Below are 115,343 nucleotides of genomic sequence, written 5' to 3'. Positions count from 1 at the left end.
GCTGTTCTTGGCCTCAATCTTATATCTCCCTTTTGCTTTCGCTTTGAAATGATCTTTTTCCTGGAATTCAGCCTGTTCACTCCGGGGTTTTTTCTTCCGGTTTCTATGTGTGACAATGCTGTTTAGCCCGGATATCAGATGATACTGGTTTTCTTTTGAAGATTCTATGTTATCTTTACAGGAGTAGGCCTTATTTCCTATGACTTCCACAGTTATCATGTCCGAATCTCTGCTTTTTTAACCAGGGAAGAAGGTTTTTACTTGTCTGCTTTTTCAACACTTGTAATGGCTGCAGCAGTAATAATTTTTTTTCTGTCATGGAGTATGGGTTTTATATCTGAAAATAGAAGCATCTGCTGTTTTGTGTCCTGCTTTTGCATCAGATTCCTTCAATGTTTCCAAGTGCTCCAAATCCTCCAAATCCTCAGAACCTATTTCCTCTGCAATTTAAACAGCTTTAAATTTCAACATAATCAAAAGTTCCATACCCTTTAAGCGAAGCTTACAGAACTTTGATAAAGAACTAGGATTGAATACCTCTTTAATTCTTCTAAGCAAATTATCTTTTGAAACTGCAATGTCATAAATCTGCAGTGTCATCAAATGAGGGGGGAAGGAGTTGAGGTGCCGAAGACACTTTTATACAAATTCTGTGTCTGAGAAAACATATGCTGGAAAGGATTGCCACATTGAAATTGGAAAAAAGATTCATCGTATTAAAAATTAAACTATGATATTATGTAAATATGCATAAAATAATGAAAAAATAAAAAATAATATTAAATATAACACACAAAACAGGTGGATAAACCTGTACTCTTTTCACAAAAGACTTTTACATTTATTTACAGGGGTGAAAATATTTGGATAAGCGAATGAGGCAAATTTTGGATATTTTATCAGACGGAGAATATTATACTGCAGAAATGCTTTCGAAAGAAGTCCATTTTGGAACGAAGACAGTTCGAAATCTGCTGAAGGACATCAATTATGAGATCGAACCGTACGGGGCTTCGGTGATTTCAAAATATGGAGTGGGATATTATCTGAAAATTACGGATGAAAATAAATATGCTGCATTCTGTGGAAAAAAGTACAAGAATATGCTGGATGAATATCTTCCTTCCACCTCAGAAGAACGGATCCAGTATCTGCTGGAATATTTATTTAACAGCCCGTCCTATGTAAAGCTGGATGAATTAAGCGAAAGCCTGTATATCTCCAAGCGTACTCTGACGGCGGATTTAAAGGAAGTGGAGCATTTCTTAAAAAAATACAACATCAGACTCATCCGGAAACCCAATTATGGCATAAAGCTGGATGGAAATGAATTTGATGCCAGGCTGTGCATTGCCTCCTTCTCGGGAAAACGTCTTCATAAGGGAAATCAAAGCATGGATCAGATTGCTGCCTGTGTATCGGGAGTTGTCAAAAAGAATGATTTTCTCATAACTGGAACGGCCTATCAGAATCTAGTGGTCCATCTTTATATCGCTATCAGCCGCATTATGGAAGGCCATTATGTGCCCATGCCGGAGGAACCCATAGAAAATATGAGTGACCAGTACGAATATCAGATAGCGGGAGCCATTGCGGCGCAGATCGAAGAAACGTTTCATATTGCCTTTCCTGAAAATGAGGTTGCATATATCGCCATCCATCTGGCCGGAAAAAAACTGGTGTTTCATGTGGAGGGCGGGGAGCCGGGAAGCAACGTGATTATCACCCAGGAAATCAGCGATCTGGTGACCGATATGCTGGATCGGGTATACGGTCTGTTCAAATTTGACTTCCGGGATGATTTAGAGCTCCGCATGTTTTTAAGTCAGCACCTGGTCCCCTTAAGCGTGCGGATCAAGTATGATATGGACTTAAAGAATCCTATGCTTCGGGATGTGAAGGAAAAATTCTGCTTATCCTATACCATGGCATGCAGCGCGGTTACTGTGATCAATGAGCATTACGGAGTTTCCCTCTCAGAGGATGAGATTGCGTACTTTGCCTTTGCCTTTGCCCTTGCCCTGGAGCGGAAAAAGACGGAAATCAAGAAGAAAAATGTTTTGCTGGTGTGTTCCTCAGGAAGAGGAAGCGCCCAGCTGCTCCAATATAAATACAAGAATTCCTTTGGCTCTTACATTAACGAAATTACGGCCTGTGACGTGGGAAGCCTGTATAAAATGGATTTCTCCCAATATGATTACATTTTTACCACGGTGCCCATTCCGGTGGCGGTCCCACTCCCCATTCAGGAGGTGCGTTACTTTCTGGATGATGATGACATTGTGAATGTAAAAAGGGCTCTTGCGGCTGATAAGGAGTCTTCCGTGGGGTATTATTATGAAAGGGAAATGTTTTTGACCCATTTAAAGTTTAAAAGCAAGGATGAGGTCCTGCGTTTTATGTGCCGGTTTGTGACTGAAAAGAAACACCTTCCGGAAGAATTTTACGAATCGGTGCTAAAAAGAGAGAAGCTGGCCAAAACAGCCTTTGGCAACATGGTGGCAATGCCACACTGCTATGAAGCTATGAGCAATGAAACCTTTGTGTGCGTGGGTATACTGGACGAAGCGGTGGACTGGGGAGACCAGAAGATACGGGCTGTTTTCCTGATTTCTATAGCCAATAAAGACCATAACAGTGTGGAGCTGCAGCGGTTTTACCAGATGACGGCATCTTTTGTGCTGAGTCAGAAACAGATACAGGATCTGATCAGAAAACAGGATTATGATACCTTTATAAAGGCCATGAGTGAAATAGAAGCCCAGATGCCCCGGGTATTATAAACAATTTAAGTAAACGGATATAAAAAACAGCAGCCTTACGGAAAATGAATTCCAGGGCTGCTGTTTTTAGCCGTACGGTCAGTCTTCCTCAAACAGGCAGGCTCCGTTGGTTTCGATCACATGTTTATACCAGTCAAAGGATTTTTTCTTAAGCCGTTTGTAAGTGCCTTTTCCATAATCGTCACAGTCCACATAGATGAAGCCGTAACGCTTGGACATCTGCTTGGTGGATTCGGACACGATATCAATACAGCCCCAGGAAGTATAGCCAAGGCAGGTGACCCCATCCTCCTCAATGGCATCCAGAATCGCTTTCATGTGCTCTTTGAAATATTCAATACGGTACGGATCGTCAATGGTTCCATCCTCATTTACAACATCCGTTGCGCCCAGGCCGTTTTCCACAATGAACAGAGGCTTCCGGTAACGGTCATACAAATCGACCATGGAGATGCGCAGGCCGGTGGGATCGATCTGCCAGCCCCAGTCAGAAGCTTTCAGATGGGGATTTTTGATGGCGTTGATCGTATTGCCGGAGGTTACGTTCAAGTTGGAGGTATCCTTTGCCGCACAGGAAGAGTGATAGTAGGAAAAGGAGACGAAATCAACGGGATAAGCCTTCATGATCTCATCATCCCCGCTCTCTTTCTTTATATGGATGCCATGGTTTCTGAACCTGGAGAGCAGGTAAGACGGATATTCGCCGAACACCTGGGTATCGCTGTAGCAGTAAGTGCTCCGCATGGCCTGCTGGGCTTCCAGAACATCCTCGGGCCTGCAGGTATAAGGATAATAAGTAAGCTTTGTCAGCATGCAGCCCACCATGGAGCCGGGAATGATTTCGTGGCAGATCCTGGTGGCAAGAGCGGAAGCCACAAACTGATGGTGCATGGCCTGGAAGATCACTTCTTCAAAGTTCTGCCCAGGGAAGCGGTCTTCGATCAGGGCGCCGGTAGTATAGGGATGGCGGATCATGGAATCAACTTCATTGAAGGTGAGCCAGTATTTTACTTTATCCTTATAGCGCCGGCAGATAGTTTCCACAAATCTTGTGAATAAGCCGATCACTTCCCTGGAGTACCAGCCTTTGTAGTTTAGAACCAGGTTTAAGGGCGGCTCGTAATGTGACATGGTGACCAGCGGCTCAATGCCGTATTTTTGAAGCTCATCAAACACATTGTCATAGAACTTCAGCCCTTCTTCATTTGGTTCGGCGTCATCTGCGTTGGGGAAGATCCTGGACCAGGCGATGGACATGCGGTAAACCTTGAAACCCATTTCCGCAAAAAGACGTATGTCCTCTTTATAATGATGGTAAAAATCAGAACCATGCCTTTTCGGATAATATACTTCATCCTCCGTGGCAAGGGCCTCTTCAATGTCTTTGCTGGTCACCGCATTGTGCGCCCTGTAATTGGTCACGTCGGTATCGAAATGCGCCCGAGCGCAGTCTGATACGGAAATTCCTTTTCCGCCTTCCTTCCAGCCGCCTTCCACCTGATTGGCGGCGGTGGCCCCGCCCCAAAGGAAGCCTTCAGGGAATGCTTTTGTTTGATCCATATTGATCCCTCCTGATTTATTTTTGATAAAACCATTATAGCAAAGTTGATTTTTTATATCCAAGCACACTTTTTCCAATTTCATGGTGGAGTCTGTTTCCAGGAGCCGTGAGAAGAAAAAAGTGCCATTATGAAAATGGAAAAATAGAGCATGGAGTTCAAAAAAAAATTATGATAATATGTGAATACGCATAAAAGAGTGCCGCCATTGGCGGTGGAGATGGAGGAAAAGATGAAAGACAAAGTAATGAACGGCCTGCTTTCGGTTGCAGGCACAATGCAGACGCAGAGGCATCTGGCAGCAGTTAAGAATGCGTTTACGAGTTTGCTTCCGATCATAATAATCGGTTCATTCTGTACGCTGTTTTCAAATGTTATCTGTAATACTACACCGGGATATTTCAGCCTTGCCAATATTCCGGGGCTCAGTTTCCTCGGCAAGCTGAATCCCATGTTTACCGCGGCAAATTACGGGACCATGAATTTCATTGCCATTGGTATCGTGATTCTCATCGCAATGGAGCTGGGTGAACATTACGGAATATCCGATAAGGCGCTTCCGGTAGTTGCGTTAGGCGCTTACATTTCCCTGTGCGCATTTACTGCATCAGGGAAAGCGGCAGACGGGAGTGTGGTCACTGTTGCCAATGTACTTTCCAGAGAGTTTACCAATGCCCAGGGCCTGTTCGTGGGGATGTTCACATCCTTGGCGGCAACGGAAATTTACTGCAGGCTGGTAAACAGCGGAAAGCTTGATATCCACATGCCGGACAGCGTTCCTTCCAATGTCGCCCGATCCTTCACGATCCTGTTTCCGTCACTCATTACGATCCTCATTGTATCAGCTTTTGGGATGGTATTTGAAATAATCACGGGCATGACACTGTTTCATGCAATCACGGCATTTATTCAGAAGCCCCTGGCCAATGTACTGACCAGCTTTCCCGGATATGTTACCCTGGTGTTCATTACAACGGTTCTTTGGACCTTTGGTATTCATGGGACTCAGGCCACAAAGGCGGTATACGAGCCAATTTTGTTAGCGGCATTTGCTGAAAATGAGGCGGCTTATGCGGCTGGAACAGCGATTCCCAATATCATTTCCACACCGTTTATGTCATGCTTTTCCACGGTGACCGGTGCGGGGATCACAGGCGGACTGATTATAGCAATCATGCTGTTTTCCAAAAGAGGGGATTACAGGGCGATAGCAAAGCTGGCGATCCCGTGTGCGTTTTTTAATATTAATGAGCCCTTAACGTTCGGTCTTCCTATCGTTATGAATCCGATCCTTGCGATTCCGTTTATGATCGCGCCGGCGGTTTCCGCAACCTTTGCCTATCTTATGACAAATATCGGCTTCTGCGGAAGAATGGTTGTGAACGCTCCCTGGACCACTCCTCCCGGACTTATGGCTTTCCTATGCTCCGGCGGAAATGTGGGTGCGGCGCTCACACAGATTATTTGTATTTTACTTGCTTTCCTTATTTACATACCCTTTGTCCTTGCGGCCAACAAACAACAGGTTGAAACAGCGGAATAAAAAGAATAGAATAACAGCGGGAGGTGATTATGGGTTTGAAAGGTAAAAATGAAAGAAAACATATGACAGAACACATGCCGGCGGCGCCGGGCGCTGCATTATTGCCGGAAAGGCAGATGCAGGATGTTTTATCAAAAGCCAGGATCATAACTTATATCTGGATCATCCTTTTTCCTCCTTACGGACTGTACCGTGTCTGGAGCGGGGAATCAACATTCCGCAGATCGGAAAAGTGGGTTTGGACGCTGGTCGCGGCCGCTTACCTCATTGGCTTTTTCAGACTCATAATCACAGGCTAGGAGAGAAAGGAATGTTGACATGGATATTGAAATGGTCATTATGAAGCTTGTGGTAAGCAGCGGAAATGCCAGAAGTACGGCAATTGAAGCTTTACGCGCTGCCAGGGATGAAAATTTTGAGTATGCAGATAAGCTGATGAATGAAGCAGATCAGATGATCCTTCAGTCCCACGAGGTCCAGACGGAAATGATCCAGAATGAATTGAACGGCGAAAAAGTGGAGGTCGGCCTTTTGATGGTCCATGCCCAGGATCATCTGATGAATGCCATGACGGTCATGGACCTCTGCAAGGAAATGATTGAGATCCTGAAAAAACAAAAATAAAAGGTGGAAAGGAAGTATGTTTATGAGGAATATCGTATTATTCTGCGCTGCAGGCATGTCGACCAGCCTTCTGGTAAATAAGATGAAGGAGGCGGCGGCAAAAGAAAATTATGAGTGCCAGATCCATGCGTACGCTCTGGCAAGCACCAGGAATAAAGGGGCGGATGCGGATATCATCCTTTTAGGCCCTCAGGTCCGTTTCAGCAAGGCAAAGGTGGAAAAGGACTGTCCGGGGAAGATTATCGAATGTATTGACATGCAGGCTTACGGCACCATGAATGGAGCAAAGGTCATCGCTCAGGTGAGGAAGGCATTGGGAGACTGAACCTTGCATTCAGAGGCTTTTTCCGGGGGATAAAATAAATTGCGGAAGCGGTTTTTTTCAGAACCCGTGCAAATTTGAGGAAAAAATGGACTTGGCATATATTACGGTTAATAAAATAATGGAAATGTTTCTTATTCTGATGATAGGAGCAAGCGCTATATAAACCGGGCTGGCCGTTACAGCAGGATTATCCGCAGCCAGTTTCCTGCTGGCGATCCTGTTATCCGGACCGTCTCCATTACCATATTGACTGCCGCGGCTTGCCCCAGCGGAGCCATGGGAGCCATGTTCGCGCTGCAGTACGGGAAAGACAGCGGTTACGCCTCAAAATTACTGGCGGTCACAACGGCCCTGTCATTGTTTACCATCCCTGCCGTCATGCTGGCCGGCAGCGCAGTTTTATAAACAACAGAGAGGATGAGGAAAATGATTATAATCAATGCACCATTAAAAGCAGAGGTTTTTCAGAAGGCTGCGGAGGAAGAGGGGCTTATATTTCTCAAAAAATCCGGAATGAAACTTGAATTTGAAAATCCGGCGGGAAATGATCAAGAGATGGCTGCTGCACTGAAGAAAAAGTGCAAAGGGATCAAAGAGCTTTCGGCAATTTATTTTCAGGTGAGTGCCGGGTAAAATTACACGCGCCAAAATCTCTCAATTTCAAGCAGATGAAAAGAAGGTACAGAATAAAATAGTATGATGCATTTTCCCGCAGATTGTTTTATCCTATACCTTTAAACCATGGAATCAAAATCCGGCAGCCCGTTCCTATTGTCCTATCATGATCCGGATAATTTCCTCGTTGGTCGCCCTCATCCCTTCTTTTCCCAATCTTCCCACATTCCTGAGGGTAGCCTCTACGCCCTTGGTGACGATCCCGTCGCCGTCCAGGAATTGCTGCCCTTCCATGTACATGTTGTAGCCTAGTATTCCGGCTTCTATGGAGGAGGCGATCTTCGCCGCACAGGAGGACTTTGCCCCGTCGCATACAATGCCGGAAACAATGGCAAGGGCGTTGACTATGGTATGGGTGACTTCTTTATAACCTCCTCCGCAGATATAGGCAATTCCGGCCCCTGCACCGGCCCCTGCATTGACTGCCCCGCAATAGGCAGATAACCGGCCGATGGGGGTTTTCTGGTGTATGGCGGCCAGGTTTGACAAGGCTAAGGCCCGGTACATTTTTTCTTCGCTGACCTTTAAACCCATTGCATAAACGATGACAGGTACAGAAACGGTAATCCCCTGATTTCCGCTTCCTGAATTGATGATGACAGGCAGTCCGCAGCCGTTCATGCGGGCGTCGGAACCGGCTGCCGCCATGGCCTTTGCCTTAAGAGCCAGATCATTCCCGGAATTTTTAAGGAGCACTTTGCCGATATTGGCACCATAATTGTTCTTAAGCCCTTCTTCGGCAATGGCCCAGTTGTACCGGATCTGACGGTCCAGGATCTCCTTAATGTCGGGAATGTCCACCGAATTAATGAAGTCCCAGATATCCTCCATATTAAGCAGGCTCCGGTCGGTCAAGGGTTCTTTTTCTAAAACAGCTTCTCCCTGCCTTACTACGGTTCCGTTTTTTTCAATGAGAACGATGTTTGTGTGGTAATCAGCAATGCGCACCCTGCTGTAAGAAGCGCCCTTATACAGGGTGACAAGGATATCAAAGCAGATTCCATTGTCCAGGTGTTCTACCGTGATCTCCCTTTCCTCTATAAATGTTCTCATTTCCAGGATCTGCTCCTGAGAGACATCTGCTATAACCTCCAGCTCTTTTTCCGGATCTCCTGCCACGATTCCTGCTGCCACTGCCGCAGGGATTCCCTTTAAATGGCCTGTGTTTGGAACGATCACGGATTTCACGTTCTTAATAATGCTTCCGCTTGCAGCCACCACTGCCTTATCAGGCATTTCCCCCAGTGTTTTTCTTGCTACTGCAGCGGCATAAGCCAGGGCGATTGGCTCGGTACAGCCCATGGCAGGAACCAGCTCTTCTTTTAATATTTGTACATAAGCCCCGTATTTTAGATTTGCCTTCTCCATATGACACAATTCCTTTCTGAATGGTTCATTGATTTTTAAAGACTTTTTTGAATAAGCATTGATTACTTGTTGGTTATAATGTACCATAGATAAATGAGGAAGTAAAATTTAATGTTTTTAAGATAACGTTTAATATTTTTAAATCAACATTAAGAAAGGAGTTTAAGGATGGAGCTTCGGGAGATAAAGACCTTTTTAGAAGTGGCAAACAGGAAAAGCTTTTGTAAGGCGGCTGAAAAACTGGGCTATTCCCAGGCTGCAGTTACCGTGCAGATCAAGCAGCTGGAAAAGGAATTAAAGGTCCATTTGTTTGACCGGATAGGGAAGCAGACGACCCTGACCCATGAGGGAGAAACTTTTTATGAATATGCGGCTGAGGTGGTAAGGAACTTAACCCATGTGAAAAACATCTTATCAATTTCCTCAGAGCTTACGGGAAGATTGGTCATCGGGACCATTGAGTCCATCTGTTCCACCTTATTTCCGCCCTTGATCCAGGAGTTTCACCGCCTTTATCCCCAGGTCAATGTAAGCATTGTGGTGGATTCTCCCAGCGCCCTTCTTGACATGATGAATCACAATACCATTGACCTGGTATATTTTCTTGATGAGCTTATGTATGATGCAAAATGGGTAAAAATCATGGAAAAGCCTGAAAACATCATTTTTGCCGCATCAAAAAACCATCCCTTTGCAGAGGAAATAAGTCTTACCATGGATCAGGTCATTTCTCAGCCAATGCTTCTTACGGAAAAGGATGCCAGTTACCGGTTTATGCTGGAGCAGCACCTGGCTTCCTGCGGGAAAAAGGTCCATCCCTTTCTGGAGATCGGCAACACGGAATTTATCATCAAGCTCCTCCGCAGCAATACAGGAATTTCCTTTCTGCCGGAGTTCACCATTTGCAGGGATATTGAGGAAGGAATTTTGACACCTCTTAAAATGAAGGACTTTCACTTGCAGACCTGGAGACAGATGGTCTACCATAAGGATAAATGGGTCAGCAGGGAGATGAAGGCATTTATAGAGCTGGTTCAAAGGCTGGAACAGGAGAGTTAAAAAACCGCCTGCCAAAGCCTTCCAAAAGAGTGATTGTACAGGCTGTTTTCATGTGATATACTGAACATAAACGAATAAAAATGCACGGAGGTTTGAGATATGGATGCGCTAAAAATAGGAATCATGGGAACAGGCGGGATTGCCTCAACACTGGCAAATACAATGGTTCAGATGCCTCAGGTGGCTCTGATGGGAGCAGGATCCAGAAGTCTGGAAAAAGCGGAGGAATTTGCGGCGCGTTTTTCCATAGAAAGGGCGTATGGCTCCTATGAGGAGCTTGTAAAGGATCCGGATATTCAATTGATCTACATTGCCACGCCCCATTCCGAGCATTGCAGCAATGCCAGGCTGTGCCTGGAGAATGGGAAGCATGTTCTCTGTGAAAAAGCCTTTGCAGCCAACTACGCACAGGCAAAGGAAATGACCGATCTGGCAGTGGAAAAGAACCTGATGATAACGGAAGCCATGTGGGTACGCTACATGCCCATGGCAAAGACCTTAAAAGAGGTTTTAGATTCAGGCGTTATCGGAGAGCCAATGACGCTTACTGCTAATCTCTGTTATCTGATCTCAGGCAAGCCGCGCCTGATAAAGCCGGAGCTTGCAGGAGGGGCCCTTCTTGATGTAGGTGTGTATACCCTTAATTTCGCTTCCCTTGTGTTTGGGGATGAGATTTCAGACATCCAGTCCAGCGTGATCAAAACGGACAGCGGAGTGGATGCCCAGAACAGCATTACCCTGTGCTATCCGGGAGGAAAGATGGCGATCTTAAATAGCTCCTTACGGGTGCTTTCCGACCGCCTGGGAATCATCTACGGAACCAAGGGATATATTGTAGTTGAGAATGTTAATAATTTTGAGACAATCCGGGTCTATGACACCAAAAGGCAGCTTGTGGAAAACCATCTTCAGCCGGAGCAGATATCCGGATATGAATATGAGATCAATGCCAGCGGGGAAGCCATCAAAAACGGCTGGACCCAGTGTCCCCAGATGCCTCATACCACAACCCTGTCCATTATGAAGGTCATGGACGAGTTAAGAAGGCAGTGGGGGATCTGCTATCCGTTTGAGGCATGATAAAGAGGAAACAGAATGTTTACTAGAAAAGATTTACTGAAACTGCTGGCTCCTCTGATCGTGGAACAGATATTGATCGTCCTGGTGGGCATGGTGAACGTGGTAATGGCAGCAGCTGTTGGAGAGGCCTCGGTTTCCGGTGTTTCCCTGGTGGAATCCATCAACATCCTGATCATACAGATGCTGGCGGCATTGGCCACCGGAGGGGCGGTCATATCCTCCCAGTATCTTGGGAAAAAGCAGTCGGAGAATGCCTGCAAGGCAGCAGGGCAGCTCCTTGGAGTCACAACCGTGCTGTCCGTGCTTGTAACCCTCATTGCACTGGCAGGAAGGGGAAGTCTGTTAAAGGTCATTTTCGGCAACGTGGATGAGGAAGTCATGAGCGCTGCCGTGGTTTATTTCTGGATCACGGCCCTGTCCTATCCCTTTGTGGCAGTCTATAATTCCTGTGCGGCCTTATTCCGGTCCATGGGAAATTCCAAGGCATCCATGGCAGTTTCCCTGGTGATCAATACCGTCAATGTCATAGGAAATGCGGTCTGCGTATACGGCCTCCATATGGGAGTGTCCGGCCTTGCCTGGCCCACCTTATTCAGCCGTGTGGCTGCCGCAGTGCTGATGCTTTTCATGATTCAGAATCCTAACAATACGGTGAGGATCAACCACCTGGCAGAGCTTAAGCCAAACCTTCCCATGATTAAAAAAATACTGTCCATCGGCATTCCAAACGGCTTAGAAAGCGGCATGTTCCAGTTCGGAAAGCTTGCTCTTCAAAGCCTGGTCTCCTCTTTGGGAACAGCTGCCATCGCCAGCTATGCGGTGGCCTCCAACCTGGTAACGCTGCTGTATTTGCCTGGAAACGCCATTGGTTTGGGCCTGATCACCATTGTGGGGCAGTGCGTGGGAGCTGGGGAGAAAAAGCAGGCAGAGAAGTACACCAGGTTTCTGGTTATGGCCAATTACGGGATCCTTTTGCTGCTGTGCGGGATCATGGTGGTATTTTCAGACCAGCTTGTTTCCGTGTACAATCTTTCAGGAGAAGCGGCAGAAATATCCGCCCAAATGGTGGTAGCCCACAGCTATGCCATGATCGTGTGGCCTCTGGCCTTTACCATTCCCTATGCCTTAAGAGCTTCCATGGATGCCAAATTCACCATGGCAGTGTCTATATTTTCCATGTGGCTGTTCCGGATCGCCTTTGTTTATTTCTTTGTCCGCGTTATGAATACAGGTGTCATGGGCGTATGGTATGGAATGTTTATTGACTGGGTTTTCCGCGCTGTTTTATTCAGCTGGAGATTTCGGGGAATCGAAAAAAGAGCAGTGTCTGTTTCTTAAACAGCACTGCTCTTTTTATGCGGGCAATGAGACGGACGGATATGTCTGCATATTCATCGCAGTTCATTCATCCGTCCGCTGGCATCCACGTAGGAGCCGTCTACAACACGGCTTACGGCCATTAGTCCGAGTAGGCCGTCGGAATTCGGGTTAAAATAGTACCAGAAGCCATCAATTTTATGCCAGCCGGTGACCATGATCCCGATCTGGTTCGTATAAAACCAGCCTTCGCAATCCGGGTCATAAACCCAGCCCGTTACCATAGAGCCTTCCTCGTTTCCCTCATAAGGATTAAAATAATACCATCGGCCGTTTAGAAAATGCCAGCCGGTCGCTATGTATCCATTGTCCATAAAATAATAGGAATTTCCCTGATATTCTGCCCATTTCCCGGCGGGAAAGGTGGAATTCCACTGGTTAAAGAAACGCCAGCCAACCTCATCCTTTATCCAGGTGCCGGCCAGGTAAATGGATTCATCCTTTGTATGGGCAAAGCTGTCAAATGGGCTTGCGCCGGCAAAAAGAACCAGGGAAACAGCGGCAGCGGCAGCTGCACGGCGAATGAAGTTTAAGCGGGAAATATTTTTCATAAAAACGTCACCTCCTGAATGCAAAAGATAAGGATAACTGCTTTGATTATAGGCGAAGGTCCTGAAAAAAACAATGAGAGGAAGAAAACCGTAAGATTTTTGTTTGAATTCCGTCCGAATCTGAGGAAAATCATCTTGACAGGCGAAACACTATTTGTTATATTACATATAGAACAAATAAAGCAATGTTTTACATAACCGGATAAAAAGGAGGAAGCAATTATGAATATCAATAAATTCACCCAAAAGTCAATGGAAGCCGTCCAGAATTGCGAAAAGCTTGCGTATGAATACGGGAATCAGCAGATAGAGCAGGAACACATGCTGTACAGTCTTCTTACCATTGAAGACAGTCTGATATTAAAACTCATTACCAAGATGAATATACAAAAAGAGCAGTTTTTAAATGAAACGGCTCAGGCAATCGAAAAACTTCCCAAGGTCAGGGGAGGACAGATATACATCAGCAATGAATTAAACAAGGTCTTAATTGGCGCCGAGGATGAGGCAAAGGTCATGGGGGATGAATATGTTTCCGTGGAGCATCTGTTCCTTGCCATGTTAAAGCAGCCTTCTAAGCCGGTAAAGGAGTTGTTCCGGAGTTATGGCATAACCAGGGAAGCCTTTTTGCAGGCTCTTTCCACGGTAAGAGGAAACCAGCGTGTTGTAAACGACAACCCGGAGGCTACCTATGATACCCTGACCAAATATGGCTATGATATGGTGGAACGGGCCAGGGACCAGAAACTGGACCCGGTGATCGGCCGTGACAGCGAGATCCGCAATGTGGTCCGTATTCTTTCCAGAAAGACAAAGAACAACCCGGTTCTCATCGGGGAGCCTGGGGTAGGTAAGACGGCTGTGGTAGAAGGTCTGGCCCAGAGGATCGTCCGGGGCGATGTCCCGGAGGGATTAAAGGAGAAAAAGCTGTTTGCTCTTGATATGGGGGCATTGCTGGCAGGCGCCAAGTACCGGGGAGAATTTGAGGAACGCTTAAAGGCAGTTCTCGACGAAGTGAAGAAAAGTGACGGCCAGATCATCCTGTTCATTGACGAACTCCACACCATTGTTGGCGCTGGAAAAACAGAAGGATCCATGGATGCGGGCAATATGCTGAAGCCAATGCTTGCCAGAGGCGAGCTTCACTGCATCGGTGCCACCACTCTTGATGAATACCGCCAGTACATTGAAAAGGACCAGGCACTGGAACGGCGGTTCCAGCCGGTCATGGTAAATGAGCCAAGTGTAGAAGATACCATTTCCATATTAAGGGGATTAAAAGAACGGTATGAGGTCTATCATGGGGTAAAGATCACGGACTCTGCCCTGGTGTCGGCGGCGGCTTTGTCAGACCGCTATATCAGCGAGCGTTTTCTGCCGGATAAGGCCATTGACCTGGTGGATGAAGCCTGTGCCATGATCAAGACGGAGCTGGACTCCATGCCTGCAGAACTTGATGAGCTGTCAAGGCGCATCATGCAGATGGAGATCGAGGAGGCTGCCTTAAAGAAGGAAACCGACCGTTTGAGCCAGGACCGCCTTGCAGAGCTTCAGAAGGAGCTGGCGGAGCTTCACGATGAGTTCACCTCCCAGAAGGCCCAATGGGAAAATGAAAAGGCATCCGTTGACCGGCTGTCCTCTTTACGGGAAGAAATTGAAAGCATCAACCGTGAGATCCAGGCAGCTCAGCAAAAGTACGATTTAAACCGTGCGGCAGAGCTGCAGTATGGAAGACTTCCCCAGCTTCAAAAGGAGCTGGCGGCAGAGGAGGAGCGGGTAAGAAACCAGGATATGAGCCTTGTCCATGAAAGCGTCACAGAGGAGGAAATCTCCAGGATCGTATCCAAGTGGACGGGAATCCCGGTATCCAGACTGACGGAAGGGGAGAGGAATAAGACTCTTCACCTGGATAAAGAGCTTCATAAAAGGGTCATCGGCCAGGATGAGGCGGTATCAAAGGTCACGGAGGCCATCATCCGTTCCAAGGCCGGGATCAAGGACCCCACAAAGCCCATCGGCTCCTTCCTGTTTTTAGGACCTACGGGTGTGGGTAAGACGGAGCTTGCCAAAGCCCTTGCGGAAAGTCTGTTTGACGATGAAAACAACATTGTCAGGATTGATATGAGCGAATATATGGAAAAGCATTCCGTATCCAGGCTGATTGGAGCGCCTCCAGGATATGTGGGCTATGACCAGGGCGGCCAGCTGACAGAGGCAGTCCGTAGAAAGCCCTATTCCGTGGTGCTTTTTGATGAGGTGGAAAAGGCCCATCCCGACGTATTTAACGTACTGTTACAGGTTCTTGACGACGGACGGATCACAGATTCCACAGGAAAGACCGTTGACTTTAAAAACACCATCATCATCATGACTTCCAACATCGGCTCCCAGTATCTGCTGACAGGAATTGATGAAGGGGGAAATATCAGAGGAGACGCGGAGGAAATGGTAATGAATGATTTAAGGAACCATTTCCGTCCGGAATTCTTAAACCGTCTTGATGAAATGATCCTGTTTAAGCCTCTTGATAAGGAAAATATTGCGGGAATCATTGACCTGCTCCTTGCTGACTTAAATAAACGGATCGAAAATCAGGAATTAACCATTGAACTGACTGACCAGGCAAAGGAATTTGTGGTGGAACAGGGATATGATCCGGTTTACGGAGCCCGTCCATTGAAACGATACTTACAAAAGCATGTGGAAACCCTGGCGGCCAGGATCATTCTTGGAGATGAGGTCCGGGCTGGAAATGTGATCGTCATTGATGTGTCAGAAGACGGCCAGAAGCTGATCGCCTATCTGGAATAAGAGGAAAGAAACGAAAGGTCTGATTTAAAAAGGCGCTGCAAAGGGATAAGGATTCATCCCTCTTGCAGCGCCTGTATCTTTTATGCCTGCCAGAGAATATCTCTGTTAATGGTCCGGTAAAACAATTCCCTGATCTCTTTTTCATCCCTGGTCTGGCCCAGAATCCACATCAGCTTTGTTACCGTGGCTTCCAGGGTCATATCATAAGCTTCCAAAAGCCCCAGTTCTTTTTTGATGGAGTGCCCCACTTCGTATATGGACATATTGCTGCCCTCATTGGTCACCTGGGTGGTCATGACCACGGTTTTTCCAAGGGAGATCCACTTTTTGACTGCTTTATAAAAATCTCCTGTGTCATAGGAGGGAAGGCCGCCGACCCCAAAGGATTCTATGATTACCGCGTCATGATGCTCTGCCATATAGTCCAGGACATCCGATCCCATGGAAGGGATCAGCTTCATCAATGCCACATGAGGATTTAATTCCCGGAAAAACTGCACCTGCCTGGAACAGGAGGCTTTGTCGTCCACGTAAAAAAGCACATACCCATCCTGGATCGCAGCAATATAAGGGAAATTAATGCTGGAAAAAGCATTGTAGCTCTTAGTCCGCTCCTTTTTCCCCCTGGTGCCTGCGATGGCCTTTCCGTCAAAGACTATGGTGACCCCATGGGCCTTTGGTTCGCTTGCAAACCGGAGACTGTCTGACAAATTGGTGCGTGCATCGGTATTTTCCATATCAATGGGTCTCTGTGCTCCGGTGATGACAATGGGTTTTTCCGAATTCTGTACCAGATAGGAGAGAGCTGAGGCCGTGTAAGCCATGGTGTCGGTGCCGTGGCAGATGACAAAGCCGTCGTAATCCTCATAATGGGTCTCAATGGCTTTTGCCATGGCAAGCCAATGATTTGGCTGCATGTTGGTGCTGTCTATATTGAGTATCTGCAGGCTGTCTGCCTGACAGAATTTGGATGCTTCCGGAACATAGGAAAGGATCTCGTCTGAGGTGAGGAGTGGTTTTAGGCCGCTGTCACTTCGCTTACAGGCAATGGTGCCCCCTGTTCCCAACATTAGTATTTTTTTCATACGAAATTACCTCCTGAGGGATATCAATATCTGATTGTAACACTGATTTCCCCGTTCGTACAGTGGAATTTTCCCCAATGGTCCTTAATTCTTTCTTTGAGTGATTCACAACTGTGGAAAATTATGATAAAATAAATATGATATCAGAATAGGAGGAGGAAAAAATGTTTAACATACCTAAAGATCCGGCGATTCTGTTAAGTTATATCAATACTCAATTAAGAGATTATTATCCTTCTCTGGAGGAATGCTGTCATAGTCTTGGGATCCGGGAAGAGGACCTGGCCCATTCTTTGGCTGCAATTGATTATCATTACGACAGGGAGAGAAATCAGTTTGTATAAAAAGGGGTCATCGCCGCAGCGATGGCTCTTTTTGCAAGAGCAATTATTCCAAAGAATGTGCTTGCATATTCCTTGGGCCAATGCCGCTTAGACAGGAGGGATATATTATGGAAACGATTTGGACACAGACGGTTGGAATATGGAACTGGTTGATCGATCATTTGATCTATATCAATCTGATCCTTTCCATTATCATTGTGTTTTTCCAGAGGCGTGATCCCAAAGCAGTCTGGACCTGGCTTTTAGCCCTGTATTTTATTCCCGTATTCGGCATTCTTTTTTATCTGCTTTTGGGCCAGGATATGAGAAAGGGCAAGATGTTCCGGGTCAAGGAAGTGGAAGACCGGGTGCGTTATTCCGCAAAGAACCAGGAGGAGTTTTTAAAAAGCCATGACATCAGCCTGGTGTCTTCGCTATCCCGTGATTATGCGGATCTGGTGGTGTATAACTTAGAAACCTCCGGGTCTGTGCTGACCGTTGACAACACGGTGGAGATTTTTACGGACGGGGAGGAAAAATTTAAAGACTTAAGAGCCGAGCTTTCGGCTGCTGCTTATTTCATTCATTTGCAGTATTACATTATTAAGGATGACGAATTGTTTGATTCCATAATCCCCATCCTCATAGAACGGGCCAGGGCTGGAGTAGAGGTGCGCATTCTCTGCGACGGCATGGGAGGACGTTTCATGGCAAAGGACAAATGGAACAGGCTGAAAGAAAACGGGGTAAAGGTGGGGATCTTTTTCCCGCCCATACTTGGCCGTCTCCAGCTTCGGGTGAACTACAGAAACCACAGGAAAATCGTGGTCATTGACAACCGGGTGGGATATGTGGGAGGCTTTAACATCGGCCGGGAATACATTTCCAAGGACACCAAATTCGGTTATTGGAGAGACACCCATCTAAAGCTCCAGGGGGGCTCTGTGCTGAGTCTTCAGATCCGCTTTGCCCTGGACTGGAATTATGCGGCAGGAGAAAACCTGTTTCGGAATATGAAATATTTCTGCGAGGATGAGGACGGAAGATGTATAGACTATATGGGTGTGGTTGATATGAATGACGAGAGAAAACACCTTGGGATCCAGATTATCGCAAGCGGCCCGGATGCCAGGAGCCGCCAGATCCGTGACAATTATATCCGGCTGTTTTCAAAGGCCAGGGACCATATTTACATCCAGACGCCCTACTTTGTGCCTGACGACGCCGTGCTTACCACCTTGCAGGTAGCGGCACGCTCCGGTGTGGACGTAAGGCTCATGATCCCCTGCAAGCCGGACCACCCCTTTGTTTACTGGGCTTCCTATTCCTATGTGGGAGATCTTTTATCCGCCGGGGCCAGATGCTATACCTATGAAAACGGGTTTCTCCACTCCAAAGGAGTTATGACCGACGGAAAGGTCAGTTCCTATGGGACCGCCAATATGGATATCCGGAGCTTTGAACTTAATTTTGAAGTAAATGCGGTGATCTATGACGAGGAAACAACCCAGAGGCTGGAAGAATTATTCTTAGAGGATTTAAAGAGGTGCAAAGAGATCACAAGGGAGCTTTATGAGGAGAGGGGCCTTTTTATCCGGATCAAGGAACAGGGAAGCAGGCTGTTGTCCCCACTTTTATAGAACCCAGCATCACAGGGCTTATTGGAAGCTGTAAAATATCTTTTTGTTTTCATAATATCTCCATATCCGGCGCATAATGAAGGGTATGAAAACACTATCACAATTACAATTAAACCTAAAACAGCTGCCCCTGGATTTCTGCAAATGCGGGGTGACAGGCTGGTGCCTGGAGGTTGTCTTTACCTCCATGGAATCCATTTTGCGCCATGACTGGCGTCTGATGGGGCAGACCTCTCTCTTAATGTTTCCCATCTACGGATGCGGAGCTCTTTTAGGCCCCATTGGAACTATCATTGACCGCTGGGTAACCCCTGATTCCGGATTTTCTGCAAGGAAAGCGGAGCTGGCTATCCGCCATGGATTTCTTTACATGGTCCTGATTTTTGTGGCGGAATATTTTGCCGGTACCCTTTTGCGGGGCGGGGGAATGTGCCCCTGGGATTATACGGGACGAAACACCAATATTGACGGACTGATCCGTCTGGACTTTGCACCTCTGTGGTTTGCCACAGGACTGTTGTTTGAACAAATTACAAAAAAGAAAGGCAGGTAGTATTGTAATTAAAGTCACCATTTTATATAATAGATGAAATGGAGGACTAGAACAATGATACGTTTTATTCTTGTAGCATCAACAGTCATTATTTTTTTGATTTTAAGCATTCCGGTCCTGATATTTCTGTGGCTGACCGGAAGAAAAGACCGCCGCCTGCGGGATGTGCTGAGTCTGGCAGTGGTCCAGTGGATTTTCCGGATCCTCCTTCGAATGGCCGGCGTGACCATTACGGTCAAGGGAAGGGAGAATATTCCCACAGACCAGGCCGTTTTATATGTGGGAAATCACAGAAGCTATTTTGATATTCTTGTGGGCTATGTGACAGTTCCCGGCCTGATGGGCTTTGTTGCAAAAAAGGAAATGGAGAAGATCCCCCTTCTTTCCGCCTGGATGAAGTTTGTAAACTGCCTGTTTCTTGACAGAAAGAATTTAAAAGAAGGCTTAAAAACCATTCTCACAGGGATCGAACAGGTAAAGCGGGGCGTTTCCGTCTGGATTTTCCCGGAGGGAACCAGGAACCGGGAGGAAAATCTTCTGGATCTGCTCCCATTTAAAGAAGGAAGCATTAAAATTGCGGAAAAAAGCGGCTGCCCGGTGGTACCGGTGGCTATAAGCGGAACTGCGGAGGTGTTTGAAGGTCATTTTCCATTCATCCGTCCCTCCCAGGTAACCATTGAATATGGTACGCCCTTTTACACAAAGGAACTGGAGCCTGAATTTAAGAAATTCCCCGGCGCCTATGTGGAAAATCAGATAAAGGCCATGCTGGAAGCGGAGTTAATAAACCAGGGAAAGCTTACCGGCAGGGCTTGAGCACACAGACAGATAAGATAAAGGAATGATAAGGCCCATGAAGACATTGGATTTGCAGGAAATAAGAAAACAGCTTGACGGAATCGACCATGAGATCGTATCCTTATTTGAAAAGCGGATGAGGCTTAGCGGTGAGGTGGCGGAATACAAGATTGAGACAGGCAAGCAGGTTTATGACAAGGAAAGAGAACAGCAGAAGATCGAAGCCGTGACCGGCATGGTGGAGGCGGACTTCCATAAGCAGGCGGTAAGAGAGCTGTTTACTCAGATGATGACCATTAGCCGCCATTTTCAGTACAAGCTTATGGCGGAGCACGGGCTGAGGGCGGAGCATGATTTCCGCCAGGTAAAAAGCCTTCCTGTAAAACAGGCACGGGTGGTGTATCAGGGAGTGGAAGGCGCTTACAGCCATGAGGCTTCCATAAAATATTTCGGAGCGGAAGCACATATCCGCCATGTGGATTCCTGGGAGGATGCCATGAAAGAGGTGGAGGCGGGAAACGCGGATTATGCGGTGCTGCCCATAGAAAACTCCTCGGCAGGAGCGGTGACCCATAATTATGACCTGCTCATAAAATACCGCAATTACATTGTGGCGGAAACCTTCCTTTCCGTGGACCATGCCCTGCTTGGTCTTTCGGAGGCAAAAGAGGATGAGATCCGCACGGTATTTTCCCACCCCCAGGCCCTTATGCAGTGCTCCGAATTTTTAAATGCCCACAGGGACTGGAAGCAGGTCAGCGTGGAAAATACCGCTGTGGCGGCTAAAAAGGTCCTTGAGGATGGAGATCAATCCCAGGCGGCTGTAGCCAGTGAGGTCGCAGGGAAGCTTTATGGCCTGAAGGTTTTAAGACCTTCCATAAACCACAATAAAAACAACACCACCCGGTTCATCATCCTGTCAAGAGAACCCGTTTACCGGGAAGATGCGGGAAAGATAAGCATCAGCTTTGAGCTGCCCCATAAAAGCGGTTCTCTGTATAACATGCTTAGCAATTTCATCTATAACGGGGTCAATATGATGATGATCGAATCAAGGCCTATATTGGGAAGAAACTGGGAATACCGGTTTTTCATAGATATTGAGGGGAATTTAAGCGATGCCTCCATTCAGAATGCCTTAAAGGGAATCTCTGAAGAGGGGAGCAACATGAGGGTTTTGGGAAATTATTAAAGGCTTGCAAATGTTGTTTCTTATGGTTTTACACAAGGTGAAAGGTTGAAAGAAACCCGTCTTTCAACCTTGAGTTTATGAACAGCGTGCCCCGCTTTACCGGGCATCAGCCGGATATGCAGGCCATCGGCTTGATTCATTTAGGAGGCAAATTATGAAGTCCCAGGAATTGATTTTGTACCGCAATTTGAATTATCGTGAACTTTTTGACAAAGTTGCCGGGCTTTTAAGCCTGAAACCGGGAGAGAGAACAGAAACAATGCCGGATTCCTATGCCTGCGCCGGTCAGCTGATAGAGCTGGCGGCTTCCTATGGCTTTGAGGGGAATCTCTGGCATTGTTTTTTAGCATTCTGCCTGGCAAATGATGAAAACGCCTACAGTACCTCCTGTGAGATCGTAGGCCCCGTGGAAGGGACGTTAAATGAACTGGCTGCCCATGATTTCCGGATCATAAAGGAATTATTTGACCATGACATCCGGAAGCTGGACCTCTTAAACAACGGGAAAGGTATATGGACTGCACTGGCCGGCTACCGGAGTGCAGACGGCAGCAGCAAGGTCTATAATAAGAGGATCAGGGATCAGATCGTTGCCCTGGCAATTGCCCTGGAACAGGCTGAGGATGAAACGGTTTTTGCTTCCCAGGTGACGGAGTTTTACCGCAGGCTGGGAGTGGGGAAATTCGGCCTTAATAAGGCTTTCCGCGTAGAAGACACAGAAGGCGAACCTCAGATCCTGCCCATCACCAGCATTGAGCATGTTCATCTGGACGACATCATCGGCTACCAGCTTCAAAAGCAGAAGCTGATCGAAAATACGGAGGCATTCTTAAACGGGCGGGCCGCCAACAACGTCCTGCTGTTCGGGGACAGCGGAACCGGAAAATCCTCCAGCATTAAGGCTGTGCTCAATGAATATTATGACAGAGGACTTCGGATCATCGAGGTCTACAAGCACCAGTTCAAGTCTCTTTCAAAAGTCCAGGAGCAGGTAAAGGACCGGAATTACAAATTCATCATTTACATGGATGATTTATCCTTTGAGGATACTGAACTGGAATATAAATATTTAAAAGCCATCATTGAAGGAGGTCTTGGGAGGAAGCCGGGCAATGTGCTGATCTACGCCACCTCCAACCGGAGGCATCTCATACGGGAAAAATTCAGTGATAAAAGGGAACTGGATGATGATTTACATAATAATGACACCGTCCAGGAAAAGCTTTCCCTGGTGGCCCGCTTCGGCGTGACCATTTACTTTGGTTCTCCGGATAAAAAGGAGTTCCAGGAGATCGTAAGACAGCTGGCTGCCCGCAGCGACATCAATATGCCTTTGGAGGAACTGTATGCAAAAGCGAATATATGGGAATTACATCACGGAGGCTTATCAGGAAGAACGGCAAGCCAGTTTATTACACACCTTTTAGGAAAACCGGAGTGAACTATATGAAAGCTGCCTGGTGAATGGGCAGTAAGGAGGATCAGTATGGCAATAAGATTATTTGCTGCCATTGATGTTGGATCGTTTGAACTGGAGCTTGGCATCTATGAGATTTCCCAGAAGGCCGGGATCCAGAAGGTGGATCATGTCCGCCATGTCATTGGCCTTGGAAGGGACACTTATAAAGACGGAAAGATCAGCTATGAACTTGTGGATGAGATGTGCCAGGTCATCAAGGATTTTGCCTCCATCATGCAGTCCTATAAGGTGATCGGCTACCGGGCCTATGCCACCAGCGCCCTGCGGGAGGCCAAAAACAGCCGGATCGTGCTGGACCAGATCCGGGTGAGGACCGGGATCGAAGTACGGGTGATCAGCAATTCCGAGCAGCGTTTTATCAGTTATAAGGCCATTGCTTCAAAGGATGCAGAATTTCATAAGATCATACAAAAGGGAACCGCCATCGTTGACGTTGGCTTTGGAAGCATGCAGGTTTCCTTGTTTGACAGGGATGCCCTGGTTTCCACCCACAACCTGATGCTTGGAGTCTTAAGAATCCGTGAAATGATGGGAAATGTACAGGTCGACAACCAGATGCAGAATACCCTGATCGAGGAACTGGTGGACAACGAGCTGTATACTTTCCGAAAGGTTTATTTAAAGGACAGGGAGATCAAAAACCTCATAGGCATCGGAGAAAGCATCCTCTATCTTTCCCGGGGCAGCCGGGGAGGAAAGCCTGTGGAGCGGGTCACGGCTGAGGAATTTGCATTTTTCTATGAAAAGATCGTGGGAATGTCCCTGGACCAGATCCAGGACCGGTTCGGGGTCAATGCGGAATACGCTTCTCTCTTAGTCCCGGCAGCCATCATCTTTAAACGCGTCCTGGAACTGACAAAGGCAGAGCTGTTCTGGATCCCCGGGATCCGCCTCTGCGACAGCATTGCCGCAGAATATGCAGAAGACAACAAGGCGGTGAAATTCAATCATGATTTTTCAGAGGACATTCTTGCAGCCTCCCGCAACATGGCAAAGCGTTACAAATGCCATAGCCCTCATACGGTGGATATGGAAAAATATGTGCTTGATATCTTTGACAGCATGAAAAAATATCACGGAATGGGAAAAAGGGAAAGGCTTCTTTTGCAGATCGCGGCCATACTCCACGCCTGCGGTAAGTTCATCAGCATGAGAAATCCCAGCGAGTCCGCCTACCACATCATTATGTCTACGGAGATCATCGGGCTGTCCCATATGGAACGGGAGATCATTGCCAATGCGGTCCGCTATAACGGGGTGGAATTTGATTATAACCGGATCCATTTAAACGAAGAGGTGTTCCGGAACACAAAGGGAGAATTCCTTCAGGAGGACAGCATCATACTTGTCGGAAAGCTGACAGCCATTTTAAGGCTGGCAAATTCCATGGACCGAAGCCATAAACAGAAGCTGTCGGAAAGCCGTATGGCCGTTAAAGACGGGCAGCTGGTGGTGACCGTGCCTTATGAGGGCGACATCACCCTGGAAGCTGTGGCATTTCGCCAGAAAGCGGACTTCTTTGAAGAGATATTCGGAATAAGGCCCATATTAAAACAGAAGAGGAGGTTATCCTGATGGCTGTCAACAATGAAATGATCTATAACAATCCTGAGAATTATGTAAACCGTGAACTGAGCTGGATCGAATTTAATTACCGGGTGCTCAGCGAAGCAAGAGATAAGAGCCTTCCTCTTTTTGAACGGCTGAAGTTTTTAAGCATCACCGCCTCTAATCTGGATGAATTTTATATGGTCCGGGTGGCTTCTCTAAAGGATATGGTCCATGCCAAATATACGAAGCCTGACATTGCAGGCTTAGATCCTAAGTCCCAGCTTGAAAAGATCAGCGGGCGGACCCATGAGCTGGTGGCCCTCCAGTATTCCACCTACAACCGTTCCCTCCTTCCTGCGTTAAAGCAGAACGGGCTTCGGGTGGTACAAAACCATGAGGATTTAAGCGTGGAAGAGGGAAGATATGCGGACAGCTATTTTGAGCGGAACGTGTATCCGGTGCTGACTCCCATGGCAGTGGATTCCTCCCGTCCCTTTCCTTTGATCCGCAATAAATCCTTAAACATCGCGGCCCTCCTTCAGAAAAAAAGCGGGGAAGAAGAGCTGGAATTTGCTACAGTCCAGGTACCCAGTGTTCTTCCAAGAATCGTGGAACTTCCATCCCGGAAAAAGGAAGAACGGGCGGTCATTTTGCTGGAACAGATCATTGAACGGAACATCGGCAGCCTGTTTTTAAATTACAATGTCATCACTGCCCATCCCTTCCGCATTATGAGAAATGCAGACCTTACCATTGACGAAGAGGAAGCGGAAGACCTTTTGGAGGAGATCCAGAAGCAGCTTAAAAAACGCCAGTGGGGCGAGGCCATCCGCCTTGAAGTGGAGGAGAAGATGGATAAGCGCCTGTTAAAAATACTTAAACGGGAACTGAACATCAGCTCCGGCGATATTTTTGAGATCGCAGGCCCTCTGGATCTGACCTTTTTAATGAAGATGTACGGACTGAAAGGCTTTGATCACTTAAAGGCTGTCCCTTATGTGCCGCAGCAGGTTCCCAGACTCATGAATGAGGAAGATATCTTTTCCAACATCCGCGAGGGAGACATTTTGCTTCACCACCCTTACGAAACCTTTGATCCTGTGGTTAATTTTGTGAAAACTGCTGCAAGTGACCGGTCAGTTCTGGCCATCAAGCAGACCCTTTACAGGGTCAGCGGGAATTCCCCCATTATCGCTGCTCTGGCGGAAGCGGCCGACAACGGAAAGCAGGTATCGGTCCTGGTGGAATTAAAGGCCCGCTTTGACGAGGAAAACAATATCAACTGGGCAAAAAAGCTGGAAAAGTCCGGCTGCCACGTGATTTACGGGCTGGTAGGCTTAAAGACCCACAGCAAGATCACCCTGGTGGTGCGCAGGGAGGAAGACGGGATCCGCCGCTATGTCCATTTAGGCACAGGAAACTACAACGATTCCACAGCAAAGCTTTACACGGACATGGGTCTTATGACCTGCAATCCCCAGATCGGAGAGGACGCAACTGCCGTGTTCAACATGCTGTCAGGTTATTCCGAGCCCCTTCACTGGAATAAACTGATTCTGGCTCCCATATGGCTGCGGGCCAGGTTCCTAAGGATGATCCGCAGGGAAGCGAGAAATGCGGAAAACGGGAAAACAGCTCATATCATGGCAAAGATGAATTCCCTCTGTGACAAGGAGATCATAGCAGCTCTTTATGAAGCCTCCTGCGCGGGGGTAAAGATCCAGCTGATCGTCCGGGGCATATGCAGCTTAAAAGCAGGGGTTCCGGGGCTAAGTGAAAATATAACGGTTCATTCCATTGTGGGAAATTTCCTGGAGCACGCCCGGATCTTTTATTTTGAAAACGACAACAGTCCGGAGCTTTATATGGGCAGTGCCGACTGGATGCCGAGAAACTTAGACCGGAGGGTGGAGATCATGTTTCCGGTGGAGGATGAGACCCTGGTGGAGCAGATCCTCCATGTCCTTAAGGTACAGTTTCAGGATAACGTGAAGGCCCACATTCTACAGCCCTCCGGGACCTATGAAAAGCCAGATAAAAGGGGCAAGGTCCTGGTCAACAGCCAGGAGCAGTTCTGCGAAGAGGCGATCAGAAACGTAAAGGAAGAACTTGGTAAATTAAACCCAATAGGCAGCCGTGTATTCATTCCTACGGAGAGCCAGGAGGAATAAGAGAATTCCATTTAATTACCGAATTATAGCTTTTTTGTAAGAAAATAGTAAGGCAAAGATACCTTTCTTGTGGTAAAATGGATAAGAGTCTAAGCGGTGCATGCACCGCTGAACCTTATATATACATACGACAAGGGAGGTATTTTTCATGTCCGAAACAATAAGCATTCTGGTTGTGGATGATGAGAAAGAAATTGCGGAGCTGGTGGAGATCTATTTGGTCAGTGATGGATATAAAGTATACAAAGCAAATAATGCGGAAGAGGGACTGGGAATTCTGGAAAAGAACCAGATCCATCTGGTGCTTTTAGACATCATGATGCCAGGAATGGATGGCCTGCAGATGTGCAAGAAGATACGGGAGACTAATAACATTCCCATCATCATGCTCAGTGCCAAGTCTACGGATCTGGACAAAATATTGGGTCTTGGAACCGGAGCTGATGATTACGTGACAAAGCCGTTTAACCCCCTGGAGCTGACGGCACGGGTAAAATCCCAGCTGCGCCGTTATACCCAGTTAAACCCCAACAGCGCGGTGAACGAGGCGGTTAAGAATGAAATTGCAATCAGAGGGCTGACCATTAACAAGGATAACCACAAGGTGACTGTTTATGGGGAAGAGATCAAGCTCACCCCCATTGAGTTTGATATCCTTTATTTGCTGGCTTCCAATCCGGGAAGGGTGTTCAGCACGGATGAGATTTTTGAAAAGGTTTGGAACGAAAAGGTTTATGAGGCCAATAACACGGTAATGGTACATATCAGACGCCTGCGGGGCAAGATGAAAGAAGATACCAGACAGAACAAGATCATCACCACTGTGTGGGGGGTAGGATACAAAATTGAAAAATGATATCAATCGCCGTTTCCATACCCGGGTCATTGCCAATATTTTTTACAGCGCAGTGGTCACGGTCCTGATCGAGATATTTCTGGTAACCAACGTATCTTTGGTAGCCTCCTACATGAGAAACACCCAAAGGGACAATGCATTTGTGGAAATGCTCACTTCCTTTGACGTGGTGGTGATCCTGATTTATGTGGTTTTCGGAATAGGAATATTCACGGTCACCTTCCTTCTTCTCCAGGAAAAGTCCATGCGTTACATCAGCCGGATTTCTGATGCCATGCGGAGCATTTCCGAGGGAGATTTAAACATTATGGTAGACATTGAGGGAGATGATGAGTTCTCCGTCATGGCTGCCAGTTTAAACAAGATGGTGGGAGATTTGAGAAGCCTCATGGATAAGGAACGGGAGGCAGAGCGGACCAAAAATGAGCTGATTACCAACATTGCCCACGACTTAAGGACGCCCTTGACCTCCATCATCGGGTATCTGGAACTTTTATCCGGAGAAACAAAGCTTGATCCGGAAGTCCAGAAAAATTACATAGGGATTGCATACGTGAAGACAAAGCGGCTGGAAAAGCTGATCGAAGATTTATTCGGATTTACAAAGCTGAACTATGGAAAGATCTCCATGCACGTGTCCAAGGTGGACGTGGTGAAGCTCTTGAGTCAGCTTCTGGAGGAATTTTATCCCAGTTTTGTGGATAAGAACCTTTCTTATGAGCTTCAAAGCAATGTCCCCGCCCAGGTCATTTCGGCGGATGGCAACCTTTTAGCCCGTCTGTTTGACAATCTGATTAACAACGCCATCAAATACGGAGCGGATGGAAAGCGCATCCTGGTAAAGGTTCACGGAAGCGAGGAACTGGTCACGATCCAGGTGATCAATTATGGTTACGTGATTCCTGAGGAGGAGCTGCCCCTCATTTTCAACAAGTTTTACCGGGTGGAGCAGTCCCGCTCCACCAATACGGGAGGAACCGGTCTGGGGCTTGCCATTGCAAAGAATATTGTGGATATGCACGGCGGCACCATTGAAGTGACCAGCGACTTATCTGGTACGGTATTTACGGTAAAGCTTTTAGTGGATTTTGATATTAATAAAGAGAACTTTGGAAAGATAGGGTGACAGAGAATGAAATTCAGACAAATATCCCTGATTTGTGCCATTGCGGTCACCATAGCAGGCAGCGTAATGCTGCCTGCTTTCGGCATGGCATATGAAACATCGGCTGGGATGGAGGCGGGGAATCCCCCCACAGACGGAAATTATGCTGCCTCCAATTCCGGTGTTTCCATGGATGTTTCCTACGGCTATGAAGGAAATGCAAAAAGCGGACGTTACGTGCCGGTAAATATTACATTAAGCAGCCAGCTGGATTCCGGCTTTCATGGGACGGTCCAGGCTATGGCAATGGAATCTGATTATGACATTTACCAATATGAATACCCGGTTTCCTTAGGTGCTTTTGAATCGGCGGAGGAGTCCCTGGATATCCCCGTGGGAAGGGCAGATGTCCTTTTTGTAAAGCTTCTGGACTCCCAGGGAAGAGAACTGATCCGTAAACGCTTAAAGATGAATGTCACGGCGGATATTGCGGAGCTGTTTGTGGGAGTGCTGTCGGATGAGCCGGAAACCATGTCCTATATGGAGGGCGTTGGAGTAAATTACAGCTCTGTCAGGATCAAGACCTTTGAAATGGACGGATCGAAGATGCCAGATAATGTCATCGGCCTGGATCTTCTTGATGTGCTGGTGATTACGGATTATGATACAAAAAGGCTGTCAGAAGACCAGGTATCTGCCATCTGGGGATGGGTGAAGGAAGGGGGAATCCTTCTTCTTGGAACCGGGGCCAGGGCAGATGACACCCTTTATGCCTTCCGTTCCGATATCCTGGAGGAGGATTATGCTCCGCCTTCGGAAAAATCCGTGGACATGGGAGTGGAATATTCTTCCAATGGCCCGGGAGATTCCTTTATGAATCTGGTTTGCGCGGATGTTTCCCTAAAAGGAGGCACCGGAGTGCTGTCCAATGATGAATTCCCGGTCCTCACATCCGTGTCAAAGGGAAAAGGAAAGGTGGGAGTGGCCGCCTATGATTTTGTGGACATCGCCTCCTTTTGCCAGGTCCAGCGCTCCTATGTGGATAAGCTTTTTACGGCGCTTTTGGGAGAAGCCAAGTTAAATGATTTGTCCTCATACCTTTACAGCGGCAATTCCGCCCAGTTCTGGTCCGTCCAGAATATGTTAAATACCGGAGACGTGGATAAGCTGCCTGACTTATTCCTTTATGCAGCGGTGATTCTGGGATATATTCTTCTGGTAGGCCCCGGGCTTTACTTATTCTTAAAAAAGCAGGAACGGAGAAGATTTTACCGGACAGGAGTTGCAGCAGTTTCACTGTTCTTTGCTGCGGTAGTATATTTAATGGGAATGGGAACCAGATTTAAGGACACCTTCTTTACCTATGCCACCATTCTGGATACCAGGTCAGACTATGTGGATGAATACACCTATCTCAACATGAGGACTCCTTACAACAAGGCATATACCATTGCCCTGGACCCGTCCTATGACTTACTCCCCATCACCAGAAGCAGCTCCTATGAAATGAAGCCGGTTCCCAGATTTATGGGAAATGAAGATTACAAGGTGAAGATATCCTATGGGGAAAATGACACCAGGGTTTCTGTTCAGAATGCGGCGGCCTTTACTCCGAAATATTATTCTCTGAGGAAACGGACTCCCAATACCGATCATCAGGGCCTGACAGGGGACATTACTTTGTTTGGGGGAAAGGTATACGGCACCGTGACCAATGAATATCCCTTCCAGGTAGAAAAGGTGGGGATCCTGATGTACGGGAAAATGGTGGTCATTGAAGAGCTGAAGCCGGGAGAGACCATGAACTTAGAGGGGCTTCCTGTGATCAATTACCCCATTAATAATTCCTTTCTGGTATCAGCCCGTGTGACGGGAAGCTACCAGTATCAAAAAGCAGATATTGAAGACCCTGCTTACATGCTGGCCCTGTCAAGGACCAATATTTTAAGCTTTTACCTGGATAAATATTCCTCATTTTATAATCCCGAGGCCAGGATCGTGGCCTTCAGCAAGGACCAGTCAGCCAGTCAGTTCCTTGCCAGGGGAAGTTATGAGACTTACGGCATGTCCATGTTCACATCCACCATTAATGTGAATACAAAGAAAAGCGGAGAGACCTCCCGTTCTGCCCTCATGAAAACGCCTACAGTGGTAAGCGGGCAGTATTATGCGGATTCCAATGCCATTTACGGCATAGACCCGGTAGCTTTGGAGTATTTCCTTGGAAATGATTTAGAGGTGGAAACACTGACCTTTGAAAACCCTTCCGATGAGTTTTTAAACAGCGAAAGCTTTTACTACACCACTATTTTTAAGGGAAACGTCTATTTCTACAATCATGACACGGGAAATTACGATGCCATGGACCCTGGCAAAGGGGTTTATAAAGCCTGGGAGCTCACCCCTTATCTGTCTCCCGGCAACACCCTGACCGTAAAATATGTATGTGACAATACGGCTGAGAACAACTGGTATGTGACTCTGCCCATGCTGACTGTGACAGGAAGGGATAAATAATGTTAGATATTAAGGATTTACGGAAAAAATTTGGAAAGTTCCATGCGTTAAACGGTCTGGACCTACATATTCCACAGGGTTCACTTTATGGATTCGTAGGACCTAACGGAGCAGGAAAGACCACCACCATCAAGATCATGACAGGGCTTCTTTTCGCTGACAGCGGGCAGGTGATGATTGACGGGGTGGATGTGTCCAGGGGCTTAAATGAGTTAAAGCTGAAGATCGGCTATGTGCCGGATTTTTTCGGGGTTTATGACAATTTAAAGGTCAATGAATACATGGAATTCTTTGCCTCCTGTTATGGGAGCGACGGCTTGAAGGCCAGGACCCGGTACATGACTCTTTTGGAGCAGGTGGGCCTGGAGGATAAGGTGAATTTTTACGTGGACAGCTTGTCAAGAGGGATGAAACAGCGGCTCTGCCTGGCAAGGGCTTTGATCCACGATCCCCTTTTGCTGGTCCTTGACGAACCGGCCTCTGGGCTGGACCCGAGAACCAGGTTTGAATTTAAAGAAATTTTAAAGGAATTAAAAGAGCAGGGAAAGACCATATTAATAAGCTCCCATGTTCTCTCTGAGCTTTCCGAACTGTGTACGGATATCGGGATCATTGACCAGGGAAAAATGGTCTTAAGCGGAAGTATGGAGGAGATCCTGCGCAGGGTCAACGCTTCCAATCCTCTGATCATTTCTGTTCTTGGAAATAAGGAAAAGGCGCTGACCATCTTAAAGAGCCAGCCCTGCGTCCAGACCATAGCGGTAAAAGACGAGGACATCCGGGTGAATTTCATCGGAGATAATCAGGATGAGGCCCTTCTTTTGCAGCAATTGGTGGATGCCGACGTGCTTGTGCATGGATTTTACAGGGAACAGGGAAGCTTAGAATCCCTGTTCATGCAGATCACGGATCATGATAAAGAAAAGGCGGTGCTTGTACATGAAATTGAATCCGGTTTATAAGAGGGAAACAATGGTCAGCTCCAGAAGCTTCCGTCTGGCACTGATCCTGGCCCTTTTTAATACCATCCTGGCTCTGGTGGTCCTGCTTAACATGTATTCCGTGGTGGAGCGGGTTAAGCTGACGGCGGAGATTCAGTATTCTTCCTTTACCAATTTGTACGTGTTCGTGGCTGCGGTGGAATTTGTGATGCTGATGTTCATCATGCCTGCCCTGACCGCAGGAGGCATAAGCGGGGAAAGGGAACGCCAGACCCTTGACCTTCTTCTTACCACCACCTTAAAGCCATGGGAAATCATATGGGGGAAGCTCACCTCCTCCTTTGGCACCATGTTCATCCTGATCATGTCCAGTTTTCCCCTTCTGGCGGTGTCCTTTGTTTATGGGGGAGTGATGGTTTATGACGTGCTTCTTCTGCTTTTGTGTTATTTAGCGGTGGCCCTTCTCTGCGGAAGTATGGGAATCTGTTTTTCTTCCCTTTTTAAACGGTCCACCATCGCCACTGTAGTCAGCTATGGAGTTTTGGTCCTCATTGCCGCAGGCACCTATGCAATCAATGCCTTTGTCTTATCCATGGCCCGTATGAATATGAGCAGTGCCTATGCCATGTCCGTGGGCGGCATGGCTGATCAGACCAATTCCGGCGCATTCCTCTATCTGCTCCTGGTAAACCCGGCGGCCACCTTTTATGCAATGATCAACGGCCAGACAGGGGATAATCAGGTGGTGAGGAGCTTAAACAGCTGGTTTGGCCCTCACCCGGATAACTTTATCATGGAAAACTGGGTGGTTTTAAGCATTTTCATTCAGTTGGCACTGGCTGCTGTGTTCATGTTCATCGCCGTAATGGCCATCAGCCCGTCCAAAGGGAAAAAGATAAGAAAAATAAAATGACAGGAGGTTTTTATGCTTACGATCGGATGTCATCTGTCTTCCTCAAAAGGCTATTTTGCCATGGGGAAGGAGGCTGTGAAGATTGATGCCAATACCTTTCAGTTTTTCACCAGAAATCCCAGAGGGACCAGGGCCAAGGCCATGAATCCGGAGGATGTAAACCGTTACTTAGACTTTGCCAGGGACCACGGGATTGAGAGGATTCTGGCTCATGCTCCCTATACCTTAAATGCCTGCTCTCCCAATGAAGGGCTTCGTTCCCTTGCCAGAGACACCATGAAGGATGATCTGGACCGGATGGAATACACTCCCGGAAACTGCTATAATTTCCACCCGGGAAGCCATGTGGGACAGGGAACAGAAGCTGGCATATGCTTTATTTCGGATATGCTTAATCAGGTTCTGACGCCGCAGCAACATACCACCGTGCTTTTGGAAACAATGTCCGGAAAGGGCAGCGAGGTGGGAAGGGAATTTGAAGAGCTTAAGGAGATCCTGGACCGGGTGGAGCAAAAAGACCATATGGGAGTCTGCCTGGATACATGCCACGTATGGGATGGGGGCTATGACATTGTGGGGGATTTAGACGGGGTCTTAAACCGGTTTGACCGGGTCATCGGACTTCATAAATTGAAGGCCATTCATTTGAATGACAGCCAGAACCCTCTGGGAGCCCACAAGGACCGCCATGCAAAGATCGGTGAAGGCTTTATAGGCTTTGAGGCTCTAAAACGGATCACGGTCCATCCGGCCTTAAAGGACCTTCCCTTTTATTTAGAAACACCCAATGACCTTTCCGGCTATGCCAAAGAAATTGCCATGATGAGGGAATCTGTATAGCCAACCGTTTAATGGTGTAGTATAATGAGCGGAAGGGAGCGAAGATGAGCTTGCTCATGGGCGCGAGCGGCGAATGACGATCAGGAACCGCAGGTTCATGATATGGTGAGCGAAAGGGAGCGAAGATGAGCTTGCTCATGGTTGCGAGGGTTGAATGGCGATCAGGAACCGGGAAAATAATATTGTTGAGGAGGAAATAACATGGGAATTGTTAAGGCGCTTACTACCGCAGTAGGAGGTTCACTGGCAGACCAGTGGCTTGAAGTGATAGAAGCAGGCAATATGGGAGATCAGACCGTATTCACCAGCGGAGTGAAGATCCGGAAGGGATCCAATACAAAAAGCACAGAATATACGGTATCTGATGGTTCCGTGATTCATGTTTACCCCAATCAGTTTATGATTTTGGTCGATGGCGGAAAGGTAATTGATTACACCGGAGAACCAGGTTATTTTACCGTGAAAAATTCTTCCCTTCCATCCCTCTTTAACGGTCAGTTTGATGAGGCAATAAAGGAATCCTTTGACCGGATCCGCTTCGGCGGCCAGACACCCACTTCCCAGAGGGTGTATTTCATCAATTTACAGGAGATTAAAGGGATCAAGTTCGGTACGCCCAATCCCATCAACTATTTTGATCAGTTTTATAATGCGGAGCTGTTTTTGCGGGCCCACGGAACCTATTCCATCAAGGTGACAGACCCTCTGTTATTCTATGGGGAAGCCATACCGAAAAATGCTTCCCGGGTCGAGGTGGATGACATCAATGCCCAGTATTTATCTGAGTTTTTAGAGGCTCTTCAGTCATCGATCAACCAGATGTCCGCCGATGGCATCCGGATCTCTTATGTAGCTTCAAAAGGAAGGGAACTGGGACAGTATATGGCGGGTGTCCTTGATGACCAGTGGAAGGACCAGAGAGGAATTGAGATCCAGTCCGTGGGAATCGCCAGTATTTCCTATGATGAGGAATCAAAGAAACTGATCCAGATGCGCAACCAGGGTGCCATGCTTGGCGATCCCGGGGTCAGGGAGGGCTATGTGCAGGGAGCAGTGGCCAGAGGTATTGAAGCGGCAGGAAGCAATGCCAATGGTTCCATGGCAGGATTTATGGGAATGAACATGGGAATGAACACTGGCGGCGGCTTTATGGGAGCAGCTTCAAGTGCCAATTATCAGCAGATGCAGATGAACCGGGCCCAGCAGGATAATTCCATGGAGCGGACTCCGGTAAGCGGAGCGGGTAAGACCGAAAGCCCTTTGGAAAGCCCATGGACCTGCGGCTGCGGAAGTGTGAATACAGGAAAGTTCTGTCCGGAATGCGGAAATCCAAAGCCGTCAGGAACATGGACCTGTGAATGTAAAACTGTAAACAATGGCAGATTTTGTTCGGAGTGTGGAAAACCAAGACCATGAGTGAGATCATAAGCTATAAATGTCCAAATTGCGGCGGGCCGCTTATCTTTGATCCGAAAAAGCAGAAGTATGCTTGTGAATACTGCTTATCAGAATTCAACCAGAAAGAAACAGAGAGCGGGGAGCCGCAGGAGCCTAAGTCAGAAAAGAAAAGCAGGGAGCCGGAGGCACCCAAGGCAAAGAAACAGGGCGGAGAGCCTGTCCTTTATGCCTGCCCAAGCTGCGGCGCCGAAATCGTGACGGATGAGACCACTGCAGCGACCTTCTGCTACTATTGCCATAACCCGGTGATCTTATCGGGCAGGCTGTCCGGAGAATTCCATCCGGACTATGTGGTTCCATTTGCAATGGAAAAGAAGCGGGCAGTGGAAATCTTTGAGCAATGGATGAAAAAGAAACGGTTTGTTCCAAAGGCTTTTTACAGTGAAGACCAGATTGAGAAGATTTCCGGCGTATATTTTCCTTACATGCTTTACAGCTGCCGGGCGGAGGGAAGCTTAAATGCAAAAGCGGACCGTCTGAGGGTATGGGTGAGCGGTGACCGCCGCTATACGGAAACTCAGACCTATGATGTCCGCAGGGAAGGTTCTATGCCCGTGAAATTCGTGCCCCGTAATGCCCTCAAAAAGTCCAACCGGGAGCTGGTGGAGGGCGTGCTGCCTTTTGAAACGGAGAAAATGAAGCCCTTTTCCATGGGATATCTTTCCGGCTTTGTGGCAGAACGGCGGGACATGGGAGAGCAGGAATTCTCTGAGGAAGTAAAATCAGAGGTGCGCCTGTTTGCCGAGCAGTCTTTAAAAAACAGCATTACCTCCTATGATTCTGTGAGGGTTCAGAATCAATCCATCCACCTGGAGGATGAACGATGGGAGTATGCACTTTTGCCTGTGTGGACCCTTACCTACCACGATGGGGCAAAGGACCAGATGTATTATTTTACAGTGAATGGGCAGACCGGTAAGGTATGCGGCAAGCTTCCTGTGGACCGGAACAAACTGATGCTTCTGTTTATGGAAATATTCCTGCCCGTATTTCTTGCCATGTTGATTGTGGGGTATCTGATATGACGAAAACAAAGGGACTGTTCCTTGGGATAAGCCGGGTAACCGTTTTACTGTTTATGGTTCTTCTGTTTCTGATCGTTCTTTCCGGCGGCATGAAAGCTTTTGCCGAAAGCCAGAGTCCGGGAGGTGCTTTAAGTGAAAAACGGGTATATGATGATGCCGGACTATTTTCCCAGGAAGAAATAGAAACATTTGAAACTCAGATCCAGGCGATGAGAAAAGATATGAATATGGATGTGGTGATTACAACCACAGACCAGGCAGGTGGAAAGTCGGCCGGACAATATGCGGAGGATTTCTACATAAGAGGAGCCTATGGAGTTGGGAAGGATTACAGCGGGGTATTGTTCCTGATTGACATGGATAACCGGGAGCTTTACATCCTTCCGGTAGGAAAGATGAACCGCTTTTTAACGGATAAGCGCTGGAATTCCATTCTGGATTCCGCTTATGACGAGATAAGCAATCAGAATTACGGAGCCTGTGCCGGGAGCTTTCTGGATGGTGTGACCAAATATTATAAGGCCGGAATTCCAGGAGGACAGTATAATTATGATAAAGAGACAGGAAAAATAAGTGTTTACCGCAGCATCCGGTGGTATGAGGCAGCTTTAGCAGCCCTTATCGGGCTTATTGCGGCGGCTTCAGCCTGCGGGGGAGTAACCAGCCGGTATTCCATGAAAAAGGAGAGAGGCGGGGCTAAGAACTCACTGATGGCCTATCGTGCAAACTGTCAGTTCCGGTATTCGGACCAGTTCGACCATCTGGTGAACAAAACCGTGACCTATATGATCATTCCCCGGAATCAGGGGAATACAGGCCGGGGCGGAGGCGGTTTTTCCTCCGGCGGCAGGAGTACTACCCATACTTCCTCCGGACGCACTATGGGAGGCGGAGGTCGGAAATTTTAATTAAATAATCATGATTCCATGTCAAAAGCGATGCTCCTGTTTTTTTAACCGAATCAAAATTCTAATATGGATGTCTAATGAACGCAGCGTGACGCTGCGTTTATTTTCCTCTATTCAGCTAGGGTCTATATACTCCGTAACAGCGGTTTCCAACGGTTACCACAACAAGTCCGTTGAAACCTTCCTCACATATCACGTCAGATAGACCGGGATCGGCATGTCCAGGGAGAGGGAATCCTCCGTAACAACACAGTCATATGCTAAAATATGGACGCCTGCCTCCTTCGCCCTTTTTAACGCTTCCGCAAATTCCGGATGCGTTTTTTTATTTGGCGTAAATGCCTCCATCTCTTTCATCTGGATGACAAACAGGATATAAGCTTCATATCCTTCCCTGTGGGCATTAATAAGCTCCTCCATGTGTTTTACTCCCCGCACCGTCGGCGCATCAGGAAACATGGCAAGGCCTTTTTCTTCCAGGGTGACACCCTTAACCTCCATGAATGCAGGGATTTTCTGCCCATGGGTTTCCCGTTTTCCAGGCAGAACTGCCTGAAAAGCCAGATCGAACCGTGACTGGTCGTAGGTAACTTCCCGTCTGATGTCCTTTATGACCGGACGGAAAAGGGAAAGCGTATCCTCCGCCTGGTGAAAAGGCAGGGGAGAATTTTCCCGGGAGGATTGCAGCCACTCGTACGCTGCCTGATTGGGGGCCTGGGAATCCATATTGATGAGGAGCGGCCCGCCCCTTTCCCGTTCCTTCCATACGCCGATCAAAGAGTATTCTGTCCTTCTTCCAAGGGCCGCGGCCTCTGGATGAAACTGCACCAGCACCTTAACGCCGGGGATGAGTAACTCCCGGCAGCGCCCTGTATTTTTAACATGACAGATCACTTCCGCTTCTCCATACCCCTCTTTTGAAATCAGGACGTGGGCAATAAAACGGTTAGGCCGGCTTATAAAGATCCCTGTCAGCATGTGTTCGTATCTCAATGAAGCTGTCTCCTTTCTGTATCCATGGTTGTATCTTACCATATAGAGAATAAAAATGGAACCCTTGTGTCTCTGGTGTGAATACATTCGTCCGTTAGATGGAAACTTTTTGCCCTTTTTTCTTGCGCCCTTAAAGAAAGTGTGCTACAATGCTGGCAAGGTTTTTGATCCATTGATATTATGAGAGAGCAGGAAAGGAATAACATACCATGGAAATATCCTATCAAAGTACCAGGGGCAAAGAGGCCGGCCTGACAGCTTCCCAGGCAATCTTAAAAGGGCTGGCGGAAGACGGCGGCCTGTTCATGCCGTGTTTTATCCCAAAGCTTGACAAATCCATGAAGGAGCTGTCGGAAATGACATATCAGGAGACAGCCTATGAGGTTATGAAGCTGTACCTTACGGATTACACAGAAGAGGAGTTAAAGAGCTGTATTGAACGGGCTTATGACAGCAAATTCGATACAGAGGAGATTGCGCCTCTTGCCAAGGCTGACGGAGCCTATTATCTGGAATTATATCATGGAAGCACCATTGCATTTAAAGATATGGCCCTTTCCATTCTCCCTCACCTGATGACTGCTGCTGCAAAAAAGAATCAGGTGAAAAATAAAATCGTGATCCTTACCGCTACCTCCGGTGACACAGGAAAGGCCGCTATGGCTGGTTTTGCCGATGTGGAAGGGACGGAAATCATCGTGTTCTATCCAAAGGATGGAGTGAGCCGTGTTCAGGAACTTCAGATGGTAACCCAGAAAGGGGAAAATACCCATGTGGCCGCCATTCATGGAAATTTTGATGACGCTCAGACAGGTGTCAAAAGGATATTCGGAGATAAGGAGTTTGCCCGCAAACTGGATGAAAAGGGCTTTCAGCTGTCTTCCGCTAACTCCATTAACATCGGCAGGCTGGTTCCCCAGGTGGTGTATTATGTCTATGCCTATGCAAAGCTCCTTGCCTGTGAAGAGATTTCTGACAGAGAAGAGATCAATGTTACCGTGCCTACTGGAAACTTTGGAAACATTCTGGCCGCCTATTTGGCAAAGCAGATGGGGGTTCCCATTAAGACCCTTATCTGTGCCTCCAATGAAAATAAGGTTCTTTATGATTTCTTCCAGACCGGGACTTATGACAGGAACCGGGACTTTATTCTCACCAGTTCTCCGTCCATGGATATTTTAATATCCAGCAACTTAGAGCGCCTGATTTATTTAAGTGCCGGATGTGATGCAGAGGCCAATGCGGTTCTTATGAAGGAACTGGGTGATAAAGGCAGCTATACAGTAACCACCGGTATGAAGCACTTTATGGAAGATTTTATGGGAGGTTTTGCAGGAGAAGAGGAAACCGGGGCAGTTATTAAGAAGGTTTTTGAGGATACCGGCTATCTGATCGATCCCCATACCGGTGTGGCTGCATGTGTATATGACCAATACAAGGCGGAAACAAAGGATCAGGCAAAGAATATCATTGCTTCCACGGCAAGCCCCTATAAATTCTCAAGAAGCGTTCTGGAAGCCATTGAAGGGAAGCAGGAAGAGCCTGATGAATTCCGGATCATCGATCATCTGGCAGAGTTATCCGGGGTTCCCGTTCCTCAGGCAGTGGAAGAAATCCGCACCGCACCGGTACGCCATAGTACCGAATGCGATGGGGATAAGATGAAGGAAGCAGTGGAAAGCTTTTTAAGCTAATTCATGTTCCGGTTGGCATACCGGCACCATTTTCCGCTTAAGACCCGGGTGGAGAAGAAAATGGCGCGCACCAGCCAGTCAATGGTCATGGCGATCCAGATTCCCATGAGGCCCAGACCGAAATACAGGCTCAGTACGTAGGCAAGGACGATCCGGCAGATCCACATGGAACAGATGGACACTGTCATGGTGAAACGGACGTCATTGGCGGCGCGCAGGCCGTTGGTTAAGCAAAAGGACAGGGGATGGATCAGCATGCAGCAGATGCTGTGGTAAAGCATCAGCTTGACGGCCAGGGCGCTGGTCTCGCCGGATAAATGGAACATGTTGGATATTGGCTTCAAAAATGGTATGATGGAAAGGTTTAATACCAGCAGCCAGATATATGCCGTTTTTAAGAGCTTTCCCATATATTTCCGGGCCTGTTTCAGTTCTCCCGCCCCAATGCACTGCCCAACTACCGTTACTAAGGCGATGCCTATGGCGTTGGCCGGTATGGTTTCCAGGCCGCATATGGTGCTGGCTACCGCATTTGCAGCAATAGCCATGGTGCCGAAGCTGGCGGTCAGACTGGACAGGAGAAGCTTTCCAAGCTGGAAAATGCTGTTCTCCAGGCCGTTTGGTATGCCGATATAGAGGATCTGGCGCAGCATGGTCTTGTCAACCTTTAAGCGGAACTCTATTGGGAAATGGTTCTGCTTCCGGAGAAGGATCACCATGACCACTGCAGATAAGATTCTGGAAAACAGGGTGGAAAGCCCGGCGCCTGCCACACCCATTTGAAAGCCGTAGATCAGCAGGGCGTTTCCCGCAATATTGCAGATGTTGGCGGCCAGAGAGACCTGCATGGAGACCTTGGAGTTTCCGGAAGTTCTGAAAAGGGCTGCGCTGCTGTTATAAAATGCCAGGAACGGATAGGAAAGGGAGGATATGTAGAAATAGACCCGTCCGTTTTCCATAACCTCGTGACCGATATTGCCGTATATGAGCCTTAACAGCTGCTGGTTAAAGATAAGGGTCACTGCCATAAGAAAAATGGAAAGCCCTCCTATGGCCAGGAATAGCTGGCCTGCGGCCCTGGCAACGCTTTTTTCATCCTTTCTGCCGATGTACTGGGCCGTTACGACAGAACCTCCGGCAGCCATTGCCCCGAACAATCCGATCAAAAGGACGTTTATGGTGTCCACGATGGATATGCCTGACACGGCTTCCTCTCCGCAGGAGGCCACCATGATGGTATCGGCCATTCCCATAAAAACAGCCAGTATCTGTTCCACCACAAGGGGAAAAATCAACTGGCGCAGCTGCTTTCCAGAAAACAAATCCGGCTTTTTCTGGTGTTCCAGCATTTCTGTGGTTTCAGAGTCCAGGGGGTGGAAAATGCCCTTTCTCATCATTCGTTTCATAAAAAATCTCCTATCATGTATTTGTAACTTATATTTATTATAAAGCAAAGTACGGATGAAAGCAAAATGTAACTTCGTTATAAAAATGACAATCTGGAAAAATTATTCTTTCCAAATAAGGTAAGATGGTATATAATAAAAAGGATATAAGAGAAAAATTTAAAATGGAGGTTTGTGATATGTTAGTTTCAGCAAAAGAAATGCTTGAAAAGGCAAGAGACGGAAAGTATGCAGTTGGACAGTTCAACATCAACAACCTTGAGTGGACGAAAGCTGTTTTACAGACAGCCGAAGAGCTGAAATCCCCGGTTATTCTGGGTGTTTCCGAAGGTGCTGGCAAATACATGACAGGCTATAAGACCGTAACTGCTATGGTAAAGGCCATGATCGAAGAATTAAATATTACAGTTCCCGTAGCCCTTCATCTGGACCATGGTTCCTATGACGGCTGCTATAAGTGCATTGAAGCTGGATTTTCTTCCATCATGTTCGATGGTTCCCATTATCCCATTGCTGAGAATGTGGAAAAGACCACGGAGCTTGTGAAGGTCTGCGCTGAAAAAGGACTCTCCATTGAAGCAGAAGTTGGTTCCATCGGCGGCGAGGAAGACGGCGTTGTGGGTATGGGCGAATGCGCAGATCCTGATGAGTGCAAGCAGGTAGCAGACTTAGGCGTGACCATGCTGGCAGCAGGAATCGGCAATATTCACGGAAAGTATCCTGCAAACTGGGCAGGTTTAAGCTTTGATACACTGGCTGCCATAAAGGATAAAGTAGGGGACATGCCTCTGGTGCTTCACGGCGGGACAGGCATTCCGGAAGATCAGATCAAGAAGGCTATCAGCCTTGGCGTTGCAAAGATCAATGTAAATACAGAGTGTCAGCTTTCCTTTGCAGATGCTACCCGTAAGTATATTGAGGCTGGCAAGGATTTGGAAGGCAAGGGCTTTGATCCACGTAAACTTTTGGCCCCAGGAACTGAGGCAATTAAAGCCACTGTAAAAGAAAAGATGGAACTATTTGGTTCAGTTGGAAAAGCTTAAGGAAAATATTTTTTAAAAAGTACTTGATTTTTTACGGAAAATGGTTTAATTTAATTTAAGAACGATGGCGTTCTCCTTATACCGGGAGGGCGCCTTTTCTGATGTATGCGCATATTCAGATCGTGAGGAGACTAAAAAGCAGTTTGACTTATCGAAATATGGGAGGATGGAAAATTTATGAGCGAAGTTATAAATGTAGCCGAGCTGTTCGGTAGGAATGTATTTAACGAAGCAGTAATGAGAGAACGTTTACCAAAGTCTGTTTTCAAAAAAATAAAGAAAACCATTGAGGATGGCTCAGAGCTGGATCCTTCGATTGCCGACGTGGTAGCCCATGCCATGAAGGACTGGGCCATTGAAAGAGGGGCAACCCACTACACCCACTGGTTTCAGCCCCTTACGGGCATTACCGCTGAAAAGCATGATTCCTTCATTTCTTCACCTACGGCCGAAGGAAAGGTGATCATGGAATTTTCCGGTAAAGAGCTGGTAAAAGGCGAGCCGGATGCTTCTTCTTTTCCGTCCGGCGGCTTAAGGGCAACCTTTGAGGCAAGGGGCTATACCGCCTGGGACTGCACTTCACCGGCATTTTTAAGGGAAGATGCCATCGGCGTTACCCTTTGCATTCCTACTGCTTTCTGCTCTTATACGGGAGAAGCTCTTGACAAAAAGACACCTCTCTTAAGATCCATGGAGGCTGTTGACGAGCAGGCATTAAGAATCTTAAAATTATTCGGAAATACCACCTCCAAGAGAGTGACCCCTTCCGTAGGAGCCGAGCAGGAATATTTCCTGGTTGACCATGAAAAGTATTTGCAGAGAAAAGATTTAATTTATGCCGGACGCACCCTGTTCGGTGCAATGCCTCCTAAGGGACAGGAGTTGGAGGATCATTACTTCGGTTCCATCCGTGAGAGGATCGCGGCTTATATGAAGGAAGTAAATGAAGAGCTTTGGAAGCTGGGAGTACCGGCAAAGACCCAGCATAATGAAGTTGCTCCTGCCCAGCATGAGCTGGCTCCCATATTTGAACAGGCAAACGTGGCTGTTGACCATAACCAGTTGGTAATGGAGTCCTTAAAAAAGGTGGCAGGCCGTCATGGATTAAACTGCCTGCTTCATGAAAAGCCCTTTGCAGGAGTCAATGGCTCCGGTAAGCATAATAACTGGTCCCTGACTACAGATGACGGGATCAACTTATTAAATCCCGGAGAAACTCCTCACGAGAACATTCAGTTCCTTTTGGTTCTGTCCTGTATCTTAAAGGCGGTTGACAAACATGCGGATCTGCTTCGTGAATCTGCAGCTGATGTAGGAAATGACCACAGGCTTGGAGCAAATGAAGCACCTCCTGCCATTATCTCCGTGTTTATTGGAGAGCAGTTAGAGGATGTAGTGGATCAGCTTTGCAGCACAGGAGAGGCTACCCGTTCCAAGGCAGGCGGTACCTTAAAGACAGGAGTAAGAACACTTCCTGATTTATTCAAGGATGCAACGGACAGAAACAGGACCTCCCCCTTTGCATTTACCGGCAATAAATTCGAGTTCCGCATGGTGGGTTCCTCTGATTCCATTTCTTCTCCCAATGTGGTTTTAAACACCATTACGGCTGAAGCATTTAAGGAAGCAGCAGATATCCTTGAGAAGGCGGCTGATTTTGACACAGCAGTCCATGACATGATCAAAGAGCAGCTGTGTTCCCATAGAAGAATCATTTTCAACGGCAACGGTTATTCCGATGCCTGGGTGGAAGAGGCTGAAAGAAGAGGCCTTCCAAACCTTAAATCAATGGTGGAAGCCATTCCTGCCTTAACAACGGAGGCTTCCGTGAAAATGTTTGAGGAATTCAAGGTATTCACAAAGGCTGAACTGGAATCCAGGGTTGAGATTGAATATGAGGCCTACAGCAAGGCCATTAACATTGAGGCAAAGACCATGATTGATATGGCCGGAAAGCAGATCATCCCGGCGGCCGTGAAATACGCCTCCCTGCTGGCCGATTCCCTTGGAAAGGTAAAGGCAGCTTGTCCGGTAGCTGATATCAGCGTTCAGGAAGAGCTTCTTATCGAAGTGAGCGCCCTCCTTTCCGACATGAAGGTGGCTCTGGCCGGTTTGAATGATGTTGCTGAGAAATGTGCGGCAGTCGAAGGCAACAAGGAGCAGGCAACTGCTTACCATGATGAGGCCGTGCCTGCCATGGCAGCCCTCCGGGCGCCTGCAGATAAGCTGGAGATGATGGTAGACAAAGAATTATGGCCAATGCCAAGCTATGGAGATCTGATCTTTGAAGTGTAGCAGCAGGCTGTGAAATAAGAGAGGTGATGCCCTTCCGGCGGTCAATGACCGCCGGAAGGGCATCACCTTATTATAGTTCCCAGTAAGTGGGCTGCATGTTCTTAAAAGTGCAGAACTGTTTGAATCCTATATCTTTTAACATCCCTTTTACTTCCTGAATGTGATTTCCCAAATGCTCAATTTTATGACTATCTGAGCCAATGGTAAGGATGGTTCCGCCTAACTCAAGATATCGTTTCAGGATCTCCCTGGAGGGTGTTAAGTCCTTTAGGCCATATCTGAAACAGGAGGTGTTCACTTCAACTCCTTTTTTGTCGGCAATGACCTGGCGGAGTATTTTTTCCACCGTATCCATGATTTTGCTGTCCGGATATTCCCCATAGGTGTCATACCGTTTGATCATATCCAGATGGCCAAGAACGGAATAGTTCTTATATGCCTGCACAACTTCATAAATGGCCTGATAATAAGCGGTTTGAAATTCCTTCTGGCTCTTTCCCTCCTGGAACTGGTAATTCCAGAACTCTTTATCATCCACCTGATGATTGCTCAGAATGACGAAATCAAAGGAATAGGCTTCAAAATCCTTTTGGAAAAGGGGGATAGTGTGAGTCTGAACCCCGAACTCAATCCCTGTTTTTATAGTTAATTTTCCCTTGTACTTTTCTTTCATTTCTTTTATTTCTTTAAAATAACTTTCATAATCACAATTTAAATTGGTTTTTACTCCATGATCCACATGTTCTGTAAATGCAATTTCATCAAATCCCAAAAGAACCGCCCTTTGTATTATTTCTTCCATGGGACACTCTGAATCATCGCTGTAATAAGAGTGCACATGATAGTCTGACAGCATGCCTTGTTCCTCCATCCTTATTTTCGTGTACAAATGATTTTTCTTTCAACCTTCTTTGCCGGTTTATGATTTATATGATATAATGATAATGCACTGAGACCCACTTATCTAACACAATTATTTTTATTTATTATAACAATCGTATTTAGAGAAGGTGAAGGGAATTTTATGATAGATACCAATGTCATGCAGGATGCCTCTGAAATTGTCCGTTATGACCAGATGGGGATTCCGCTTTATATCCAGAGGGATAAGCTGTCAGATTATCCTGATTGGAAGGCCCTTTGCCACTGGCATGAAGACTTAGAATTCATCCGCATTTTAAAAGGTCAGATGAACTACCATGTAAATGGAAAAAGGGTATTGCTTAAAAAGAATGACTGCCTTATGGTCAATGCCAGACAGATGCACTACGGTTATTCCTGCAATCGGCAGGACTGTGATTTTATCTGTATCCTGTTCCACCCCCAGTTATTTACAGGAAATAAACTGCTTTTTCAAAAGTACATAGCCCCGATTATGGAAAACCAAGGCATGGAATATATTTACTTTGACGGTTTAAGCAGCGAGGGAAGGGAGACGGCGGCCCAGCTTGATCAGATTTATTTTTCAAAGGAGCAGGCCTCCATTGCCTACGAGATCGAGGTAATAGGGATCATGCTCGCTTTATGGAAACGGCTTTGTGAGCGGTGTGAAGCCATATCCCCGGAAACAGCCGGACAGGCTGGTTCCGATATTTCAGCCCAAAAGGATATGGTGTCTTATATTTACCAGCATTATACGGAAAAGCTGACCTTATCTGATATTGCGGCGGCGGGAAGCATATGCAGGAGCAAATGCTGCATCATTTTCAAACGTTATCTGCAGCAGTCACCCATTGATTTTCTAAATTCATACAGGCTGGAGGTGAGCCGGGGCCTTTTAAAGGACTCAGCTGCCAGCATCACCCAGGTCGCCCTTACATGCGGCTTTAATCATCTCAGCTATTATTCCAAGCTATTTTTAAGAAGCTATGGCTGTACGCCCAGCGAATACAGGAACTTACATTCCTTGTGAAAGGATTGTAAAAAGAAAAATAAAGAAAGAAGAAGGTAAATTACCATGGAAACCATGTCATATGTCATATCAATGTTAGAAAAAATCGTTAATATTCCAAGCCCCAGCGGTTATACCAGGGAAGTCATGCAGGCGGTTGAGGAGGAAGCTGAAAAATTTGGCTGTTCCTTTGCCTATAACAGGAAAGGAGGCCTGATCATTGAAGTTCCAGGGCAGAAACAGGAGGTTTTAGGCTTATCCGCCCATGTGGATACTTTAGGGGCAATGGTCCGCTCCATCACCCCGGCAGGGATGCTCACCCTTGTGCCGGTTGGAGGCTATATGATGGAGACCATCGAAGGGATGTACTGTAAAATTCACACCAGGACCGGGAAAACCTACACCGGGACCATCCTTACAAAAGAGCCATCTGTCCACACCTATGACAATGCCAGGACCCTGGAGAGAAAGGCCAGAAATATGGAGATACGCCTGGATGAATTGGCTGAAAGCGCTGATGATGTAAAGGACCTTGAAATAGCTCCTGGAGATTACATCAGCTTTGACCCCATGTTTGTCCATACGAAAAGCGGGTTCATCAAGTCCCGCCACTTGGATGACAAGGCCTCCGTGGCCATTCTTCTGGGAGTGTTAAAGGATATTTTTAAGTCCGGGCACAAGCCGGAAAGGACCTTAAAAATAGTGATCAGCAATTACGAAGAGGTTGGGTTTGGCGCCAGCTGGATCCCGGAAGACATAGAGGAATTTCTTGCAGTGGACATGGGGGCCCTGGGGGATGACTTAACCGGGAATGAAAGAAAGGTATCCATCTGCGCCCAGGATTCCACCGGTCCTTATGACTATGAAATGACGAACCGCCTCATCGCCGTCGCAAAGGAGAGGGGCCTGGATTATGCGGTGGATGTATTTCCTCATTACGGCTCTGATGTGGGGGCCGCCATGAAGGGAGGGCATAATATCCGGGGGGCATTGATCGGGCCGGGAGTCCATGCTTCCCATGGGACGGAACGGACCCATGAGAAAGGAATGGAACAGACCTTAAAGCTGATTGAAGGATTTATCGGCCTTCCATTTGACGGCAGATCTTAGGGCTTTGATCTTCGCCTTTCGCCTGGTCCATAATTTTAAAATAACGCCACAGGGTAGAACGGCTGACTCCAAGCTCTTTGGCAAGCGCGCCTTTGTGACCCTGGCAGCAGCGGTCTAAGGTGAGCAGCTCTTCAAATGTAACCAGTCTGTGGTTGATCATAAAGCCTTTTTTCTCGGCGGAGACCGCAAAGTCTGATATGGAAAAATCTTTCTGGGTGAGGTGTGCGTAATAAGCACTGTCATCCAGATTTTTCTTTATAAAATCAAGAGTCAGCTCCTCAGGTGCAAAAGAGGTAAAACGCCGGCAAAGGCTTTTCAGCTGGCTTAAATTACCTGGCCAGAAATAAGATTCCAGCAATTCTTCCGCACCAGAGGGGAAAGGAATGCTTTCCTGCAACGCCGGGCCGGGTGTTTCCTGTCTGTATGCTTTCGCCATTTCGGAAAAAAGCGGGCAGATGTCACTTTTGCGTTGGCGCAGCGCAGGCAAAGGAAGTAAAAAGGTGTTCAGGCTGTAATATAATCTGTCAGGAAGAGGGCCGGGCAGGCTTTGGGTGGAACCGGCAATGATGCGGACATCCAGATCCCGGCAAGTGTGATTAGGAAGGATTATGGTATGTGTTTCCAGAAGCCCGGCTAAAAGGGCGGATATGGGATCGGAAATCTGTTCGATGTCACGAATATACAACGTTCCCCGGTTAGCGGACAAAAAATCTTCCAAGGACAGAAGGCGGCTGTCCCGGATGAGAAAGAGTTCACCGCTCCTGGAACTTAAATCATGAATCCATTTGGCAAATACAGTTTTTCCTGTGCCGCTTTCGCCTACGATCAGCACAGGAGCGTCCTGTGGCGCATACCGCCTTGCCATGGAGCAGGCTGTCAGGAAAGCGGGATGTTTTCCCGCCGGGCGTCCTTTAGAGAATTTTTCGGCCGGCTGTCTGGGGGAGGTTCCGTCCGAGTCCGTCCCGGCTGTTGCAGAAACGCCGGAATCCGGCAGGGATCTTACGATGATAATTACGCCTTTGCTCCGCTCTTTGATCATGACCGGATGAAAGTCAAGAATGCATTCCGCACCTCTGATGACAGCCGCGTGCCCTTTTATTTCATCGCCCCGAAGCAGGATCCGGTTGATGATGGCCGTCTCTGCGCCGGAAAACAGCGTGGAATAAGGTTTCCCTGTAATTTCCTCTTCGGAATACCGGAGCAGGCCTTGGGCAGAGGAATTAAACAGATTGATCCTGCCCTTTTCATTGATTCCGATGATTCCGTCGGAAATGGCATTCATCATGATGATTCGTTCCTGAAGCTTTTTTCTCTGGAGCATAACTCCCTTTTGCACTTCCAGGGCCCGTTCGTAGGCCTCTTTTAAGGATTCCATGGAGCTTTCCAAAAGGACGCATTTCAGTCCGTTTTTCTCAGCCAGTTCCTGGGTGTAAACACCTCCGATCACTATGTTTATGTGTTCCCTTTTGGCGCGGAGAATGTTGTCATAGATGTCCTGGCTGTTTTCTACGCTGTAGAGGCGGATTTTCCGGTGAAGGATATCCAGAAAGCCGCTGACAGATTGTATGACGTCTTCCATCCCAATGTAGGCGATCTGAGAATCCTCTTCCCCATATAGTTCCGTGGCTGTGGTGATGGAGCGGATCAATTCAGAGTCCTTGATGGGGATCGTTACAATGGGAACCGGAATATGGGAGGCCTTTAAGAGTTTGGCGGTGTTTCCCCGGGCGATGATCACGTCCGTGCCCGCTGGAAGATGGCGGCGTGCATATTCTACAGCCTGTTCCATATAGGTATTTACGATGGAAAGGGATTCCGGAAAGGCAAGTTTCTTTTGAAGCTGCTTCCCTAAGTTGGAGATGGAGTCTCCGGAGGCGATTAAAACGATATTGGTCATAAAATACTCCTTTCATGGCCGTTCTTGTGATGTTTCAATTATGTTTCTATTATAAAACAATAAAACGTAATTGCAATAAAAATGAAACAAAATAAACAAGAAAATTACAAAAACTTGCCATATATTTTGACAAAGTTTACAATGGTCATGAAATAAAACAAAGGAGGGGAAATATGTTTCCTATTGATCAAAACGAAAATTTCACATTTTCAAAAGCAGAGTTTTATAATTTCCATCCGATACCGGTGAAAAAGCCGTGGCGCGACGCAACCGGCGGATTTGGAAGTTATGTGCCTCTTCAGGGGTGGATACGGATTTATGACCTGGAAGGATATTACGGAGAAAGCTTCTGTTCTCTGGGAATTGTCAATAATATTCTGCCGCTTATCCTGACGGGAGAAACCCGCAGCTACAGCCAGTGGTATGAATATATTTACTGGAAAATGCGAAATTTTGGTTTCCAGAGCGGGCAGATCGTGGATCTTGGGCAGCTTGATTACATTATGCTGGAGATCATGGCAAAGCGCGCGAACAAGCCGTTACACCGCTTTTTGGGAGCAAAGAAGGATTGGGCAGCGGCATATAAGGGCGGCGGTTCCCTGCTGTCAGAGGATGAGGATCTGGTAGCCGATATGGTGCGCTACGTGAACGAAGGATATAAAACCATCAAATTCAAGGTGGGAAGTGACTGGGGCAAGAACATGGAGCGGGATGTCAGAAGGATGAGGAAGGTACGCCAGGCTGTAGGACCGGATATTGAAATCGCAATTGACGGAAATCAGGTCTGGAATGTGAAGGACGCCTTGACGTTTGCCGGTATGGTTCGTCCTTATGAGCCCGCCTGGTATGAGGAGCCCGTCCATTCCCACGATATGAACGCTATTAAAAGCCTGAGAGAACAGGTAAATATGAAAATCGGATACGGGGAATCCATGAGAAATTATTTTGCGTTTGAGACCTATGCGGAAAAAGGTGTGGACCACTTAATGCCTCTAGTGGGAAGAATGAGCCGGATGGAAGACCTTATGAAAATCCGTGGGCTGGCCCATCAAAAAGGCCTGCGGTTCTCCTCTGGAGGGACGGTGTGGGTCAATGCGGTATTCGGCGCGCTGTACGATGAAAATGAACTGCTGGAAAATCATGAGCCCATGACAAGCCCTATAGGTGATTGCCTTTCTGTTAAACCGGAGGAAAAAGGAGGGCGTCTATACCTGCCTGATATTGAGGGAAGCCCTGTCAGACTGAATTTAAAGAAGCTGGAAGAGGACGGTACGATCGAAAGCATCCGCTATTATTATGCGTCTTCCTCCAACACGGCGTTTGCCGTAAGAGCGGCCTATTAGGCAGGGAGGGGTGGAATGTCCAAGCTGGAAGAAATGCTGAAAAACTATGAGATCCCTAAAGTGTGCAGGGTGGAGCAGGAGTTTGACCGGACCGTGGTTGAAGATCCGGAGCAGAAGCTGCGGATGCTATGGGAGCAAAAGCAGATTCTTATACGCCCTGGAGAACGGATCGCAATAACAGGAGGAAGCCGGGGAATTGCCTGTTATCAGCTGATCATGAAGACTTTGGTGGAACTGGTGAAGAACTCCGGAGGAATCCCCTTTATTGTTCCGGCTATGGGAAGCCACGGCGGCGGGACTGCAGAAGGCCAGCAGCGGATGCTGGCGAATCTTGGAATTACAGAGGAGAGTACCGGCGCTCCCATCGTATCCAGTATGGAGGTTGTTGAGGTGGCAAGAACGGAATTGGGGCTTCCGGTGTACATTGACAAAAATGCCTGGGAAGCAGACGGAATCATTCTGCTGAACCGGATAAAAACCCATACATCCATTCGTGAGGAATATCAGAGCGGGCTGCTGAAAATGATGGCGATCGGCTTAGCAAAGCATAAAGGAGCGGCAATGACCCACAGCCTGGGAACTCCCAACCTGGGGCCTAATATGGTACGGGTGGGCAAGGCCGCGTTGGAGCAGCTGAAGGTTAAGGCAGGTGTGGCAGTGACTGAAAATGGATATGAGCAGCTGGCGGACATCTTTGTGCTGCAGAAAGAGGAAATCCTTACCAGGGAACCGCTTATTTTAAAGCAGGCGGTCCGTATGCTGCCCAGAATCTATGTGGATGATATTGACTGCCTGATTGTCTGTGAACAGGGCAAAAATATCAGCGGGACCGGCATGGATCCGGCAGTGATTGGACGGCCGATTAACCGGCGCCCCAATGACGGTCCTCATGTGGAGACACTTGGCGTGCTGCGGCTGACTCCTCAGTCAGATGGAAATGCCAGCGGCTGCGGCATGGCAGATTTTATTTCCCAAGGTCTGAGGAGAGCGATCAATGAGGAGTATACATGCGTCAATTCTCTCACAGGAATGCATCCGGAGATTGCAGCGATTCCGGTTACCCTGGAGACGGAGAAACTGGTTTTCCAAGGCTGTATCAAAGCGTCTGGTCAGATTGACGGAAGCAGGCTGAAGCTGGCCATCATCCGCAATACCAATTCCCTGGAGGAAGTATATTTATCCAGACCGGCGTTTGAAAGCGTAAAGGAGAAAGGCCGGGTCAGAAAGGTGTCGGATTTTATGGATATTCCCTTTGACGATGCAGGAAATCTACAGCTGTATCTGTAACCATATTCAGATTTTCTGCCAGTATTCCGAAGCAAGGCGGATAAATTCCTTTGCTGCATCGCTTAAGTAACTTCCCTTTTTATAGCTGACGGAAATGTGCCAGGATGGACGGGAGGGGAGATGATAACAGGACATGCCGCGGGGATCCAGCTTGTAATAATAATATGGGATAACCCCGCAGCAAAGCTTGGAGCGGATCGTGGTCACAATCGTTCCGGTATTGCTGGTTTCAAACAGTACGTGAGGAGTGAATCCGGCTTCCTGAAAGATGGAGTCCACCAGAGAACGGATTGTAGACTCTTTATACATCAGGACAAAAGGCTCATACCGAAAGTGGAAAATATCCATGACGGATAAATCGGAATCGGCAGAGCTGACCGGGATGGCAAGCTCTTTTAAAGGGTAATTTTCCGGTATGGCCAGGATGATTTCTTCATCAATAATATCCGTGTAGTGGTCATTTGTTTTGTCTGAATCCCTCAGAGTCATAAAACCGATGTCAAGCTTGCCCTGGGAGATCAGCTTTTGCTGGCTGTGCACGCTCAGCTCTTTAGGCTCCAGGATAACATCAGGATATGCATGGTGAAAAGCCGGATATACGACCGAAAACATGGCGACGCCACGTCCGGGAGTGAAGCCTACAGAGAGAAAGCCTTTTTTGTTCTCTGCAATGTCATGGATACGGTTATAGGTTTCCCGCCGCATGCGGATCATCTCCCGGGCAGTTTTTAAGTAGACTTTTCCGGCTTCCGTTGGATAGCAGTCTGAACGGGAGCGGAAGAACAGCGGCGCCCCTAAGTATTTTTCCAGCTTTAGCAGTTGCTGGTTTAAGGCGGACTGAGTGATGAAAAGTTTCTCGGCGGCGCGGGTAATGCTGCGCTCATCAGCAATGGTTACAATGTATTCGATCTGTTTGAGGTCCATAAGAGGTACTCCTTTCTGCGGAATGCAGGTGAATATCGATCTCTTAATTTATTTAAGAGAAAAAGAAAAACTATTAATTTTACATATACCACCAGTAGGAATATAATGTCAATAGCAAACAGGAAATAGTAAAGAAAACCATTAAAAATTCAACAAAAAAAGGAGAGGTATTAAAATGAAAAAGAGGGTTTTTTGTGTGGTAATGGCAATTATGATTGCGTGTTCCATGACAGCTTGCAGCGGCAAAGAAAATGGGGCGGGGACGGCAGCTGCAGGACAGGCGGCAAAGGGGGGTGCCGATACTGTGGCTCCCCAGGTGAAATGGCCTAAGAACGTAGAACTGATTGTTCCGGCAAGTGCGGGCGGAGATACGGATTTTAATGCAAGGCTGCTGGCACAGAAGCTGACAGAAAAGCTACCGGCCAACTTTGTTGTGTCAAATGTGAACGGAAACGGCGGGGCAACCGGTACGCGCCAGGTAAAAGATGGGGCGGCCGACGGAAGCGCAGCCGTGTTTTATCATACAGCGGTGTTGGTAAACAAAGCCTGCGGTGCTACTGATTATGGATTTGAAGCTTATAATTTCGCTGCAATTGCAGGACAGAGCGCAGGAAATGTTGTTACGGTAAATGCATCTCTGGGTATCAAAACCCTGGATGAGCTTTTGGCTTATTCCAAGGAACATCCAGGAGAATTAAAAATGGCAGCCCAGACCGGTGCGACTTCTTATGCGGTTGCCATGCAGATGAAGAATGCAGGCTTTGACATCAACATCGTAGACGCAGGGTCTGCGGCAGACCGTCTGGCGGCAGTTCTGGGCGGACATGTAGATGTGATTCTTGCGGCTTATGGTTCCATTCGGGATTATGTGAAGGAAGGTACGCTGGTTCCCCTGGCAATGGACGGTGAGGCAGACCTGGTGATCCCGGAGGAAAATATCGATGTAAAGGCCATTCATAATTTGGGATATGAGAATATTAAGCTTCCGTTTTACTATTTTGTGGCTTTCCCGGAGAAAACAAGCGACGCTCTGGTAGACGAATTCAACGCTGCATTAAAAGATATTATTGAGAATGATAAGGAATATCAGGAAAAGATTTATGCGTCATATTATCAGAAACCGGTATTCCTGCCAAGAGAAGAGGGGCTCGCAAAGTATGCTGAAGTTGATGAGCTGCTGAAAAATGTTGATTTCTCGGCAAAATAAAATGTTTTATGTTTTGAGGAAGGAGAAGGTACATGGAGAATAAAAAGTTGTCTGAGATTGTTGTCAGCGTTGTTCTGGTGATATTCGGAGTTGTTCTGTGGCTGGCTTCGCAGGAAATTTCAGTCGGGGCGGCTATGGGGCAGGGAGGAGATTTTATGCCCAAGCTCTGCACCACAGTCTGGGTAATAATAAGCGTTATGCTGCTTTTTTCCAATATTACCATAAAGAACCAAAGTAAAGAAACGGCATCCTTGAATCTGAAGGGGTTTATGGCAACGTTTTTCCTGCTGTTTCTGTACATGCTGCTGTTAAAACCAATTGGATTTGTGCTTACTTCCATGGTATATATGTTTTTTCAGATGCTTTTGTTTGTACCGGCAGAGTACAGAACCAGAAAAAATTACGGGCTTTTTGCAATCATATCCGTGATCGTGCCGATTGCGGTAAATGCATTGTTTGTAAACGTATTCTATTTGATTCTGCCGTCGGGCATATTGTAGGGAGGAACGGATATGGCAGTTGAAGGATTACTTTCAGTTTTGAATTTTGGCACGTTTGGCGTGATTCTCATTGGCGTGATTATCGGGATTATTTTTGGGGCTATCCCGGGCCTGACCTCCACCATGGGAGTGGCGCTCTGCCTGCCGATCACGTTTTCCATGACGCCGTTAAACGGCATCACCATGCTGGTAGCATTGTATGTGGGAGGTACTTCCGGTGGTTTGATTTCCGCGATTCTTTTAAAGATTCCGGGAACTCCGTCATCAGTAGCCACGACCTTTGACGGAGCACCCATGGCGGAACGGGGAGAAGGCGGACGGGCGCTGGGAATCGGTATTTTGTACTCCTTTTTGGGGACGATTCTATCAATTATTGCGTTGATTTTTATCGCACCGTCCCTGGCAAAGATTGCACTTGAGTTTGGGCCTTATGAGTATTTCGCTATTTGCCTGTTCGCCCTGACTATGATTGGAGCCATGGTGGGTGACAACCTGTTAAAGGGGCTGATGAGCGGAATTGCAGGAGTCACATTCTCACTGTTTGGGATCGCTTCCATTGGGGGAGCGGAGCGGTTTACCTTTGGTTTACAGGATCTGGAAAACGGATTCCAGCTTTTGCCGGTCATGATTGGCTTGTTTGCAGTATCCGAAATCTTAAACGTAGGGGCAGAAGGGATTTCAGCAGACAAATCCCAAGCCCTTAACTGTAAGATCAAGGGATTTGGTATCAGCTTAAAAGAGTTTAAGGAACAGTTTGTTAATTTTATCCGTTCTGCTTTGATTGGAATAGGAATCGGAATCCTTCCCGGTATCGGAGGAGCGACATCCAACATTGTGGCGTACAGTGTGGCAAAGCAGCAGAGTAAATATCCGGAGAAATTCGGAACCGGAGTGATCGACGGAGTGATTGCAACGGAAACTGCAAACAATGCGTCTATCGGAGGCGCGCTGATTCCGCTGCTGACGCTGGGAATACCCGGTGATACGGTAACAGCCATGATCCTGGGCGGGCTGACGCTTCACGGGATTGCGCCGGGGCCGTTGCTGTTTAAAAACAGCGGAGTCCTGGTATACGGGATTTTTGCAGCATTTCTGATTGCGACGTTTGTGATGCTGATTGTGGAATATGGAGGAATCCGCCTGTTTATCAAGGTGCTCTCCGTCCCTAAGTATATCCTGCTTCCGGTGATCCTGGTTCTTTGCGTAGTAGGAACCTATGGCACGAATCACAGTATGTTCGATGTCTGGACAGCTTTGATCTTTGGAGGGATCGGATTTTTTATGGAAAAGCACAAGTTCCCTCAGGCGCCTATGATTCTGGGATTCGTGCTTGGTACCGTTGTAGAGGAAAATCTGATTCGTGGACTGATGTACTCCAACAATAATTTCTGGGCATTTTTCAAGTCCCCGATTGCGGCCGCATTTATGATATTAACGTTTTGTATGCTGATCTGGACCGCATATAAACAGGTAAAGTCCGTAACGGCGAAAAAGACTGCGGCAGACTGAGGAGGAAGGAGCATATGAAGATTGTATCGGGCGGAGCGGTTTCGGAGCTTTTGAAAAATACAAAGCTGCCGCGGATGTTCCATGCAAGGCAGACCTTTCCCCGTCTGGTCATATCCCCGGAAGAGATACCTGCTGTTATAAACCGGGAATTAGGCCAGGAACGATTTTCTTCATTGATACGGCCTGGCATGGAGATCGCCGTCACAGCCGGAAGCCGCGGGATACGGAACGTGGATATCATCACAAAGGCCATTGTGGATTTCGTGAAAGCAAACGGCGCACATCCATTTATCGTGCCCGCAATGGGAAGTCATGGCGGCGCAACAGCAGAGGGGCAGCTGGAGGTTCTTGCCAGCTACAATATTACGCCGGAAACCATGGAATGTCCCATAAAGTCTTCCATGGAAGTGGTGGAGCTGGGATATTCCGAGTTGGGGAAGCCGGTTGCCATCGACCGAAATGCCTGGGAGGCAGACGGGATCATCGTATCCTGCCGTTTAAAACCTCACAATGCTTTTCGCGGACCCTATGAAAGCGGGCCATGTAAGATGATGACGGTGGGATTGGGGAAGCAGGCAGGGGCTTCCATCGTTCATGGGGATGGGATGGATGTAATCGCCCAAAATATTCCGACCATGGCAAAAGTGGTCCTGGAAAAGGCGAAGATCCTGTTTGCCATTCCCTGTCTTGAAAATGCTTACGATGAGACTTGTAAAATCGAGGCCATCCTGGCATCGGATATTTTAAAACGGGAGCCGGAGTTACTGAAATTTGCATTTTCCAATATGCCCAGGCTGATTGTGGGGGAGGCTGATGTGCTGGTAGTGGATGAGATCGGAAAAAATTACAGCGGTACGGGGGTCGATCCCAATATTACAGGGACCTTCTCCACACCCTATGCAACAGGGGGAATCAAGGTACAGCGAACCTGTTTTCTGAATCTTAGTAAGGAATCCCATGGAAATGCCCTGGGCTGCGGGCTTGCCTCCGCCATTACCAGAAAGATTTTTGACGAAATGGATTTAGAAAAGATGTATCCTAATTGCATTACCAGCACGGTGTTGGCTTCTGCCAGAATCCCCTGTATCGTGGCGGACGACAGGGAGGCCATACAGATCTGCATCAAGACATGCAATAAAATTGATCAAAAGCATGTAAGGGTGATCCGCATTGCAAATAGTCTTCATATCGACCGGATCATGCTGTCTGAATCCTATTATGAAGATGTGAAAAACGGACGATATCCGGGGGTGGAAGCGTTGGGTCAGCCGGAGGAACTTCAGTTTGACGAACTGGGAAATGTGATAACACCGATAAGGTGAGAAGGTCAGAGAGATGATGCGCTGGTGAGACGAAAGGAGGAGCAGAATATGTCACGGCTTTACGTAAAAATAAAAGATCAGGATAACGTGGCGATCGCAGTGGAGGATATCCCAAAAGGAACAGAAGTGATGGAAGGAATTATTACTCGTCATGTTATTCCCCAAGCCCATAAGGTTGCCCTCTGTGACATACCCAGGGGCGGGGAGATCATCCGATACGGTGTGGTCTTAGGATATGCCATTGATCCGATCCGGAAGGGCGACTGGATAAACGAGCATATGCTGGAATTGCCGGAACTGCAGGATGTGGACAACATGGAGTTTGGGATCAACCTTGTGACGGATCTGCCTGATCCGCCGGTGACCCAGTGGGAAGGATATGTCAATCCCCAGGGCGGGCCTGCCGGTACTCGTAATATCCTTGGGATCAGCACGACAGTCCAGTGTGTGACGGGAGTATTGAATGTGGCGGTGGAGCGGATGAAACGGGAGCTTTTGCCAAAGTATCCTTATGTGGATGATATTGTTCCAGTCAATCATGCCTATGGCTGCGGCGTCGCCATCGATGCGCCGGAGGCAAAGGTGCCGATCCGGACCCTGCGAAATCTGGCCAGGCATCCGAATTTCGGAGGACAGCTGATGGTGGTGGGACTGGGATGCGAAAAATTTACGGTTGACATGCTTTGTGACAAAGAGGATATTACGCCGGAAAATGTCATCATTCTACAGGAGAAAAAGGGCTTCGATGAGATGATCAGCGCTTTGATGGAGATGGCGGATAAGAAGCTGAAGGTGTTAAATGAGCGCAGGCGCCAGACCTTACCGCTGTCAGAGCTGCTGATAGGAATGCAATGCGGCGGCAGTGATGCATTTTCCGGCGTTTCTGCTAACCCTTCGGCCGGTTATGCGGCGGATATGCTGGTGAAGGGGGGCGCGACAGTAATATTTTCAGAGGTTACCGAGGTGCGGGATGGTGTATATCTGCTGGCCAACCGCTGTATCAACGAGGAAGTGGGGAAAAAGCTGGCGGCAGAAATGAAATGGTATGACCATTACCTGGAAAATGGCCAGGTGGACCGCAGTGCAAACCCCACGCCGGGAAATAAAAAAGGTGGTTTGGCGAACATTGTGGAGAAATCCATGGGATCTATTGCAAAATCCGGTACATCCCCCATCGTGGAGGTGCTGTCTCCGGCGGAAAGGCCGACGAAAAAGGGCCTGATCTATGGGGCTACCCCTGCCAGCGATATTGTCTGCGGGCCGTGCCAGCTGGCTTCCGGGATCGGTCTGCAGGTGTTTATGACGGGGAGGGGAACTCCTTATGGCCTGGCGATTGCACCGGTGATCAAGGTTTGCTCCAGAAATGAGATGAAGGAGATGTGGTCCGACTTAATTGATGTAAATGCAGGGCCGGTGGCCACCGGTGACGCTACGATCCAGGAGATTGGAACACAGTTGTTTCGCGAGATCATCGATGTGGCCAGCGGGCGGAAACAGAGTGCGGCGGAGAAGTATAAGCTGCATAATGATTTGTGCATTTTTAATCCTGCGCCGATTACATGATGGAATTAATGCCTCCTAGCCTTATACCATTTTATTTTTGCTTTTTACCTTTTTCTTGCAAAAAAAAGTCTCCTGTGCTAGTATATAGGCAAAATTTAAGCACAGGGGGAGTTTGATATGGATGAGAATTATGCAGTTGCGTTTCAGCTCATTATGAACGCTGGAAATTCAAAATCGCTTTCAATGATGGCAATGGAGTCTGCCAGGGAATTTAACTTTGAGGAAGCGGAGAAATACTTAAAAGAGGCGGAAGTGGAGATGAGGTCCGCCCATCAGTCCCAGATCGATTTAATCCAGCAGGAAGCCCAGGGCAACCCTGTTGAAGTAAATATTATTCTGGTACATGCCCAGGACCATTTAACCATGGCCATGATGGCAAAGGACCAGGCAGCGGAGATTTTGAACCTTTACCGGATGATCAAGGATTTAAAGGATAAGATTGAAAAATAAATAAGAGCTTGCCGAAAACAGCCTTCTTGCACACTGTCAGTATTTCAGGAGCAGGAAGGTTTGTTGCAGTCCAGAAAAAAGGAGGACATGATGAAAGGGATCAAAATCGTTACCATTGGCGGCGGCTCCTCTTATACGCCGGAGCTGGTAGAAGGATTTATCAAACGATATGACAAGCTGCCTGTGAGGGAACTGTGGCTGGTGGATATTGAAGAGGGAAGGGAAAAACTGGAGATCGTAGGCGCCCTGGCCAAACGCATGGTAAAAAAGGCAGGGCTGCCCATGAAGGTGATCCTGTCCTATGACAGGCGGGATGCCTTAAGGGATGCGGACTATGTGACCACGCAGATGCGGGTAGGGCTTTTGGATGCCAGGATCAAGGATGAGCGGATCCCCTTAAGCCATGGCATGATCGGCCAGGAAACCAACGGAGCGGCAGGCATGTTCAAGGCCTTCCGGACCATTCCCGTGATTTTAGATATTGTAAAGGACATGGAGGAGCTTTGCCCCGAGGCGTGGATGATCAACTTTACAAACCCTGCCGGAATGATCACGGAGGCAGTGTTAAGATATACGGATTTTAAAAGGGTGATCGGACTTTGTAACGTGCCGGTGAATATGGTCAATGGCTTTGCAAGGCTGCTAAAGGTGGAGGCAGAGCGGGTGACCATGGAGCTGTCCGGCTTGAACCACCATATTTTTGCAACGGATGTATTTGTGGATGGGCAGTCAAGACTGGAGGAGATCCTGGAAATCTATCAGCACATCAGTGGGGAGGATGCCATTTCCATGAAGAATTTTTCCACCCTGCCTTTTTCCCCGGAATTTATCCGGGGGCTTCACTGCATTCCCTGCCCTTACCACAACTACTATTTCTTTACCAGGGAACAGCTGGAGGAGGAATTGAAGGAGTATCAGGAAGGCCGGGTCCGGGGCGAAGTGGTGAAAAGGGTGGAAGAGGAGTTGTTTGAGCTGTACAAGGATGAAAATCTGGATATCAAGCCAAAGCAGCTGGAGATGAGAGGCGGGGCCAGATACAGCGATGCAGCCTGCAACTTAATCTGCTCCCTGTATAACAATACCGGTGATATCCAGTATGTGGATGTCCGCAACAACGGGACCATCACAAACCTTCCGGCAGACAGCGCGGTGGAAGCTGCCTGCATCATCACCGGCGGAGGGCCAAAGCCCATTGCAGTGGGTGAGCTGAAACCCCAGATCAACGGAACCATACAGACCATCAAGACCTTTGAGCGCCTGGTCTGCGAAGCGGCTGTCACCGGAAGCAGGGATTTAGCGGTGACGGCTCTCAACATGAATCCTCTCTGTGCAAGCGATCACGATGCCAATGCAGTGGTTGAGGAATTGCTGGAAGCTCATAAAAAATACCTGCCCCGGTTCTTTAAAAACGAAAAATAAAAATAGGAAAATTGCTGTGAAATTGACGGAAATAGTCTTTTTTACGGCAATTTTTTTGGCATTATAACGGGGGAAATGCCTGTAAATAAGCGAAGTTTTCAAGAAATAAATAAAAAATTTATTTTTATTTTAGAATTTGCTTGTGTTTTTGCATATGATATAGTATTATAAGGGTAATAAGAAGTGGTCTAGACCACAGAAAGGGGTGCGAGATGTATCACATTTTATTAGTTTGCTCTGCAGGAATGTCTACAAGCATGCTTGTAAAAAAAATGCAGGATGCAGCATCAGAAAAAGGCGTGGAGGCCACCATTTGGGCGGTGGGAGATGCTGAATCCGTTGAAGAAGTGAAAAAGGCAGATATCATTTTGTTAGGACCTCAGGTTCGTTACCTGGAGAAAAAGATGAACGAGAGAGTGAAAAATGAGAAACCAGTGCTTGTCATTGATATGATGGCTTACGGCACGATGAACGGTGCCAAGGTCCTGGATCAGGCACTGGGGAAATTAAACGGGCAGGTATGAAAAAGAAATTCCCCTTTACAATGGTTCAGGGGATAATAAAAGAGGGAGAAAAGTTATGGGTGCATTTAATTCATTCATGGAAGCAAGATTTATGCCGATCGCAGCGAGAATCGGCTCCCAGAAACATTTGGTTGCCATTCGTGATGCATTTATCGCCATCATGCCCATTACCATGGTGGGTTCCATCGCAGTTTTGCTCAATGTATTTTTAAGAGATCTTCCAAATCAGGCAGGAATGACCGGGTTTGTTAAGGCCATGACCCCGATCATCAGTGTTAACGGTAACGTATATTTTGGTTCCATCGTAATCCTTGCCCTGGCATTTGTCTTTGCCCTGGGCTACAACCTTTCAAAAACATATGATGTAAACGCCATTGCAGGCGGAGTCATCGCATTTGCAAGCTTAGTCACCTGTATGGGACAAAGCGCTTCCTTCAGCTATGAGCTTCCGGGAGTTGCAGCGTCGGCAGCGGACCAGTTAAAGGGCCTTGGCCTTGATGTGGCTGCTACCGCAGGAGGCGGTGTCACATTAAACGGAGTCAGCGGCTGGGGATACTTAGGTTCCGCATACACCGGTTCCGGCGGCCTTTTTACCGCATTGATTATGGGCTTTATCTGTACCATGATTTACATAAAGCTGATGCAGAAAAAAATCACCATTAACCTTCCGGATTCTGTACCTCCGGCAGTAAGCAAAGCATTTGCAGCAATTGTCCCGGGCGTGATCGCCATTTATGTGGCAGGGATCTTAACCCAGATCTGTATAACAGCAACAGGCTCCACCATTAATGAAATGGTTCTTAAATATATACAGAGGCCGCTCCTCAGCTTATCACAGGGCTTCTTCAGCGTAATCCTCATGGTGTTCTTAATCCAGCTGTTATGGTTCTTCGGATTACATGGACACAACGTACTGGCTCCTATTATGGATGGAATCTACTTAACCGCATTAAACCAGAACATCGAGGCATTTACTGCCAGCCAGAGTACTGCCAGCCTTCCTTACTTATGGACCCGCGGTTCCTTTGACGCCTACTGCCAGATGGGAGGTTCCGGAATTACCTTAGGCCTGATCATTGCCATCTTCCTGTTTTCCAAGAGAGAGGACCAGAGGGCCATTGCAAAGCTGTCCTGGCCAATGGGCGTATTCAATATCAACGAACCCATCACCTTTGGTATGCCTATCGTACTGAACCCGGTATATTTAATTCCGTGGCTGATCGTTCCGCCGGTATGCGCGACCATCGCATACGGCGCAACTGCCATCGGCTTAATCCCACCGGTATTCGTTTCTGTACCATGGGTAATGCCGGCAGGCATCTACGCATTCCTTGCAACCGGCGGAAACTTTATGGCAGCACTTGTATCGCTGTTTAACCTGTTTATATCCTTTGCCATCTGGACGCCATTTGTTATGATGGCAAACAAAATGAAAGAAGAATAATTGCATAGAATAAGAAGGAGCTGCCAGACCAGTTCGCAGGGGTTGTCCTGACAGAACTGATTTGGCGGCTCTTCCCTGTAGATTGAGAAAGAAGGTAGGGTTTTCCATGAAAAGCTGGACTGTATTTTTAATCGCCATAGGCTGCCTGTTCATTACCGTATCACCCCAGCTTCCGGCCTCTGCCATGTATATGACCGTTGGTCTGGTATTTATACTGCTGGGTGCAGTTATGCTGATAAAGAAAAGGAAGGAATGAGGGGGTATGGTATGAGACTTAAGTTTCCGGAAGGATTTTACTTTGGCAGCGCCACCAGCGCTGTCCAGTGTGAGGGAAGCACAGAAAATGACGGAAGAGGAAAAAATATCTGGGATCTCTGGTATGAGGAGGAGAGCTTTAAATTCCATGGAGGCATCGGCCCAGGCACCACTTCTTCCTTTTACCGGAACTATAAGGAAGACATCCGGCTGATGAAACAGACAGGCCATAACTCTTTCCGGACATCCATCAGCTGGTCCCGCCTGTTTCCCCAGGGGTTTGGGGAAGTAAACGAAAAAGCCGCCGAATTTTACCGCAGCCTGTTTCTGGAATTAAAGGAACAGGGGATCGAGCCCTTTGTGAATCTGTACCATTTTGATATGCCGGTAAAGCTTCAGGAGCTGGGGGGATGGGAAAACAGAAAGGTGGTGGATTATTATAAAGAATACGCCTGGACCTGCTTTAACCTGTTTGGAGATCTGGTCAAGCGCTGGTTTACCTTTAATGAACCCATTGTTCATGTGGAGTGCGGATACCTCCAGTGCTACCACTATCCCTGCAAGGTGGATCCTAAGGCAGCGGCAGCCGTGGCCTATCATACGGCCCTTGCCAGTGCCATGGCGGTGCGGGAATACCACTCCATGAAGCAGGGAGGAAAGATCGGAATCATCCTGAATCTGACTCCGGCTTATCCCAGAAGCTCCCATCCGGAGGATGAGAAGGCGGCAAAGATTGCAGAGCTGTTCCAGAATAAGAGCTTTCTGGATCCTTCAGTAAAAGGAATTTATGATCCGGAGCTGGTGGATCTTCTGGAAAAGCACGGGTTGCTGCCGGAAGCTGCCTCAGAGGATTTAGAGGTTATCCGTCTAAATACGGTGGATTTCCTGGGAGTGAACTATTACCATCCGTTCCGGGTCTGCGCAAAGGCCGGCCTTCCCAATCCGGCTGCCCCATTTACCCCGGAATACTATTTTGATATCTATGACATGCCCGGCAAACGGATGAATCCCTACCGGGGCTGGGAAATCTATCCCAGAGGCTTATATGACATTGCCCTTAACATCCGTGACAATTATGGAAATATTGAATGGATGGTCACGGAAAATGGCATGGGTGTGGAACATGAGGAACGTTTCAGAAAAGACGGCATGATACAGGATGACTACCGCATTGAATTCTATAAGGAGCATTTAACCTGGCTTCATAAGGGAATGGAAGAAGGAAGCAACTGCATCGGTTATCATGTATGGACCTTTGTGGACTGCTGGTCATGGCTCAATGCCTACAAGAACCGTTACGGGCTTGTGGAGCTGGATTTGGAGACTCAGAAGAGGACCATAAAAAAATCAGGCTGCTGGTATCAGGAGCTGCTTAAAAACAACGGCTTTGAATAGGGGAAAATAGGAGAGAAATATGGAAGTAAGTCGGAAACTGAATGTAGAGGCAACGGAATTTTTTAATGCTCTGGCGTCTTCGGTAGCCTATGATATCACCCAGGCCACAGGGAAGAAGGTAAGTCCGGACCAGATTTATTCCGGCTTCCGCTATAAAAAGAAGATGAAGAATAAAATGGGGCAGGAAAGCCATGTGGATGTGGTGATCAGGCAATTTGTCTCTCCCAGCTGCTATGAGGCAGATTTCCGTTCCTCCCAGGGCACAAATGTTATTTTTTACGAGATCGAAGATAGCAAAGACGGAAACATTGTGGTACACTACAGGGAGAGATTCGAGGGAGACAGTACTTCCGGTTCCTTAAATTATAAGATTGTTTCCTGGCTTTATCAAAGAAGTTCAAAAAAGAGGATTTCCAGGATGCTTTCGTCCATGGAGAGCTTTATTCATGGGAAGAAAACGAGCTGAGGCGATATGCCCGCCTGTCCATTTGGCGGCTGCCTTTGGAAGGCAAAAGAGAATGAATGGGGATAAGAGGTGATACAATGGGGGCTCCGAAATATCAGAAAATAAAACAGGACCTTATGGAAGAAATTAAGGATGCGTCTGTCAATACCCCTATTGCCTCTGAACGGGAACTGGCTGGCCGGTATAAGGCCAGCCGCATGACTGTGCGTAATGCTTTAAATGAACTGGTGGAAGAGGGAGTATTATACAGAGATAAAAATAAAGGGACGTTTGTTGCAGATCAAAGGCTGATGAAGAAAAACACATCGGCGGAAACTCTGAATAAGCCCATAGATGATACCTACGATTACAATGTGATCTATTTCAGTTCCTGCTTTTCCGATGAAACGATGGCTTCTTATCTGGAAATCGGGCCTGAGGACCGGATGATCCGGATCGTCCGCTTAAACCGGAAGAACGGAAAGCCCTTAAGCGTTGAGGAAATCTATTTGATTCAAAGTCTGATCAATGACAGCGATTATAATAACTTAAATAAGCTTTTGGATTTAAAAGGATACATTGACGAAGGCTCGGTCACACAAAAGTTTCTGCCAATTACGGTGCCTGTAAAATATATTAATCTGCTTCATGTTAAGCTGAATACCCCCATCATCATGGTTGAAAGCATCATTGTAAGCAAAAGCGGAACTCCGGTCGTGTATATCAGGGAGTTTAACAACCCCTTTGAAAAGATTATTGAGATAACTACTTAATGTAAATTTAAAAGGAAAGGAAAGTATGGTTATCTGTTTCAAGATATATCATACAAGACAGCTATGGTTCAGAAGAATACGGAATTACCCAGGGTATTTGACAGTTTCGCAGAAGCAAGAAAAAACGGGTTTCTCGCCATGAAGAAACTTAAATGTTCAGGCAAGGGGGTGGTGGGCCAGTTCTGTACTTATACTCCTCTGGAGATTTTTATGGCCGCGGATTTAGTGAGCGTAAGCCTTTGCTCCACCAGTGACGAGACCATACCGGAGGCGGAAAAGGTGCTGCCTGCCAACTTATGTCCCCTCATCAAATCCAGTTATGGCTTTGCGATTACGGACAAATGCCCCTATATGTATTTTTCCGATCTGGTAGTGGGCGAGACGACTTGTGACGGCAAGGTGAAGATGTATGAGCTCCTTGGACAGACCAAGAATGTTCACGTCCTGGAACTTCCACACCGTCAGAACACCCCCGAAGCCAAGGCTCTTTGGCGGGCAGAAATGGTAAGGCTCGTTGAGCGTGTGGAAAAGGATTTCGGTGTTGCAATTACGGATGAAATGCTTAAAGAAGCCATACGCAAGCGTAATGTGGAGCGCAGGCTTTTAAAAGAAGTGTATGAGCTCAGTACCATGTGCCCGCCTCCTATCAGCGGTCTGCGGCAGCTGCAGATTCTCTTTGGTGCCCAGTTTAAGTTTGACTGGCAGGAAAAAGTGGATGAGATACAGAATGCCATTGACAGCATAAAGGAGGCCTATTGCAATGGAGAACGGCCCATTCCGGAACAGGCGCCCCGGATTCTGATCACCGGCTGTCCCATGGGCGGGGTGACGGAAAAGGTGGTAAAGGTGATTGAGGATGCAGGTGCCGTTGTGGTTGCCTTTGAAAACTGCACCGGCGCCAAGCAGATGGACCGCCAGTGCCGGGAGGAGGGAGATCCCATCACCAACATAGCTGACCATTATTTGAACATAGGCTGTTCCGTCATGACTCCCAACCCTAACCGGTTCGAGCTTCTTGGCCGTCTGTGTGACCAATTTCAAGTAGACGGTGTGGTGGAGATGACCTTGCAGGCCTGTCATACCTATGCGGTGGAATCTTATACGGTGAAAACATTTTTAAAGGAAAGGAATATTCCTTACCTTCATCTGGAAACGGATTATGGAACCTCTGACATCGGCCAGCTTTCCACCCGCGCCGGCGCATTTGTGGAGATGCTGTAGCAATGGGGGGCATAACAGCAGGAATTGATTGCGGCTCAGCCACCTGTAAGGGAGTTCTGATGAAGGATAAAACCATTGCGGCTATGTGCGTGAAGCCTACGGGCTGGAGCCCAAAAGAGACGGCAAGGGCGGTCCTTGCGGAACTGATGGAGGAAGCGGGGACAGTCCGTCAGGAGATGCAGGTCATTGCCACCGGGTACGGCAGGGTGGGAATCGATTTTGCAGACAAAGCGGTGACGGAAATCACCTGCCATGCCCTGGGGGCTGAGTACCTTATGCCAGGGGTACGGACGGTCATTGACATCGGAGGTCAGGATTCCAAGGTCATATCGGTGGAACAGGGAAAGGTGGTCTCCTTTCAGATGAATGATAAATGCGCCGCCGGTACGGGCCGTTTTCTGGAGATGTCCTCCCACCGCATGGGTATTGATTTATCGGATTTATCAGAGCTATTGAAAGCTGGTAAATGCTGTTCGCTCAGCAGCATGTGTGCCGTGTTTGCCGATTCAGAAATCGTTTCCCTTCTGGCATCGGGAAAAAGCCGGGAGGAAATTGCCGGGGGGATCCTTCAATCCGTGGCCACCCGCGTCATGACATTGGCGGGCCGCATGGATCTTGCATCTCCGGTGCTTTTAACCGGCGGGCTGTCAGCGCTTTACGGGCTTCCGGCAGCTTTGGAGAGGCAGGTGGGTTATCCGGTTGAGACGTCCTCTCTGTCCCGTTATGCAGGGGCTATAGGAGCAGCCTTAAGGGGATGAGGACAGCCATATCGTATGTAATATATAAATGAATTTACGAAAGTGCTGGGAAACGGAAGATGTATGCCTGATGACCGGCACTTTTTAGTATACCGATAAACATGGAGATTGGAAGTGATGCAGATTTAAGACCTTAATACAGTCTGTTGAGATATATAGAAAAATCAAATATCTATATGCTTTTTTTCTATTAGTCCCTGCCTGAGAAGAATGGTACAATGAAAAATGGTCTTTCAATACATATGAAAGGAGAATACAGAGTTGTTTGATTTCTCTTATTTTCTTGAAGTATTTCCTAAAATTGCGTCAAAGCTGCAGGTGACTCTCAGCCTGACTTTTACGGCGGCTGTTTTTTCTCTGGTTATCGGAATTGTCATTGCTGTCATCGGTTATTACAGAATTAAGGTTTTATATCCATTGACCCGTTTCTACTTATCCGTGCTGCGGGGAACGCCCCTGGTGGCCCAGCTGTATTTCTTTTACTATGGTCTGGCCCGCCTCAGCGAGATCGTGCTGAATATGGAGCCGATGACAGCTGTTGCCCTGGTTTTGAGCCTGAACACGGGGGCCTTTATGTCCGAGAGCATCCGCGGGGCTTTGTTTTCTGTTGAACCGGGACAAAAAGAAGCGGCGGCCATGCTGGGCATGACGGAGCTTCAGACAATCCTGCGGATTGTTCTGCCCCAGGCTTTTCGTGTGGCCCTGCCGTCCCTGTTTAATGACTTGATCAACCTGCTGAAGGCAACATCTCTGGCGTTCATGCTGGGTATACGGGATGTCATGGGACAGGCAAAGAGCGAAGGCGCCCAGTCTTTCCGTTATTTTGAGATTTATCTGGCCGTTATGCTGATTTACTGGCTGCTGGTTCTGGTTCTTACCAGGATCCACAAGGTCCTTGACTGGAAATGCACACAGATGTATTAATCTTTTACCATAAAGGGAGGAAATTCAAATGAAAAAAATGTTACCTTTTTTACTGACAATGACTGCTGTTCTTCTGGCAGGCTGCAGCAGCAGTCCGGCACCGGCCAATCCACCATCTTCGGCGGAATCCACAAAAGCAGCAGCGGATACTACGGGCGCTGCAGATAGCGCAAGTACTGCAGGCGAGACGAACCAGACCCGTAAGGTCATCGTTGCCACCGGTGGTTCCGGGGAGCCCTACAGTCTTCTTGGCGATGACGGCAAGACGTGGACAGGCATTGATGCGGAGATGTGGAGCGAGATTGCCAGGCGTACAGGCTGGGAGGTAGAACCAAAGCAGGTGGAGTTTTCCGCCCTCTTCGGTGAACTGGATACGGGGCGTGTGAACGCAGCGGCAAATTGCTTTGCAACAACGCCGGCCCGTATGGAGAAATACATCACATCCCACCCCTACTATGGAGATGCCCAGTGCATCATTGTCAATGAGGATAAGGCCGATGTAAATTCCTTTGATCAGCTAAAGGGGCTGACCATCGGCGTGGCTCAGGGCCAGGCCTCCCAGGTGTCTGTGGAAGCCATGGCGGAAACCTACGATTGGAAGGTTACAGTTTATGAGACAAGTGATACCGGATACCAGGACCTATATTTAAAGAGAATCGATGCCATGGCAACCACAGACAGCCTTGTTTATAAGTATGAAAACCTTCAGAATATGAAATTTCACATTTTGGATGAGCGCCTTATGTCCAATAACGTTGCCTACTTTTTCCAAAAGAACGACGAGGGACAGGCTCTCTGCGATGAAGTCAACAAGGTACTGGACCAGATGATGGAGGATGGAACCACTTCTAAAATCATTACCAAATGGATGTATTCCGACATGACGAAGCTGATTCAGGAATAACCGGCCAAAGGAGGGGCTTTCCGTGATTGAAATTAACCATTTAACCAAGTCCTTTGACGGAAAGACCGCCATATTAAAGGACATTCATTTAACCATTGGAAAGGGAGAAGTGGTGGCGGTCCTGGGTCCTTCTGGAACCGGGAAATCCACCCTGTTAAGGTGCATAAATTATTTGACAGAGCCTACCGAAGGAATCATAAGAATCGGCTCTGCCAAGGTAGATGCCAGACGGCATACGAAAAAGGAGATAGCAGAGCTTCGAAGCCACTCCTCCATGGTATTCCAGAATTATAACCTGTTTAGAAATAAGACTGCAAAGCAAAATATCATGGAAGCCCTGATCACGGTGGCTAAGATGGATAAAGCTAAGGCCCAGGAGATCGCTTTGAATCTTCTGGAAAAGGTGGGTATGGCTGATCGGGGAGATTATTTTCCGTCAAAGCTTTCCGGAGGGCAGCAGCAAAGAGTAGGCATTGCCAGGGCTTTGGCGGTGAACCCCGACGTGCTCTTATTTGACGAACCCACTTCTGCTCTGGACCCGGAACTGGTGGGAGAGGTTTTGAACACCATACGGGCAGTTGCGGAAGAAGGAGCCACCATGCTTCTTGTTACTCATGAGGTACGGTTTGCCCGCCAGGTGGCTACCAGAATTTTATTTATGGACGAGGGTACCATCATTGCGGACGGAACACCGGAGGAGATACTGGACTTTCCCCGGGATGCCAGGCTTCAGCGTTTCTTAAGCCATTGCCTGAAATAGGGAAATACGCAGCATTTAACCGAATCAGATTGCGAATATCCGCTTGACATAAATGATAGTCAAAAATATAAAAGAAAGGAAAGTATGATGATATGCTTCAAGATATGATCATACAGGATTCATGATGGGAAGACTTGGGATTTCCCTGTATCCGGAGCATTCCACTCCGGAACGGGATAAGGAATATATCAGGCTGGCAGGCCAATATGGGTTTCAGCGGATTTTCACCTGCCTGCTGAGCGTGGGAAATAAGGACAAAGATGAAATCATCAATGAGTTTCGGGATATGATCGATACGGCTCATGAGTCCGGGATGGAAGTGATCCTGGATGTGGCACCTCCCGTCTTTGATGCGCTGGGGGCTTCCTATGATAATCTGGCTCCCTTTAAGGAAATGCATGCCGATGGGATCCGGCTGGATGTGGGTTTTGACGGCATGAAGGAAGCTGCCATGAGCTACAACCAGGAAGGGATGAAGATCGAACTGAATGCCAGCACCGATCCAAGCTATGTGGCCAACATCATGAACCACCATCCCGTGCCGGAACGGATCATTACCTGCCACAACTTTTATCCCCAGAAATATACGGGGGTCAGCCTGGAGCATTTTGATTTCTGCAACAGGGAAATGAAGAAACACGGCCTTAAGGTGGCGGCCTTTGTATCCAGCAACAATGAGGGCACCTTTGGCCCATGGCCTGTGAATGAGGGGCTTTGCACCCTGGAGATGCACAGAGGCCTGCCTATTGATGCCCAGGTGCGTCATTTGCTGGCGACCCGTTTGGTGGATGATGTGATCATTGCCAATGCCTATGCATCTGAGGAGGAATTAAAAGCCTGCTCCTCAGTGACGCCCGGAAAGCTGATGTTTGGCCTTTGCCTGGAAAAGGAGCTGACGGAAACAGAGCGGGAGATCCTCTACTTTGACCAGCAGCACGTGATCAGGGGTGATATCAGTGAATATATGATACGGTCCACATGGCCGAGAGTATCATTTGCGGATAAATCCGTTCCTCCGGCCAATACCCGGGATTTAAAGCGTGGGGATGTTGTGATTTTAAACGACGGCTATTCCCGCTACAAAGGGGAACTGCACGTTGTTTTAAAAGATATGCCAAATGACGGGCGAAAGAATGTAATCGGCCATATACCGGATTATGAACTGGTTCTGCTTAATTATATCGGACCATGGAAAATATTTGGCTTTACAGAAGTGTGATTTGTTTTTAAGAGCAGGAAGAGACAGCACGGCGGTGAGATTCCTGTTAACAGATTCCATGTATTTTGCTCTTTAAATTGAGCAGGAGTTATATAGTGAGGAACAGAAGAAATGTGCCTTGTAATATAATTTAATGTATTTAAAAATATCATCTTGAGCTTGTTCAGGAGTCTCATAACAGACACCTTGAATAAGCTCTTTTTTTGGCCCAATAAAACGATTCTATAAGCCCTTCTTCTTTTTGATTTCCTCTTAAATAAGGTTACAGACAGATTCCGGCCATACCAAATCTGTCTGTTTATCAGCCATGTATTAATCTGTTCTAAATAGAATATCTGATTACTTCCAAAAATAATTACAGCTTTTATCCTGGATTTTCGTTAATAATTACAGCAGAAATCAGCCCGTCCGATTCATGGGTTTTCCTGTATGGCTTTTAACCTTTCATTTCATTCCAGAGCTGCAATCACACCATGAACCAATGCCTCCATATCAAATTAGCCAGTCATGGCGCAGAATGGAGCTGTCAAGGCTTTTCCTCTCTGAAGTAACTCACTTATGATAACTGATATTTATAGCTCACCGGTCTGTTCAAAGCTGCTTAATATATTTTCCATACTTCTGGTAATGTGTTGTTCCATGACTGCCCGCGCTTTTTCTGCATTTTTTTTCTGTACAAACTGCAGCATTTCTATATGTTCCTTTGTTGATTTGATATGATGATCCGCTTCAGAATTGGCTTTTCCCGTACTTGGTCCATTCCACAGTCCCAGTAGAAAATCATATAGCTTCTGGTTATCAGCCGCTTTCCAAATCGCCATATGAAGTTCTTGATTAATATTAATATAGTCCTGGTAAGACGTAGCTTCTGCATTATCTGATATATGGTAAAGCTTGGCCAATAGATCAGAAACCTCCATATTTCTCTTTGCGGCTCTGTAAATAGCTTCGCCCTCCAGCAACGTTCTCATCTCATAATGATTTGTAATAAATTTCTTATCTATTGGCTTTACAATAGCACCCTTGTTCATTCTCAATTCAATTAAGCCCTCGGCAGCAAGAGATTGAAATGCTTCTCGCACGGGGGTTCTGCTAACTCCTAATTCAGATGCAATTCCTGTCAGGCTCAGCTCCTGGCCGCTCTTATATTCTCCGGAAAGCAACGCTTTTTTCAGGATTGATGTTATGCGTGCCCGGGTAGGCATCATTTCTAATGGTTCCATGTTCTCACCTCTATATAAACAGTCTGTTTTTTCATATATCATAATAGCATAAGCTATTTTTGGGTGTCAAACTCGAAATTATTTGATCAGTCTTAAATCAATGATTCCTGTAGAAGTTTTTCGTCAAATATAATAAGTCCCAACAAAGAATATTGTTAAAAAGTAATAAAATTAAAGAGAGAATAAAAACTATAGTTGCACAAACTGTATCAACATGCTATAGTTTACACATCGAAATCGTATATCGTATACGATATACGAAATACGATATACAATAAATGAGGAGGAGAATCATGCATGCAATTGAAAAAATTCTTGCAAAAAACAGCGGATGTTCTGCAGTAAAAGCGGGAGAAATTGTGACAGCAAAGATAGATTTTGCTGAAATCAATGATTTGTATCTACAGACAGTGTATTCCTTCTACGAAATGGGTGGAAAGAAAGTATGGGATAATACCAGGGCAGCGTTTGTCTTTGATCACTATGCACCGGCACCGGATATTAAAAGTGCGGCAAATCATGGGGAAATGAGAAAATTTGCAAAAGACAATGACCTTAAATTCCACTTTGATACCAACTGTGGGGTTTGTCATCAGGTCATGCCGGAGGCAGGGGTTATCTATCCGGGTATGATTGTTGTTGCAACGGACAGCCATACTACAACACACGGTGCGTTTGGAGCGATGGGAACAGGCTGTGGAGCAACAGATATGGCAACCATTCTGATGACCGGGGAATTATGGTTCCGCGTTCCGGAAATAATCGAAGTACGCCTGGAAGGAGAGGCCCCAAAAGGTGTGTACCCAAAAGATGTAATCCTCAGTGTATTGGGAAAGCTGAAAGCAGATGGCGCGGTATACAAAGCAATTGATTTTACCGGAAGTTATGTGGAATCCTTAAATGTTGCCGGCAGAATGGTGATATGCAACATGGCCGTAGAAATCGGTGCAAAGACTGCTTATATGCAGCCCAATGAAAATGTTCTGGAGTATGTATCCAGCCGTGCGGTCCGTCCATATGAAGTTCAGTACACAGATCCTGACTTTGAGTATGAAGAAAGCTATGTATTCGATGTATCGGCCTTAGAGCCATTGTTAGCATGTCCCCACAGCGTAGATAACGTGGATACTCTTAACAATGTTATTTCCGGCAGACCTGTTGAATTGAACCAGGGTTACATAGGAAGCTGCACTGGCGGCCGTGAAGAGGATATTGCAATTGCGGCAGAAATTTTACGCGGAAAGGAAATTCCAAAGTATACCAGATTGGTAATTGTTCCGGCATCAAATGAGGTGATGCAGATCTGCATGGAAAAAGGATATATACAGGATTTAATGAAGGCAGGTGCAACGGTGACAACTCCTGGCTGTGGGGCTTGCCTGGGTGCACATGAAGGTATCATAGCCCCGGGTGAAGTGTGCATCAGCAGTACCAACCGAAACTTCCCGGGACGAATGGGTTCAACTCAGGCTGAAATTTATCTGGCGAGCCCTGCAACTGTGGCAGCAAGTATTCTGAATGGGAAAATTACTGACCCAAGAGATTATTTATAGGAGGGAGTACTTATGAAAACACAGATATCAGGAAAAGTTACAGTTGTTGGCAGCAATATTGATACGGATCAAATATACCCGGGGCGTTTTCTGGCTATCACAGATGGAAAAGAAATCGGCAGCCATTGCCTTGCCGGCGTTGATGAGTCAATAGCTGAAAATTTCCCGGAGGGCGGAATTGTTGTAGCCGGAACCAACTTTGGCTGCGGTTCAAGCCGGGAACATGCGCCGATCGCATTGCTTAATATGGGGGCTTCGGCAGTAGTTGCAGAATCCTTTGCAAGAATTTTTTTCCGTAATTCTATAAATCTGGGACTTCCCCTGATTATATGTAAGGGAATCAGCAAAAAAGTTAAAGATGGTCAGACGATAATGGTGGATATCCGGAAAGGTACGGTTACCATCGAGGAAACGTATGAAGAACTCATTTGCGACAGACTGGGCGATCAGGCAATGAAAATATTAGAAGCCGGAGGAATCAAGCCAATGATGCGTGCCAGATTCGGTGGAAAAGAGTGAAAAATAAAGGGGGTAGTTGGTTATGCCAATGGAATTAGTTTTTTTAATTGGAATCGCAGTTTTGCTGATTTTATGTATTAAGGTTAAGGCAAATGCATTTGTTGCCTTATTAGTGACAGGTTTAATTATCGGCGTTCTATCTGGGATGTCCGGTTCTGACACAGTGGAAGCCTTAACCACCGGATTTTCCGGAACTGTAAAAAGCATTGGTATCATTATTATATTTGGAATTATGCTTGGCAACTACTTAGATGCCGCTAAGGGTACCAACCGCATGGCATTGGATGCGATTCGTCTGGTGGGGCAAAAGCGTGCCGGATTAGCAATGGCAATTACCGGCTATATCGTATCAATACCGGTATTTTCCGATGCTGCATTTGTGATTTTAACACCACTGGTAAAAGCAATCAATAAAAAGACCAGAATTCCTCTGGCCATTCTGGCAGTAAGTTTATCCTCAGGTCTTTTAGCTACTCACGTGTATGTGCCGCCGACACCCGGCCCCCTGGCAGCAGCAGGCCTTTTAGGTATTGACATTGGTGAGGCGATTTTGTATGGAGCTTTTGCCGCTGTATTTATGACGGCATTTGGCTGGATCTTTGCAGAATTATATTTTAAAAAGAAACCGGACAGTTTTTATACATTCCGTGAAGGAGAAGTGCCGGAAGCGGTTGGAGACGACGCGGACGATACCTCTGGTCTTCCAGGAACCCTGGCCAGCTTACTTCCCCTGGTTGTTCCGATTTTACTGATTATCTCTAAAACAACATGTGACATGTTATTTCCGGCAGACTCTTTGGTGGTAACGGTCACCTCTTTTGTTGGTGATTCCAATATAGCACTGGCATTGGGAGCAGTGCTGGCGATCATTACGTTAGGAAGGAGAATGGGCGGTAAAAAAATTATTAAGGTAATGGATGACACATTAAAAGATGCAGGCCCTATCGTATTTATCACGGCAGCCGGCGGCGCGTTAGGACAGGTGTTAAAGGTTTCAGGTGCAGGAGACAGTCTTGCAACTATGGTAATTAATACAGGACTGCCATTTATCCTGATTCCTTTCGTGATTTCCGGATTGTTAAAAGTAGTACAGGGTTCCGGTACAGTTGCAGTGACGACCGCAGCAACACTTTGTGCACCAATTGCCGCCAGCCTTGGTTTGAATCCGATCCTGATTTTTCTTGCGTCCGGTGCAGGGGCACGTGTTTGCTGCCATGTAAACGACAGCTTCTTCTGGGTGTATACGAATTGTATGGGATATGATATGAAAACAGGGTTAAAGACATTATCGATTTCTAATATATTTATGTCCATAGGTGGTTTGGTCGCAACATTTATCTGCAGTTTATGGTTATAGTTTTTTTCAATGATTTAATCAGTACTTAGAGAATAAATCCAATTTATGCCAAAATGCCATAGAAAGAATAGGAAAGATATTCTTTCTATGGCATTAAATTGATTTAAGAAAAGTAAAGAAACTCTTCCTGTTTTTTCATTGGATTTTATATATCTTCCTGAAATACAAGCCTGCGTATGGCCCAGGCCACCCCGTCTTCCCTATTGGATTTCGTATGGTATTTTGCAGCCTCACGGATGCAGGACATGGCGTTTTCCATGGCAACGGTCCAGCCGAATTCCGGTGTGAACATGGACAAGTCATTGTCGCTGTCTCCAAGGACCATTACATCCTCAAGAGAAATTCCCTTGCTCTCTGCATAGGCTTTTAGGGCAGGCCCTTTCTGGGCTGCCTGGTTGGTCAGCTCAATGTTGTTGGGGAAGGAAGATGCCGCAGCCAGATCCGGATAACCTGCGAAAATTTCCTTTAATGCGGCCACCTTCTGGACGGAAAGCCCGTTGCTGCATATTTTAAATACCGTAATATCCTCAGAAAGATCCTTAAGCGAAGAAATAAATGTTGTGGATTCCATCCGCTTTTGTACGGCGTCCTCAAGCTCTCTGGAAATGGAAGCAGGGGATCCGATCCTGCCGCTTAAAAAGGAGTACAATTCCTCCAGTCTCCGGTCTTCCGGGGCAGTGGTATACCGTCCATGGGAGGTCAGGATATCCATATCCACCTCCTGCTCTGTAAGGATTCGTTCAATATCGACCAGATTCTGATGGGTGAGAGGAATCTCATTTAAAATTTCGCCATCCTGACTGTATACGGCAGCTCCGCTTAAACAGATGTAGCCGCATGTGATGTCACAGGACTCCATCGCGGATCTGGCGTCTTCATAATCCCGTCCGCTGCAGATTAAAAATTCTATGCCCGCGCTTTCAAGCCTGCGGATCGCATCTGCATTGGCTTTGGAAATATTGGTCTGAGGGTCTAAAAGGGTGCCATCCATATCGGAGGCGATCAGTCGGATGCTCATGGCAGGTAATCTCCTTATCTGTGAATGTATTCGTATTCTTATACTTAGCTTATCTTAAATCAACCGGTTCGTCAATGCAGAGGGGCCGGAGAGTCCTATTTTCATCAGATTTCATATCCTTGCAATGCATTTTCCCGTTCTTTTTTACAATCTCCACATATCACTTTTAAATCAGGCATGGCTTACATTGTCTTAATTTTTATAATAGTTTGCACAATTATTTAATGAGAAATGTTTCCATATATCTAAATAGTATCTATTAAAAATAAAAAAACTTGTCTTTTTTTATATACTTTGCACTTAAAAAAACGAATTTTGAAAGAAAACCTATTGACAACTTGGCAGCCAAGTGATATTCTAATGCCAACAACTTGGCAGCCAAGTTAAAAGTGATGAAAAACAGCAAAAGGAGGAGAATATGGAAAAATTGAAGATGATGCATATTGGAATCTCCAAAGGCGATGTAGGGCGGTATGTATTTTTGCCGGGAAGTCCGGAGAGGGCGGAAAAGATCGCCTCTTATTTTGATAACCCAAGGGAAATTGCATATAATCGGGAATTCAGGACCTTTGCAGGTGAGCTGGACGGAACTAGGGTGGCAGTAACCAGCACAGGTATTGGAGGGCCTTCCGCAGCCATTGCCATGGAGGAGCTTTACCAATGCGGTGCAGATACCATGCTTCGCATCGGCTCCGGTGCTTCCACTTCAAAAAAGGTAAAGACAGGTGACATTGTGATTCCAAATGGAGCAGTAAGGATGGAAGGCGTGGGCAATCATTACCTGCCTGTGGAATTTCCTGCAGTTCCGGATTTTTCCATGATCAAAGAACTGGAGGCAGCCTCCAAAAGGCTGGACATGCCCTGTAATGTGGGGGTCACGATCACAAAAGCCTCCTTTTACAGCCAGACCCAGCCGGAGAAAAAGCCGGTAAAGGATGAGATCCTTCATAAGTGGAGCTCATATGAGGCAGGCGGAGCCACCTCCACCAGCATGGAATGTTCCACCCTGTTTCTGGTTGCGGCCAGTCTGGGGATCCGGGCGGCCTCCGTATTAGTGAGCGCAACTGATTATAAAAGTACTTCGGCAGAGGACCGGGTACCTCTTACAGAGCTGGAAAACCGGGTGATCCTGGTTGGGATTGAGGCGATGAGAGCCATAATAAAAAATGATTTGGTGGGGTGAATGGTATGATGGACTACAATAAACTGCCGCTTTTGGGAGAAGACATTTCAGAAAGCCTGGTGATACCTAATTACGTAAAAATTTATGATATTATTTTTAATCTGATCGTAGAAGGCGTGATCAAGGCAGGGGATGTTGTTCCAAGTGAAAATAAACTGGCTGATTACTGGAAGGTCAGCCGCGGCACAGTCAGAATGGCTATGAGAAAGCTGGAAGAGGATGGATACATAAATAAGACCCAGGGAAAGCAGGCGGTGGTTGCAACCCATGCGCTGCAATATAAGGATGGCTTCCAGTGGCTGTTTAACCCGTGTATTGAGAACTGTGTGGATACCATTGATGAAATCAGGATTTCCGCCCAGTACCAGCCTTGCGGCGTTTACGTTGCCCATGAGCTGGGACATAAAAAGCCCGGTGATTTAATGGTTCTTAACAACACCAATTATTTTTCCAATGGACGGCAGATGGCAAACACGGTCACCATCTTTGATGCGGAATACATTGAGAAATACCAGCTTGATATAAATGATACGGAAAAGATCAGGGAATTCAGCGTTTATGGGCTGTACCGGCTGGCAAAGCGGGCCAAAACCGTATTCAATGTATTGAACGCGGATGCAGATTCCTATATTGAGGGCATCAACAAAAATGAACCTGTCATCATTGTGGAAGAGATCCTGGTGGATGAAGGGGACAGGCCCCTTAGCTATGTCAAGCACCAGCTTCTGGGAAGCAAATACCGTTTTTCCATGGAGCGTAAGTCTCACTTGTAATTGAAAAGGGGCATACCGGCCAACGGGTTACAGGCAGGAGGGAGAGCTCTTTTCAAATATGCTGCAAAACAAACAGATATGATTCAGCAACAGAGAGGAGAAAGGGAATGAAAAAAACGTTAAGTCTGATTATGGCAGGAGTTCTTACCTGCACCATGCTCACCGCATGCGGCAAAACAAATAACGGCGCACAGAGTACCGGCGGAGCACAGGAGCAAACAAAGGAGACAGATGGGGCAAAGGAGGAGAAGGCATCGGAAAAGCCATTGAAAGCTGTGTACCTGGTAAACGGAAATTTGGGAGATAAAGGCTTTTATGATTCAGCAGCCAGCGGCCTTTACCGCATGAGAGATGAGCTTGGGGCAGATATCAAGGTGGTTGAAATGGGCCGTGATGAAACCAGCTATGAAGGCCATTTTACAGATGTATCCGAGCAGGATTGGGATGTCATCATCGCGGGTACCTGGTCGGTAAAAGAGGTGGCGCAGAATACGGCAGCCCAGTATCCTGACAAAAAGTATATTTTCTTTGACAGCGATGTGGACCGGGACGTGGTGACAGAAGGAAATATGATGGGAATTACATACAATTCCAATCAGGGCTCCTTCCTGGCAGGCGTTCTGGCAGCCCAGATGCTTGATTCCGGAGATGCAAAGATCGATGCCTCCAAGAGAACCTTGGGCTTTATCGGTTCCATGGACGTGGCAAATATCAATGACTTCCTGGTAGGATATTTAGAAGGTGTGAAATATGTAGATCCAAGCATCAAGGTGATCCCTTCCTATGTGGGTTCCTTTGAGGATGTTCCCAAATGTCTTGAAATGACCACTCAGTTATATAACCAGGGCGCGCAGATCGTATATGCACCGGCTTCCCAGAGTATTCTTGGTGCGGCAACAGCGGCCAGCAACGTTGATAAATACTTAATCGCCTGTGACCAGGATTTATATACCCAGTTAAAGGAAACCAATCCTGACATCGCAAAGAACATCCTCACATCGACCTTAAAGAATGTGGGCGATTCCCTGGTGACAGCGGCAAAAGGTCTCATAGACGGTTCCATGACCTGTGACGAGACCTATGCCCTGGGCCTTGACAGCGGTGCAGTTGGTCTGGCTCAGAATGATAATTTTAACTCCATCGTTACGGAGGATATCAAGAAGAATCTTGAAGCAGTGAGGGACAAGATCATCAAGGGTGAAATCACAGTAGGAAGCGCCATGAAGATGACGACGGAAGAAGTCTCCGCATTGCGTGACAGCATGAAATAAGCCTGTTATTGAAACCATAGGGCAGCAGCAAAATAAAGGCGTCCGTATATTTTGCTGCTGCCCTTTCCAGAAGGATTTTTAAGGAGTAATAGGATGGAAGAGAGAAAAGAAGTATTGCGGGTGGAAAATATTGTTAAAGTATACTCCAACGGCGTAATGGCGAATAAGGGGATCAACTTCTCCGTTCATGCCGGAGAGATCCATGCCCTGTCCGGAGAAAACGGGGCGGGAAAATCCACTTTAATGAAAATCATTTTTGGCGAAGAACAGCCGACCTCAGGAGATATCTACGTCAATGGTGTGAAAACCATCATTACTTCTCCCCAATTAGCCATCAGCCTGGGGATCGGAATGGTACACCAGCATTTCATGCTGGTTCCCTCGCTAACGGTTGCGGAGAATGTCATCCTGGGGGTTGAACCTACAAAGGGTCTGCTGATCAACAGAAAGAATGCTCACAAGCAGGTGGAAGAGATGGCGGATAAGTTTAACATGCAGGTGAGTCCCAGGGCAAGGATTGAGGAGCTGACAGTGGGTCAGAAGCAAAAGGTGGAGATATTAAAGGCATTGTTTCGCGGGGCGAAAATACTCATTCTGGATGAGCCTACTGCAGTACTCACTCCACAGGAAACCACGGAATTATTTGAGGAGCTGAAAAGGCTTAAAAACAGCGGCTATACCATAATTTTCATTTCCCATAAGCTGAACGAAGTAAAAGAGCTGTGCGACAGGATCTCCATCATCCGCCAGGGAAGGTCCATGGGCCTGTATGATATGAAAGATGTGACGGAACAGGACATCTCCAACCTCATGGTGGGAAGAGACGTAATTTTAAACATAGAGAAAAACCCGCCAAAGATCGGCAAACCCACCATTAAGGTAAAGAATTTATCCATTGCCGGTGAGAATGGGAAAACTTATGTAAACAATTTATCCTTTCTTTTAAGAGAAGGGGAGATCCTTGGGATCGCAGGCGTGGAGGGCAACGGCCAGTCAGAACTGGCGGAGGCTCTGACAGGGCTTCGTAAATATAATTCCGGTTCCATTAAACTGTGCGGCAAGGAGATTTCCGGATGCAGCATCCGGGATATACGGGCCCTTTCTGTTTCCCACATTCCGGAAGACCGCATGACAACAGGCGTGGCTTCAGCTCTTTCCATTACGGAAAATACTCTTTCAGATAAAATTTCCTCTAAGCAGTTTTCAAAGCGCGGGATCATTGATAAACGCAGAGTAAAGCAATACGGCCAGGATATGGTAAGAGATTATCAGGTGCTGTGCAAGAATCCCGATGTGAGGATCGACAGCCTTTCAGGCGGAAATATCCAAAAGGCAGTGCTGGCGAGAGAATTGTCCAGCGATCCCAAGGTCATCATTGCCAACCAGCCTACCAGGGGCGTGGATGTGGGCGCCACCGAATTCATCCGGAGAAGGCTGATTAAAATGAGAGACAGCAAGAAATCCGTATTGCTCATCAGCTCGGACCTAAATGAGGTGCTGGGGTTATCCGACAGCATCATTGTCATGCATGAAGGCCAGATCGTGGCGTATTTTCCTGATGCAGGGAAGATCAGTGAGCTGGAACTGGGAAAATATATGCTTGGAATTGAAAAGCAGTCTGATGCAGAGATAAAGGAGGTATGTCATGGACAGTAACAAACGAATTCACTTAATCGTGGATCTAACAAAGCTGCTGATCACAATTTTGGTATCCTGCGGTCTGGTCACTGCGATTGTATTAGGAACCAGTTCTGAGCCAATGAACGCTTTTTTCAGCTTTTTTGTCGGTCCCTTCACTTCCTTCCGCCGTATCGGAAACATTGTGGAGGCAGCCTCTCCGTTAATGTTTACGGCCCTGGCCGTTATATTGATCTTCGGAGCCGGACAGTTCTCCATGATCGCAGAGGGCGCTTTTTTCATCGGGACTCTTGGTGCAATGATGATTGCCACCTCCGTGCCGCTGCCTGCGGGAATCCATTCGGCGGTTGCACTGCTGGCGGCGGCGGCCATGGGTGCTGCCGTGGCCCTGATCCCAGCTCTGCTAAAAATGAAATGGCAGGTTTCAGAAGTGGTGACCTCGTTGATGCTCAATTATATCGTCCAGTTTTTTGCAATCTACATGGTGAGCTATTATTTCCGTGAGATCAGCAGTTCAAGCCTGGCCTCCATTGCATTTCTGGACACCTCCCTGCTTCCGGTGATCATAGGCGGCACCAGGATTCACGTCGGAATCGTCCTTGCGGTCGTTCTTTGCCTGTCCACTTATTTCCTGCTTTTTCGCACTACCTTTGGAATGAAGCTGAGAATTGTAGGAAACAACCCCAAGTTTGCAAATTACTCGGGAATAAAGGTCACCGGCGTTATGGTGGCCTCCCAGGTAATTGCCGGAGCCCTTGCAGGAGTGGGAGGCGGCGCGGAGCTTTTGGGCATGTACACCCGTTTTAAATGGACCGCAAGCCCCGGATATGGCTGGACCGGAATTGCCGTGGCCCTGCTTGCAAGAAACAATCCCCTTCTGGTGCCTCTGGCAGCCCTTTTCATGGGATATCTCAATGTTGGGGCAAACATTATGGCAAGAAACAGCGATGTCAGCAGCGAAGTGGTAAAGATCATCCAGGGAGTCATGATACTGATGATTGCAGCCGAGGCTCTGCTTAAGAAGTGGAAGCAGAAAATGATCGTAGAGGCTGCAAAGGCAGAAACAGGAATGAAACACCCTGCGGGTATACCACTATGTCCAAAAAGCGTGGAGGGTAATAATGAAAGGAGAAATAGTAAATGATTGATTATTCATTTATCGTGGATTTCCTTTTTATGTGGATCCGTGTGGCAACTCCTATTTTACTCACTGCCCTGGGTGCGGTGATCTGCGAAAGAACGGGAGTGGTCAATCTTGGATTGGACGGAATCATGCTTATTTCGGCCCTGTTCGGGGTTTTAGGAAGCGCCTGGGGAGGTAATCTGTTTTGGGGGATCGTTGCAGGCGTTGGTGCTGCCCTGGTTGTAAGCGGGGTTTTTGCATACTTTCATCTGATGTTAAAGGCTAACGCCGTTTTGTGCGGCACGGCAATCAACACCATTGCAGGCGGGCTCACGGTCTTTGTGCTCCAGCTGGCAACAGGAGAAAAAGGGTCCAGTTCATCCTTAAAAAGCTATAGTTTTCCGGCAGTCCGCATTCCTGTTATAAAGGATATTCCCGTGCTGGGAGATATTTTATCCGGCCACAATGTGGTTACATACTTTGCCTTTCTCATGGTGATCGTGATTTCGGTATTTTTATACCGTACTCCAATGGGACTTCGGATGAGGGCCGTAGGGGAAAATCCCAGCGCAGCTTCCAGCGTTGGGCAGAATGTGGTTAAGATCCGGTTTTTGGCCATTTTATTATGCGGTGTAATGGCAGGAATGGGAGGAATGTATTTATCCATGGGCTACTTATCCATGTTTACCAGGGACATGGTGGCAGGCCGGGGTTTTATCGCACTTGCCGCCTGCGCCATGGGACAGGCAAGCCCTGTGGGAGCCTTGATCTCCTCCATGGTGTTTTCCTTCTTTGACGGCCTTTCCAATATCCTGCAGCTTTTACAGATCCCGTCGGAATTTGTACAGATGCTGCCTTATGGGGCCACCATTTTAGGCCTGACCATTTACTCGATCCAAAAACAGAGACAGAAAAATAAGAGAAATAGGGAGATGCAGCAAAATGTCATTAAATAAAGATGAAAAAACCATTGGAAAAAGACAGTACCACATTCATTTAAGTCCCGGAGATATCGGTGAATATGTTTTGCTTCCAGGCGATCCGGCCCGTTCTGACCGGGTGGCAAAGCACCTGGAAAATGCTGAACTGATTGCCAATAACCGGGAGCACCGAACCTTTACAGGTTATTATAAAGGGGTAAAGATTTCCGTCACCTCTACGGGAATGGGCTGCCCTTCGGCAGCCATTGCAGCAGAAGAACTGATCAATATCGGCGCAAAATGCCTCATCAGGATCGGAAGCAGCGCGGCCTTGCAGGAAGGAATAAAAATAGGCGACTTAATGATCTCCACCGCATCCATGAAAAACGAAGGCACCTCCAGATTTTACGTGCCGGACTGTTTCCCGGCTGTACCGGATTTTGACTTGACAAGAGTGCTGATCGATACGGCAAAGGATCTAAAGGAGGAGATTTCCGGCAGCATCTATTACGGCATCAATGCCAGTGATGACGCGTTCTATGGAGAAACAGAGGAATGGATTGAAAAACTGTCAAAGCTTGGCTGCTTAAATGTTGAGATGGAAAGCTCTGCCCTTTATACAGTCTGCCATCGCAGGAAGGTAAGAGGAGCCATGATCAGTGCCGTCTCCGGCAACATTGTCACAGGTGAAGTGATCTATGAAACGGAGAATACAGGGCTGGCATCCGGCTGGGATGATGAGATCCGTGTGGTGCTGGAGGCAATTTACCGTTTCCATAAGGAAAACCGGCAGGATATTCCATTATAATAGGAAGATACTCGGTGTGGTTTTCCTGAAGCTCAAAGAATATAAACGGGAAATAGAAAATACCCTGGGGGTATCCCTTCATGCCCGGAAAGCATGGGCAGATAATAGGAAAAGTCAGGAGAAGACAGGATATGCAGGAAAAGAAGATGATGCATTTAAGCGTTACCAAAGATCAGATAGGGCAATATGTATTTTTGCCGGGAAGTGTGGAACGGGCAGCCAAAATAGCAGCTTATTTTGATAATCCGGTGAAAATAGCCCATCACAGGGAGTATCTCACTTACACAGGAACCCTGGCAGGAGTCCAGGTCTCTGTAACCAGCACCGGGATAGGCGGACCTTCTGCGGCCATCGCTGTGGAGGAGCTGTATGAATGCGGCGCTCACACCATGATGAGGATCGGTTCCTGTGCTTCCACCTCTCCCAAGGTTAAGGTGGGAGATGTGATCATTCCCAACGGAGCGGTGAGAATGGAGGGAACAGGGCTTCACTATCTGCCTGAGGAGTTCCCGGCTGTGCCGGATTATGAGATGGTAAAGGAGCTGGAGGCTGCCGCGAAGAAACTGAATATTCCTTATAATATCGGAGTGACGATTTCAAAGGATTCTTTTTATACAGAGGTTTCCCCTGAGACAAAACCGGTGTATTATGAGCTGAAAAGCAAGTGGGAGGCTTACGAAAAGGGCGGAGCCACCAATTCCAGCATGGAGTGTGCCACCTTGTTCCTGGCAGCGGCCTCCCTGGACATCAGAATGTCTTCCGTCATGATCAGCGCGACAAATTACAGGAGCTACAGCAATGACGATAAGGACTACCCAAGAGAATGGGAGGACAGGGCGATTCAGGTTGGGATTGAAGCGATGACACAGATTATAAAAAAGGATATGGCAGTCTGCTGATTGGGAATATCCGATTGACTAAGCCGTGGGAAAGGAAACAGAATCGATGAAACATATTATAGTGGATTGCGATACGGGCATTGATGATTCAATCGCCATACTATATGCTTTAAAAAGCAAAAAGCTTCATATAGAGGGCTTTACCACCGTATATGGCAATACCTCGTCCATGCAGGCGGCGGAAAATACACTTCGTCTGATCAAGCTGGCTAAATGCGGTTATGACATACCTGTCATTGTGGGCGCCAATGAGAGCCTGACCGGAGAGGTGGAGCCTTACCCTGTCCATATCCATGGAGAAAACGGGATCGGCAATGTGGAATTGCCGGTATCAGAACAAATGCCTTTGAATGAGGAGGCAGCGGACTTTATCATAAGAAAGGCAGAGGAGCTTGGGGGAGATTTGACCATTGTTACCCTGGGACGGCTGACCAATATTGCGGCAGCTTTAGAAAAGGATCCCAGGCTTCCCTATAAAATAAAGCACATGGCAGTCATGGGAGGGAACTTCCACAAGCCCGGTAATATCAATGTCTATGCGGAAGCGAATATCTACGGAGATGCAAAAGCCTCTGATATTGTGTTCCGGGCGGGCTTTCCCATGACAGTGGTAGGTCTTGACGTTACCATGGAGACCTTTCTGTCTGCCCGGGATATTTCCCTCCTTGGAAAGTACTGCAGGGAGGAAAACCGGGAGATCGTGGAGTATATGCAGTCTGTCCTGGAATATTACTTCAAGTTCAGCTATGAGTCCATGGGCAGTCTGGACTGCTCCGTGGTCCATGATCCTTTGGCAATGTTGATTGCCGAGGATCCCTCCATTGGAGAATACCGGATGGCAAGGGCTGCGGTGGAGTATGAAAATGAGGAATTCCGCGGCATGATCAAACTGGATGAAGGCTTTATTCCGGTCTATGATCATGAAGAGATCCATTACTGCGTCCGGGTGGATTCTGGTCTGGCAGTCAGGAGGCTGCTGTCAGTTTTTTAGAGTCATAGAAGAAGGAATCCGTTCCTTTCACTGTCAATGTGAGGACGGATTCCTTTTTTTATTCTGCAAAGATTTCAGGCTGACAGCCCGGAAGGTAAATTCTTCCAGAAGGAAAAAAAGCTACTGCTTGCACGATTTAAGAATAAGTGGTAACATTATCCAATAGGGCGGCTGGAAGTTTGCCCATAAATGAAGAAGCTGCTGTACATGTGGGAGGAAATTATGAGTGAAAACCAACGATATGAGCTGTACTGTGAGTTGATCCGGGATTTGGATACGGGGTGCGGACTCATTATGGAATATGATTCGCTGTTACATGATTATAAGGGAACCACTCTTTATCAGGCGGAGGCCCAGATCTTAAAGATGGTGGGTCAGCAGCCCGGCATCTCCGCCGCCGAGTGTGCCCGGACCTTAAATAAGACTTTAAGCGCCTGCTCTCAGCTCATCAAAAAGCTGCGGGCCAAGGAATGGATTTTACAGAAGAGAAACGAAAGCAATAACCGGGTCTATAACCTCTACCTTACCGAATCCGGGAGGGAGCTGTTTTTAAAGCACCAGGAATTTGAAAGCTGCTGTTATGAACGAACCTACCACTTACTGGATTCTTTTACCGAGGAAGAGCTTCAGATCTACCGGAAAGTCCAGCAGAAGTTAAACGAAGGTTTTATGCTGGACGTGAAGGACAGCCGGGAATTTAATAACGACCTCTCCCTGAGGGCCAAAAAGACAAGCCCGGCAGGTGAAAAGAAAAAAACGGCGCACAGCTGATATCATTTAGCTGTGCGCCGTCTCTTTAGCTGAGAAACACGTATTCATTCAGCCGCTGGAAGGCCTCTTTTACCTGGCTTAAGGGAAGGGCCAGATTCAGGCGGATGTGGTACGGTCCGTGAAACATCTGTCCGTCCTGCCAGGCCACACCTACGGCCCAGCCGGCCCGCTCTAACTCCTCAATGGTCTTTCCGTTTTCTTCACACCACCGGCTGCAGTCCAGGAACATCATATAGGTGCCTTCCGGTTTTGAAAGGCTCACTCCGTGAAAATGCTCCCTGATATAATCATAGGCGTAATCCACATTGGCGGTGATGACCTGGCACAGTTCGTCGACCCATTCATAGCCCTCGGACCGGTAGGCCCCTAAAAGGGCATGCATGGACAGCACGTTCATGTCGTTGTAATGGGATAAGGAGGATTCCTTTGCCACCCGCTCCCGAATCCATTTATTGTAGATAATATGATAGCTTCCCACAAGGCCTGCCAGGTTAAAGGTCTTGGAGGGAGCGTATAACGCCACCGTCCGTTGGCTTGCATCCTCGCTGACGCTTTGGGTAGGGATGTGCTCATGGCCTGCCAAAATGATGTCGGACCAGATTTCATCGGAAATTACAAAGACATTATGCTTTTTGTAAAGCTCCATGGCTTTCTCGATTTCCCATCTCTCCCATACACGGCCGCAGGGATTGTGGGGAGAACAGAAGATAGCGGCATGAATCTTTTTTTCCACCAGTTTTTTCTCCATGTCTTCAAAATCCATGCGCCAGATGCCGCCCACATCCAGTTTTAATGGACTGTGGACGATGTTGTAGCCGTTGTTTTCCACGCACATGGTAAAGCCGATGTAGGTGGGAGAATGGAGGAGCACATTATCACCCTTGGAACAGAATACGTTCAAGGCGCTGATTAAGCCGCCCAGAACCCCGTTTTCGTAGCTGATGGCCTCCTTTGTCAGGCCGGTGACGCCGTTGCGCTTCTCGTGCCAGCTGATGATGGAATCATAATACTCGTCAGGCGGAGTGAAATAGCCGTAGGCCGGGTGCTTTGCCCTTTCAATCATCGCCTCCGGTATGGTGGGGACAGTTGGAAAGTTCATGTCCGCTACCCACATGGGAATGGCGCCAAAGCCCTCTCCCGGCGGCTCCGGGGTAAAACCTGGGTTCGTCCCCAGTCCGTCAACTGCGATGGAATCCTTTCCGTGCCGGTCCATGATGCTGGTAAAATCGTATTTCATAGTAACTTATCCATCCTTTCTGGCTATATCTTTTTAAATTATATTTTTAAACTATATTTTGACAGAAGCGGCCCTCGTCATGCCTCTTCGTAGCTGACCTCCACATGCGCCTGTTTGCTGCGGAGGAAAGAGAATACAAAGGAACCGGCGATGACTACCACGTTTAATAATATTAAAGTTGTAGATAAGGTTGAGGCATTGAGAATAATCGCAAAAATTGCGGAAGCAGCTCCAAGAGCCGTAATCAATGTCATGGCGCTTTTTCCAACCTTAAACTTAGAATTTTCCCATGCCTCCGGGCAGACCTTGGGTATCTTATAGACGCATATGTTAATCATCAATGTAATGACCCCGTTGGCGATCAAGCACATATTGCCTAAGACCGCAACGCTTAAGCCGGTCAGAATGCAGACCGCGGCAACCAGGTAGAGAATGGTGAGGATGATGATTGGAGTGTTGTACTTGGATAGCCTGGCAAGCCTTGCCGGAAGCCAGCCGTCATCGCAGGCCTGCATGACGGGCTTGGGGGCCCAGGCATATTGGGCGTTTAAGGTGGAGATCAGGGCAAACCCGGCTCCGCATACGATGAAAAATATGTATAGAGGACGGCTTAAAATCTTATCCGCCACCAGGGTTAAATTCTGGCCTGCCACCTGTTCCAGCGGAAGCACTCCTGCCGCTACGAATGCGATGATGCCGTAAAGGACTGCCACCGCCAGTGTGGAAATGATCATGACCAGAGGAATGTCCCTGGTAGGCCTTTTGGATTCTGCAGAGAGGTTGACGATGCAGGAAGCGCCTCCCACCGCAAAGGTGAGCAGCCCGCCTGCCTGCAAAAGCCCAAGCATGCCTCCCGTCATAAAGGTGGATTCCGCAAAGTACCCTGGCTCAATGTCCCCCACGCCAAAAGCTGCAAACACGCCTAAGGCCAGTATCAGTCCCATGACGATCAGGTTCTGGATCCTTGCGAATTTGTCAATGCCAAAGCAGTTGAGCACATAGAAGAGAGTCAATATGGCCAGTGCGATCACTTTCTCATTGCCAATGCCGAACAAAGAGATGAAATAGCTGGCAAAGGAAAGTCCGTACATGGAGATGGATAAATTGGAGAAAATAAACATGATGGTATAAGCGCCTGCGAATTTTTCTCCTGTCAGCATGGCGACCATGGTATACTGCCCTCCCCGCAGACGGACGGTGCCCGAGATCAGGATTACCGGCAAATACTGGCATACCGTGATTATCGCTGCCACCAGAAAGGCCAGAGGAACCGAGCGGCCGGTCATGGCTATGGCCGCGCCCAGCAGGGTCATGATGCCTGCACCGATGATCTGTCCTACGGAAGCTCCCATTAGATCCCAAAAACCGAGTACCTGTTTTAATTGCTTTGTAGAGCTGCTGCATTGTGAATCTGACATAGCTATACCCCCTTGAGTATGAAAGTTTAAAATGCGCATGTATTGTAAAAGCGGGCCCGCTTTTATCCATGAAACAAAATACTTTCCCCGTTTGCACCGAAAAGACTTATTTATCCTTCCATTGTCAGATTCCTTTTGCTTCCGGCGCAGCAATACTGTTTAGCTGTTAATTTATAAACCTGCTTAACTATTTACATGATAAATATAATTGTGTCTTTTGTCAATAATAAGTTTTTCGTATTTTATTTTTTGTATATAGTGCATAAAATTTCCTCGTTTTTTTCATGAAAGCTCCTAATAAAGAAGCAGTCATCGGCTGCCTGGAATCCGGACTTTTCCGGTTTGCCTTCTTTTCCTTACCTGTTTCGGTAAATTCATTGCTGTATTATAAGATCAATCCAGAGGCAGGCAGAGGGGAACTCTGCAAGCATGGAATGGAATTCTTTCAAAATAATGAATATGGTGGAATGTTATACAGTTTTTATGGTATAATCATAGCCAGACAATAACAAGCCCATTTGAGGTACAAGGTTGAAAGAAAACGTGGTTCAACCTTGAGCTTGTGAACAGCGTGCCCTGCTTTACCGGGCACAGGGCGCCCCGTTTCATTGGGCGTCAACTGAATATGCAGGCATATCCGCTTGATTCATTAGGAGACATAATATGAAACCACATGCATTTGCGGTCTGTGCATATAAGGACTCGCCCTATCTTGAAGCCTGTCTCCGTTCTCTCCTGAAACAAAGCGTCAGGTCAGAGATCATCATATGCACATCCACGCCCAGCCCTTTCATTGAAAGAATGGCTGACAAGTACGGAATCCCGTTGTTTGTGCGGCATGGAGAAAGCAATATACGGGAAGACTGGAATTTTGCTTATGACCGGGCTTCCGCCCGTTTTGTTACCATTGCCCATCAGGACGATCTATACCAGAAGGATTATGTAAAGAAGCTTCTGGAGAGCTATGAGAAATACCCGGATATGACGCTGTTTACGGGGGGATATACCGTGATCAGGGGAAACCGGCCGGCAGTTTTTGAAATGGTGGAGTTTATTAAGCGTTTTTTAAGAATTCCCCTTCGTTTCCGCTCCATCAGCCATTTGTCCTGGGTCAAAAAAAGCGTTTTGATGTTTGGAAATTCCATCTGCTGTCCTGCATGCGCATATAATAAGGAGCAATTAGGAGAGTCTCTTTTTACCTCTCCTTATCGTTTTGCCCTGGATTGGGATACCCTTTATCAGCTATCCGGGCTGCCCGGCCGTTTTATCTGCGTGGAAAAACCGATCCTGTATTACAGGGTCCACGGAGAAGCGACGACAAAAGCCTGTATTGCGGACAAAAGCCGTATCAGGGAAGAAACCGATATGTTTTCGAAGATGTGGCCAAAACCGGCAGTAAAGGTGCTGATGCATTTTTACCGGAAGGCTTATAAGGAATATGAATGAACGGAAGATTAGGAGGATAAAGCAATGAAGGTAGTATTATTAGCAGGAGGCTTTGGTACCAGAATCAGTGAGCAGAGTCATTTGAAGCCAAAGCCAATGATTGAGATCGGGGAAAAGCCTATTTTGTGGCACATTATGAAGTATTATTCCCAATATGGATTTCACGATTTTGTCATATGCCTTGGATATAAGCAGTATGTGGTAAAGGAATTTTTTGCGGATTATTTTCTTCATACATCCGATGTGACCTTTGATCTTGCCAACAATAAGATGGAGGTACATAATAATTATTCAGAACCATGGAAAGTGACCCTGGTGGATACGGGGTTAAATACCATGACCGGCGGCCGTATAAAGCGCATTCAGCCTTACATCGGGGATGAGCCCTTTATGATGACCTACGGAGACGGAGTCTGCGATGTGGATTTAAAGACTTTGTTGGAGTTTCATCAGAGCCATGGAAAGACCGCTACCATGACCACCGTTAATATTGCCCAGCTAAAGGGTGTTCTGGATATTGATGAAGGTGATGTGGTCCGTTCCTTCAGGGAAAAGGATGAGGCGGACAACAGCCTGATCAACGGGGGCTTCATGATCCTGAATCCTGAAATCTTTTCCTATTTAAAGGATGATGCCACTGTGTTTGAAAAGGAGCCATTGCAAAGTCTTGCGGCAGAGGGGCAGCTTATGAGCTTCCATCACACCGGTTTCTGGCAGTGCATGGACACCCAGCGGGAAATGAAGAAGCTGGAAGATTTGTGGCAGTCCGGACAGGCACCCTGGAAGATTTGGGAGAACTGATATGACAAATTGGACGAGTATCAAGTGGAGTGAATTTTGTGATTTTTATAAAGGGAAAAAAGTCCTGGTCACAGGGCATACCGGCTTTAAAGGAACCTGGCTCACCCAGCTCCTTGTTAAGGCCGGGGCATCGGTAACGGGATATTCTCTGACGCCCCCCACGGACCCAAACTTATTTGAAGTGGCAGGACTTTCCCGCGTTATGAATTCTATAATCGGAGATGTGCGGGACCTGGAGCATTTAAAAAAGGTGTTTTTCCAGGAGGAGCCGGAAATCGTGTTCCATCTGGCTGCCCAGCCCATTGTCAGGGACTCCTATAAGGATCCTGTTTATACCTATGAGACGAATGTTATGGGAACGGTCAACATACTGGAATGCCTGCGCCTGACCCCTTCTGTCAGATCCTTTTTAAATGTTACAACGGATAAAGTGTATGAAAATAAAGAATGGGAGTATGGATACCGGGAAACAGACCCCTTAGATGGTTATGATCCTTATTCTAACAGCAAATCCTGCTCCGAGCTGGTAACCCACAGCTATGCCAAGTCCTTTTTTTCCGACGGACGTGCGGCTGTTTCCACATCCCGTGCAGGAAATGTGATCGGAGGAGGAGATTTTGCCAATGACAGGATCATTCCCGACTGTATCAGAGCGGCAGCAGCAGGACAGGATATCATTGTAAGAAATCCTCATTCAACAAGGCCGTATCAGCATGTGCTGGAACCTTTGGCCATTTATATGACCATAGCAATGAAGCAGTATGAAGATTCAAAGTTCCAGGGATATTATAACGTAGGTCCTGATGACAGGGACTGCGTGACAACCGGGGAGCTGGCGGATTTGTTCTGTGAGGCATGGGGCCAGGGTATCAAATGGATCGACAAGTTTGAAGGAGGCCCTCATGAGGCCGGCTTTTTAAAGCTGGACTGCTCCAAGATCAAAAAGGTCTTTGGCTGGTATCCCCGGTATGGGGTGAAGGAAGCGGTGGAAAAGACCGTGGAATGGACCAAAGCCTATTTGGATGGGGCGGACATGCCGGCATTTATGGACCTTCAGATAAAAGAGTTTTTCAATTAAAATGAGTTTGAGAGGAAGCACCCTTCGGGTATCCCTTTATGCAAAAATACGAGCAGGAATGAGGAAAATAAAGAATGTTTGAGAACAAGACAGAAAAAGAGGCACGGGAGGAAATCCTTTCTCTGGTAAAGGAATATTGCGGTACTTACCACAACAAGAAAGACCCGTTTAAGGAAGGGGACCGTATTTCTTACGCTTCCCGTGTGTACGATCATCAGGAAATGGTGAACCTGGTGGACAGCTCTCTGGAGTTCTGGCTCACATCCGGGCGGTATACCGATGAATTTGAGAAAAAACTGGCGCAGTATTTGCACGTTAAGTTCTGTTCTCTTGTAAATTCCGGTTCATCGGCAAATCTGGTGGCATTTATGACCCTTACTTCACCGCTTTTAAAGGAACGCCAGATCAGGCGCGGTGATGAAGTGATCACCGTAGCGGCCGGGTTCCCCACCACGGTGACCCCTATGATCCAGTATGGGGCAGTTCCCGTATTTGTGGATGTTACCATTCCACAGTATAACATGAATGTGGAAATGCTTGAGGCGGCACGTTCTGAAAAGACAAAAGCAGTTATGATCGCCCATACCCTGGGTAATCCCTTTGATCTTTCTGCTGTTAAGGCGTTTTGCGACAGGCATCAGTTATGGCTTATTGAGGACAACTGCGATGCCCTGGGAACAACCTATACCATAAACGGAGAGGAGCGTTTCTCCGGCACCATCGGTGATATAGGGACTTCCAGCTTTTATCCGCCTCACCACATGACAATGGGAGAGGGCGGTGCGGTTTATACCAACAATCCTTTGCTGAATAAAATTATCCGTTCCCTCCGGGACTGGGGCAGGGACTGTGTCTGCCCTTCCGGACGTGACAACTTGTGCGGTCACCGGTTTGACCGCCAGTACGGGGAGCTTCCCGTGGGCTATGACCATAAATACGTTTATTCCCATTTCGGCTATAATTTAAAGGCAACTGACATGCAGGCTGCTGTAGGCTGCGCCCAGCTTGAGAAGTTTCCATCCTTTGTGGAGCGGAGACGCCATAATTTTGACCGCCTTTATAAAGGACTTGAAGATGCTGCCAATAAGCTCATCCTTCCTGAGGCATGTCCTGGCTCCAAGCCAAGCTGGTTCGGCTTTTTGATAACCTGTAAGGAGGGGGTAAACAGGAACCAGGTGGTGCAGTATGTGGAATCCAGAGGAATCCAGACAAGGATGCTGTTTGCCGGGAATTTAACAAAACATCCCTGCTTTGACCAGATGAGAGGGTCCGGGGAAGGATATAGGATCGTTGGAGAACTGACTAATACAGACCGGATCATGGAGGATACCTTCTGGGTAGGTGTATATCCGGGAATGACTGATGAAATGATCGATTTTATGGCAATGACCATTAAGGAGGCGCTGAGCCTGTAGGAAGTATAGGGTATACCTTTATGCCCAGGAAGCGTGGGCAGGAAAGAGGAAACATGAGGGAATACGATTTAACGGAGGTACATCAGGCGAATCTGGCTATTTTAAAGGAGATTGACCGTATCTGCCGGAAATACAAGATTAAATATCTTCTGGATGCAGGAACACTTTTAGGCGCAGTAAGGCACAAAGGCTTTATTCCCTGGGACGATGATGCGGATGTGGCGTTTACCCGTTCCAATTACGATGCCTTTTTAAAGGTGGTTCGCCGGGAGCTTCCGGAAGGGCTGGAGCTTCTTGAACCAAAGGATTTGAGAGGCGGAACTGGTTTTTATGACTTTACGGCCAGGATCATCTATAAAAACAGCCGGACTCATGAAGATTCGGAAGAGATGAGGTTTTATGAAGGTAAATTAAACCATCTGTATGTGGATTTATTCACCATTGATGAACTTCCTGAAGGCAAAGCAGCCTCAGCGTTTACCCGTCTTCTTCATACCGTGATCTACGGTATGGCTATGGGTCACCGTTACCGTCTGGATTTTAAGAAGTACAGCCTGGTCAATAAAATCGTTATCGGCGTACTGTCCTTTGTTGGAAAAATGATACCAATGAAAGTTTTAAGAAAGCTGCAGCACAAGGCAGCGGTCAAAGACCAGACGGGAAAGAGCGGTCTTCGGTATTACAGCAATTATCAGCCGGATTATCTTTATGTGACACTGAAAAAGGAATGGTGTGAAGAAACCGTTGATCTGGAATTTGAAGATACTATGCTGATGGCTCCAAAGGGCTGGAATGAGGTTCTAACCTGGATCTACGGGGATTATAAGAAGCTCCCGCCAGAGGAAAAGCGGGTGCCTTCCCATTCCAGCATGGAAATTAAGATATATCATTAAAATAGAGCTGCAAAGAGAGTTTAAATAAAAGATGCGCATGGAGCAGGCTAATAAAAAAGCCATTTCAATGCGCATCTTTGTTTTTATCGTTGCTTGCAGTTGTTTTTTGTATTATGTTTGCATCTTTTTATTTCTAAAGATACTATGCTGTTTGCCTTACTATTTATTGTTCAAATATTCCTTTGCATCCTTAAAGAAACTGAAAATAATTAGAAGAATGATAATTCCTATGGGAAACGCTGCAATAATGGAAACGGTTTGCAAATTGGCCATGGAATTCTCAGAAAATATGAGAGCAATGGGAAACAGCATTAAAAGCACGGACCAGAACAGCTTTACATGCTTATCCGGCTCCTCATCCTCAGGAAGCTCCTTGTAGGAATAGGAGGAAGCGACGATTGCCAGGGCATCAAAGGAGGTTGCGTAAAATGCGATCATGGTGAGTGCCAAAAGGATCAGCCCCAGCTTTGCAAAGGGCAGAGTCTCAAAAATGGCCATAATGGTCTGGTATAGGTTTCCGGTTGATGTGTAAATGCCCAGCACATCCAGCACTCCCTTGGTTTGGAGAGCAAGGCTGTAATTTCCTAATATAATAAAGGAGGTAAAGGTTCCGGAAAGTCCAAAGATATATCCTCCGAGTATGGTCTGTTTAATGGTACGTCCTTTGCTGATGGTTCCGATAAAGAAGGGGGTCGCCACACACCATACCATCCAGTAAGCCCAGTAAAAGATGGTCCAGTTCTGGGGGAAGGAAGAGGTTCGCAGGGCATCGGTCCAGGTGGACAGGCCAATAAAGTTCTGGGTCAGGTTTCCAATTGCCGTAATTCCCGTTTCAATGGTATATCTGGCTTCTCCGCCGCCGATCAGCACATAGAGGAGTAAGCCAAAGAATAAGTAGGTACAGGAAGCCGCCAGTTTTGCAACCCCTTTCATCCCATAGTAAACCGTGACCGTGTAAACGATACAGATGATGACCAGGATTGCAATGGTCAGCAGCCTGGATTCCGGAAGTCCGGTTACCCTGCTGACAGCCATGGAAAGGAGGGGAGTTGCCAGAGAAAAGGTGGTTGCAGTACCGGCCAATAAGGCAAATACTGCGACTAAGTCAATGAGCTTTCCCCAAAATCCGTCTACATGGCGTCCTAAAAGCGGGCGGCAGGCTTCCGAGTATTTTTGTTTTGTCCGTTTTTTTACATGAAGCATGAAGCCGAACGCCGCTGCCAGTATCATATAGAAGCTCCAGGGAATAGGGCCCCAGTGAAACAGCGGGTAGGTGGAGGCCCAATCCTGCATGGTGCCCAGATCTGTAATATGGGGCTCCCCTGCATAGAGAATCCATTCGCAAAGGGAATAGAACAGGATGTCAGCAGCCAGACCGGCGGTAAACATCATGGTACCCCATTTGAAGTTTGAATACTGGGGCTTTTCTAAGTTTCCCAGCTTGATGGAACCATATTTGGAAAACGCAATATACAGGGAGCACAGAAAGGTAAAAAGCCCGATAATAAGATAGTAGCTTCCCAGTTCATCCCCCAAGAATGCACGGATAGCAGCCAGAGTATTTGCAGACCCACCGGGACTTATAGTAAAAACAAGGCATAAAAGGATGATGATTATAAAAGGAATCAGGGTTGTTATCCAGTCCAGCTTTTTTAACAAAGCTTTTTTCTCATTGTGGTCCATGTATGTAACCTCCTAAAGTGTTCAAAAAGATAAGTTTGATACCAATATTGAACATAATACCATGGATACCCAGAAAATGCAAGAATTAAATGTGAAGATTTTCTGACATTTTGCATAAACCACTACAAAAAAGAGAGCACATCAGATATAATGTTAGATGTTCAATAAGGAGGAGATTATGATGAAGAACAAAGCTCTAATGATATGCGCAATGTCGGTGATGTTGCTGACCGGCTGTACGAAAAGCAATATTCTTGCTTCTGGAGGTCCGGCGGAGCCTGTTTTTGAAACTCAGCAAGGGATTGTTCTGGATTGGACTCAGATTGGAAATGATATGGACGAGGAATTTGTGGACAACGAAAATTATCCTATGGCGCTAAGTGTCAATTACAGCGTGGACCAGGAGAAGAAAAGCATTGATTTGACTTTGATTGTAAAAGAAGGAACCACTCCCGAAGAGGCAGTCACTTTTGCCGATGCGGCGGTTCGGTTCTTAAATGATGAAGCGGCTATGCAGGATTTTTCCTTTGAAAAATCAAGCGATACCTCTTACGGCGGATTTTTCAAGGATTATGATCTGCGTCTTATCGTAATGCCGGACTACACGATGAAGGAAGAAAAGTACTGGCTGGTGGATATGGACATCCCTAAGGGATCTGATGAAAAAATTGTTCCAAAGGAAGGTGCAGTTATCATGGAGCCTGCCACTGAGGATCAAGAGGCAGATGAAGAGACTGAAGAAACCGAAGAGCCGGAGTCAGACCAATAGTTTGCAGAGAGCGGAAAAAAGAAACATGGATGAGGACGTGGTATGAAAACCGGGCCTCAGCCATGTTTTTTATTTATGCTTGTTCTCATGTATACGGTTATGGGTCAACTGACAGACCGCTGTGGTAGGAATAATTGCCAAGCTCTTTTAAAAGCTTATTGTGGTCCAGGCTTTTTAGGGGGACCGTTGAGGTCAGTTCTTCGTTCAGAAGATAGAACACGTCACTGCATTTGGCCATGGACTGGTGGAAGAGTTCCGGAAAGGAGGCCTGGGAGGCAAGGCGGCGGTTCCAGGGATTACACCAGGTTTCATGGTTTAAATTCATGGTGACAACAGGATCCGGCGGAATGTCTGTAACCAGCTTCCGGGAAGCAAGGGGCGTGCGCAGAAAAAGAGATTCCATGAATTCAATGCTGTTTTTCTTGCGGCTGGAGGGATCTGCAAGGGTCCGGCAGCCTAAACGCATCGCCAGAATGGACCGGGATACCATCTTGGAGGTTACCCGGAAGTTATTTCGGTAGTTTAACGGGTAGTAGGCTTCGTTGATGCATACTGACAAAAAGCTGGAGATGAACTGCATCTCCTGGCCGTTTAAGCAGATGGTGGCGGCCTGGTTAAATTGAGATGGCTTTTTCCTTTTGTATTTCATTAATAGCAGTGCATCAATATCATTTTCCAGCATGGCATGTAGCCCGTGATGATAGTTGCCGGAGTTTTTTACGTCATATTCGATCCTGCCGTACACGTAAGGGTGGCAGATGGAGTCGCCGATGTAATGGCAGAAGTAGCCGCTCATATAGGAAATGGCCTGCTCTCTTTGCTGCTTGGACTCGATTTGGGATAAATGGTTTAGGCAGGAAACAAAAAAATCGTGTACATGGTTTTCATGCATATAGGAGCCTACGTTGCGGTAATCCCTGTGACGAAGAATGGGTATATTGTAAAAAAACATATCCGGTCCCTGAAGGCCTAGCTGATATAGCCAGCGGTATTTGGAGATTATACGCTTTAAAGGGGTGTTGGGCATGTCATTAAAAACTTTGACTCCCAGCAGATAGTGAGTGGTAAAACCGGGCATATTGTTCACCTCGTATTTTTTGGGGGGTGCAGTGCAGCTCGTGGATACTTATTGTAGCACGCGAGTCCGCAGTGCAGCTCGCGAATCCGCAGTGCAGCTCGTGAATCCGCAGTGCAACTCGCGAATCCTGCGGATTCGTTCGCTCACGGGCATTCGCCCTATGAATTAGAACGCAAAAAAATTTTCTTACGTGCGGGCACGACGAAAATTTTTTTGTGTTCTAATTCGCACTGCTCATTGCTTATATGAAGATTATACCACAGTCAATTTTATTTTGTATAAAAATGATTGGAAATTTTCATACTGGGCGGTTGGGACGAATATGTGTTAAGGAGAGCGTTCAGGAGCTGATCTTATGATACATCGTGTACATGAACTGGTATGGGGGCCGTGGCTTTTGGTTTTGTTTTTGGGGACCGGGATCTTTTTTACGGTAAAAACCAGATTTTTTCAGATCAGAAAATTCCCTTTTTGGTGGAAAAAGACCATTGGAAGTATACAGGAGGATGAGGCGGAAGATAAGGGGGAAGTGACGAAATTCCAGACAGCCTGTACGGCTCTGGCAGCTACTATTGGGACCGGGAATATTGCAGGTGTGGCTACCGCACTGACGGCCGGCGGGCCTGGAGCCATATTCTGGATGTGGGTTTCTGCCGCAATCGGCATGATGACAGGTTATGCGGAGACCATGCTGGGGATCCGTTACCGTTACAAGGACCGAAACGGCGCCTGGATATGCGGGCCAATGGTTTATTTGGAACGGGGGCTTAAGCTTCCTGTGCTTGGCATGATATACAGCTTTCTCTGTATCATGGTTTCTCTTGGAATGGGGAGCATGGTACAGTCCAATTCCATTGCGGAAACTCTTGAATACTCCTTTGGCCTTCCGCCGGTTCCCATCGGGATTTTGCTTACGGGAATCGTGTTATTGGTGATTCTGGGGGGGATTTCAAGGATTGCTTTTGTTTCCGAAAGACTGATTCCCATTTCAGCCGGAGCCTATATGCTGTTTTCCATGGTTGTGATCATGTCCTGCTACGATCAGATTCCATACATATTTCAATGTATTCTCCAGGATGCCTTCCGCCCGGTATCCGTCTTTTCCGGGGCAGCAGGCTATCAAATCAGCAAAAGCCTGCAATACGGCGTATCAAGGGGAGTATTTTCCAATGAGGCAGGGCTTGGAAGTATGGCAGTCCTTCACGGCGCGGCAGAGGATACGACTCCGGAACAGCAGGGAATGTGGGCCATGTTTGAAGTGTTTTTTGACACCATTTTGATCTGTACCATGACAGCCTTTGTGATCCTGTGCATGACGGAAGGGGATGCCGCGGGTTCCGGCTATGACGGGGCGGCTTTGACAGCATTTTGCTTTTCAAAACGCTTAGGCACCTTGGGAGAATATGTGGTATCAGGCGCCATGCTGATTTTTGCCTTTGCAACCATCATTGCATGGTACTATCTGGGGCGCCAGGCTGCCGTATATTTAGCGGAAAGCCTAAAAAAACGCGGATCCTTCTATGTCTTACAGCGCATTTTAAGAGGAAAGGTTTATACCCTGCTTTATCTGGGGGCCGTATTCCTTGGGTGCCTGGCAAAGCTGGAGACTGTATGGGAATTTTCCGATATCTGGAATGGGCTGATGGCCCTTCCCAATATCATTGCCCTGTTCTTCCTGATGAAGGAGGTAACGGTTCCTGGAAATACAGAAAGACAGGCACTGTAAAACATCTGCCTGTAAATGGGGAGGGGGTCTGACCAAAAACGGTCAGACCCCCTTATGATGAAATACTTGCAAGCAAATTGTCAGCAATCTCCAGTGTAGTATGAGATAATGCTCATGTAATCCTTTGGAGACGGAATATCCAGTGACAGACAAAGGCAATTTTTATTTTCCCTGTACTTATGCAGCAGCTCGTTCTGGATTCCATACTGTTTGTTGATATTTTCTTTTCTCCCGTCCGGGTACAGCAAATTGACCGCGTCACTGCACGAATTTACTGTCTGTAAAAAGTTATCCATATTCAAGACATTCAGTTTTACCATTACAACTCCTCCATTGTAAAAAACAGTGGTCATATGGTGACAGCAATGAATTTAAAAAAAAGATTGCCCTATCACCCTTACAGGTATCATTATAGTGCAATCTCACTTGAATAAATATATTATTTCTGCCGTTATATATCATTATTCTGCCATCTGCGGCGGTATTCCAGGGGCGTGGTGCCAATGTACTCCCGAAAGACCTTTCCAAAGTAGCTGCTGCTTCCCAATCCGCATGCATGGCTTATATACGTAATCGTTTCCCTGGTGTTTGCCAGCATTTGACAGGCCATTTGTAAACGGTAGGTTTTCATATATTCCACCGGCGTCATGTGCAGGCAGTCATGGAATATCCGGAAGCACTCCCGTTCGCTGGAAAAAGCGGAGGCGGCAATCTCTGGAATTGAGATCTTTTCTCCATAATGCTCATGGATAAAGACCATCATTGATTTTATTTTATCATTTGTTTTGCCGGAATCTCCCTTTTCCTTTAACAGGGGGCGGGACACGGCGAGAAGCTGAATCCAGATGTCAGATAATGTCTCCCGCAATTTTATTTCGTATCCAAAATCATTCTCAGAAAGATGAAAAGATTCATGAATGGTATCTAAAATTTTTCCCTGTACCGGGTCACTAGGATATAGTGCGATGATTTCAATCTGAGGGGCTGCGGTGATTGGAGTAACGTATTTTTGCTCGATGCGGCTTCCCTGCTGCCCGGCTATGAAAGAAGGGTCAAAAAGATGAAGGAGCTGAATGTTTTTTTCTGATTCCGCCTGAGGCCTTGCCATGTGAAGCACATTGGAATTGACCATTCCGCCGGAACCTGCGGGAAATATTACCGTTCCTTTTGGCGTACAATATTCCATTTTCCCGCTTTCCATGTAGAACAGTTCCACGGGTTTATGCCAATGCCACGGAACAAAACGTCCCATGAATTGATCCAATTGGGAGCAGGAGGCAATGTATGGAAAATCAGGTGTAAAATCAGGCAACAATTCTTCTTTGCTCCCTGTGTGGAATTCTATTCTATGAACGTTCTTCAATGATGTTTCCTCCTCCCGTTTATTGAAACAAATGACATTATGAATGGTTTTTACAAAGTTTTAGTAAAATAATATCGTTTTCCTGTTACAGGATATTCTTCTAATGTAAACACATTTTTGTACCCCTGCTTTTCATAGAAGACAGACGCCTGAAAACTGAACGTATCCAGAAATACATACTGACATCCTCGTTCTTTTGCCGTTTCTTCTGCCTGTTTTAAAAGCTTACTGCCAATTTGGCTAAATTATAGCTCAATAAGCCCTGGTAAATGGTTTCCTTATCTTCTTCTTCTTTAATTTTGCCGGTTATTTCAAGGTTCATAAAATTGCTTCTCCTTATTGGCTCAGGGTTTCCGTTTGCAGTTATCATACCATACGCATGGACACAATACCACAGTTCATGTCAGGAGTGGATTGAAAGGTTCTGTGTATATGGTGAAAAAAACCGGCAAATTTAAGCAAAGATTATCAAGAATTAATTCTCTGGAGAGTATATAATGATAATATATTTTGGGAAAGGAGCAGGTATATGGATTATCATTCAAAAGTGCGGGATTCACTTAACTATATTGAGGAGAATTTAAACAGCAAGATCGATCTTGACGATCTTGCAAAAAAGGCTTATCTGTCAAAATATCACTATCATAGAATTTTTCACAAACTATCAGGGGAATCCGTTTCCAGATATATAACCAGAAGGCGGATGGAAAAAGCCGCGGAAGAGCTTATCCGGACAGAAAAGCCGATCATTGATATTGCTCTGGAATATCAGTATGCTTCTCAGGAATCCTTTTCAAGGGCTTTTTTTAAGATTTATGGGCTGACGCCGGGGAAATACCGGAGAAGGCATGGCATCAATACAGATGATGTGATCAGTCTCAGCAGCCGCTTTAATAAAATCACAAATATGGCCGCATAAACGGCCCATGGAGGTCAATATGAACAATCTTATCCCCATGGTAATTGAACAGACAACCCACGGAGAGCGTTCTTATGATATTTTTTCCAAACTGTTAAATGACCGTATTGTCATGCTTAACGGCTCGGTGACAAATGACACGGCAAGCCTGATCATAGCGCAGATGCTGTTTTTGGAATCTGCTGACTGCAATAAGGATATTAACTTTTATATCAACAGTCCCGGCGGTTCCGTAACGGATGGGCTCGCCATCATGGATACCATGAACTACATCAAGTGTGATGTTTCCACCATCAGCATAGGCCAGTCGGGAAGTGCGGCCTCATTGCTTCTGGCATCAGGGAAAAAGGGCAAACGCTTTGCGCTGAAAAACAGTGAAGTGCTGATCCACCAGCCGTCAATATCCGGCGGCCTGCAGGGACAGGCTACGGATATCAGAATCCACAGTGAGTGGCTTGAAAAAACAAAAGGAAAGCTTAATGAGATATACTGCAGGCTTACAGGCCAGCCGCTGGAAAAGATCCAGGAGGATATGGAACGGGATTATTATATGACGGCTGAGCAGGCAAAGGAATATGGCTTAATAGACGAAATTTTATTATTCCGAAAATAATACCTGAAAATGAATGAAGTCAGCCCGCTTACACAAGGCCGGATAGGGAATCCGTGAGCGGGCTTTTGTCATCAATCATCTTTACTTTTTCGACTCGTCCCATCAATTCATAGTAATTACGCCATTCCTCCAGTGACTGCAAAGGAACTGTAATTCCATGGACCTCCGTGTGATCATGGATATTTTCTTTTTTTAAAGGGAAATAGTATTCCTTATCTTTGCTGACAATGATAAAACCAGCCATTGCATCAACATCAACACCGTCAACATTGAATTCCAGGAAGCATTTTGTTTTATAGCCGGTATTAGGAGCAGGCGGCTGAAGATTTCCCAAAGATAATAAAACACCTTTTAATGTTTCCTCATCTTCCTCGGCAACCATGATGTCTATGTCGTGAAATTCCCTTGTGATCCCTTTGAAATATAACAGCACAGAGGCTCCGACGGCCCATGTGACATTTTTCTGATTCAGTTCTTTTGCAATACGTGACAGTACAGTCAACTTCTTTTCTATAGTTTCCATTCCTTTACCTCGTTAAATTTTTGTTATTTCCGGCAAGCTGCATTCAAATGTTTGACTAAAGTTTACCACATGTGCTGTTAAAAAGCCATTTGATTCATGTGAATGGCGAAAATGGGCTGTGAATGAGATATGCCTCTGACCTTATGCAGGAAATGACCGGAAGGCATAACAGAATATGTCAGGTAAACTTGACATATTCTTTCAAATATCATATACTGGTTGTAAGGTTAACATTACATTCAGAAAGGGGAATTATGAAAAACCGCATAAAGGAATTACGTGAGAAGCTTGGCATTACCCAGGAGCAATTAGGACAGCTTGTGGGCACTTCCCGCCAGGCTATAAATGCATTGGAAACAGAAAAAAATGAACCTTCTATCTGGCTGGCTTATGACATCGCACAGGTATTTCATGAGCCGATTGAGCGTGTTTTTTTATTTGAAGAAAGTGAAAGGAAATCTCGTGCAGATTTAAGTAGAGGTATAAAAAATGGCGTTGAGAGAGATCAGAACCTTTGATGACAGCATTTTAAGGAAAAAGAGCAAACCAGTGGAACAGGTCAATGACCGGATACGGACGATTCTTGATGACATGGTCGAAACGTTACATAATACTCCCAATGGCGGGGCATTAGCTGCCAATCAGATAGGAATATTGAGAAGATTAGTTGTTATTGACCTTGGAGATGGTGTAAGAAAGCTTATTAACCCGGAGGTCTTATCCGCACAAGGGGAACAATTTGAGCCGGAGGCCTGTTTAAGCTTTCCCGGCTGGTGGGGGAAGGTCCGCCGTCCCCAATCTGTTGTTGTAAAAGCTTTGGATGAGAATGGCTGTGAAGTTGAAATACATGCTTCTGATTTTCTGGCAAAATGCCTTTGCCATGAAATAGACCACCTGGATGGAATCGTATTTATTGATAAGGCAGAAGAATTGAACGAAGATTGATTTTTATTTATTCTAGCTGTTATGGCGTCAGATGGGTGAATATGAAAATACAATGAAGGTGCGGTTCCTGGATGCGGAACCGCACCTTCTCTGTATTAGTGTGAAACCGGGAAACTAAAAAACACCCGGGTTTATTGCGGATTGACCGGAAAACTATATGGCTGCTGTAAATTTATTGTTCTTATAACGGATCATATGATCTGCTGCCTGCGGTATTCCAACGGTGTCACATGATAATGGCTTTTGAATTTACGGTTGAAATTGGACAGATTGTGAAATCCGCTTTCAAAAGCAATATCTGAAATAGATAACCCGGTTGCCCTTAAAAGGCTTGCTGCTACTTTAAGGCGGTGCTGGATTATATATTCCGCGCAGGTAATTCCCACAGTCTGTTTGAAAAAGCTCATGAAATGGGTTTTGCTGAAATAGCATAAATCTGCCAATTCACAGACAGAAATGGATTTCTGATAATTCTCCTGAATATATTTTACTGCTTTTTTTACCTTATCAACGTGTGCAGGAATGGGAACCGCAGTATCCGGATTTGTAAAGCACTGATGCTGAAATAACAGATAAAAAAGATGGTGTAATTTTTCCTTTAGGGCCATTTCAAAATACATATCTTTATTTTTTACACAAAGAAAGATCTGGCTGATGCAATCAGAGAAATCCGGATATAAGGGATGATCCTGGCTCATATGGGAAAGAGGGCGAAGAAAACCGCTGTATATGGGATGAAGATAAGCCAGGCTGTATTGGTCCATAAGAGAATATCCCAGCATGTCCAGATGAAAAACCAAGGTATCGGAAATATGGGTGATGCCAGGCAAAGGCTGGACAGAATGCAGTGTGTTAGGAGCCACAAAGATGAAATCCCCTTTTTGGGATTGAAAGGTTTCCTCTCCGATTTTATAAATGGCGCTCCCTTCTAAAACTAGAGTTATTTCAGCTTCCACATGCCAGTGAAGCAATACGTCAGGCAAAACCGTCGGCATGATACAGTGGTAATGGGCATAGGGTGAAAGGATGGTTCCATGGTTTACATCCTGTTTTTGAGATGACAGCAAATAGGGTTCCAAAACAAATCCCTCCCGGATTTAAATGAGACTACAATAAGAACATCATAGGATAATATCAGATTTTAGTAGTATTATATAGGAAAATACTTATATACCATGTTATAATATCAAAACATCAAATGAAATGCAAACCATTATTACACCATTTTGCCGCCCTTTTATCCTCACTTGCTCTGCAAGTTCAGATAAACTATATTGCAGGAGGAACCATACATGCTATCTATATTACTTGTCATTATCTACATATCCTTTATCAGCCTTGGATTACCGGATTCGCTTCTTGGATCTGCATGGCCTACCATGTACCGGCAGCTTCAGGTTCCTCTGTCCTATGCGGGTATTATTTCTACGATTATAATAGGAGGCACTGTTATTTCAAGCTTAAACAGCGACCGGCTTATTAAAAAATTCGGTACAGGCAAAGTGACTGCCGTCAGTGTGGGAATGACTGCCGCAGCCTTGTGGGGATTTTCCGTTTCTCCCTCTTTTCCGGCCCTGTGCCTGTGGGCGGTTCCTTATGGATTGGGAGCCGGCTCCGTGGATGCAGCCTTGAATAATTTTGTGGCTCTTCATTACAAGGCCAGGCATATGAGCTGGCTTCATTGCTTTTGGGGTGTCGGGGCAACCCTTGGTCCTTACATTATGGGGCATTTCCTGACCGGGGGCATGTCCTGGTCCATGGGATACCGTTCTGTTTCTATTATTCAAATGGTATTGACTGCAATGCTGGTATTTTCACTTCCTCTTTGGAGGAAAAGCCGTCAGGAAACTGAGGAAGAAACCGGGGATAAGCCGAATTTAACCATAAAAGAATTGCTTAAGCTTAAAGGAGCAAAGCCTATCCTTGCTGCTTTCTTTTGCTATTGCGCCTTGGAATCCACCACTGGGCTGTGGAGCAGCAGCTATATGGTAATGGAAAAAGGAATTTCACCGGACACAGCGGCAAAATGGGCTTCTTTATTTTTCTTTGGCATCACTTCTGGAAGGTTTTTAAATGGTTTTGCTGCCATGAAATTATCCAATAAAGAAATGATCCGCATAGGACAGGGAATTATGATCCTGGGCATCCTGGCGGTATTGCTGGTTCAGGGAAACATATTTCTGTGTGCAGGATTCATTTTGATCGGAATAGGCTGTGCCCCTGTATATCCCTGCCTGCTTCATGAGACCCCGGAGAATTTTGGCAAAGAATTATCACAGGCTATTATGGGCATTCAGATGGCGTGTGCTTACGTGGGAGCCGCCCTTATGCCTCTTTTGATGGGAGTTATAGCAGAATACGTGACGATCCGGCTATACCCCTTCTACCTGATGATATTTGCTGTAGTTATGATCATATTGGTTGAACGGGTTAACCGGATTAAGAATAAATAGATAGAAAGGCATTTTATAAATATACTGGTATGGGACTAAATCCTGTGATAATAAGGTTTGCATAGGCCAGAAGCAATCAATTTTCCCAATAATTCTGTGTGGGCAAATAAAACTGCTGTATATCACTGGATTGAAGCTGAGCTTCGAAGTGATCAGATCCCGTTGCATGTACAGCCGGCATACTCAACACAAGGCCGTCAGGCTTAAGAAAACAGGAAACATTATCCGGTATGCTGAAAGGGTCAGCTGTTTGATATTCCGGCGACTGCAGCTTAAGCATTTCCGGAAAACTTGCTTCATCATATGAGGTTACCGGATCCGTGGGGAAGAAAGCCTTATCAAAAAACACCTTTTCAAAATCTGCATCGGTTGTATATAAATCCTTGAGCGTGATCTCTTTCAAAGACTGAAGGTCTATATTAAGAGGAATCAGGTTACTGGCAGGATATGCACTGCTTTCAGCATAACCCGATCCCCAAAAAACAATGCTGATTATTTTACTGTTTTGCAATGTAACTGCGGACTGATAGTCAATGGTTAAGCCGGTATCACCGGAGAATAGAGATGTATCAATTTTTGCAAAACTTTGCACTTTATCATAGATTAATGTGTTTAACGCATCTGAATCATTGCCGGAGAAACTTGGATATTGAATTTTTATAGTGCTGTTTTTATTGGGTACTTCTGTATACAGTAACATTTTGTAATCTCCGGATGAAGATTTAACACTGCTCGTCTGATCTTCTGAAATGATTGGACTGGAAGATAGCTGTAACGGTTTTTCGCTTGATGCCAAAGAAGAAGCAGATTCGTTGGAAGAAGGTTCGGAACTGGCTGGTGTAGTGAAAGTGCGGCTGTTGTTTTGGGAACAGGCACTAAGTATGGACAGAAGCATAAATGAGAGCAGGACAACAACTGCTCTCTTAGAATAATGGAAATGTTTCATGGCAGCCTCCTAAGTTATTGCATTTATTCAACATTATACATTACCCTCCCTCTTATTGCAATTATGGGTAAAACGAAAACAAGGAAAGGCCGGCTTGTTCTTGGTAAAGAAATAAGAGTTCGTTCAAACAATGTCTGCGGAAATGACTTGTACCCCGCCATTTGAGAAAGTATAATATAGGATAGAAATGGGGACGCTATCAGAATAAAAAGTAAATTCCAAATATATGCAATTCTGAAAGGGGGTGGTCTTGTGGACAATTATAAAGAAACACCCAATAGATTAATCAAAGAAAAATCTCCCTACCTGCTGCAGCATGCTTATAATCCAGTGAATTGGTATCCATGGGGGGAAGAAGCATTTGAGAAAGCGAGGCAAGAAGATAAGCCTGTTTTCCTATCTATTGGGTATTCGTAACTTGTCTGCTGTAGTTGACTTGTCATTGGTGCCATGTAATGGCTCATGAATCTTTTGAAGACCAGGAGGCGGCGGAGGTACTTAACAAGTATTACGTGGCCATAAAGGTGGACAGGGAAGAGCGGCCGGACATTGATTCGGTATATATGTCAGTCTGTCAGGCCCTTACCGGTTCCGGGGGATGGCCTCTTACGATCATTATGACGCCGGAACAAAAGCCTTTTTACGCCGGGACCTATCTGCCTAAATATTCAAGATGGGGCTCTGCCGGACTGCTGGATGTTCTTGCCTCCATCAGGAAGCTTTGGGAAAATGAGAAAAGCAGGCTGCTGGAAGCAGGAGATGAAATAACCGGATATTTGAACAAGGAAGAAACTCCTTCAGAAAATGAGGGAAAAGAACCAGGAAGGGATTTGTTTTTATCGGCGGCAAGCTTATTAAAACGGTCCTTTGATGAGAAATGGGGAGGCTTTGGAAGTGCTCCCAAGTTTCCCATGGCCCACAATCTGATTTTCCTCTTAAGACATCATTATTTTGAAAAGGATAAAGACGCTCTTCTGGCAGGGGAAAAGACCCTTAGGCAGATGTACAGGGGCGGAATATATGACCACATTGGAGGCGGTTTTTCCCGCTATTCCACCGATGAGAAATGGCTGGTACCCCATTTTGAAAAAATGCTGTACGATAATGCACTGCTGCTTTATGCCTATACGGAAGCATTTGCCATGACCGGGGACAGCCTTTACGCCGGGGTATCAAGGGGAATTATCCGCTACATCCGGGAGGTGCTGACTGATGAGCAGGGTGGATTTTACTGCGGTCAGGATGCTGACAGCGAAGGTGTTGAAGGAAAGTTTTATACCTTTCAAAAAGAAGAGATCAAACAGGTTCTTAAGGATGATGCAGAAGAATTCTGCAAATGGTTTGGAATTTCAGAAAAAGGAAATTTTGAAGGAAAAAATATTCCAAACCTCATTGAAAATGAGAATTACCATACTGGAAGCAAAATATTAGAAGATTTGTGTAAAAAACTTTATGATTACCGGATAACAAGAACAGTCCTTCACACAGATGATAAGATACTGACTTCCTGGAATGGGCTTATGATAGGAGCACTTGCAAAAGCATATCAGGTTCTGGGAGATGACTGGTGTCTGAATGGAGCTAAGGAATCACAACAGTTTATAGAGAGGAATCTGACCTCTGATAAAGGAAGGCTTTTTATCCGCTACAGGGAAGGCCATGCAGTTCACGACGGGCAGCTTGACGATTACGCCTTCTATGCCTTTGGTCTTTTGGAACTTTATGAAGCTTCCTATGACATAAGGTATCTTAATATTGCTTCTGAAATATCGGAAAAGATGCTGGAACTGTTTTTTGATGAGGCTAAAGGCGGCTTTTATATGTATGCTCATGACAGGGATAAGCTGATCAGCCGGCCCAAAGAGCTATATGATGGAGCCCTTCCCTCCGGAAACTCTGTGGCAGCCTATGTGCTGGAAAAACTTTATCATCTGACCGGGAAAATAAAATGGCAGAGCGTTCTTGAAAAGCAGATTTCTTTTTTGACACAGGAGGTAAAGAAAAGCCCTGCGAACTATTGTTTTTCGCTGCTGGCATTTCAGGGAATTCTTTATCCGTCCACTGAAATTGTATGTGTTTCCGCTGAAGATTCTATATTAAAGGAAATACAGGACTTACAAAAGATCCGGACGCCGGAGATGAGTGTGCTTTTAAAAACGCCTTTGAATGAGAAAGCCCTGTCAGATGCTGCTCCTTTTACAGCGGATTATCCGGTCCCTCCTGCTGGCAGTAATTATTATATCTGCCGTAACGGAGCGTGTATGAAGCCTGTAGAAGGCATAGAGGAATTAAAAAAAGCGCTGCAGTCCCTATAATTGAAAGCCTGGACCAGTCTGCCCCTTGGCAGATTGGCCGGGCTTTTGTTTCCTCTTATTTTACATACATAAAAATTACAGGCTCCCATATAAATAAGTAAGCAGTTTACAAAATGGGAGGTAGTTTGTATGTGTACAGCACTCACCTTAAAGTCCCGGCAAGGAGAGACTTTTTTTGGAAGAAATATGGATTTTTCTTATGATATTGACCCTCATATTTACATTGTTCCAAAGGATTATGAATGGGATAATGTTTTAAGTATGGAAAAAATCCATAATGCCTACAGCTTTATCGGTATTGGACAGGAACTGGAAGAAACTCTTGCTTTCTTTGACGGGGTAAATGAAATGGGGTTTGCGGCGGCAGCCCTTTATTTTGCCGGTTATGCAAAATACGATGCCATGCCGGAGGCCGGGGCAAGGGAACAGATAGTATCCTTTGATTTTCTTCATTATATTTTGGGAAGATGTGCAAATATCAATGATTTACAGGAGATGCTAAAAAATATCTCAATCGTGGGCTTTGAGGATCCGGTAACCCAGACTGTTGCACCATTGCACTGGATCGCGGTGGACCGCAGCGGTGAGTGCGTTGTCATTGAGCTGACGGAAAAGGGGATAGAATTGATTCCAAATCCAATGGGTGTTATGACCAACAGCCCTGATTTTCACTGGCACATGACTAACTTAAGAAATTACATGGGAGCGACGCCCTATCAGCCCGAGGAGGCTTGCTGGGGAAATGTCCGATTGACGCCATTTGGACAGGCGGGAGGCACCCAACTTCTGCCGGGAGGCTTTACATCTCCGGAGCGATTCGTCAGAACCGCTTATTTAAAATCATTTATTCCAACACCTCAAGACCGGATGGAAGCGGTGATCTCATGTTTTCATATAATGGAAAGTGTTACCATACCAAAAGGTGCTGTCATAACAAGGCTGAATACTTATGATTACACGAAATATACAGCCTTCATCAACACAGCTACCTGCGAATATTTTTTTAAGACCTATGACAATATCCAGGTGGGAGCGGCAAGCCTTTTTGAAAGCTGTATCCAATTTCCGGGGCTTGTGAATCTGGGGGGATTATAGAAGGCAGTTAATTACAAAACTTATTCTGGATCATATGGGATGTACATAGAAAAATGGCGTATTGCATGGCTGCCCTTAAGAGCTGGTCATGCAATATGCCATTCAAAAAGTTGTTTCAAAAAGGGAGGAGAGCTGATAATAAATTATCAGCTCGAGTATTATGAAAAAAAATCTTATAAGCAATTTGTTTTTACATTTAAAGTATATCCATGAAACATGAAGAAATCATGTTGTTTGTGTAAAAGGTTTTTGAATGAAATTTAAACAAAGTATGAACGATGACACAGTTTCACTGAAAATTGAGAAGATTTGTTTTCTGCAGGTAAAGGAATAGAACAAAGAATGCTTTAATAACCGTTTTTCTTTCACATTTAATCGTATAGAAGGCTTAAAAATCCTTCCACAGAAAACGGACAATCTTGTCTTACGGGCACTTCCATGATCTGAAATTGAGGAAAAAATTTTTTTACAAGTGCAGAAAAAATTTGATACTGCATATGGGGACCTGCTATGGCAATGGTTCCTGAAGAATCTTTCATAATCTGAGCGATCGCATCCATAACCCCTCCATTTAATACCCCTTCCATATAAGAAACTCTCTGAGCCAGAGTGGACTCTGCAAATAAGTCCATGCTGCGGATCACGTAGAGCCCGCGGTTAAAGCCATATTTATGAATAATTTCATATCCCATGCATACCAGTTCAGGTATAATTTCCTCGGCTATTCCTCCGGTCAGACTGGAACCTAAGATGGTCTCGCTGACAATGGCGTGGAACAACTCGCCTGTTATGGTGGAAGATATGTCTTCAATCCTGCCGTCACAAAGAAACGCTGTCTGTGTATGGGAACCCGGCAGCACTATGATGCTGTGGCCTGCCGCCAGCTCCGGACAGCGGTGAAGTATGCCGAAAATTTCAATTTCCTCCCCACGCATGTTGTTTGCCAGGGCAACGGTATCCAATGAGGCAGTCACGCCCTGAGGAAGTGTTTTAAGGCCTGGGACAATATGAATGATACGGTTGAAAAATTCTGTATCTTCATAAGCTGCAATGCTGTCTTTTAAGGTTTTGAAATCCACTGGTAAGGATAAGTGTTCAATTTCAACCATGCCGGAAGAGGAAGAAACCATACCGGACATGTAGATGGCCTGGACATCCTTGTCTCCAAGGTTTTCTTCCTGAAGAATTTTATGATACAGTCTTTTTAATGCCAACATAAGAACCGTTCTGTCATGCTTTAGTGCGGAATCCCGTGACCCAACCGGAATGTCTACCCTGCGTATGATCTGATGGCAATGTATGAGGTAGGCACGTGTATTAGTCGTACCGGAGTCAAAATAAAAGTAATACAAGGAAAGCACCAACTTTCTTATGATGTTTTTGCTGCATAAGCGGCCGCAAGTGAGCGGACCGCATCAAAATTATGCTGTGCCACCGCCTGCTTGTCTACAATGTTGGAGCCAATGCCAACGCAGCATGCACCTGCCAGAAAAAATGAAGTGATATTTTCCAGATTCACCCCGCCTACGGCAGCTATAGGAATATGAGGCAAAGGCCCCCGGAGTGCTTTGATATAATCCGGCCCGGCAGAATCGGAAGGGAATATTTTTACGATATCGGCTCCTGCCTCATAACATTGTGCTATTTCAGTTGCTGTAAAGGCGCCTGGCATGGAAAGCATACCGAGGCGTTTGGTTTCCCGGATGATGGATAAATCCGAATTTGGAGAAATAATAAAGGCAGCGCCGGCTTCATAAGCGGTGTAAAGCTGTTCCATTGTCATAACGGTACCGGCTCCAAATAATACCCGGTTTTTAAATTCCCGGCTAAGGCTCCGGATCATGTTTCCGGTGATGCTTGGAACAGCCGTCTGGTCAAAAGTGACTTCGGCAAGGCCAAGCCCTCCGGCATGTATGGCTTCTACGGTTTTACCCGCATCATCCAGACCGAGTCCCCGGATAATAGTGATAATGCGGCCGACCCGAATTCGTTCAAAAGTTGTCATGGTTATAACCTCCTGTCAGCGGATAACCTGATTCTGAATAGTGTTGTTCTTATATAAGGACTGAGTTTGTAATACTGGAATTATTATAGGGCTTTTCACAGGAATATGTCAATAGCTTTTTATGATAATATGCTTTTTATAAAAGAAAATGCCGGAAGTATCTCATCTAAAACATTATAATAAAGTAAATAATGCACAAATAAAGTTATTAAATTTACTTTTTTGCAGTTGACATACACAAAGACATGGGTTATGATACATATGCGAGCTATATAAGGAACTGAGTTCTGTATTACGAACAACAATAATAAGGCAGAGAAAGGAATGGATGAGTTTAACATGAAAATCACAGACATGAAGCTCTATTTTATGCCTCACCGTTTTCTTCTGTTAAAGGTGGAAACAGATGCCGGTATCAGCGGCTGGGGAGAACCCCTTGTGGAGGGAAGAGCAGCTACTTTGGAGACCTCTGTGAAGGAGTGGCGTGACTACTTTATCGGAAAAGATCCATTGAAGATTGAGGAACACTGGCAGACTATGTACCGGTGTGCTTTTTACAGAGGAGGCCCGGTAATGATGAGCACCATTGCCGGTATTGACCAGGCACTGTGGGACATCAAAGGCAGATATTACAATGCCCCTGTTTATGAGATGCTGGGAGGCAGTGTGAAGGATAAGGTTAAGGTTTACAGAAGCATTCACGGAGATACTCCGGAAGAGGTGGCAGCAGATGCAAAAAAAGCGGTGGAGGAAGGCTATACGGTGATCAAGACTTCTCCGACCGATGCGACCCATTATGTTGATACATGGAGTGGGGTAACCAAGTTAATGGAAAAGGTAGGTGCCATCCGTGATGCCATTGGCTATGATGTGGATATGGCAATCGATTTCCACGGACGTATCCATAAACCTATGGCAAAGGTTCTGACACGTGAACTGGACCAGTTTCATCCGTTATTCATAGAAGAACCGGTATTACCAACGAATAA

General features: G+C 46.6%; 106 protein-coding genes (2 of these 106 only partly in view). 82 read left to right on the top strand and 24 right to left on the bottom strand.

Going from position 1 to position 115,343, the window contains the following annotated elements; all coding sequences use genetic code 11:
* Positions 1 to 219, bottom strand: partial view of a hypothetical protein gene (locus tag K401_RS0105845; protein WP_024292083.1) — the 5' portion only. Its footprint begins 3 nt before the window's first position; 219 of the gene's 222 nt are visible here — the first part of the coding sequence; the start codon lies at positions 217 to 219; the stop codon falls past the left edge of the window.
* A 668-nt stretch (positions 220 to 887) separates the two neighbouring features.
* On the opposite strand from K401_RS0105845, the gene K401_RS0105835 reads away from it, so the two are divergent.
* The gene (locus tag K401_RS0105835; protein WP_024292082.1) at positions 888 to 2,783 is read left to right on the top strand and encodes a BglG family transcription antiterminator; all 1,896 of its coding nucleotides are present in this window, start codon (positions 888 to 890) and stop codon (positions 2,781 to 2,783) included.
* Positions 2,784 to 2,861: 78 nt separating this feature from the next.
* On the opposite strand, the gene K401_RS0105830 is transcribed toward K401_RS0105835, so the two are convergent.
* The gene (locus K401_RS0105830) at positions 2,862 to 4,343 is read right to left on the bottom strand and encodes a family 1 glycosylhydrolase (RefSeq protein ID WP_024292081.1); all 1,482 of its coding nucleotides are present in this window, start codon (positions 4,341 to 4,343) and stop codon (positions 2,862 to 2,864) included.
* A 231-nt stretch (positions 4,344 to 4,574) separates the two neighbouring features.
* Between K401_RS0105830 and K401_RS0105825 the strand changes: the two genes are divergently transcribed.
* From K401_RS0105825 to K401_RS0105795, 5 genes are all read left to right on the top strand, one after another.
* Positions 4,575 to 5,885: a PTS sugar transporter subunit IIC gene (locus K401_RS0105825; protein ID WP_024292080.1), complete on the top strand. Its 1,311-nt coding sequence runs from the start codon at positions 4,575 to 4,577 to the stop codon at positions 5,883 to 5,885.
* Positions 5,886 to 5,914: 29 nt separating this feature from the next.
* Entirely contained in the window at positions 5,915 to 6,184 is a 270-nt protein-coding gene (locus K401_RS31030; protein WP_024292079.1) for a hypothetical protein, read from the top strand.
* A 19-nt stretch (positions 6,185 to 6,203) separates the two neighbouring features.
* Positions 6,204 to 6,509, top strand: a complete 306-nt coding sequence (locus tag K401_RS0105815; RefSeq protein WP_024292078.1) for a PTS sugar transporter subunit IIA — start codon at positions 6,204 to 6,206, stop codon at positions 6,507 to 6,509.
* A 22-nt stretch (positions 6,510 to 6,531) separates the two neighbouring features.
* Entirely contained in the window at positions 6,532 to 6,834 is a 303-nt protein-coding gene (locus K401_RS0105810) for a PTS sugar transporter subunit IIB (protein WP_024292077.1), read from the top strand.
* Positions 6,835 to 7,260: 426 nt separating this feature from the next.
* Complete coding sequence (locus K401_RS0105795; protein WP_024292076.1) at positions 7,261 to 7,467, top strand: hypothetical protein; 207 nt, start codon at positions 7,261 to 7,263, stop codon at positions 7,465 to 7,467.
* A gap of 135 nt (positions 7,468 to 7,602) precedes the next feature.
* On the opposite strand, the gene K401_RS0105790 is transcribed toward K401_RS0105795, so the two are convergent.
* Positions 7,603 to 8,877, bottom strand: a complete 1,275-nt coding sequence (locus K401_RS0105790) for an L-cysteine desulfidase family protein (protein ID WP_024292075.1) — start codon at positions 8,875 to 8,877, stop codon at positions 7,603 to 7,605.
* 168 nt (positions 8,878 to 9,045) lie between these two features.
* On the opposite strand from K401_RS0105790, the gene K401_RS0105785 reads away from it, so the two are divergent.
* The 3 genes from K401_RS0105785 (at position 9,046) to K401_RS0105775 (ending at position 12,354) form a co-directional block, all read left to right on the top strand.
* Positions 9,046 to 9,936, top strand: a complete 891-nt coding sequence (locus tag K401_RS0105785; RefSeq protein ID WP_024292074.1) for a LysR family transcriptional regulator — start codon at positions 9,046 to 9,048, stop codon at positions 9,934 to 9,936.
* Positions 9,937 to 10,035: 99 nt separating this feature from the next.
* Positions 10,036 to 11,016, top strand: coding sequence for a Gfo/Idh/MocA family protein (locus tag K401_RS0105780; protein ID WP_024292073.1), 981 nt, complete (start codon positions 10,036 to 10,038; stop codon positions 11,014 to 11,016).
* Between the two features lie 15 nt (positions 11,017 to 11,031).
* Positions 11,032 to 12,354: an MATE family efflux transporter gene (locus tag K401_RS0105775; protein ID WP_024292072.1), complete on the top strand. Its 1,323-nt coding sequence runs from the start codon at positions 11,032 to 11,034 to the stop codon at positions 12,352 to 12,354.
* A gap of 53 nt (positions 12,355 to 12,407) precedes the next feature.
* Here the strand turns inward: K401_RS0105775 and K401_RS0105770 are convergent, their stop codons facing one another.
* The gene (locus K401_RS0105770; RefSeq protein WP_024292071.1) at positions 12,408 to 12,944 is read right to left on the bottom strand and encodes a glucan-binding protein; all 537 of its coding nucleotides are present in this window, start codon (positions 12,942 to 12,944) and stop codon (positions 12,408 to 12,410) included.
* A gap of 222 nt (positions 12,945 to 13,166) precedes the next feature.
* Between K401_RS0105770 and clpB the strand changes: the two genes are divergently transcribed.
* The gene (clpB, locus tag K401_RS0105765) at positions 13,167 to 15,755 is read left to right on the top strand and encodes an ATP-dependent chaperone ClpB (protein ID WP_024292070.1); all 2,589 of its coding nucleotides are present in this window, start codon (positions 13,167 to 13,169) and stop codon (positions 15,753 to 15,755) included.
* Positions 15,756 to 15,835: 80 nt separating this feature from the next.
* Here the strand turns inward: clpB and K401_RS0105760 are convergent, their stop codons facing one another.
* Positions 15,836 to 16,840 carry an asparaginase gene (locus tag K401_RS0105760; protein ID WP_024292069.1) on the bottom strand — a complete coding sequence of 335 codons (1,005 nt, stop codon included), beginning with the start codon at positions 16,838 to 16,840 and terminating at the stop codon, positions 15,836 to 15,838.
* A 164-nt stretch (positions 16,841 to 17,004) separates the two neighbouring features.
* On the opposite strand from K401_RS0105760, the gene K401_RS0105755 reads away from it, so the two are divergent.
* From K401_RS0105755 to K401_RS0105670, 17 genes are all read left to right on the top strand, one after another.
* Positions 17,005 to 17,184: a DUF4250 domain-containing protein gene (locus tag K401_RS0105755; RefSeq protein WP_024292068.1), complete on the top strand. Its 180-nt coding sequence runs from the start codon at positions 17,005 to 17,007 to the stop codon at positions 17,182 to 17,184.
* A 107-nt stretch (positions 17,185 to 17,291) separates the two neighbouring features.
* On the top strand, positions 17,292 to 18,803 hold the full coding sequence (gene cls / locus K401_RS0105750) for a cardiolipin synthase (RefSeq protein WP_024292067.1): 1,512 nt from the start codon (positions 17,292 to 17,294) through the stop codon (positions 18,801 to 18,803).
* A gap of 76 nt (positions 18,804 to 18,879) precedes the next feature.
* Positions 18,880 to 19,356 (top strand): putative ABC transporter permease, encoded by a 477-nt coding sequence (locus K401_RS0105745; protein ID WP_024292066.1) that lies wholly within the window; start codon positions 18,880 to 18,882, stop codon positions 19,354 to 19,356.
* Between the two features lie 54 nt (positions 19,357 to 19,410).
* Entirely contained in the window at positions 19,411 to 20,172 is a 762-nt protein-coding gene (locus K401_RS0105740) for a lysophospholipid acyltransferase family protein (RefSeq protein ID WP_024292065.1), read from the top strand.
* 37 nt (positions 20,173 to 20,209) lie between these two features.
* The gene (gene pheA, locus K401_RS0105735) at positions 20,210 to 21,346 is read left to right on the top strand and encodes a prephenate dehydratase (protein WP_024292064.1); all 1,137 of its coding nucleotides are present in this window, start codon (positions 20,210 to 20,212) and stop codon (positions 21,344 to 21,346) included.
* 154 nt (positions 21,347 to 21,500) lie between these two features.
* On the top strand, positions 21,501 to 22,787 hold the full coding sequence (locus K401_RS0105725) for an ATP-binding protein (RefSeq protein ID WP_024292063.1): 1,287 nt from the start codon (positions 21,501 to 21,503) through the stop codon (positions 22,785 to 22,787).
* Between the two features lie 45 nt (positions 22,788 to 22,832).
* Positions 22,833 to 24,401, top strand: coding sequence for a Ppx/GppA phosphatase family protein (locus K401_RS0105720; protein ID WP_024292062.1), 1,569 nt, complete (start codon positions 22,833 to 22,835; stop codon positions 24,399 to 24,401).
* A complete protein-coding gene (locus tag K401_RS0105715) occupies positions 24,401 to 26,548 on the top strand; it encodes an RNA degradosome polyphosphate kinase (RefSeq protein ID WP_024292061.1) in 2,148 nt (715 codons plus the stop codon). Before K401_RS0105720 ends, K401_RS0105715 begins: the two co-directional genes overlap by 1 nt.
* Positions 26,549 to 26,696: 148 nt before the next feature.
* A complete protein-coding gene (locus K401_RS0105710) occupies positions 26,697 to 27,404 on the top strand; it encodes a response regulator transcription factor (RefSeq protein WP_024292060.1) in 708 nt (235 codons plus the stop codon).
* Positions 27,394 to 28,530: a sensor histidine kinase gene (locus K401_RS0105705; protein ID WP_024292059.1), complete on the top strand. Its 1,137-nt coding sequence runs from the start codon at positions 27,394 to 27,396 to the stop codon at positions 28,528 to 28,530. The genes K401_RS0105710 and K401_RS0105705 overlap by 11 nt, the downstream gene beginning before the upstream one ends.
* A 6-nt stretch (positions 28,531 to 28,536) precedes the next feature.
* The gene (locus K401_RS0105700) at positions 28,537 to 31,026 is read left to right on the top strand and encodes a DUF8725 domain-containing protein (protein WP_024292058.1); all 2,490 of its coding nucleotides are present in this window, start codon (positions 28,537 to 28,539) and stop codon (positions 31,024 to 31,026) included.
* Entirely contained in the window at positions 31,026 to 31,988 is a 963-nt protein-coding gene (locus tag K401_RS0105695; protein WP_024292057.1) for an ABC transporter ATP-binding protein, read from the top strand. The genes K401_RS0105700 and K401_RS0105695 overlap by 1 nt, the downstream gene beginning before the upstream one ends.
* On the top strand, positions 31,966 to 32,880 hold the full coding sequence (locus tag K401_RS0105690; RefSeq protein WP_024292056.1) for an ABC transporter permease: 915 nt from the start codon (positions 31,966 to 31,968) through the stop codon (positions 32,878 to 32,880). Before K401_RS0105695 ends, K401_RS0105690 begins: the two co-directional genes overlap by 23 nt.
* Positions 32,881 to 32,892: 12 nt before the next feature.
* Positions 32,893 to 33,720 (top strand): deoxyribonuclease IV, encoded by an 828-nt coding sequence (locus K401_RS0105685; protein ID WP_024292055.1) that lies wholly within the window; start codon positions 32,893 to 32,895, stop codon positions 33,718 to 33,720.
* 201 nt (positions 33,721 to 33,921) lie between these two features.
* Positions 33,922 to 35,136, top strand: coding sequence for an SPFH domain-containing protein (locus K401_RS0105680; protein WP_024292054.1), 1,215 nt, complete (start codon positions 33,922 to 33,924; stop codon positions 35,134 to 35,136).
* A complete protein-coding gene (locus tag K401_RS0105675; protein ID WP_024292053.1) occupies positions 35,133 to 36,203 on the top strand; it encodes a TFIIB-type zinc ribbon-containing protein in 1,071 nt (356 codons plus the stop codon). Before K401_RS0105680 ends, K401_RS0105675 begins: the two co-directional genes overlap by 4 nt.
* Entirely contained in the window at positions 36,200 to 37,111 is a 912-nt protein-coding gene (locus K401_RS0105670) for a TPM domain-containing protein (RefSeq protein ID WP_024292052.1), read from the top strand. The genes K401_RS0105675 and K401_RS0105670 overlap by 4 nt, the downstream gene beginning before the upstream one ends.
* Before the next feature lie 192 nt (positions 37,112 to 37,303).
* Here K401_RS0105670 and sfsA read toward each other — a convergent pair whose 3' ends face one another.
* The gene (gene sfsA, locus K401_RS0105665) at positions 37,304 to 38,104 is read right to left on the bottom strand and encodes a DNA/RNA nuclease SfsA (RefSeq protein WP_024292051.1); all 801 of its coding nucleotides are present in this window, start codon (positions 38,102 to 38,104) and stop codon (positions 37,304 to 37,306) included.
* Between the two features lie 209 nt (positions 38,105 to 38,313).
* Between sfsA and thrC the strand changes: the two genes are divergently transcribed.
* A complete protein-coding gene (thrC, locus tag K401_RS0105660; protein ID WP_024292050.1) occupies positions 38,314 to 39,798 on the top strand; it encodes a threonine synthase in 1,485 nt (494 codons plus the stop codon).
* Here thrC and K401_RS0105655 read toward each other — a convergent pair.
* Entirely contained in the window at positions 39,795 to 41,204 is a 1,410-nt protein-coding gene (locus K401_RS0105655; protein ID WP_084492793.1) for an MATE family efflux transporter, read from the bottom strand. The genes thrC and K401_RS0105655 overlap by 4 nt on opposite strands.
* A 179-nt stretch (positions 41,205 to 41,383) precedes the next feature.
* On the opposite strand from K401_RS0105655, the gene fba reads away from it, so the two are divergent.
* Positions 41,384 to 42,247 carry a class II fructose-1,6-bisphosphate aldolase gene (fba, locus tag K401_RS0105650; protein ID WP_024292048.1) on the top strand — a complete coding sequence of 288 codons (864 nt, stop codon included), beginning with the start codon at positions 41,384 to 41,386 and terminating at the stop codon, positions 42,245 to 42,247.
* A gap of 177 nt (positions 42,248 to 42,424) precedes the next feature.
* Positions 42,425 to 44,542, top strand: a complete 2,118-nt coding sequence (locus K401_RS0105645; RefSeq protein ID WP_024292047.1) for a glutamine synthetase III family protein — start codon at positions 42,425 to 42,427, stop codon at positions 44,540 to 44,542.
* 70 nt (positions 44,543 to 44,612) lie between these two features.
* Here the strand turns inward: K401_RS0105645 and K401_RS0105640 are convergent, their stop codons facing one another.
* Positions 44,613 to 45,398, bottom strand: coding sequence for a histidinol-phosphatase HisJ family protein (locus tag K401_RS0105640; protein WP_024292046.1), 786 nt, complete (start codon positions 45,396 to 45,398; stop codon positions 44,613 to 44,615).
* Positions 45,399 to 45,566: 168 nt separating this feature from the next.
* On the opposite strand from K401_RS0105640, the gene K401_RS0105635 reads away from it, so the two are divergent.
* Positions 45,567 to 46,454, top strand: a complete 888-nt coding sequence (locus K401_RS0105635; RefSeq protein ID WP_024292045.1) for an AraC family transcriptional regulator — start codon at positions 45,567 to 45,569, stop codon at positions 46,452 to 46,454.
* Positions 46,455 to 46,499: 45 nt separating this feature from the next.
* Positions 46,500 to 47,543, top strand: coding sequence for a M42 family metallopeptidase (locus K401_RS0105630; protein ID WP_024292044.1), 1,044 nt, complete (start codon positions 46,500 to 46,502; stop codon positions 47,541 to 47,543).
* Here the strand turns inward: K401_RS0105630 and K401_RS0105625 are convergent.
* On the bottom strand, positions 47,512 to 49,440 hold the full coding sequence (locus tag K401_RS0105625; RefSeq protein WP_024292043.1) for a sigma-54-dependent Fis family transcriptional regulator: 1,929 nt from the start codon (positions 49,438 to 49,440) through the stop codon (positions 47,512 to 47,514). The genes K401_RS0105630 and K401_RS0105625 overlap by 32 nt on opposite strands.
* 173 nt (positions 49,441 to 49,613) lie before the next feature.
* Between K401_RS0105625 and K401_RS0105620 the strand changes: the two genes are divergently transcribed.
* Both K401_RS0105620 and K401_RS0105615 read left to right on the top strand, forming a co-directional pair.
* On the top strand, positions 49,614 to 50,783 hold the full coding sequence (locus tag K401_RS0105620; protein ID WP_024292042.1) for an enolase C-terminal domain-like protein: 1,170 nt from the start codon (positions 49,614 to 49,616) through the stop codon (positions 50,781 to 50,783).
* Positions 50,784 to 50,798: 15 nt separating this feature from the next.
* Complete coding sequence (locus tag K401_RS0105615) at positions 50,799 to 52,070, top strand: nickel pincer cofactor-dependent isomerase, group 22 (RefSeq protein ID WP_024292041.1); 1,272 nt, start codon at positions 50,799 to 50,801, stop codon at positions 52,068 to 52,070.
* 6 nt (positions 52,071 to 52,076) lie between these two features.
* Here the strand turns inward: K401_RS0105615 and K401_RS0105610 are convergent, their stop codons facing one another.
* Positions 52,077 to 52,994: a LysR family transcriptional regulator gene (locus K401_RS0105610; RefSeq protein ID WP_024292040.1), complete on the bottom strand. Its 918-nt coding sequence runs from the start codon at positions 52,992 to 52,994 to the stop codon at positions 52,077 to 52,079.
* A 175-nt stretch (positions 52,995 to 53,169) separates the two neighbouring features.
* Between K401_RS0105610 and K401_RS0105605 the strand changes: the two genes are divergently transcribed.
* The 19 genes from K401_RS0105605 to K401_RS0105515 all read left to right on the top strand — a co-directional run bounded on the left by K401_RS0105605 (position 53,170) and on the right by K401_RS0105515 (position 71,586).
* Positions 53,170 to 54,201: a tripartite tricarboxylate transporter substrate binding protein gene (locus K401_RS0105605; RefSeq protein WP_024292039.1), complete on the top strand. Its 1,032-nt coding sequence runs from the start codon at positions 53,170 to 53,172 to the stop codon at positions 54,199 to 54,201.
* Positions 54,202 to 54,233: 32 nt separating this feature from the next.
* Positions 54,234 to 54,701, top strand: coding sequence for a tripartite tricarboxylate transporter TctB family protein (locus K401_RS0105600; RefSeq protein ID WP_024292038.1), 468 nt, complete (start codon positions 54,234 to 54,236; stop codon positions 54,699 to 54,701).
* Positions 54,702 to 54,713: 12 nt separating this feature from the next.
* Complete coding sequence (locus K401_RS0105595; protein ID WP_024292037.1) at positions 54,714 to 56,210, top strand: tripartite tricarboxylate transporter permease; 1,497 nt, start codon at positions 54,714 to 54,716, stop codon at positions 56,208 to 56,210.
* Positions 56,211 to 56,224: 14 nt separating this feature from the next.
* A complete protein-coding gene (locus K401_RS0105590) occupies positions 56,225 to 57,532 on the top strand; it encodes a nickel pincer cofactor-dependent isomerase, group 22 (RefSeq protein WP_024292036.1) in 1,308 nt (435 codons plus the stop codon).
* Positions 57,533 to 57,580: 48 nt separating this feature from the next.
* Positions 57,581 to 59,095 (top strand): galactarate dehydratase, encoded by a 1,515-nt coding sequence (gene garD / locus K401_RS0105585; RefSeq protein WP_024292035.1) that lies wholly within the window; start codon positions 57,581 to 57,583, stop codon positions 59,093 to 59,095.
* Positions 59,096 to 59,212: 117 nt separating this feature from the next.
* On the top strand, positions 59,213 to 59,545 hold the full coding sequence (locus K401_RS0105580) for a PTS sugar transporter subunit IIA (protein ID WP_024292034.1): 333 nt from the start codon (positions 59,213 to 59,215) through the stop codon (positions 59,543 to 59,545).
* An 87-nt stretch (positions 59,546 to 59,632) separates the two neighbouring features.
* Positions 59,633 to 60,964 (top strand): 6-phospho-beta-glucosidase, encoded by a 1,332-nt coding sequence (locus K401_RS0105575; protein ID WP_084493075.1) that lies wholly within the window; start codon positions 59,633 to 59,635, stop codon positions 60,962 to 60,964.
* A gap of 212 nt (positions 60,965 to 61,176) precedes the next feature.
* Entirely contained in the window at positions 61,177 to 61,488 is a 312-nt protein-coding gene (locus tag K401_RS0105570) for a PTS sugar transporter subunit IIB (protein ID WP_024292032.1), read from the top strand.
* A gap of 55 nt (positions 61,489 to 61,543) precedes the next feature.
* Positions 61,544 to 62,932 (top strand): PTS sugar transporter subunit IIC, encoded by a 1,389-nt coding sequence (locus K401_RS0105565; protein WP_024292031.1) that lies wholly within the window; start codon positions 61,544 to 61,546, stop codon positions 62,930 to 62,932.
* A gap of 106 nt (positions 62,933 to 63,038) precedes the next feature.
* Positions 63,039 to 63,188 carry an LPXTG cell wall anchor domain-containing protein gene (locus K401_RS32745; RefSeq protein ID WP_156882410.1) on the top strand — a complete coding sequence of 50 codons (150 nt, stop codon included), beginning with the start codon at positions 63,039 to 63,041 and terminating at the stop codon, positions 63,186 to 63,188.
* 11 nt (positions 63,189 to 63,199) lie between these two features.
* Complete coding sequence (locus tag K401_RS0105555; RefSeq protein ID WP_024292030.1) at positions 63,200 to 64,582, top strand: glycoside hydrolase family 1 protein; 1,383 nt, start codon at positions 63,200 to 63,202, stop codon at positions 64,580 to 64,582.
* Between the two features lie 19 nt (positions 64,583 to 64,601).
* Positions 64,602 to 65,048 (top strand): DUF3284 domain-containing protein, encoded by a 447-nt coding sequence (locus tag K401_RS0105550; RefSeq protein ID WP_024292029.1) that lies wholly within the window; start codon positions 64,602 to 64,604, stop codon positions 65,046 to 65,048.
* A gap of 77 nt (positions 65,049 to 65,125) precedes the next feature.
* The gene (locus K401_RS0105545) at positions 65,126 to 65,800 is read left to right on the top strand and encodes a GntR family transcriptional regulator (RefSeq protein ID WP_024292028.1); all 675 of its coding nucleotides are present in this window, start codon (positions 65,126 to 65,128) and stop codon (positions 65,798 to 65,800) included.
* 63 nt (positions 65,801 to 65,863) lie between these two features.
* A complete protein-coding gene (locus tag K401_RS0105540; RefSeq protein WP_024292027.1) occupies positions 65,864 to 67,021 on the top strand; it encodes a double-cubane-cluster-containing anaerobic reductase in 1,158 nt (385 codons plus the stop codon).
* A 2-nt stretch (positions 67,022 to 67,023) separates the two neighbouring features.
* Complete coding sequence (locus K401_RS0105535) at positions 67,024 to 67,779, top strand: acyl-CoA dehydratase activase (RefSeq protein ID WP_024292026.1); 756 nt, start codon at positions 67,024 to 67,026, stop codon at positions 67,777 to 67,779.
* 261 nt (positions 67,780 to 68,040) lie between these two features.
* Positions 68,041 to 68,703, top strand: coding sequence for an amino acid ABC transporter permease (locus K401_RS0105530; protein ID WP_024292025.1), 663 nt, complete (start codon positions 68,041 to 68,043; stop codon positions 68,701 to 68,703).
* A gap of 28 nt (positions 68,704 to 68,731) precedes the next feature.
* Positions 68,732 to 69,607 (top strand): transporter substrate-binding domain-containing protein, encoded by an 876-nt coding sequence (locus K401_RS0105525; protein ID WP_051464011.1) that lies wholly within the window; start codon positions 68,732 to 68,734, stop codon positions 69,605 to 69,607.
* 22 nt (positions 69,608 to 69,629) lie between these two features.
* On the top strand, positions 69,630 to 70,367 hold the full coding sequence (locus K401_RS0105520) for an amino acid ABC transporter ATP-binding protein (protein ID WP_024292023.1): 738 nt from the start codon (positions 69,630 to 69,632) through the stop codon (positions 70,365 to 70,367).
* A 124-nt stretch (positions 70,368 to 70,491) separates the two neighbouring features.
* On the top strand, positions 70,492 to 71,586 hold the full coding sequence (locus K401_RS0105515) for a DUF871 domain-containing protein (RefSeq protein ID WP_024292022.1): 1,095 nt from the start codon (positions 70,492 to 70,494) through the stop codon (positions 71,584 to 71,586).
* 572 nt (positions 71,587 to 72,158) lie between these two features.
* On the opposite strand, the gene K401_RS0105510 is transcribed toward K401_RS0105515, so the two are convergent.
* On the bottom strand, positions 72,159 to 72,809 hold the full coding sequence (locus K401_RS0105510; RefSeq protein WP_024292021.1) for a GntR family transcriptional regulator: 651 nt from the start codon (positions 72,807 to 72,809) through the stop codon (positions 72,159 to 72,161).
* 293 nt (positions 72,810 to 73,102) lie between these two features.
* On the opposite strand from K401_RS0105510, the gene K401_RS0105505 reads away from it, so the two are divergent.
* The 3 genes from K401_RS0105505 to K401_RS0105495 are packed head-to-tail and all read left to right on the top strand — an operon-like array spanning position 73,103 to position 76,238.
* Positions 73,103 to 74,362, top strand: a complete 1,260-nt coding sequence (locus tag K401_RS0105505) for a 3-isopropylmalate dehydratase large subunit (protein ID WP_024292020.1) — start codon at positions 73,103 to 73,105, stop codon at positions 74,360 to 74,362.
* A gap of 12 nt (positions 74,363 to 74,374) precedes the next feature.
* Complete coding sequence (locus tag K401_RS0105500) at positions 74,375 to 74,881, top strand: LeuD/DmdB family oxidoreductase small subunit (RefSeq protein WP_024292019.1); 507 nt, start codon at positions 74,375 to 74,377, stop codon at positions 74,879 to 74,881.
* A 22-nt stretch (positions 74,882 to 74,903) separates the two neighbouring features.
* On the top strand, positions 74,904 to 76,238 hold the full coding sequence (locus tag K401_RS0105495) for a GntP family permease (protein ID WP_024292018.1): 1,335 nt from the start codon (positions 74,904 to 74,906) through the stop codon (positions 76,236 to 76,238).
* A gap of 145 nt (positions 76,239 to 76,383) precedes the next feature.
* On the opposite strand, the gene K401_RS0105490 is transcribed toward K401_RS0105495, so the two are convergent.
* Positions 76,384 to 77,256 carry a Cof-type HAD-IIB family hydrolase gene (locus tag K401_RS0105490; protein ID WP_024292017.1) on the bottom strand — a complete coding sequence of 291 codons (873 nt, stop codon included), beginning with the start codon at positions 77,254 to 77,256 and terminating at the stop codon, positions 76,384 to 76,386.
* A gap of 418 nt (positions 77,257 to 77,674) precedes the next feature.
* Here K401_RS0105490 and K401_RS0105485 point away from each other — a divergent pair, with 418 nt between their 5' ends.
* The 10 genes from K401_RS0105485 (at position 77,675) to K401_RS0105435 (ending at position 87,633) form a co-directional block, all read left to right on the top strand.
* Entirely contained in the window at positions 77,675 to 78,439 is a 765-nt protein-coding gene (locus K401_RS0105485; RefSeq protein WP_024292016.1) for a nucleoside phosphorylase, read from the top strand.
* A 5-nt stretch (positions 78,440 to 78,444) separates the two neighbouring features.
* Positions 78,445 to 79,212 carry a GntR family transcriptional regulator gene (locus K401_RS31745; RefSeq protein WP_024292015.1) on the top strand — a complete coding sequence of 256 codons (768 nt, stop codon included), beginning with the start codon at positions 78,445 to 78,447 and terminating at the stop codon, positions 79,210 to 79,212.
* Between the two features lie 107 nt (positions 79,213 to 79,319).
* A complete protein-coding gene (locus K401_RS0105470) occupies positions 79,320 to 80,483 on the top strand; it encodes a BMP family lipoprotein (protein ID WP_024292014.1) in 1,164 nt (387 codons plus the stop codon).
* Positions 80,484 to 80,576: 93 nt separating this feature from the next.
* Positions 80,577 to 82,139: an ABC transporter ATP-binding protein gene (locus tag K401_RS0105465; RefSeq protein ID WP_024292013.1), complete on the top strand. Its 1,563-nt coding sequence runs from the start codon at positions 80,577 to 80,579 to the stop codon at positions 82,137 to 82,139.
* On the top strand, positions 82,129 to 83,265 hold the full coding sequence (locus tag K401_RS0105460; protein WP_024292012.1) for an ABC transporter permease: 1,137 nt from the start codon (positions 82,129 to 82,131) through the stop codon (positions 83,263 to 83,265). Before K401_RS0105465 ends, K401_RS0105460 begins: the two co-directional genes overlap by 11 nt.
* Positions 83,262 to 84,200 carry an ABC transporter permease gene (locus tag K401_RS0105455; RefSeq protein ID WP_024292011.1) on the top strand — a complete coding sequence of 313 codons (939 nt, stop codon included), beginning with the start codon at positions 83,262 to 83,264 and terminating at the stop codon, positions 84,198 to 84,200. Before K401_RS0105460 ends, K401_RS0105455 begins: the two co-directional genes overlap by 4 nt.
* Positions 84,187 to 84,972, top strand: coding sequence for a nucleoside phosphorylase (locus K401_RS31025; protein ID WP_024292010.1), 786 nt, complete (start codon positions 84,187 to 84,189; stop codon positions 84,970 to 84,972). Before K401_RS0105455 ends, K401_RS31025 begins: the two co-directional genes overlap by 14 nt.
* 131 nt (positions 84,973 to 85,103) lie before the next feature.
* The gene (locus K401_RS0105445) at positions 85,104 to 85,871 is read left to right on the top strand and encodes a nucleoside phosphorylase (RefSeq protein WP_024292009.1); all 768 of its coding nucleotides are present in this window, start codon (positions 85,104 to 85,106) and stop codon (positions 85,869 to 85,871) included.
* A 46-nt stretch (positions 85,872 to 85,917) separates the two neighbouring features.
* Entirely contained in the window at positions 85,918 to 86,862 is a 945-nt protein-coding gene (locus K401_RS0105440) for a nucleoside hydrolase (protein ID WP_024292008.1), read from the top strand.
* Between the two features lie 222 nt (positions 86,863 to 87,084).
* Positions 87,085 to 87,633 (top strand): MarR family winged helix-turn-helix transcriptional regulator, encoded by a 549-nt coding sequence (locus K401_RS0105435; RefSeq protein WP_024292007.1) that lies wholly within the window; start codon positions 87,085 to 87,087, stop codon positions 87,631 to 87,633.
* A 25-nt stretch (positions 87,634 to 87,658) separates the two neighbouring features.
* Here the strand turns inward: K401_RS0105435 and K401_RS0105430 are convergent, their stop codons facing one another.
* Entirely contained in the window at positions 87,659 to 88,870 is a 1,212-nt protein-coding gene (locus K401_RS0105430; protein WP_024292006.1) for a MalY/PatB family protein, read from the bottom strand.
* A 77-nt stretch (positions 88,871 to 88,947) separates the two neighbouring features.
* Complete coding sequence (locus K401_RS0105425) at positions 88,948 to 90,288, bottom strand: APC family permease (protein WP_024292005.1); 1,341 nt, start codon at positions 90,286 to 90,288, stop codon at positions 88,948 to 88,950.
* A 663-nt stretch (positions 90,289 to 90,951) separates the two neighbouring features.
* Between K401_RS0105425 and K401_RS0105415 the strand changes: the two genes are divergently transcribed.
* The 5 genes from K401_RS0105415 (at position 90,952) to K401_RS0105395 (ending at position 95,921) form a co-directional block, all read left to right on the top strand.
* The gene (locus K401_RS0105415) at positions 90,952 to 91,734 is read left to right on the top strand and encodes a glycosyltransferase family A protein (RefSeq protein WP_024292003.1); all 783 of its coding nucleotides are present in this window, start codon (positions 90,952 to 90,954) and stop codon (positions 91,732 to 91,734) included.
* 24 nt (positions 91,735 to 91,758) lie between these two features.
* The gene (gene rfbF / locus K401_RS0105410) at positions 91,759 to 92,535 is read left to right on the top strand and encodes a glucose-1-phosphate cytidylyltransferase (RefSeq protein WP_024292002.1); all 777 of its coding nucleotides are present in this window, start codon (positions 91,759 to 91,761) and stop codon (positions 92,533 to 92,535) included.
* A gap of 1 nt (position 92,536) precedes the next feature.
* Complete coding sequence (rfbG, locus tag K401_RS0105405) at positions 92,537 to 93,613, top strand: CDP-glucose 4,6-dehydratase (RefSeq protein WP_156945249.1); 1,077 nt, start codon at positions 92,537 to 92,539, stop codon at positions 93,611 to 93,613.
* Between the two features lie 74 nt (positions 93,614 to 93,687).
* Positions 93,688 to 95,028, top strand: coding sequence for a lipopolysaccharide biosynthesis protein RfbH (gene rfbH, locus K401_RS0105400; RefSeq protein WP_024292000.1), 1,341 nt, complete (start codon positions 93,688 to 93,690; stop codon positions 95,026 to 95,028).
* A gap of 53 nt (positions 95,029 to 95,081) precedes the next feature.
* The gene (locus K401_RS0105395) at positions 95,082 to 95,921 is read left to right on the top strand and encodes a LicD family protein (RefSeq protein WP_024291999.1); all 840 of its coding nucleotides are present in this window, start codon (positions 95,082 to 95,084) and stop codon (positions 95,919 to 95,921) included.
* Positions 95,922 to 96,080: 159 nt separating this feature from the next.
* On the opposite strand, the gene K401_RS0105390 is transcribed toward K401_RS0105395, so the two are convergent.
* On the bottom strand, positions 96,081 to 97,604 hold the full coding sequence (locus tag K401_RS0105390) for a BCCT family transporter (protein ID WP_024291998.1): 1,524 nt from the start codon (positions 97,602 to 97,604) through the stop codon (positions 96,081 to 96,083).
* A gap of 178 nt (positions 97,605 to 97,782) precedes the next feature.
* On the opposite strand from K401_RS0105390, the gene K401_RS0105385 reads away from it, so the two are divergent.
* A complete protein-coding gene (locus K401_RS0105385; RefSeq protein ID WP_024291997.1) occupies positions 97,783 to 98,373 on the top strand; it encodes a hypothetical protein in 591 nt (196 codons plus the stop codon).
* A 97-nt stretch (positions 98,374 to 98,470) separates the two neighbouring features.
* Here K401_RS0105385 and K401_RS0105380 read toward each other — a convergent pair whose 3' ends face one another.
* The gene (locus K401_RS0105380; RefSeq protein WP_024291996.1) at positions 98,471 to 99,451 is read right to left on the bottom strand and encodes a zinc dependent phospholipase C family protein; all 981 of its coding nucleotides are present in this window, start codon (positions 99,449 to 99,451) and stop codon (positions 98,471 to 98,473) included.
* Positions 99,452 to 99,806: 355 nt separating this feature from the next.
* Here K401_RS0105380 and K401_RS0105375 point away from each other — a divergent pair, with 355 nt between their 5' ends.
* Entirely contained in the window at positions 99,807 to 101,177 is a 1,371-nt protein-coding gene (locus K401_RS0105375) for an alanine/glycine:cation symporter family protein (protein WP_024291995.1), read from the top strand.
* An 80-nt stretch (positions 101,178 to 101,257) separates the two neighbouring features.
* On the opposite strand, the gene K401_RS0105370 is transcribed toward K401_RS0105375, so the two are convergent.
* The 3 genes from K401_RS0105370 to K401_RS34045 form a co-directional block, all read right to left on the bottom strand.
* Complete coding sequence (locus K401_RS0105370) at positions 101,258 to 101,497, bottom strand: hypothetical protein (RefSeq protein ID WP_024291994.1); 240 nt, start codon at positions 101,495 to 101,497, stop codon at positions 101,258 to 101,260.
* A 131-nt stretch (positions 101,498 to 101,628) separates the two neighbouring features.
* Positions 101,629 to 102,540, bottom strand: a complete 912-nt coding sequence (locus tag K401_RS0105365) for an AraC family transcriptional regulator (RefSeq protein ID WP_024291993.1) — start codon at positions 102,538 to 102,540, stop codon at positions 101,629 to 101,631.
* Between the two features lie 50 nt (positions 102,541 to 102,590).
* Positions 102,591 to 102,776 (bottom strand): GNAT family N-acetyltransferase, encoded by a 186-nt coding sequence (locus K401_RS34045; protein WP_084493073.1) that lies wholly within the window; start codon positions 102,774 to 102,776, stop codon positions 102,591 to 102,593.
* 293 nt (positions 102,777 to 103,069) lie between these two features.
* On the opposite strand from K401_RS34045, the gene K401_RS0105355 reads away from it, so the two are divergent.
* Together K401_RS0105355 and K401_RS0105350 are read left to right on the top strand one after the other, a co-directional pair.
* Positions 103,070 to 103,459: a helix-turn-helix transcriptional regulator gene (locus K401_RS0105355; protein ID WP_024291992.1), complete on the top strand. Its 390-nt coding sequence runs from the start codon at positions 103,070 to 103,072 to the stop codon at positions 103,457 to 103,459.
* Positions 103,460 to 103,478: 19 nt separating this feature from the next.
* Positions 103,479 to 104,072, top strand: a complete 594-nt coding sequence (locus K401_RS0105350) for an ATP-dependent Clp protease proteolytic subunit (RefSeq protein ID WP_024291991.1) — start codon at positions 103,479 to 103,481, stop codon at positions 104,070 to 104,072.
* 28 nt (positions 104,073 to 104,100) lie between these two features.
* Here K401_RS0105350 and K401_RS0105345 read toward each other — a convergent pair whose 3' ends face one another.
* On the bottom strand, positions 104,101 to 104,595 hold the full coding sequence (locus tag K401_RS0105345) for a nucleotidyltransferase domain-containing protein (RefSeq protein ID WP_024291990.1): 495 nt from the start codon (positions 104,593 to 104,595) through the stop codon (positions 104,101 to 104,103).
* A gap of 254 nt (positions 104,596 to 104,849) precedes the next feature.
* Here K401_RS0105345 and K401_RS0105340 point away from each other — a divergent pair, with 254 nt between their 5' ends.
* Positions 104,850 to 105,113 (top strand): helix-turn-helix transcriptional regulator, encoded by a 264-nt coding sequence (locus K401_RS0105340; protein ID WP_024291989.1) that lies wholly within the window; start codon positions 104,850 to 104,852, stop codon positions 105,111 to 105,113.
* Positions 105,085 to 105,540: a peptide deformylase gene (gene def, locus K401_RS0105335; RefSeq protein ID WP_024291988.1), complete on the top strand. Its 456-nt coding sequence runs from the start codon at positions 105,085 to 105,087 to the stop codon at positions 105,538 to 105,540. The genes K401_RS0105340 and def overlap by 29 nt, the downstream gene beginning before the upstream one ends.
* Positions 105,541 to 105,731: 191 nt before the next feature.
* Here the strand turns inward: def and K401_RS0105330 are convergent, their stop codons facing one another.
* A complete protein-coding gene (locus tag K401_RS0105330; RefSeq protein WP_024291987.1) occupies positions 105,732 to 106,619 on the bottom strand; it encodes an AraC family transcriptional regulator in 888 nt (295 codons plus the stop codon).
* Positions 106,620 to 106,832: 213 nt separating this feature from the next.
* Here K401_RS0105330 and K401_RS0105325 point away from each other — a divergent pair, with 213 nt between their 5' ends.
* Positions 106,833 to 107,993: an MFS transporter gene (locus K401_RS0105325; RefSeq protein WP_024291986.1), complete on the top strand. Its 1,161-nt coding sequence runs from the start codon at positions 106,833 to 106,835 to the stop codon at positions 107,991 to 107,993.
* Between the two features lie 76 nt (positions 107,994 to 108,069).
* Here the strand turns inward: K401_RS0105325 and K401_RS0105320 are convergent, their stop codons facing one another.
* Positions 108,070 to 108,939, bottom strand: coding sequence for a hypothetical protein (locus K401_RS0105320; protein ID WP_024291985.1), 870 nt, complete (start codon positions 108,937 to 108,939; stop codon positions 108,070 to 108,072).
* Between the two features lie 252 nt (positions 108,940 to 109,191).
* Between K401_RS0105320 and K401_RS33915 the strand changes: the two genes are divergently transcribed.
* From K401_RS33915 to K401_RS0105305, 3 genes are all read left to right on the top strand, one after another.
* The gene (locus K401_RS33915; RefSeq protein ID WP_166435255.1) at positions 109,192 to 109,356 is read left to right on the top strand and encodes a DUF255 domain-containing protein; all 165 of its coding nucleotides are present in this window, start codon (positions 109,192 to 109,194) and stop codon (positions 109,354 to 109,356) included.
* A gap of 38 nt (positions 109,357 to 109,394) precedes the next feature.
* Positions 109,395 to 111,254, top strand: coding sequence for a thioredoxin domain-containing protein (locus K401_RS0105310; RefSeq protein ID WP_024291984.1), 1,860 nt, complete (start codon positions 109,395 to 109,397; stop codon positions 111,252 to 111,254).
* Positions 111,255 to 111,383: 129 nt separating this feature from the next.
* Positions 111,384 to 112,349 (top strand): choloylglycine hydrolase family protein, encoded by a 966-nt coding sequence (locus K401_RS0105305; protein WP_024291983.1) that lies wholly within the window; start codon positions 111,384 to 111,386, stop codon positions 112,347 to 112,349.
* A 371-nt stretch (positions 112,350 to 112,720) separates the two neighbouring features.
* Here the strand turns inward: K401_RS0105305 and K401_RS0105300 are convergent, their stop codons facing one another.
* Together K401_RS0105300 and K401_RS0105295 are read right to left on the bottom strand one after the other, a co-directional pair.
* Positions 112,721 to 113,710, bottom strand: coding sequence for a 2-dehydro-3-deoxygalactonokinase (locus tag K401_RS0105300; RefSeq protein WP_242837943.1), 990 nt, complete (start codon positions 113,708 to 113,710; stop codon positions 112,721 to 112,723).
* Positions 113,711 to 113,718: 8 nt separating this feature from the next.
* Positions 113,719 to 114,354, bottom strand: a complete 636-nt coding sequence (locus K401_RS0105295) for a bifunctional 4-hydroxy-2-oxoglutarate aldolase/2-dehydro-3-deoxy-phosphogluconate aldolase (RefSeq protein ID WP_034619898.1) — start codon at positions 114,352 to 114,354, stop codon at positions 113,719 to 113,721.
* 339 nt (positions 114,355 to 114,693) lie between these two features.
* On the opposite strand from K401_RS0105295, the gene dgoD reads away from it, so the two are divergent.
* Positions 114,694 to 115,343, top strand: the 5' portion of a protein-coding gene (gene dgoD / locus K401_RS0105290; protein ID WP_024291980.1) for a galactonate dehydratase. Its footprint extends 502 nt past the window's final position; the window shows 650 of its 1,152 coding nt (coding positions 1-650); the start codon lies at positions 114,694 to 114,696; its stop codon lies beyond the right edge, outside the window.

The organism is Lacrimispora indolis DSM 755 (assembly GCF_000526995.1).
In the GTDB taxonomy this organism is placed as follows: Bacteria; Bacillota; Clostridia; order Lachnospirales; family Lachnospiraceae; genus Lacrimispora; species Lacrimispora indolis.
Note: the sequence above shows the minus strand (reverse complement) of the source record. Positions and strands in the feature narration are given on the sequence as shown.

Excerpts from the sequence above, each read along its gene's own strand:
- K401_RS0105695 (WP_024292057.1), top strand. The coding sequence starts at position 31,026 with ATGTTAGATATTAAGGATTTACGGAAAAAATTTGGAAAGTTCCATGCG.
- K401_RS0105715 (WP_024292061.1), top strand. The coding sequence starts at position 24,401 with ATGGCTGTCAACAATGAAATGATCTATAACAATCCTGAGAATTATGTA.
- K401_RS0105815 (WP_024292078.1), top strand. The coding sequence starts at position 6,204 with ATGGATATTGAAATGGTCATTATGAAGCTTGTGGTAAGCAGCGGAAAT.
- K401_RS0105780 (WP_024292073.1), top strand. The coding sequence starts at position 10,036 with ATGGATGCGCTAAAAATAGGAATCATGGGAACAGGCGGGATTGCCTCA.
- K401_RS0105615 (WP_024292041.1), top strand. The coding sequence starts at position 50,799 with ATGTCCAAGCTGGAAGAAATGCTGAAAAACTATGAGATCCCTAAAGTG.
- K401_RS0105720 (WP_024292062.1), top strand. The coding sequence starts at position 22,833 with ATGGCAATAAGATTATTTGCTGCCATTGATGTTGGATCGTTTGAACTG.
- K401_RS0105550 (WP_024292029.1), top strand. The coding sequence starts at position 64,602 with ATGGAAGTAAGTCGGAAACTGAATGTAGAGGCAACGGAATTTTTTAAT.
- K401_RS0105350 (WP_024291991.1), top strand. The coding sequence starts at position 103,479 with ATGAACAATCTTATCCCCATGGTAATTGAACAGACAACCCACGGAGAG.
- K401_RS0105685 (WP_024292055.1), top strand. The coding sequence starts at position 32,893 with ATGCTTACGATCGGATGTCATCTGTCTTCCTCAAAAGGCTATTTTGCC.
- K401_RS0105610 (WP_024292040.1), bottom strand. The coding sequence starts at position 52,994 with ATGGACCTCAAACAGATCGAATACATTGTAACCATTGCTGATGAGCGC.
- K401_RS0105425 (WP_024292005.1), bottom strand. The coding sequence starts at position 90,288 with ATGTCAGATTCACAATGCAGCAGCTCTACAAAGCAATTAAAACAGGTA.
- K401_RS0105825 (WP_024292080.1), top strand. The coding sequence starts at position 4,575 with ATGAAAGACAAAGTAATGAACGGCCTGCTTTCGGTTGCAGGCACAATG.
- K401_RS0105680 (WP_024292054.1), top strand. The coding sequence starts at position 33,922 with ATGGGAATTGTTAAGGCGCTTACTACCGCAGTAGGAGGTTCACTGGCA.
- K401_RS0105675 (WP_024292053.1), top strand. The coding sequence starts at position 35,133 with ATGAGTGAGATCATAAGCTATAAATGTCCAAATTGCGGCGGGCCGCTT.
- K401_RS0105710 (WP_024292060.1), top strand. The coding sequence starts at position 26,697 with ATGTCCGAAACAATAAGCATTCTGGTTGTGGATGATGAGAAAGAAATT.
- K401_RS0105700 (WP_024292058.1), top strand. The coding sequence starts at position 28,537 with ATGAAATTCAGACAAATATCCCTGATTTGTGCCATTGCGGTCACCATA.
- K401_RS0105435 (WP_024292007.1), top strand. The coding sequence starts at position 87,085 with ATGAGTGAAAACCAACGATATGAGCTGTACTGTGAGTTGATCCGGGAT.
- K401_RS0105515 (WP_024292022.1), top strand. The coding sequence starts at position 70,492 with ATGGGAAGACTTGGGATTTCCCTGTATCCGGAGCATTCCACTCCGGAA.
- K401_RS0105380 (WP_024291996.1), bottom strand. The coding sequence starts at position 99,451 with ATGCCCGGTTTTACCACTCACTATCTGCTGGGAGTCAAAGTTTTTAAT.
- K401_RS0105540 (WP_024292027.1), top strand. The coding sequence starts at position 65,864 with ATGGTTCAGAAGAATACGGAATTACCCAGGGTATTTGACAGTTTCGCA.
- rfbF (WP_024292002.1), top strand. The coding sequence starts at position 91,759 with ATGAAGGTAGTATTATTAGCAGGAGGCTTTGGTACCAGAATCAGTGAG.
- K401_RS0105830 (WP_024292081.1), bottom strand. The coding sequence starts at position 4,343 with ATGGATCAAACAAAAGCATTCCCTGAAGGCTTCCTTTGGGGCGGGGCC.
- K401_RS31745 (WP_024292015.1), top strand. The coding sequence starts at position 78,445 with ATGATGGACTACAATAAACTGCCGCTTTTGGGAGAAGACATTTCAGAA.
- rfbH (WP_024292000.1), top strand. The coding sequence starts at position 93,688 with ATGTTTGAGAACAAGACAGAAAAAGAGGCACGGGAGGAAATCCTTTCT.
- K401_RS0105795 (WP_024292076.1), top strand. The coding sequence starts at position 7,261 with ATGATTATAATCAATGCACCATTAAAAGCAGAGGTTTTTCAGAAGGCT.
- K401_RS0105580 (WP_024292034.1), top strand. The coding sequence starts at position 59,213 with ATGGATGAGAATTATGCAGTTGCGTTTCAGCTCATTATGAACGCTGGA.
- K401_RS0105455 (WP_024292011.1), top strand. The coding sequence starts at position 83,262 with ATGATTGATTATTCATTTATCGTGGATTTCCTTTTTATGTGGATCCGT.
- K401_RS0105500 (WP_024292019.1), top strand. The coding sequence starts at position 74,375 with ATGAAAACACAGATATCAGGAAAAGTTACAGTTGTTGGCAGCAATATT.
- K401_RS0105690 (WP_024292056.1), top strand. The coding sequence starts at position 31,966 with ATGAAATTGAATCCGGTTTATAAGAGGGAAACAATGGTCAGCTCCAGA.
- cls (WP_024292067.1), top strand. The coding sequence starts at position 17,292 with ATGGAAACGATTTGGACACAGACGGTTGGAATATGGAACTGGTTGATC.
- pheA (WP_024292064.1), top strand. The coding sequence starts at position 20,210 with ATGAAGACATTGGATTTGCAGGAAATAAGAAAACAGCTTGACGGAATC.
- K401_RS0105355 (WP_024291992.1), top strand. The coding sequence starts at position 103,070 with ATGGATTATCATTCAAAAGTGCGGGATTCACTTAACTATATTGAGGAG.
- K401_RS0105470 (WP_024292014.1), top strand. The coding sequence starts at position 79,320 with ATGAAAAAAACGTTAAGTCTGATTATGGCAGGAGTTCTTACCTGCACC.
- K401_RS0105635 (WP_024292045.1), top strand. The coding sequence starts at position 45,567 with ATGATAGATACCAATGTCATGCAGGATGCCTCTGAAATTGTCCGTTAT.
- K401_RS0105445 (WP_024292009.1), top strand. The coding sequence starts at position 85,104 with ATGCAGGAAAAGAAGATGATGCATTTAAGCGTTACCAAAGATCAGATA.
- K401_RS0105670 (WP_024292052.1), top strand. The coding sequence starts at position 36,200 with ATGACGAAAACAAAGGGACTGTTCCTTGGGATAAGCCGGGTAACCGTT.
- K401_RS32745 (WP_156882410.1), top strand. The coding sequence starts at position 63,039 with ATGAAAAGCTGGACTGTATTTTTAATCGCCATAGGCTGCCTGTTCATT.
- K401_RS0105740 (WP_024292065.1), top strand. The coding sequence starts at position 19,411 with ATGATACGTTTTATTCTTGTAGCATCAACAGTCATTATTTTTTTGATT.
- clpB (WP_024292070.1), top strand. The coding sequence starts at position 13,167 with ATGAATATCAATAAATTCACCCAAAAGTCAATGGAAGCCGTCCAGAAT.
- K401_RS0105760 (WP_024292069.1), bottom strand. The coding sequence starts at position 16,840 with ATGAAAAAAATACTAATGTTGGGAACAGGGGGCACCATTGCCTGTAAG.
- K401_RS0105305 (WP_024291983.1), top strand. The coding sequence starts at position 111,384 with ATGTGTACAGCACTCACCTTAAAGTCCCGGCAAGGAGAGACTTTTTTT.
- K401_RS0105545 (WP_024292028.1), top strand. The coding sequence starts at position 65,126 with ATGGGGGCTCCGAAATATCAGAAAATAAAACAGGACCTTATGGAAGAA.
- K401_RS0105775 (WP_024292072.1), top strand. The coding sequence starts at position 11,032 with ATGTTTACTAGAAAAGATTTACTGAAACTGCTGGCTCCTCTGATCGTG.
- K401_RS0105745 (WP_024292066.1), top strand. The coding sequence starts at position 18,880 with ATGAAGGGTATGAAAACACTATCACAATTACAATTAAACCTAAAACAG.
- K401_RS0105620 (WP_024292042.1), top strand. The coding sequence starts at position 49,614 with ATGTTTCCTATTGATCAAAACGAAAATTTCACATTTTCAAAAGCAGAG.
- K401_RS0105440 (WP_024292008.1), top strand. The coding sequence starts at position 85,918 with ATGAAACATATTATAGTGGATTGCGATACGGGCATTGATGATTCAATC.
- K401_RS0105655 (WP_084492793.1), bottom strand. The coding sequence starts at position 41,204 with ATGAAACGAATGATGAGAAAGGGCATTTTCCACCCCCTGGACTCTGAA.
- K401_RS31025 (WP_024292010.1), top strand. The coding sequence starts at position 84,187 with ATGTCATTAAATAAAGATGAAAAAACCATTGGAAAAAGACAGTACCAC.
- K401_RS0105575 (WP_084493075.1), top strand. The coding sequence starts at position 59,633 with ATGATGAAAGGGATCAAAATCGTTACCATTGGCGGCGGCTCCTCTTAT.
- K401_RS0105465 (WP_024292013.1), top strand. The coding sequence starts at position 80,577 with ATGGAAGAGAGAAAAGAAGTATTGCGGGTGGAAAATATTGTTAAAGTA.
- K401_RS0105490 (WP_024292017.1), bottom strand. The coding sequence starts at position 77,256 with ATGAGCATCCGACTGATCGCCTCCGATATGGATGGCACCCTTTTAGAC.
- K401_RS0105385 (WP_024291997.1), top strand. The coding sequence starts at position 97,783 with ATGATGAAGAACAAAGCTCTAATGATATGCGCAATGTCGGTGATGTTG.
- K401_RS0105495 (WP_024292018.1), top strand. The coding sequence starts at position 74,904 with ATGCCAATGGAATTAGTTTTTTTAATTGGAATCGCAGTTTTGCTGATT.
- rfbG (WP_156945249.1), top strand. The coding sequence starts at position 92,537 with ATGACAAATTGGACGAGTATCAAGTGGAGTGAATTTTGTGATTTTTAT.
- K401_RS0105640 (WP_024292046.1), bottom strand. The coding sequence starts at position 45,398 with ATGCTGTCAGACTATCATGTGCACTCTTATTACAGCGATGATTCAGAG.
- K401_RS0105370 (WP_024291994.1), bottom strand. The coding sequence starts at position 101,497 with ATGGTAAAACTGAATGTCTTGAATATGGATAACTTTTTACAGACAGTA.
- K401_RS0105325 (WP_024291986.1), top strand. The coding sequence starts at position 106,833 with ATGCTATCTATATTACTTGTCATTATCTACATATCCTTTATCAGCCTT.
- garD (WP_024292035.1), top strand. The coding sequence starts at position 57,581 with ATGTCACGGCTTTACGTAAAAATAAAAGATCAGGATAACGTGGCGATC.
- K401_RS0105755 (WP_024292068.1), top strand. The coding sequence starts at position 17,005 with ATGTTTAACATACCTAAAGATCCGGCGATTCTGTTAAGTTATATCAAT.
- K401_RS0105375 (WP_024291995.1), top strand. The coding sequence starts at position 99,807 with ATGATACATCGTGTACATGAACTGGTATGGGGGCCGTGGCTTTTGGTT.
- thrC (WP_024292050.1), top strand. The coding sequence starts at position 38,314 with ATGGAAATATCCTATCAAAGTACCAGGGGCAAAGAGGCCGGCCTGACA.
- K401_RS0105430 (WP_024292006.1), bottom strand. The coding sequence starts at position 88,870 with ATGAAATACGATTTTACCAGCATCATGGACCGGCACGGAAAGGATTCC.
- K401_RS0105590 (WP_024292036.1), top strand. The coding sequence starts at position 56,225 with ATGAAGATTGTATCGGGCGGAGCGGTTTCGGAGCTTTTGAAAAATACA.
- K401_RS0105310 (WP_024291984.1), top strand. The coding sequence starts at position 109,395 with ATGGCTCATGAATCTTTTGAAGACCAGGAGGCGGCGGAGGTACTTAAC.
- K401_RS0105605 (WP_024292039.1), top strand. The coding sequence starts at position 53,170 with ATGAAAAAGAGGGTTTTTTGTGTGGTAATGGCAATTATGATTGCGTGT.
- K401_RS0105785 (WP_024292074.1), top strand. The coding sequence starts at position 9,046 with ATGGAGCTTCGGGAGATAAAGACCTTTTTAGAAGTGGCAAACAGGAAA.
- K401_RS0105460 (WP_024292012.1), top strand. The coding sequence starts at position 82,129 with ATGGACAGTAACAAACGAATTCACTTAATCGTGGATCTAACAAAGCTG.
- K401_RS0105645 (WP_024292047.1), top strand. The coding sequence starts at position 42,425 with ATGAGCGAAGTTATAAATGTAGCCGAGCTGTTCGGTAGGAATGTATTT.
- fba (WP_024292048.1), top strand. The coding sequence starts at position 41,384 with ATGTTAGTTTCAGCAAAAGAAATGCTTGAAAAGGCAAGAGACGGAAAG.
- def (WP_024291988.1), top strand. The coding sequence starts at position 105,085 with ATGGCGTTGAGAGAGATCAGAACCTTTGATGACAGCATTTTAAGGAAA.
- K401_RS0105510 (WP_024292021.1), bottom strand. The coding sequence starts at position 72,809 with ATGGAACCATTAGAAATGATGCCTACCCGGGCACGCATAACATCAATC.
- K401_RS31030 (WP_024292079.1), top strand. The coding sequence starts at position 5,915 with ATGGGTTTGAAAGGTAAAAATGAAAGAAAACATATGACAGAACACATG.
- K401_RS0105505 (WP_024292020.1), top strand. The coding sequence starts at position 73,103 with ATGCATGCAATTGAAAAAATTCTTGCAAAAAACAGCGGATGTTCTGCA.
- K401_RS0105810 (WP_024292077.1), top strand. The coding sequence starts at position 6,532 with ATGAGGAATATCGTATTATTCTGCGCTGCAGGCATGTCGACCAGCCTT.
- K401_RS0105630 (WP_024292044.1), top strand. The coding sequence starts at position 46,500 with ATGGAAACCATGTCATATGTCATATCAATGTTAGAAAAAATCGTTAAT.
- K401_RS0105295 (WP_034619898.1), bottom strand. The coding sequence starts at position 114,354 with ATGACAACTTTTGAACGAATTCGGGTCGGCCGCATTATCACTATTATC.
- K401_RS0105485 (WP_024292016.1), top strand. The coding sequence starts at position 77,675 with ATGGAAAAATTGAAGATGATGCATATTGGAATCTCCAAAGGCGATGTA.
- K401_RS0105600 (WP_024292038.1), top strand. The coding sequence starts at position 54,234 with ATGGAGAATAAAAAGTTGTCTGAGATTGTTGTCAGCGTTGTTCTGGTG.
- K401_RS0105535 (WP_024292026.1), top strand. The coding sequence starts at position 67,024 with ATGGGGGGCATAACAGCAGGAATTGATTGCGGCTCAGCCACCTGTAAG.
- K401_RS0105595 (WP_024292037.1), top strand. The coding sequence starts at position 54,714 with ATGGCAGTTGAAGGATTACTTTCAGTTTTGAATTTTGGCACGTTTGGC.
- K401_RS0105570 (WP_024292032.1), top strand. The coding sequence starts at position 61,177 with ATGTATCACATTTTATTAGTTTGCTCTGCAGGAATGTCTACAAGCATG.
- K401_RS0105790 (WP_024292075.1), bottom strand. The coding sequence starts at position 8,877 with ATGGAGAAGGCAAATCTAAAATACGGGGCTTATGTACAAATATTAAAA.
- K401_RS0105415 (WP_024292003.1), top strand. The coding sequence starts at position 90,952 with ATGAAACCACATGCATTTGCGGTCTGTGCATATAAGGACTCGCCCTAT.
- K401_RS0105340 (WP_024291989.1), top strand. The coding sequence starts at position 104,850 with ATGAAAAACCGCATAAAGGAATTACGTGAGAAGCTTGGCATTACCCAG.
- K401_RS0105345 (WP_024291990.1), bottom strand. The coding sequence starts at position 104,595 with ATGGAAACTATAGAAAAGAAGTTGACTGTACTGTCACGTATTGCAAAA.
- K401_RS0105770 (WP_024292071.1), bottom strand. The coding sequence starts at position 12,944 with ATGAAAAATATTTCCCGCTTAAACTTCATTCGCCGTGCAGCTGCCGCT.
- K401_RS0105395 (WP_024291999.1), top strand. The coding sequence starts at position 95,082 with ATGAGGGAATACGATTTAACGGAGGTACATCAGGCGAATCTGGCTATT.
- K401_RS0105555 (WP_024292030.1), top strand. The coding sequence starts at position 63,200 with ATGAGACTTAAGTTTCCGGAAGGATTTTACTTTGGCAGCGCCACCAGC.
- K401_RS0105565 (WP_024292031.1), top strand. The coding sequence starts at position 61,544 with ATGGGTGCATTTAATTCATTCATGGAAGCAAGATTTATGCCGATCGCA.
- K401_RS0105625 (WP_024292043.1), bottom strand. The coding sequence starts at position 49,440 with ATGACCAATATCGTTTTAATCGCCTCCGGAGACTCCATCTCCAACTTA.
- K401_RS0105320 (WP_024291985.1), bottom strand. The coding sequence starts at position 108,939 with ATGAAACATTTCCATTATTCTAAGAGAGCAGTTGTTGTCCTGCTCTCA.
- K401_RS0105390 (WP_024291998.1), bottom strand. The coding sequence starts at position 97,604 with ATGGACCACAATGAGAAAAAAGCTTTGTTAAAAAAGCTGGACTGGATA.
- K401_RS0105525 (WP_051464011.1), top strand. The coding sequence starts at position 68,732 with ATGAAAAAAATGTTACCTTTTTTACTGACAATGACTGCTGTTCTTCTG.
- K401_RS0105725 (WP_024292063.1), top strand. The coding sequence starts at position 21,501 with ATGAAGTCCCAGGAATTGATTTTGTACCGCAATTTGAATTATCGTGAA.